Annotated in this window: 99 protein-coding genes, 1 other RNA gene and 1 pseudogene (1 of these 101 cut by a window edge); 60 read left to right on the forward strand and 41 right to left on the reverse strand. The window is 31.7% G+C overall.

Annotated elements, in window-relative coordinates; genetic code table 11:
• Positions 1 to 29 precede the first annotated feature (29 nt).
• The 5 genes from ASC44_RS04400 to ASC44_RS04420 all read left to right on the forward strand — a co-directional run bounded on the left by ASC44_RS04400 (position 30) and on the right by ASC44_RS04420 (position 9,384).
• The gene (locus ASC44_RS04400) at positions 30 to 623 is read left to right on the forward strand and encodes an acyl carrier protein phosphodiesterase (RefSeq protein ID WP_055446404.1); all 594 of its coding nucleotides are present in this window, start codon (positions 30 to 32) and stop codon (positions 621 to 623) included.
• Between the two features lie 67 nt (positions 624 to 690).
• The gene (gene ggt, locus ASC44_RS04405) at positions 691 to 2,382 is read left to right on the forward strand and encodes a gamma-glutamyltransferase (protein ID WP_055446405.1); all 1,692 of its coding nucleotides are present in this window, start codon (positions 691 to 693) and stop codon (positions 2,380 to 2,382) included.
• Between the two features lie 644 nt (positions 2,383 to 3,026).
• Entirely contained in the window at positions 3,027 to 8,135 is a 5,109-nt protein-coding gene (locus ASC44_RS04410) for a T9SS type B sorting domain-containing protein (RefSeq protein ID WP_055446406.1), read from the forward strand.
• A 117-nt stretch (positions 8,136 to 8,252) separates the two neighbouring features.
• Positions 8,253 to 8,990 carry a hypothetical protein gene (locus tag ASC44_RS04415; protein WP_055446407.1) on the forward strand — a complete coding sequence of 246 codons (738 nt, stop codon included), beginning with the start codon at positions 8,253 to 8,255 and terminating at the stop codon, positions 8,988 to 8,990.
• Between the two features lie 4 nt (positions 8,991 to 8,994).
• Positions 8,995 to 9,384, forward strand: coding sequence for a hypothetical protein (locus ASC44_RS04420; protein ID WP_055446408.1), 390 nt, complete (start codon positions 8,995 to 8,997; stop codon positions 9,382 to 9,384).
• 3 nt (positions 9,385 to 9,387) lie between these two features.
• Here ASC44_RS04420 and ASC44_RS04425 read toward each other — a convergent pair whose 3' ends face one another.
• Complete coding sequence (locus ASC44_RS04425) at positions 9,388 to 10,422, reverse strand: hypothetical protein (RefSeq protein ID WP_055446409.1); 1,035 nt, start codon at positions 10,420 to 10,422, stop codon at positions 9,388 to 9,390.
• Between the two features lie 69 nt (positions 10,423 to 10,491).
• On the reverse strand, positions 10,492 to 11,016 hold the full coding sequence (locus tag ASC44_RS04430; RefSeq protein WP_055446410.1) for a hypothetical protein: 525 nt from the start codon (positions 11,014 to 11,016) through the stop codon (positions 10,492 to 10,494).
• A 354-nt stretch (positions 11,017 to 11,370) separates the two neighbouring features.
• Between ASC44_RS04430 and uvrA the strand changes: the two genes are divergently transcribed.
• The 6 genes from uvrA (at position 11,371) to ASC44_RS04460 (ending at position 21,647) form a co-directional block, all read left to right on the forward strand.
• Positions 11,371 to 14,202, forward strand: coding sequence for an excinuclease ABC subunit UvrA (gene uvrA, locus ASC44_RS04435; RefSeq protein WP_055446411.1), 2,832 nt, complete (start codon positions 11,371 to 11,373; stop codon positions 14,200 to 14,202).
• Positions 14,203 to 14,305: 103 nt separating this feature from the next.
• Positions 14,306 to 14,473, forward strand: a complete 168-nt coding sequence (locus tag ASC44_RS17860) for a lmo0937 family membrane protein (protein ID WP_055446412.1) — start codon at positions 14,306 to 14,308, stop codon at positions 14,471 to 14,473.
• Between the two features lie 192 nt (positions 14,474 to 14,665).
• Positions 14,666 to 15,355: an LOG family protein gene (locus ASC44_RS04445; protein ID WP_055446413.1), complete on the forward strand. Its 690-nt coding sequence runs from the start codon at positions 14,666 to 14,668 to the stop codon at positions 15,353 to 15,355.
• Positions 15,356 to 15,912: 557 nt separating this feature from the next.
• Positions 15,913 to 16,239 (forward strand): hypothetical protein, encoded by a 327-nt coding sequence (locus ASC44_RS04450; RefSeq protein ID WP_152973267.1) that lies wholly within the window; start codon positions 15,913 to 15,915, stop codon positions 16,237 to 16,239.
• Positions 16,236 to 19,073, forward strand: coding sequence for a gluzincin family metallopeptidase (locus ASC44_RS04455; RefSeq protein ID WP_055446415.1), 2,838 nt, complete (start codon positions 16,236 to 16,238; stop codon positions 19,071 to 19,073). Before ASC44_RS04450 ends, ASC44_RS04455 begins: the two co-directional genes overlap by 4 nt.
• Before the next feature lie 162 nt (positions 19,074 to 19,235).
• Entirely contained in the window at positions 19,236 to 21,647 is a 2,412-nt protein-coding gene (locus tag ASC44_RS04460) for an alpha-ketoacid dehydrogenase subunit alpha/beta (protein WP_055446416.1), read from the forward strand.
• Positions 21,648 to 21,775: 128 nt separating this feature from the next.
• Here the strand turns inward: ASC44_RS04460 and ASC44_RS04465 are convergent, their stop codons facing one another.
• A complete protein-coding gene (locus tag ASC44_RS04465; RefSeq protein WP_055446417.1) occupies positions 21,776 to 22,390 on the reverse strand; it encodes an FMN-dependent NADH-azoreductase in 615 nt (204 codons plus the stop codon).
• A 121-nt stretch (positions 22,391 to 22,511) separates the two neighbouring features.
• Between ASC44_RS04465 and ASC44_RS04470 the strand changes: the two genes are divergently transcribed.
• The 4 genes from ASC44_RS04470 (at position 22,512) to ASC44_RS04485 (ending at position 25,504) form a co-directional block, all read left to right on the forward strand.
• The gene (locus ASC44_RS04470; protein WP_055446418.1) at positions 22,512 to 22,865 is read left to right on the forward strand and encodes a winged helix-turn-helix transcriptional regulator; all 354 of its coding nucleotides are present in this window, start codon (positions 22,512 to 22,514) and stop codon (positions 22,863 to 22,865) included.
• Positions 22,866 to 23,137: 272 nt separating this feature from the next.
• The gene (locus ASC44_RS04475; protein WP_055446419.1) at positions 23,138 to 24,736 is read left to right on the forward strand and encodes a class I SAM-dependent methyltransferase; all 1,599 of its coding nucleotides are present in this window, start codon (positions 23,138 to 23,140) and stop codon (positions 24,734 to 24,736) included.
• Between the two features lie 4 nt (positions 24,737 to 24,740).
• Complete coding sequence (locus ASC44_RS04480; RefSeq protein ID WP_055446420.1) at positions 24,741 to 25,004, forward strand: DUF202 domain-containing protein; 264 nt, start codon at positions 24,741 to 24,743, stop codon at positions 25,002 to 25,004.
• An 11-nt stretch (positions 25,005 to 25,015) separates the two neighbouring features.
• Positions 25,016 to 25,504, forward strand: coding sequence for a P-loop nucleotide/nucleoside kinase family protein (locus tag ASC44_RS04485; protein WP_055446421.1), 489 nt, complete (start codon positions 25,016 to 25,018; stop codon positions 25,502 to 25,504).
• Positions 25,505 to 25,557: 53 nt separating this feature from the next.
• On the opposite strand, the gene ASC44_RS04490 is transcribed toward ASC44_RS04485, so the two are convergent.
• Positions 25,558 to 26,394: an alpha/beta fold hydrolase gene (locus ASC44_RS04490; protein WP_055446422.1), complete on the reverse strand. Its 837-nt coding sequence runs from the start codon at positions 26,392 to 26,394 to the stop codon at positions 25,558 to 25,560.
• Between the two features lie 143 nt (positions 26,395 to 26,537).
• Between ASC44_RS04490 and ASC44_RS04495 the strand changes: the two genes are divergently transcribed.
• Both ASC44_RS04495 and ASC44_RS04500 read left to right on the forward strand, forming a co-directional pair.
• Positions 26,538 to 27,008, forward strand: a complete 471-nt coding sequence (locus ASC44_RS04495) for a hypothetical protein (protein WP_055446423.1) — start codon at positions 26,538 to 26,540, stop codon at positions 27,006 to 27,008.
• A gap of 106 nt (positions 27,009 to 27,114) precedes the next feature.
• Positions 27,115 to 28,158: a flavin-containing monooxygenase gene (locus ASC44_RS04500; protein ID WP_055446424.1), complete on the forward strand. Its 1,044-nt coding sequence runs from the start codon at positions 27,115 to 27,117 to the stop codon at positions 28,156 to 28,158.
• Positions 28,159 to 28,370: 212 nt separating this feature from the next.
• Here ASC44_RS04500 and ASC44_RS04505 read toward each other — a convergent pair whose 3' ends face one another.
• The 3 genes from ASC44_RS04505 to holA all read right to left on the reverse strand — a co-directional run bounded on the left by ASC44_RS04505 (position 28,371) and on the right by holA (position 30,390).
• Entirely contained in the window at positions 28,371 to 28,811 is a 441-nt protein-coding gene (locus ASC44_RS04505) for an META domain-containing protein (protein ID WP_055446425.1), read from the reverse strand.
• A 57-nt stretch (positions 28,812 to 28,868) separates the two neighbouring features.
• Complete coding sequence (locus ASC44_RS04510) at positions 28,869 to 29,231, reverse strand: cupin domain-containing protein (protein ID WP_055446426.1); 363 nt, start codon at positions 29,229 to 29,231, stop codon at positions 28,869 to 28,871.
• 154 nt (positions 29,232 to 29,385) lie between these two features.
• Complete coding sequence (gene holA, locus ASC44_RS04515; protein WP_055446427.1) at positions 29,386 to 30,390, reverse strand: DNA polymerase III subunit delta; 1,005 nt, start codon at positions 30,388 to 30,390, stop codon at positions 29,386 to 29,388.
• Between the two features lie 118 nt (positions 30,391 to 30,508).
• On the opposite strand from holA, the gene ASC44_RS04520 reads away from it, so the two are divergent.
• The 3 genes from ASC44_RS04520 (at position 30,509) to ASC44_RS04530 (ending at position 32,953) form a co-directional block, all read left to right on the forward strand.
• Complete coding sequence (locus ASC44_RS04520) at positions 30,509 to 30,952, forward strand: type I restriction enzyme HsdR N-terminal domain-containing protein (protein ID WP_055446428.1); 444 nt, start codon at positions 30,509 to 30,511, stop codon at positions 30,950 to 30,952.
• Between the two features lie 55 nt (positions 30,953 to 31,007).
• Positions 31,008 to 31,997, forward strand: a complete 990-nt coding sequence (locus tag ASC44_RS04525) for a glycosyltransferase family 2 protein (RefSeq protein WP_055446429.1) — start codon at positions 31,008 to 31,010, stop codon at positions 31,995 to 31,997.
• A 95-nt stretch (positions 31,998 to 32,092) separates the two neighbouring features.
• Entirely contained in the window at positions 32,093 to 32,953 is an 861-nt protein-coding gene (locus ASC44_RS04530; protein ID WP_055446430.1) for an OmpA/MotB family protein, read from the forward strand.
• A 67-nt stretch (positions 32,954 to 33,020) separates the two neighbouring features.
• Here ASC44_RS04530 and ASC44_RS18290 read toward each other — a convergent pair.
• From ASC44_RS18290 to ASC44_RS04540, 3 genes and pseudogenes are all read right to left on the reverse strand, one after another.
• Positions 33,021 to 33,233: pseudogene (locus tag ASC44_RS18290) on the reverse strand (VOC family protein); the annotation flags it as partial.
• Positions 33,224 to 33,376 carry a hypothetical protein gene (locus tag ASC44_RS18295; protein WP_241491403.1) on the reverse strand — a complete coding sequence of 51 codons (153 nt, stop codon included), beginning with the start codon at positions 33,374 to 33,376 and terminating at the stop codon, positions 33,224 to 33,226. The gene ASC44_RS18295 and the pseudogene ASC44_RS18290, both read right to left, overlap by 10 nt.
• A 1-nt stretch (position 33,377) precedes the next feature.
• Positions 33,378 to 33,998 (reverse strand): L-threonylcarbamoyladenylate synthase, encoded by a 621-nt coding sequence (locus ASC44_RS04540; RefSeq protein WP_055446431.1) that lies wholly within the window; start codon positions 33,996 to 33,998, stop codon positions 33,378 to 33,380.
• 48 nt (positions 33,999 to 34,046) lie between these two features.
• On the opposite strand from ASC44_RS04540, the gene ASC44_RS04545 reads away from it, so the two are divergent.
• Positions 34,047 to 34,916, forward strand: coding sequence for an alpha/beta hydrolase (locus ASC44_RS04545; RefSeq protein WP_055446432.1), 870 nt, complete (start codon positions 34,047 to 34,049; stop codon positions 34,914 to 34,916).
• A gap of 62 nt (positions 34,917 to 34,978) precedes the next feature.
• On the opposite strand, the gene ASC44_RS04550 is transcribed toward ASC44_RS04545, so the two are convergent.
• The gene (locus ASC44_RS04550; protein WP_055446433.1) at positions 34,979 to 37,360 is read right to left on the reverse strand and encodes an ATP-dependent helicase; all 2,382 of its coding nucleotides are present in this window, start codon (positions 37,358 to 37,360) and stop codon (positions 34,979 to 34,981) included.
• A gap of 79 nt (positions 37,361 to 37,439) precedes the next feature.
• Positions 37,440 to 39,008 carry a hypothetical protein gene (locus ASC44_RS04555; protein WP_055446434.1) on the reverse strand — a complete coding sequence of 523 codons (1,569 nt, stop codon included), beginning with the start codon at positions 39,006 to 39,008 and terminating at the stop codon, positions 37,440 to 37,442.
• A gap of 155 nt (positions 39,009 to 39,163) precedes the next feature.
• On the opposite strand from ASC44_RS04555, the gene ASC44_RS04560 reads away from it, so the two are divergent.
• Complete coding sequence (locus tag ASC44_RS04560; RefSeq protein ID WP_055446435.1) at positions 39,164 to 40,741, forward strand: FMN-binding glutamate synthase family protein; 1,578 nt, start codon at positions 39,164 to 39,166, stop codon at positions 40,739 to 40,741.
• Positions 40,742 to 40,812: 71 nt separating this feature from the next.
• Here ASC44_RS04560 and ASC44_RS04565 read toward each other — a convergent pair whose 3' ends face one another.
• The 10 genes from ASC44_RS04565 to ASC44_RS04610 all read right to left on the reverse strand — a co-directional run bounded on the left by ASC44_RS04565 (position 40,813) and on the right by ASC44_RS04610 (position 52,619).
• Entirely contained in the window at positions 40,813 to 42,573 is a 1,761-nt protein-coding gene (locus tag ASC44_RS04565) for a carboxypeptidase-like regulatory domain-containing protein (protein WP_055446436.1), read from the reverse strand.
• 86 nt (positions 42,574 to 42,659) lie between these two features.
• Positions 42,660 to 43,397 carry a LytR/AlgR family response regulator transcription factor gene (locus ASC44_RS04570; RefSeq protein WP_055446437.1) on the reverse strand — a complete coding sequence of 246 codons (738 nt, stop codon included), beginning with the start codon at positions 43,395 to 43,397 and terminating at the stop codon, positions 42,660 to 42,662.
• A gap of 3 nt (positions 43,398 to 43,400) precedes the next feature.
• The gene (locus tag ASC44_RS04575) at positions 43,401 to 46,250 is read right to left on the reverse strand and encodes a sensor histidine kinase (protein WP_152973268.1); all 2,850 of its coding nucleotides are present in this window, start codon (positions 46,248 to 46,250) and stop codon (positions 43,401 to 43,403) included.
• A gap of 43 nt (positions 46,251 to 46,293) precedes the next feature.
• Positions 46,294 to 46,851 carry a hypothetical protein gene (locus tag ASC44_RS04580; RefSeq protein ID WP_055446439.1) on the reverse strand — a complete coding sequence of 186 codons (558 nt, stop codon included), beginning with the start codon at positions 46,849 to 46,851 and terminating at the stop codon, positions 46,294 to 46,296.
• A gap of 4 nt (positions 46,852 to 46,855) precedes the next feature.
• Positions 46,856 to 47,167 carry a hypothetical protein gene (locus ASC44_RS04585; protein WP_152973269.1) on the reverse strand — a complete coding sequence of 104 codons (312 nt, stop codon included), beginning with the start codon at positions 47,165 to 47,167 and terminating at the stop codon, positions 46,856 to 46,858.
• A 25-nt stretch (positions 47,168 to 47,192) separates the two neighbouring features.
• Positions 47,193 to 48,617, reverse strand: a complete 1,425-nt coding sequence (locus ASC44_RS04590; RefSeq protein ID WP_055446441.1) for an LVIVD repeat-containing protein — start codon at positions 48,615 to 48,617, stop codon at positions 47,193 to 47,195.
• A 136-nt stretch (positions 48,618 to 48,753) separates the two neighbouring features.
• On the reverse strand, positions 48,754 to 49,443 hold the full coding sequence (locus ASC44_RS04595) for a hypothetical protein (protein WP_152973270.1): 690 nt from the start codon (positions 49,441 to 49,443) through the stop codon (positions 48,754 to 48,756).
• A 35-nt stretch (positions 49,444 to 49,478) separates the two neighbouring features.
• Complete coding sequence (locus tag ASC44_RS04600) at positions 49,479 to 50,159, reverse strand: hypothetical protein (RefSeq protein ID WP_055446443.1); 681 nt, start codon at positions 50,157 to 50,159, stop codon at positions 49,479 to 49,481.
• Between the two features lie 70 nt (positions 50,160 to 50,229).
• A complete protein-coding gene (locus ASC44_RS04605; RefSeq protein WP_055446444.1) occupies positions 50,230 to 51,987 on the reverse strand; it encodes a carboxypeptidase regulatory-like domain-containing protein in 1,758 nt (585 codons plus the stop codon).
• Positions 51,988 to 52,022: 35 nt separating this feature from the next.
• A complete protein-coding gene (locus ASC44_RS04610; RefSeq protein ID WP_055446445.1) occupies positions 52,023 to 52,619 on the reverse strand; it encodes a hypothetical protein in 597 nt (198 codons plus the stop codon).
• A gap of 283 nt (positions 52,620 to 52,902) precedes the next feature.
• On the opposite strand from ASC44_RS04610, the gene ASC44_RS04615 reads away from it, so the two are divergent.
• Positions 52,903 to 53,424, forward strand: coding sequence for a DUF7935 family protein (locus tag ASC44_RS04615; RefSeq protein WP_055446446.1), 522 nt, complete (start codon positions 52,903 to 52,905; stop codon positions 53,422 to 53,424).
• A 90-nt stretch (positions 53,425 to 53,514) separates the two neighbouring features.
• Here the strand turns inward: ASC44_RS04615 and ASC44_RS04620 are convergent, their stop codons facing one another.
• The gene (locus tag ASC44_RS04620; protein ID WP_055446447.1) at positions 53,515 to 54,441 is read right to left on the reverse strand and encodes a patatin-like phospholipase family protein; all 927 of its coding nucleotides are present in this window, start codon (positions 54,439 to 54,441) and stop codon (positions 53,515 to 53,517) included.
• A 55-nt stretch (positions 54,442 to 54,496) separates the two neighbouring features.
• Positions 54,497 to 56,557: a M1 family metallopeptidase gene (locus ASC44_RS04625; RefSeq protein ID WP_055446448.1), complete on the reverse strand. Its 2,061-nt coding sequence runs from the start codon at positions 56,555 to 56,557 to the stop codon at positions 54,497 to 54,499.
• 225 nt (positions 56,558 to 56,782) lie between these two features.
• Here ASC44_RS04625 and recG point away from each other — a divergent pair, with 225 nt between their 5' ends.
• The 8 genes from recG (at position 56,783) to ASC44_RS04665 (ending at position 66,243) form a co-directional block, all read left to right on the forward strand.
• Positions 56,783 to 58,885: an ATP-dependent DNA helicase RecG gene (gene recG / locus ASC44_RS04630; protein WP_055446449.1), complete on the forward strand. Its 2,103-nt coding sequence runs from the start codon at positions 56,783 to 56,785 to the stop codon at positions 58,883 to 58,885.
• A 785-nt stretch (positions 58,886 to 59,670) separates the two neighbouring features.
• The gene (locus ASC44_RS04635; protein ID WP_055446450.1) at positions 59,671 to 60,741 is read left to right on the forward strand and encodes a flavin monoamine oxidase family protein; all 1,071 of its coding nucleotides are present in this window, start codon (positions 59,671 to 59,673) and stop codon (positions 60,739 to 60,741) included.
• Between the two features lie 199 nt (positions 60,742 to 60,940).
• Positions 60,941 to 61,522: a MiaE family protein gene (locus ASC44_RS04640; RefSeq protein ID WP_055446451.1), complete on the forward strand. Its 582-nt coding sequence runs from the start codon at positions 60,941 to 60,943 to the stop codon at positions 61,520 to 61,522.
• A 687-nt stretch (positions 61,523 to 62,209) separates the two neighbouring features.
• Positions 62,210 to 63,517, forward strand: coding sequence for an SH3 domain-containing protein (locus tag ASC44_RS04645; RefSeq protein WP_055446452.1), 1,308 nt, complete (start codon positions 62,210 to 62,212; stop codon positions 63,515 to 63,517).
• A gap of 27 nt (positions 63,518 to 63,544) precedes the next feature.
• Positions 63,545 to 64,579, forward strand: a complete 1,035-nt coding sequence (locus ASC44_RS04650; RefSeq protein ID WP_055446453.1) for a hypothetical protein — start codon at positions 63,545 to 63,547, stop codon at positions 64,577 to 64,579.
• A gap of 100 nt (positions 64,580 to 64,679) precedes the next feature.
• Positions 64,680 to 65,213: a CIA30 family protein gene (locus ASC44_RS04655; protein ID WP_055446454.1), complete on the forward strand. Its 534-nt coding sequence runs from the start codon at positions 64,680 to 64,682 to the stop codon at positions 65,211 to 65,213.
• A gap of 206 nt (positions 65,214 to 65,419) precedes the next feature.
• Entirely contained in the window at positions 65,420 to 65,695 is a 276-nt protein-coding gene (locus ASC44_RS04660) for a peptidoglycan recognition protein family protein (protein WP_055446455.1), read from the forward strand.
• On the forward strand, positions 65,695 to 66,243 hold the full coding sequence (locus ASC44_RS04665; RefSeq protein ID WP_055446456.1) for a hypothetical protein: 549 nt from the start codon (positions 65,695 to 65,697) through the stop codon (positions 66,241 to 66,243). The genes ASC44_RS04660 and ASC44_RS04665 overlap by 1 nt, the downstream gene beginning before the upstream one ends.
• 497 nt (positions 66,244 to 66,740) lie before the next feature.
• Here the strand turns inward: ASC44_RS04665 and ASC44_RS04670 are convergent, their stop codons facing one another.
• Both ASC44_RS04670 and ASC44_RS04675 read right to left on the reverse strand, forming a co-directional pair.
• Positions 66,741 to 67,946: a MalY/PatB family protein gene (locus tag ASC44_RS04670; protein ID WP_055446457.1), complete on the reverse strand. Its 1,206-nt coding sequence runs from the start codon at positions 67,944 to 67,946 to the stop codon at positions 66,741 to 66,743.
• A 40-nt stretch (positions 67,947 to 67,986) separates the two neighbouring features.
• Complete coding sequence (locus ASC44_RS04675; RefSeq protein ID WP_055446458.1) at positions 67,987 to 68,352, reverse strand: RidA family protein; 366 nt, start codon at positions 68,350 to 68,352, stop codon at positions 67,987 to 67,989.
• 316 nt (positions 68,353 to 68,668) lie between these two features.
• On the opposite strand from ASC44_RS04675, the gene ASC44_RS04680 reads away from it, so the two are divergent.
• Complete coding sequence (locus tag ASC44_RS04680; protein WP_055446459.1) at positions 68,669 to 69,055, forward strand: hypothetical protein; 387 nt, start codon at positions 68,669 to 68,671, stop codon at positions 69,053 to 69,055.
• A gap of 10 nt (positions 69,056 to 69,065) precedes the next feature.
• Here the strand turns inward: ASC44_RS04680 and ASC44_RS04685 are convergent, their stop codons facing one another.
• From ASC44_RS04685 to ASC44_RS04695, 3 genes are all read right to left on the reverse strand, one after another.
• Positions 69,066 to 70,277, reverse strand: coding sequence for a TlpA disulfide reductase family protein (locus ASC44_RS04685; protein ID WP_055446460.1), 1,212 nt, complete (start codon positions 70,275 to 70,277; stop codon positions 69,066 to 69,068).
• A gap of 174 nt (positions 70,278 to 70,451) precedes the next feature.
• A complete protein-coding gene (locus ASC44_RS04690) occupies positions 70,452 to 70,745 on the reverse strand; it encodes a hypothetical protein (RefSeq protein WP_055446461.1) in 294 nt (97 codons plus the stop codon).
• Between the two features lie 145 nt (positions 70,746 to 70,890).
• On the reverse strand, positions 70,891 to 72,927 hold the full coding sequence (locus ASC44_RS04695) for an endonuclease (protein ID WP_055446462.1): 2,037 nt from the start codon (positions 72,925 to 72,927) through the stop codon (positions 70,891 to 70,893).
• 227 nt (positions 72,928 to 73,154) lie between these two features.
• Here ASC44_RS04695 and pheT point away from each other — a divergent pair, with 227 nt between their 5' ends.
• Positions 73,155 to 75,581 (forward strand): phenylalanine--tRNA ligase subunit beta, encoded by a 2,427-nt coding sequence (pheT, locus tag ASC44_RS04700; protein WP_055446463.1) that lies wholly within the window; start codon positions 73,155 to 73,157, stop codon positions 75,579 to 75,581.
• 396 nt (positions 75,582 to 75,977) lie between these two features.
• Here pheT and ASC44_RS04705 read toward each other — a convergent pair whose 3' ends face one another.
• Positions 75,978 to 76,550, reverse strand: coding sequence for a fasciclin domain-containing protein (locus ASC44_RS04705; protein WP_083476238.1), 573 nt, complete (start codon positions 76,548 to 76,550; stop codon positions 75,978 to 75,980).
• 148 nt (positions 76,551 to 76,698) lie between these two features.
• Here ASC44_RS04705 and ASC44_RS04710 point away from each other — a divergent pair, with 148 nt between their 5' ends.
• Positions 76,699 to 76,938 carry a putative signal transducing protein gene (locus tag ASC44_RS04710; protein ID WP_055446465.1) on the forward strand — a complete coding sequence of 80 codons (240 nt, stop codon included), beginning with the start codon at positions 76,699 to 76,701 and terminating at the stop codon, positions 76,936 to 76,938.
• A gap of 81 nt (positions 76,939 to 77,019) precedes the next feature.
• On the opposite strand, the gene ASC44_RS04715 is transcribed toward ASC44_RS04710, so the two are convergent.
• Positions 77,020 to 78,645, reverse strand: coding sequence for an ABC-F family ATP-binding cassette domain-containing protein (locus tag ASC44_RS04715; RefSeq protein ID WP_055446466.1), 1,626 nt, complete (start codon positions 78,643 to 78,645; stop codon positions 77,020 to 77,022).
• Positions 78,646 to 78,928: 283 nt separating this feature from the next.
• On the opposite strand from ASC44_RS04715, the gene ASC44_RS04720 reads away from it, so the two are divergent.
• The gene (locus ASC44_RS04720) at positions 78,929 to 80,356 is read left to right on the forward strand and encodes a TlpA family protein disulfide reductase (RefSeq protein ID WP_055446467.1); all 1,428 of its coding nucleotides are present in this window, start codon (positions 78,929 to 78,931) and stop codon (positions 80,354 to 80,356) included.
• A 115-nt stretch (positions 80,357 to 80,471) separates the two neighbouring features.
• Here ASC44_RS04720 and fsa read toward each other — a convergent pair whose 3' ends face one another.
• The 4 genes from fsa to ffs form a co-directional block, all read right to left on the reverse strand.
• Complete coding sequence (gene fsa / locus ASC44_RS04725) at positions 80,472 to 81,125, reverse strand: fructose-6-phosphate aldolase (protein WP_055446468.1); 654 nt, start codon at positions 81,123 to 81,125, stop codon at positions 80,472 to 80,474.
• Between the two features lie 184 nt (positions 81,126 to 81,309).
• Positions 81,310 to 81,726 (reverse strand): hypothetical protein, encoded by a 417-nt coding sequence (locus ASC44_RS04730; RefSeq protein WP_055446469.1) that lies wholly within the window; start codon positions 81,724 to 81,726, stop codon positions 81,310 to 81,312.
• Positions 81,727 to 81,772: 46 nt separating this feature from the next.
• Complete coding sequence (locus ASC44_RS04735) at positions 81,773 to 82,573, reverse strand: SDR family oxidoreductase (protein WP_055446470.1); 801 nt, start codon at positions 82,571 to 82,573, stop codon at positions 81,773 to 81,775.
• Positions 82,574 to 82,708: 135 nt separating this feature from the next.
• An RNA gene (gene ffs / locus ASC44_RS17700) (signal recognition particle sRNA small type) lies at positions 82,709 to 82,807 on the reverse strand.
• Between the two features lie 87 nt (positions 82,808 to 82,894).
• On the opposite strand from ffs, the gene ASC44_RS04740 reads away from it, so the two are divergent.
• The 5 genes from ASC44_RS04740 (at position 82,895) to ASC44_RS04760 (ending at position 87,668) form a co-directional block, all read left to right on the forward strand.
• Entirely contained in the window at positions 82,895 to 83,923 is a 1,029-nt protein-coding gene (locus tag ASC44_RS04740) for a glutaminyl-peptide cyclotransferase (RefSeq protein WP_055446471.1), read from the forward strand.
• 1 nt (position 83,924) lies between these two features.
• Complete coding sequence (locus tag ASC44_RS04745) at positions 83,925 to 84,314, forward strand: acyl-CoA thioesterase (RefSeq protein WP_055446472.1); 390 nt, start codon at positions 83,925 to 83,927, stop codon at positions 84,312 to 84,314.
• A gap of 92 nt (positions 84,315 to 84,406) precedes the next feature.
• Positions 84,407 to 85,135, forward strand: coding sequence for a hypothetical protein (locus ASC44_RS04750; RefSeq protein WP_055446473.1), 729 nt, complete (start codon positions 84,407 to 84,409; stop codon positions 85,133 to 85,135).
• Positions 85,136 to 85,232: 97 nt separating this feature from the next.
• Positions 85,233 to 86,783 carry a hypothetical protein gene (locus ASC44_RS04755; RefSeq protein ID WP_055446474.1) on the forward strand — a complete coding sequence of 517 codons (1,551 nt, stop codon included), beginning with the start codon at positions 85,233 to 85,235 and terminating at the stop codon, positions 86,781 to 86,783.
• A gap of 282 nt (positions 86,784 to 87,065) precedes the next feature.
• Positions 87,066 to 87,668, forward strand: a complete 603-nt coding sequence (locus tag ASC44_RS04760) for a hypothetical protein (protein WP_055446475.1) — start codon at positions 87,066 to 87,068, stop codon at positions 87,666 to 87,668.
• Positions 87,669 to 87,730: 62 nt separating this feature from the next.
• Here the strand turns inward: ASC44_RS04760 and glyA are convergent, their stop codons facing one another.
• Positions 87,731 to 89,005, reverse strand: coding sequence for a serine hydroxymethyltransferase (gene glyA, locus ASC44_RS04765; protein WP_055446476.1), 1,275 nt, complete (start codon positions 89,003 to 89,005; stop codon positions 87,731 to 87,733).
• A 143-nt stretch (positions 89,006 to 89,148) separates the two neighbouring features.
• On the opposite strand from glyA, the gene fahA reads away from it, so the two are divergent.
• Together fahA and ASC44_RS04775 are read left to right on the forward strand one after the other, a co-directional pair.
• Positions 89,149 to 90,459 (forward strand): fumarylacetoacetase, encoded by a 1,311-nt coding sequence (gene fahA / locus ASC44_RS04770; protein WP_055446477.1) that lies wholly within the window; start codon positions 89,149 to 89,151, stop codon positions 90,457 to 90,459.
• A 107-nt stretch (positions 90,460 to 90,566) separates the two neighbouring features.
• A complete protein-coding gene (locus ASC44_RS04775) occupies positions 90,567 to 91,748 on the forward strand; it encodes a hypothetical protein (protein WP_055446478.1) in 1,182 nt (393 codons plus the stop codon).
• Between the two features lie 48 nt (positions 91,749 to 91,796).
• Here the strand turns inward: ASC44_RS04775 and ASC44_RS04780 are convergent, their stop codons facing one another.
• Genes ASC44_RS04780 through ytxJ form a run of 3 tightly spaced genes read right to left on the reverse strand, consistent with a single transcriptional unit; the run spans position 91,797 to position 93,213 of the window.
• Positions 91,797 to 92,252, reverse strand: coding sequence for a hypothetical protein (locus ASC44_RS04780; RefSeq protein ID WP_152973271.1), 456 nt, complete (start codon positions 92,250 to 92,252; stop codon positions 91,797 to 91,799).
• Between the two features lie 52 nt (positions 92,253 to 92,304).
• The gene (locus ASC44_RS04785) at positions 92,305 to 92,817 is read right to left on the reverse strand and encodes a DUF3124 domain-containing protein (RefSeq protein ID WP_055446480.1); all 513 of its coding nucleotides are present in this window, start codon (positions 92,815 to 92,817) and stop codon (positions 92,305 to 92,307) included.
• Positions 92,818 to 92,829: 12 nt separating this feature from the next.
• Positions 92,830 to 93,213, reverse strand: coding sequence for a bacillithiol system redox-active protein YtxJ (ytxJ, locus tag ASC44_RS04790; RefSeq protein ID WP_055446481.1), 384 nt, complete (start codon positions 93,211 to 93,213; stop codon positions 92,830 to 92,832).
• Positions 93,214 to 93,488: 275 nt separating this feature from the next.
• On the opposite strand from ytxJ, the gene clpB reads away from it, so the two are divergent.
• Both clpB and ASC44_RS04800 read left to right on the forward strand, forming a co-directional pair.
• Positions 93,489 to 96,095, forward strand: coding sequence for an ATP-dependent chaperone ClpB (gene clpB, locus ASC44_RS04795; protein WP_055446482.1), 2,607 nt, complete (start codon positions 93,489 to 93,491; stop codon positions 96,093 to 96,095).
• A gap of 224 nt (positions 96,096 to 96,319) precedes the next feature.
• Positions 96,320 to 96,706, forward strand: a complete 387-nt coding sequence (locus ASC44_RS04800) for a hypothetical protein (RefSeq protein WP_055446483.1) — start codon at positions 96,320 to 96,322, stop codon at positions 96,704 to 96,706.
• Here ASC44_RS04800 and mqo read toward each other — a convergent pair.
• Positions 96,699 to 98,192: a malate dehydrogenase (quinone) gene (gene mqo, locus ASC44_RS04805; RefSeq protein WP_055446484.1), complete on the reverse strand. Its 1,494-nt coding sequence runs from the start codon at positions 98,190 to 98,192 to the stop codon at positions 96,699 to 96,701. The genes ASC44_RS04800 and mqo overlap by 8 nt on opposite strands.
• Before the next feature lie 82 nt (positions 98,193 to 98,274).
• Here mqo and deoC point away from each other — a divergent pair, with 82 nt between their 5' ends.
• The 9 genes from deoC to ASC44_RS04845 all read left to right on the forward strand — a co-directional run bounded on the left by deoC (position 98,275) and on the right by ASC44_RS04845 (position 107,967).
• Positions 98,275 to 98,943 carry a deoxyribose-phosphate aldolase gene (deoC, locus tag ASC44_RS04810; RefSeq protein ID WP_055446485.1) on the forward strand — a complete coding sequence of 223 codons (669 nt, stop codon included), beginning with the start codon at positions 98,275 to 98,277 and terminating at the stop codon, positions 98,941 to 98,943.
• 288 nt (positions 98,944 to 99,231) lie between these two features.
• Positions 99,232 to 99,360, forward strand: coding sequence for a hypothetical protein (locus ASC44_RS18435; protein WP_275044197.1), 129 nt, complete (start codon positions 99,232 to 99,234; stop codon positions 99,358 to 99,360).
• A gap of 46 nt (positions 99,361 to 99,406) precedes the next feature.
• Complete coding sequence (locus tag ASC44_RS04815) at positions 99,407 to 99,925, forward strand: SixA phosphatase family protein (RefSeq protein ID WP_055446486.1); 519 nt, start codon at positions 99,407 to 99,409, stop codon at positions 99,923 to 99,925.
• A complete protein-coding gene (locus ASC44_RS04820; RefSeq protein ID WP_055446487.1) occupies positions 99,918 to 100,451 on the forward strand; it encodes a GNAT family N-acetyltransferase in 534 nt (177 codons plus the stop codon). The genes ASC44_RS04815 and ASC44_RS04820 overlap by 8 nt, the downstream gene beginning before the upstream one ends.
• 34 nt (positions 100,452 to 100,485) lie before the next feature.
• The gene (gene smpB, locus ASC44_RS04825) at positions 100,486 to 100,947 is read left to right on the forward strand and encodes an SsrA-binding protein SmpB (RefSeq protein WP_055446488.1); all 462 of its coding nucleotides are present in this window, start codon (positions 100,486 to 100,488) and stop codon (positions 100,945 to 100,947) included.
• Positions 100,948 to 100,959: 12 nt separating this feature from the next.
• Positions 100,960 to 102,585, forward strand: a complete 1,626-nt coding sequence (locus ASC44_RS04830) for a S8/S53 family peptidase (RefSeq protein ID WP_083476240.1) — start codon at positions 100,960 to 100,962, stop codon at positions 102,583 to 102,585.
• A 110-nt stretch (positions 102,586 to 102,695) separates the two neighbouring features.
• Complete coding sequence (locus tag ASC44_RS04835) at positions 102,696 to 105,164, forward strand: DUF5686 and carboxypeptidase regulatory-like domain-containing protein (protein WP_055446490.1); 2,469 nt, start codon at positions 102,696 to 102,698, stop codon at positions 105,162 to 105,164.
• Between the two features lie 145 nt (positions 105,165 to 105,309).
• Entirely contained in the window at positions 105,310 to 105,765 is a 456-nt protein-coding gene (locus tag ASC44_RS04840) for a hypothetical protein (protein ID WP_055446491.1), read from the forward strand.
• Between the two features lie 450 nt (positions 105,766 to 106,215).
• Positions 106,216 to 107,967 (forward strand): DUF4209 domain-containing protein, encoded by a 1,752-nt coding sequence (locus ASC44_RS04845; RefSeq protein ID WP_055446492.1) that lies wholly within the window; start codon positions 106,216 to 106,218, stop codon positions 107,965 to 107,967.
• 219 nt (positions 107,968 to 108,186) lie between these two features.
• Here the strand turns inward: ASC44_RS04845 and ASC44_RS04850 are convergent, their stop codons facing one another.
• Entirely contained in the window at positions 108,187 to 108,828 is a 642-nt protein-coding gene (locus tag ASC44_RS04850) for a protein-L-isoaspartate(D-aspartate) O-methyltransferase (RefSeq protein WP_055446493.1), read from the reverse strand.
• A gap of 156 nt (positions 108,829 to 108,984) precedes the next feature.
• Between ASC44_RS04850 and ASC44_RS04855 the strand changes: the two genes are divergently transcribed.
• The 7 genes from ASC44_RS04855 to ASC44_RS04885 all read left to right on the forward strand — a co-directional run.
• On the forward strand, positions 108,985 to 109,944 hold the full coding sequence (locus ASC44_RS04855; protein WP_055446494.1) for a Gfo/Idh/MocA family protein: 960 nt from the start codon (positions 108,985 to 108,987) through the stop codon (positions 109,942 to 109,944).
• A 154-nt stretch (positions 109,945 to 110,098) separates the two neighbouring features.
• Complete coding sequence (locus ASC44_RS04860) at positions 110,099 to 110,989, forward strand: 3-hydroxybutyryl-CoA dehydrogenase (RefSeq protein ID WP_055446495.1); 891 nt, start codon at positions 110,099 to 110,101, stop codon at positions 110,987 to 110,989.
• A gap of 164 nt (positions 110,990 to 111,153) precedes the next feature.
• The gene (locus tag ASC44_RS04865; protein WP_055446496.1) at positions 111,154 to 111,783 is read left to right on the forward strand and encodes a peptidoglycan DD-metalloendopeptidase family protein; all 630 of its coding nucleotides are present in this window, start codon (positions 111,154 to 111,156) and stop codon (positions 111,781 to 111,783) included.
• Between the two features lie 34 nt (positions 111,784 to 111,817).
• Positions 111,818 to 113,056 (forward strand): DUF1015 domain-containing protein, encoded by a 1,239-nt coding sequence (locus tag ASC44_RS04870; protein WP_055446497.1) that lies wholly within the window; start codon positions 111,818 to 111,820, stop codon positions 113,054 to 113,056.
• A 3-nt stretch (positions 113,057 to 113,059) separates the two neighbouring features.
• Positions 113,060 to 113,647 (forward strand): hypothetical protein, encoded by a 588-nt coding sequence (locus ASC44_RS04875; RefSeq protein ID WP_055446498.1) that lies wholly within the window; start codon positions 113,060 to 113,062, stop codon positions 113,645 to 113,647.
• Entirely contained in the window at positions 113,644 to 114,312 is a 669-nt protein-coding gene (locus ASC44_RS04880) for a YggS family pyridoxal phosphate-dependent enzyme (protein WP_055446499.1), read from the forward strand. Before ASC44_RS04875 ends, ASC44_RS04880 begins: the two co-directional genes overlap by 4 nt.
• A 23-nt stretch (positions 114,313 to 114,335) precedes the next feature.
• Positions 114,336 to 115,343 carry the 5' portion of an exonuclease domain-containing protein gene (locus ASC44_RS04885; protein WP_055446500.1) on the forward strand. Its footprint extends 372 nt past the window's final position, so only the first 1,008 of its 1,380 coding nucleotides appear in the window; it begins with the start codon at positions 114,336 to 114,338; the stop codon falls past the right edge of the window.

Genomic DNA, 115,343 nt, shown 5'->3' on the forward strand with positions numbered 1-115,343 from the left:
AAAGATTCCCATTTTCATGGGAAAAAAATATGAATTTTCTCGCACACATATATCTATCAGGAAACAACGAAGACATCACCATTGGTAATTTTATTGCAGATGGTATTCGTGGAAAAAAATATGAAAAATACCCAAAAGACATCCAAACCGGTATTCTTTTGCATCGCCAAATCGATACGTTTACCGACGCTCATAAAACAGTAAGAGTAAGTACTAAAAGACTTCATAAAAACTACGGACATTATTCTGGCGTGATTGTCGATATTTTATACGATCATTTTTTAGCTAAAAATTGGAAGCATTATTCTGATGTGCCTTTAGCCGAATACATAGATAATTTCTACAATACTTTGCACGATAATTTTGAAGTCCTACCAGCTAGAATTCAGAAAATGATGCCTTATATGATTGCCGACAACTGGCTATTAAGCTATGCTACAATTGAAGGTATTGGTAAGGTTTTGGTGGGTATGAATAAAAGAACACAAAACCGATCTCAAATGAATTTAGCCGTAAACGAATTACAAGAATTCTATGACGAATTTGAAGATGAATTCACTCGCTTTTTTGATGAATTGATTCGTTTTTCAGCTAAAAAATTAGAAGACATTCAAAATAAATAAGTGAAACTGTCATTGCGAGAAGTGACGTAGGAACGACGTGGCAATCTCATAATTAATACTATTTAATATGAAATTAAAATACATACTTGTAGCTTTTACAGTGATTATCATTTGCTTCTCATGCAAAGAAAAAAAAGCACCTGTTCGTGGTTTAGTAACTACAAAAGCAATGGTTGTTTCAGCAAGAATTGAAGCGTCTAACATAGGAAAACAAATTCTAGAACAAGGCGGAAACGCTTTCGATGCCATGATGGCAACAGATTTGGCTTTAGCAGTTGCTTATCCTTATGCAGGAAATCTTGGTGGTGGTGGCTTTATGGTTTACAGACTAAATAATGGCGACATTGGCGCTTTAGATTATAGAGAAAAAGCGCCTTTAGCAGCAACCAAAGACATGTATTTAGATTCTATTGGAAATGTTATTCCAAATTTAAGTACACGCGGAGCAATGGCGGTTGGTGTTCCCGGAACTGTTGCAGGCGTTTTTGAAGCGCACAGAAAATTTGGAACTTTACCTATAGAAACCATAATAAAACCTGTAATTGCCTTAGCAAAAAGAGGCGTTTTTGTTACTAAAAAGCAAGAAATTAGATTAGCCGAAAAACAGCAGGATTTTAAGTTAGCTAATAAAGATTCTATCTTATTTACTAAGGCTTGGAAAGAAAACGACTCTATTAAATATGTAAATCTTGCAAAAACATTAACGCGTTTAATGAAAAATGGTCGAGATGAATTCTACAAAGGAGAATCTGCAAAAACACTAGCACAATTTGTTCAAAATAATGGAGGCATAATTACCGAAGAAGATTTAGCAAACTACGAAGCGAAATGGAGAACGCCTATTACCTTTAATTATGATAATTTACGCATTATTTCAATGTCTCCGCCTTCTAGCGGTGGTGTTGCCATGGCACAAGTACTAAAATCTGTTGAAGAGTATGATTTAGATAAATTTGGCCATAACGCTGTAAAAACAATTCAGGTTTTAGCTGAAGCCGAACGTCGTGCTTATGCCGATAGAAGTTATTATTTAGGTGATCCTGATTTTGTAAACGTACCTCAAGACAAGCTTATAAGTGATACCTATTTAGAAAATAGAATGGCTAGTTTTTCGTTTGAAAAAGCAACGCCTTCAACCGAAATTTCTCATGGCACTGTAGATATTGTAGAAAGCGATGAGACTACGCACTACTCTATTATCGATCAATTTGGAAATGCCATTGCAGTAACAACGACTCTAAACTCGGGTTTTGGTTCTAAACTGTATTGTCAAGAATTAGGGTTCTTTTTAAATAATGAAATGGACGATTTCTCTAGCAAACCTGGAGTCCCTAACGTTTACGGGTTAATTGGAGCTAAAGCAAATGCTATTTTACCCGAAAAACGCATGCTTAGTTCTATGACACCTACTATTGTTGAAAAAGATGGTAAGTTATTAATGAGTGTTGGAACGCCAGGTGGATCGACAATTATTACATCAGTATTACAAACTATTTTAAATGTGCATGAGTTTAAAATGGGCATGCAAGAAGCTGTTAATGCACCTCGTTTTCATCACCAATGGTTACCAGACGAAATTAGAATGGAACCTAATCGTTTTAAAACAGAAACTATAAATACTTTAGAGCAAAAAGGGTATACTATAAACGAAGAACGCTCACCTGTTATTGGTATAGTAGATGGTATTTTGGTACTACCAGATGGTAAACTTGAAGGTGGTGCAGATTCTCGTGGCGATGATGCTGCTGCTGGGTTTTAACAAATTCAATTATCATTCTTGGGAGAGTAATAATACAAAGTATAAAATACTAACAAAAAATCTATCTTGCTTTTTTTCTCAAGTAAAATCGTATCATATATTTCCATTTTAAATAAAAAAAAACATCATTTTACATTTAAGATATTAATGATAACATTACTCCTTACACAAACAATTTAATTATAATAAAAGCATTCCTAAAAAGTTTATTCCCATTTAACATGCAAATTTTCGTTTTTCACTATAAATTCTAAAAAACGACACAAATGGTATTAATTTCATATCTCATCTGTTTCAATATTTAGATAAACACATCATATTAAGACCATTAAATCATTAAAAAAAACAACACATGCAATTATAATTGTAGTCTTTTTACTTCATTTTTAAATTTTATCATTAAAAAAAATAAAAGAACATGTATATTTGTTGAAAATAACCAATATTTTTTAAACGATGTTTTTCTAAAAAAAAGCATCTAATTCCAACCAAAAAAAAAAAAAAGAATAACCAAAAATGATAAAAAAATACTCTACGATAGCATTTCTTTTTTTTATAATAGTAAGCACTAGTAGTGGTTTTAAGAAAATAGAATCATCTAACTTAAATAGTGTAATAAGTACCAAAAAAAATCTAATTACACCATGAATCTTAATGCCACTGGAGAAGAGTGCGCAGGAAATGGAAACATACAAATAGATATTAATAGTTCTGAAATTGGTGCTACATTTGAGTTTTTAGTGTTTGACACTTCAGATTTAAGCACACCAATAAATAGTGAAACTGTTTTAGAAGGACCAATTACGTCTCCTAATTTCACAACTAATATCACAACTTTAAATAGTGGCACATATATTATAAAAGCAACCGAAACTATTGGAACTATTGAGACTATTATAGAACAAGAAATTACAGTAGCTAATGATGTTATACCTATTACATTTGATGCCATCCAAGAAAGTGCTTGTTTAGGGACCATAAATGTCTTATTAAACTCTGGTACCGCTGTAGAATATAGAGTTAAACAAGCTGGTGTATTGATTCAAACGATTACTCAGACTCAAATAGATACTGGTGCTGATAGTATTTTTACAGATTTACCTTTTGGAAACTATACCATAGAAATTGAAGATAATTGTGGAGATATCGTAGTTCAAGGAATTAATTTAACAGACCTAGCTCCTGTTTACAGAGACCCTATTAATTACGGAAGTAATATTGATGACGATGATTGCTCACAAACAAGCCTATTAATTATAATTCAAGAAATAATAAGTACCGGAGGTTATACATCTGCTCTTAACGAAAACTTCTTTCCTTTTACCGTTACATTAACTTATGATGATGATGCTGACGGAAACGACACTGTTATGACTGACACATGGACTTCTACAGATCAAAATGGTTCAAACTATAATCTTCCAACTCAAGATACAGCATACGCAGTAACCACAGAAGTCACAGATATTTGTGGAAGTGTTGTTTATTTAAGCACCGTAGATTTTTCTGGACCACCAACAGTGTATTCTTATCGTATAACCACTCAAGATTGTGGAAAAGAAAAACTACTCTTTTCAAATTTTCAGAACATTGCTCTTCCTATAACAGTGGAAATTGTAACAGCACCACTAACGTTTGACATAAATAATGACCCTAACTTATACACCCCTATTTTCCCAGTTGGATCCAATGTTTCTGAGCCAGTCAACGGCTCTATAACTTTAGGAAATTACAACTTAGGCCTTCCCGAAGGCAATTACACTTTTTTGTTTACAGACAGTTGTGGACGGGAAATAAGCAAAAGTGTAAATATGATTATTGATAATTCATTCAGAGGATTGAACATTAAAACTAGAGAAGGTTGCAGCGCTACGGGAGATTTAGAAATAAATATAACAAAGCAAGGTTATAACAGTATTTATTCTGCTGCTGGCTTTAACAGCTTGACTATCACCTCTGCTCCAGCTAGTTATACTGGTCCAGTAATAATAGACTTAGCATCATCTATTGTCAATAGTTCTTCTAATGGAGATTATGTATTCCTTTATGATTTACCTGCTGGTGATTACTCCTTTTTTGTAGACACTACATGCGGTTATTCTTTAACAGGAACAAAAACTATAAATGGAGCCATCTTTCAAGATATAGATACCACCATTACATCATTCTGTGGTAGTTTCAACCTTAATTTAAACGTTACATTTAATGTAAATAATCCAATATTTGTACTTCAAAAATTTAACACTACAGATGGCGTGTGGGCAAATATTAATAGTGCCACTGCCGAATTAACAAACTACGTTGATAATACTGATCTTTACCAAAATGGAATACCTTCTTTAATATTGGCTAACTATCAAAATAATTACGGTCAATTTATTTCTGATAATGGATTTATTAATAACGTTACAGGATCTGGATTATTTCGAATTTATTGTTCTTATATAAAAAGTGGAATACAAGAACGTTGCTATAATACAATTAAAGAGTTTACAATAGGAGATAATAATATTACGCTTGTTGATTTTTCTGTAATAGATTGTGGAGATGGTACTAACGATTTATTAATTGATGCTTTAGGTGTTAATTTAAATTATGAATTAATAACCAGAGACGGTATTGCACTTAGCCCTACTATTAATAATGGTAACGACCCAGTCTTTTCGAACTTAACGCCTGGAATTTATAATGTACAAATAACTGATGACTGTGGTGCCTTAAGTAATTTTATTATTAATACCAATGAATCTCAATTATCTGTTATACAGCCCTACGACTTATGTGTTGGCGAAAATGGTTCACTAACGGTTAATACGCTATCATTTATTGATGTTACTTGGACTAAAGATGGTGATCCAAGTTTTTCTGCTACTGGAAACACCTTAAATTTTACACCATATGCCGCAACAGATACTGGTACATATAACGCGATTTTAAGTTATAGTGCTAATCCAAATTCTTGTGCTAATCAAACCTTAAGTTATACAGTTACTAGTGCACCTCCAATTGCTGGTAATGGCCAAACGATTGATATCGCTTTTATAAATACTACTCTAGAAAATTTATTTAACTACATTAATGGCCCTTATGATAATTTTGGAATCTGGTCTGAAACAACTACAACACCTTCAGGTACATTAAATTATAACTTGTGGGATGCTACTGGAATAGAAGCCGGAACCTACACTTTCGATTATATTGTGGATACGGGTTGCAACGGTATAGATAGTACTATAGTAACCTTAAACATATTGGAAAGTGATTTAACAGCAGTTAATAACTCTATTTTAGACATTTGTCCATTAACAATTTACGATGATATTGTAAACGTATTAGATAACGACACTTACGGTCAGCTGCCACTAGTGCAACCAGATTTTTTAGTAACTACAGAAACTGCAGATCCTGATAATGTAATTACCCTTGATACAATGGGAAACATTGATGTGAATAATACAGGTTTACCTGGACAAACTTACACATTAGAATATAAAATTACAGAAACATCAAATAGTGATAACTTTGATACAGCATTCTTTAGCGTAACTGTAAAATCTATTTCTGAATCGGTTGCACCAAATTTTTCTCCAAACCCAACACTAGTTCAATGTTATGATGACATACCATCGAGCACTATTTTAAGTCAAACAGAATTTGAAGCATTAGGAAATGCTGATGGCTTAATTATGAATAATAATTGTGGAATAATAGAAATTATAGCATCAAATAGTTTGGATACTGGTAATTGTAATCAAGCCGTAACACGAACATATACTGTAAGAGAATACTTAGACGATAATAATGATAGTATTTTTAATACTGGAGAAACTTTATTCTATGAAATAATTTCTGTAGAAAACTACTTAGTAAACGATACTATAGCTCCTAGTATAATTGGCACAATAGCAGAAACAACAATAGAAGAATGCTCTGTTAGTGATGCAAATGTGGCAGTAACTACAGTCTCAGAATTAGAACTCTTGGGATTAACTATTACAGATTCGTGTAGCAGTGATCTCGATTTAATTGTAACAAGTGAAGACACAATTACCGGTACCAACCCAATTGTAATAACAAGAACTTACACCGTTAAAGATCCTTGTGAAAACGCGACTAATACTATCCAAATTATAAACATAGAAGATAACGAAAGTCCAACAATTACTTGTTCAAATAACATAACAATAGATACAGACACTGGTTTATGTAGTGCTAGCAATGTAGATTTAGGAAACACAGTAGCTTTAGACAACTGTTTTGTTGCTAGTTTAACAAATAATGCTCCTGCTATTTTTCCTATAGGAAATACTACAGTAACTTGGACTGCTACAGATGGAGTTGGAAACACCAATACTTGCGAACAAATTGTTACAGTAGAAGACAACGAAAGCCCAACATTTACTGCTCCAGAAGATATTCAAGTTTTTTCAGACATCAATTCTAATTACAATATTGGTATTGGTATCACTGGAGATGTATTAGATGAACTGGATAATTGCTCAACAGGAATTGAAGCCACTTTTACAGAGAATATTATTGACGGCGAATGTCCTGGTTCTAAAATAATTACAAGAGTATGGAGCTTAGAAGACACTAACGGTAATTCGGCTACAGATCAAACACAAACAATAACAGTCTTAAATGATACTATTTTAGCGAATCAAAATTTAGAAACTTATAGTGTTTGCGACGATACTCCTGAAACAGATAACAATATAGCAAATAATACCACTATTTTCGATTTAAGCATTCAAGATAACAATGTGCTAAATGGCTTAGATAACTCTATCTATTCTGTTAGTTATTACACAACTTTAGAAGATGCAGAACAAAGTTTAAATGCTTTAGCTAACCTTTATGAAAATACAATTAATCCGCAAACCATATATGCACGAGTAGATAATAATTCTCCTGGGAGTACATGTTATGCCATTGCAGAACTTGGTTTAACGGTAGAAAGTTTACCTTATATTGAATTAGAGGAATCATACTTAATTTGTGTTGACGCTAACGGAATTGCTATTGATGATTCTACGGTAATAAATATACCATTAAACCAAGCAGAATATAGCTTTTCTTGGTCTTATAACGGTATAATTATACCAAATGAAATAGGAACATCACTTACACCTACTCAAAGTGGTGAATATAATCTTATGGTAACTGATATTGTTGGGCCTTTTATGTGCGCTAATAACTATACATTTATAGTTGAAGCAAGCGCTCCTCCTCAATTAAGCTACGAATTAACACCTGCTTTTGCAAACCAGCATGATGTAACAGTAACTGCAACTCCTTCTCAAATGAGTACAATAACAACAAATCACACGTTTAGTTTAAATGATGAATACCCACAATTAGGCACAATTAATAGTGATGGCACTTCTAGCTATACTTTTACAAATATTAAACCTGGTTATAATGTGGTAACAGTTAATAATATCGACGGATGTGGTACAAATAGCATCGAAATATTTGTTATGGATTATCCTTTATATTTCACTCCAAACGGAGATGGAACTCATGATACTTGGAATATTTATAGTGTAGATAGTCAACCCGATGCTATAATTTATATTTTCGATCGCTATGGGAAATTGTTAAAACAACTAAAACCTACAGATAGAGGATGGGATGGTACTTATAACGGCAATTTAATGCCAACTAATGATTATTGGTTTACATTAGAATACAGAGAACCAAAAACAAATGAAAGCAAAACGTTAAGAGCTCACTTTACACTTAAAAGATAATTAAAACAAGATATCCTATAGTTTAAAAAAACGCAAGAGCAAAATTCATGCGTTTTTTTAAGCTATTTTCTGAAATATAAATAACTTAAATTTGTGTAATCGTTTCAAATAAATCTAATGAGAAAAAAGAAAAAACTTACACCAAAAAGAATTCTAAAATTTGTAGCAGGAACGGTTACATTCATAACACTACCTACACTCCTACTCTTTGGTTTTCTTTATTTTAAATACAATGAAGACTTACCTGTTGGAGAACAAACTGCACAAGCAGATGTCTTAGCAAATAAAATGCTTAATGCACTAAACTACGATGCTTACAAGGCTACAGATTATATAGAGTTTACCTTTAAAAAGCGTCATCATTATAAATGGAATAAAACTGAAAACACCTGCGAAGTCTATTGGAAAAACTACAAAGTTAATTTAGATTTAAATGATAGTTCTAAAAGCGAAGCGTTTCAAAATAATATAAAAATTGAAACTCAAGAAAGTAACGCATTAATAGAAAAAGCGATAAGTTATTTTAATAATGACACCTTTTGGGTTGTTGCGCCTTATAAAGTTTTCGATGAAGGCACAACCAGAAGCATTGTAACTCTAGAAAACAAAGAACAAGCCCTATTAGTTACTTACAGTTCTGGTGGCTCTACTCCTGGAGATTCCTATTTATGGCATTTGGATGAAAATGGGAGACCTAAAAGCTTTCAAATGTGGGTAGATATTTTACCAATTAATGGACTAGAAGCTTCTTGGAGCGATTGGACAACGACCGAAACAGGAGCTATGTTACCATCGTTTCATAAAATGATGGTTTTAGGATTGGAGATTGATGGGATTAAGACAAACAGGGAGTGATTAAATGAAAAAACTCTTCGAAATAACTTATGAAATTTTAATGTTCCTTTCCCGAGTTACAAGTTTTAGTTATAAAGAGATTAATATTATCGTTTGGTTTCTTTTAATACCACTGTCTTGGGCGTTTTTAATTGATAAAATCTACAAATTCAATTACATTAAAATTATAAGTATTATTACTATAGCTATAACACTGCTTTTTATCAAAGACTTTACATTATTTTCAAATTGGCTATTCGATATCTCTGCTGATTTCTTGAGAAGTTTTGACTTTATTGGAAGTAATTATGTTATGTCTTCTGTAATAATTTGCGTTCTTATTCCTATAGTAATTTACTTTGTTTTAATAAAAAAAGCATTCTTTTTAAAGCATAACTCGAATAGAAAAACTTAGTATTTACCTACAATTCCAAAAACCTGAAAAAAGTATAAATCCGTGTTCCTCTTCGTATTCTTTCTTAATGACATCAGTTTCTAAGGATACGATATTAAACTTTTTTCTTAATGCGTTTGTACTTATTATGTTTGATTTAAATTCTTTAGGATAACCTAAAAACATATTTAACCTAAAATACCCTTTCTGTCTTACTGATTTACAATATTGAGGATATGAATTATCTTTATTAAATCGATAAGCATTATCATATAGCAATCCAACATCTCTTGGATGAATATTTCCTTTGTTAATTTCTTTAATAAATACTGATTCTAATTTTGCAAAACTACATCTATGATGTATAAACGGCAACAGTACTTTTGATGATGCCAAATTTCCATCATCTGTTTGGAGTTTATAATAAAGCTCCTTTTTATAGCTCCTTGCTTTTACTGATAAATCTTTCTCAGGAAAACCAATTTCTTTAAAAATTAAAGAATCATCAATACCTATAAGACGATCGCTTGGAAAACCTTTTTCTTTTATTCTAGATCTAAATTTAGACAATCGCTCTGCTAAAAACACATCATATTTTGGTTTTGATTTATTTATCTGATCCAAAATAACCACATCATATATCCATGATAAATACTCAAAATCTATAGTTGAAAGATATTTAACTCTTCCTTTTTTATAACTTTCTTTAAAATTTTTATCTAGTAGTAACGAATCTGAAACATCCTTAAATAGTGGATAGTTTTTTAACATTTCCGGTTTAAATCCAAATTGAAACCCTTTTTTCAGATAGCCTATATAGGGTTTATTACTAAATTTCGCAATTTGACTTGCATTTATCAAGTCTTTCAGAAAAATAAAATCGAAATCAGAAAACACTTTTTGATAACCCAACAAAGCTTTATCTACTTGTTTCTGATTAAAGAATAAAACTTCGGCTTTATTAATATTTTTGTGATACACACTATAATCCTCATTCTTTTCTTGAGAAAACCCAAAAGAGCTAACTATAATAGAAAAAACAAGTAACAAGTATTTCATATTAAATTATTATAAACTGAGAACACCAAAATAAGACCATTTAATGCCTACTACTAACTTAAACGCTGCTTATTTAGCCTTCTGCCCTACAAACTGCTGCTCCTTCACTTTAAACAACACATTAAAAGTCGTTAAACTTCCATAAATACGTGTAATATATTGTTGTAAATCTATTTTTTCTTGTTCTTCAAGATTACTAGAATTTACTTTTTGTTCCATAACACGTAGTCTATCGCGAACCATTGTAATTTTATGAAAGAAATCGTCAATCTTAATTTCCTTGCTTTTTAAATTGGTGTCGTTTGGCTCTAAAATAAGTTTCCCACCTTTCCATTTGTCGCCAATATGTATTACTTCCGAGACATCGCTATACTTTTTAAGAATACTAACTAGGCTACTTTCGATATCGAAAAGACTAACAGCATCAACTTCATTTTCGGCAGCTTCAATAACTTCAAACGCCTCGTCTAGTGGTATAGTTTCCAATCCGTTTTCTATAAACGTAACCCAATAGTGTTCACTATCAACGTTTGTTACTACTCCTTTTCCGTGTGTTTCGTGGCTAATTCTTGAGCCTATTCCTAATATTTGCATAATTATTTCCTGAGAAGGCAGGAATTTTATTAATGTTAAACTTAATTTTAAAACTGTTCTCGATACAATCCAGATAAAATATCTTAATCACTCGAACTGATAAAACAATGTCACTTCGAGTGATTTTGAAGTATGAAAAATTGTATCGAGAAGCTCATATTAACTGTTCTCGATACAATTCTGATAAAAAAATCAGAATCACTCGAACTGACAAAATTAAAATCGAAGTTAAAAATTAAATATCAAAATTAGTCTTCAATTTTAATAAAATCCTAACTTATTCCATTTCAAAAAGAAAGCGAAAAACCGTAACTTCGCCAATCTGCTTAAAAACAGCAGCGTTTTTTAATTACTATGACAAATTTTGAAGAAAACATTGTGGTACAAGGTGCCAGAGTACATAATTTAAAAAATATAGATGTTACTATTCCGCGAGAAAAACTAGTAGTTATTACTGGTTTATCTGGTAGTGGAAAATCGTCTCTTGCTTTCGATACTATTTATGCCGAAGGACAACGTCGTTATATAGAAACATTTTCGGCTTATGCCAGACAATTTTTAGGTGGTTTAGAACGACCAGATGTAGATAAAATTGATGGTTTATCTCCTGTAATCGCAATAGAACAAAAAACAACAAGTAAATCGCCACGTTCTACCGTTGGTACTATTACAGAAATCTACGATTTTTTACGTCTGTTTTACGCTCGTGCTAGTGATGCATACAGTTACAATACTGGCGAAAAAATGGTAAGTTATAGCGACGAGCAAATAAAGTCGCTAATTATTGAAAGCTATAAAGGCAAAAAAATAAATATTCTATCTCCTGTTGTACGTTCTAGAAAAGGACATTATCGCGAATTGTTTGAGCAAATTGGCAAACAAGGTTTTGTTAAAGTAAGAACCGATGGCGAAATAAAGGATATTGTAAAAGGTATGAAGCTGGATCGTTACAAAAATCATGATATTGAAATTGTAATCGATAGGCTAAAAATTGACGATACCATAGCAGACGATAAACGTCTTGACGAAAGCATAAACACTGCCATGTATCATGGTGAAGATGTTTTAATGGTAATCGATCATGACACGCAAGAAGCACGTTATTTTAGTAGAAATTTAATGTGCCCTAGCTCGGGAGTTTCATATCCAAATCCAGAACCAAATAATTTTTCGTTTAACTCACCAAAAGGTGCTTGCCAAAACTGTAATGGTATTGGTGATTTATACCAAGTTAACGAGAATAAAATAATACCAGACGATAGCTTATCTATTAAAAATGGCGCTTTAGCACCTCATGGTCCAGAAAAGAAAAGTTGGATTTTTAAGCAGTTAGAATTAATTGCTGAACGCTTCAATTTTAAAATGACTGATGCTTACAAGGACATCCCAAAGGAAGCAAAACAAATTATATTATACGGTGGAAACGAAAAATTCTCTGTCGATAGTAAAACATTAGGCGTAAAAAGAGATTATAAAATAGATTTTGAAGGCGTTGCTAATTTTATTGACAGTCAATACCAAAATGCAGAATCTACTTCATTAAAGCGCTGGGCAAAGGACTATATGGACAAAGTAAAGTGTCCTGTTTGTGAAGGTTCGCGCTTAAGAAAAGAATCGCTTTACTTTAAAGTCGCTGGAAAAAACATAGCCGAATTAGCCAATAAAGATATAGTTGATTTAGCCGAATGGTTTGATGGTTTAGAAAAAGACCTATCAGAAAAACAAATAAAAATTGCCGAAGAAATTATAAAAGAGATTAGAGCGAGACTTCAGTTTTTACTAGATGTTGGCTTAACGTATTTATCTTTAAACAGGAGCTCAAAATCTTTGTCCGGTGGTGAAGCACAGCGTATTCGTTTGGCAACACAAATAGGGTCTCAATTGGTTGGTGTTCTTTACATTTTAGACGAACCAAGTATTGGTTTACACCAACGTGATAACGAGAAACTAATTAATTCTTTGGTTGCACTTCGCGACATTGGAAATTCTGTTATTGTTGTCGAGCACGATAAAGACATGATAGAACGTGCAGACCATGTTATAGACATTGGACCAAGAGCAGGAAAACATGGTGGCGAAATTATTAGCCAAGGCACACCAAAACAATTATTAAAAGAAAAAACGTTAACTGCGGAATACCTTAACGGTAAAAAGAAAATAGAAATTCCAGAAAAACGTAGAGAAGGCAATGGCAAGTTTATAGAATTAAAAGGTTGTACAGGAAACAACCTTAAAAATGTTTCTGTAAAATTACCTTTAGGTAAAATGATCGGTGTAACAGGTGTTTCAGGAAGTGGAAAATCGACATTAATTAACGAAACCCTCTATCCTATTCTTAACGCCTACTATTTTAATGGTGTTAAAAAACCAATGCCTTACAAAAGCATAAAAGGCTTAGAGCATTGCGATAAAGTTATCGATATTAACCAATCACCAATTGGTAGAACACCAAGAAGTAATCCTGCAACATATACAGGAACTTTTGGTGAGATTAGAAGTCTTTTTGCTAAAATACCAGAAGCTATGATTCGTGGTTACAAACCAGGTCGTTTTAGTTTTAATGTTACTGGTGGACGTTGCGAAACCTGTAAAGGTGGAGGTTTACGTGTTATAGAAATGAACTTTCTGCCAGACGTTTATGTAGAATGTGAAACCTGCCAAGGCAAACGTTTTAATCGCGAAACTTTAGAGATTAGATATAAAGGAAAAAGCATTAGCGATGTGTTAAACATGACTATTAACGAAGCTGTTGATTTCTTTGAAAACATACCCAAAATTCATAAAAAACTAAAAACCATTAAAGATGTTGGTTTGGGCTATATTACGCTTGGACAACAGAGTACTACTTTATCTGGAGGAGAAGCACAACGTATAAAGTTAGCCACAGAATTAAGTAAACGTGATACTGGAAATACTTTTTACATACTAGATGAGCCAACAACAGGCTTGCATTTTGAAGACATTCGTGTGCTAATGATTGTATTAAACAAACTTGCAGACAAAGGCAATACTGTTTTAATTATTGAACATAATCTAGACGTTATTAAAACGGTAGATTATATTATAGATGTTGGTTACGAAGGTGGCCAAGGTGGTGGACAAATAATAGTTAAAGGTACACCAGAAGAGGTTGCAAAACACAAAAAGAGCCATACCGCAAGATTTTTAAAGAAAGAATTGAATTAATTTTTGCCGTAATCTATTTTAATAGTGCTTTATAAAATTGTTAACATAAATACTCAATAATATTTATTAACTTTATTTTATTAACCATAAAACTAAATTTATTATGAGAAGTATTCTTTGGCTTGTAGCCGTTGTATGTATTATTATTTGGCTCTTGGGATTTTTAGGAGTTATGCCAGGAATGGACGGAAATAGTTTAATACATATTCTATTAGTAATTGCTGTAATAGTAATTTTATACAATATTATTTCAGGTAGGAAACCTTTATAAACAAAAAATTAAATTAAATATCTCAAAGTGAGCCTTAAACGGTTCACTTTTTTTTTGTAATAATTTAACAGAATTAAATGCATTCAATACGGTGTAGTACTATAATTTCTCTTAAATTTGTTTGTTTGGTTTTTTTCAAAAATCAATTAACTTTTAAAATATCGCTAACGCGTAAACACATAATAAACTAATATGAGAGAAGAGAAACACCACAAAGGTTGGAACGAAAATAAAACAAATGATTCATGGGCAATCTTCAAAATTATGGGAGAATTTGTCAATGGATTTGAAAAAATGAGCCAGATAGGACCATGTGTTTCTATTTTTGGATCTGCAAGAACAAAACCAGATCACAAGTATTACAAATTAGCAGAAAGCGTTGCAAGAAAAATATGCGAAGCAGGTTATGGCGTAATTACTGGAGGTGGACCAGGTATTATGGAAGCAGGTAATAAAGGAGCACATTTAGCCGGAGGAACTTCGGTTGGATTAAATATAGAATTACCTTTCGAACAGCACGACAATCCTTATATCGATAGCGATAAAAGCTTAGATTTCGATTATTTTTTCGTTCGTAAAGTAATGTTTGTAAAATACTCTCAAGGTTTTGTAGTAATGCCTGGAGGTTTTGGAACTTTAGACGAGTTATTTGAAGCCATCACTTTAATCCAAACTAACAAAATTGAAAAATTCCCTATCATTTTAGTTGGTACAGATTTCTGGACTGGATTAATGGGTTGGATAAAAGAAACTATGTTAGGTAAGTTTTCGAATGTAAGTGCAGGTGATTTAGATTTAATTCATTTAGTCGATACAGAAGATGAGGTGGTAACTATTTTAGATGCATTTTATAAAGAATCAGGTTTAAGTCCTAATTTCTAAAAAAGATGTAGTCTTTTTTATATAAATTTAAAATACCTCTAATTCATTTTTTTCATTACTCTAAGTTGTAATAGCACTTATGCACAGGAAAACTTTAGAGCAATGTTATACAACTTGCTTAATTTTCCTTTGCCATAACGCAGCTTAAAGATTAAACGAATTAGAGGTTATTTTAATCAATTATAAACCAAACTTATTAATGTTTGGTAACTTAATAGTACAAGTGGAGCAAACACCGTACTGAATAGGATAAAACACTGACAGTAATCATGTTATAACTATTAAACATGAATAGCAATATCACTTTTATTGATCCAAAAACTGTATTGGTGGCTAACACACTAACATAAACAATGTAGGTGTCTTTTTGTAGAATTTACAACATCTTTAGGTGCTACTTCTAGGTCGTTTTACTGATAGGTTTTATTTCAACATCAGGAAATACCCAAAACAATTCTAAGATACAATTCCTAAGCAATCACTGTAATTTTTTTTTTAGAATAATGCTATAAATTCTGTAAATTACTAGCGAATAGAACATAATTTTATTTTTAGAAATGCTTTATACAATTTTAGCGACCATCTTCCCGTTACTTATAATGCTATCACAACAGAAACCATTGTGTAATGATGAGTTTGAAGAGCGTTTAGAAGTTTTAGCAACTAATATTACTAAAACACAACTTAAAATAATAGTAAATAGAAACCCTACTTTTACTAATTACGTAACTATCTATAATACTATAAGACAACTAATAGAATCCGTTTCTATTGTTAATAATGAAGAATTAAATGTAAATACAACTTCATATTCAAACGGAATGTATTATGTTGCATTAAATGAAATAAATGTGAAACCTTTAAAATTTATAAAAGTCAATTGAATCTAAATTCCGCTTCTGTCTTACTGTGTCTCCTCTTATGTTTTTCCGCTTTTAGCCAAAACAAAATAGATATTAATGCTACTTTCGATGTCGAGAATAAAAGTATCGGTATTGAACAAACTATAGAATATTTTAATGTTTCAAACGTAGCATTAGACACCATTTATTTAACAGATTGGAGTCATAGTTATTCAGCTAAAAACACACCTTTAGCAGAGCGCTTTGCGGAAGAATTTAAAAACACATTTCATTTTGCAAAAGAAGAAGATCGTGGTTTTACAATTCTTAATTCAATAAAAGAAGATAATATTGAAGTAAATTTCTCTCGCTTAGAAAAGCATCCAGACATTATTAAAGTAGCCTTAAACAAGTCATTATTACCTAACGAAAGCTACACCCTTAAACTTAATTATACAGTACAAATTCCTAATGATAAATTTACGCGTTACGGTATTACAGACGAAGGCGATTATAATTTGAGGTATTGGTATATTACTCCTGCAGTTTTTAATGGTGAATGGAAATATTTTAGTAACAAAAATTTAGATGATGCTTATGTACCAAAAGCAGATTTAATCTTAAAAATAAATTACCCAAACAACTATACTTTAATAAGTGAATTAGATGAAGATACCACTACAGACATTAATGGTAATTCTACAAAACTAACTATCCTTAAAGGAAATAATAGAATTAATTCTAAGTTGTTTCTAAACAAAAGAGACACTTATAAAACGGTTGAGACCGATTATTTTATAGTTGAATCTAATATAGATGAAGAAAATTTAAAACCTGAAGAAATTGCTATTGCCACAGATAAAATTGCAAGTTTCATCACTAAAAATCTAGGCGATTATCCGCATAAAAAAGTCCTATTAACAAAAATTGATTATAAGAAAAACCCGATTTATGGTTTAAACTTGTTACCCGATTTTGTACGTCCCTTTTCTGATGCTTTTCAATATGAATTAAAAATATTAAAATCTACTTTACATAATTATCTTGAAAACACATTATTACTAAACCCAAGGGAAGACCAATGGATAATAGATGGTTTACAAACGTATTATTTAATGAAATACGTTGAAGAAAACTATCCTGACATGAAAATTTTAGGAAAACTTGCCAATGTTTGGGGCGTTCGAGCATTTCATGCTGCAGACTTAAAATTTAACGATCAATATAATTTTTTATACATGCATATGGCACGTTCTAATATAGACCAACCATTAGACATGCCTAAAGATTCATTATTAAAATTTAATAAGAACATAGCAAATAAATATAAAGCAGGTGTTGGCTTAAAGTATCTTGATGAATACATGGATTTTAATTCCATGAATAAAATGCTTACTCAGTTTTTAAAAGAAAACAAATTAGAAACTACAACTTCTGAAGCATTTAAAGACTACCTAAAAGGACATACAGAGAAAGATATTAATTGGTTTTTCGATGATTATGTTGGTAGTAGTAAAAAAATAGATTTCAAAATCAAATCTGTAGAAAAAACGGAAGATTCTTTAACAATAACGATTAAGAACAAAAAGGATCATTTAATGCCTGTGTCATTATTCACTATTAAAAATGATAGTGTTATATCTAAACAATGGATAGAAGGTTTTAAAGGCTTTAAAACTATTACAATTGCAAATAATGATGCAGATAAACTAGCCTTAAATTATGACACTACTATTCCAGAGATAAATTTAAGAAACAACTGGAAATCTTTAGGAGGTTTTTTATCGAACAATAAACCGCTTCAATTTCGATTGTTTAAAGATATTGAAGACCCTAATTATAGCCAAGTATTCTTTATGCCTGAATTCGCTTATAATTTTTACGACGGTTTTTCTCCTGGATTAAAACTATATAACAAAACAATCTTATCTAAGAATTTTTTATATAAACTAAGCCCTAAATACGCAATAAAAAGCAAGCAGATTGTTGGTAGTGCATCTGTTAGTTATGCAGACAGAAAAGACAACTCCCGCAACTATTATACTAAATATGGAATTGGAGGAGAATATTACAACTACGCTCCTAACCTCTCTTACACATCTTACACACCTTACGTAGATTTTAGATTTAGAAATCCAGATAATTTAAGAGATAATAAAAGAAGTTCATTGAGCTTTAGGTATGTAAATATCGACAGACAAGTAGATCCTACCGGAGAGTTTGAAACCGATGGCGAACCCAAATACAGTATTTTCAATGCAAAATACGGACAAAGCGATCCTAACTTAAAAAACTACAGCTCTTGGAACACAGATTTACAATTAGCTAAAAACTTTGGAAAACTAGCCGCAACCGCAGAATTCAGAAAATTAACAGAAGGCAATAGACAGTACAACCTGCGCTTATATGCAGGAACCTTTTTGTATAACAAAACTTATGAATCTACAAACTTCTTTAGTTTCGCTTTAGACAGACCAACAGATTATTTGTTTGACTACGATTATATTGGTCGCTCTGAAGAAGCAGGATTGTTAAGCCAACAACTAATTGTTTCTGAAGGTGGATTTAAGTCTCAATTAGAACCGGCATTTGCAAACCAATGGATTACTACAGCCAACACGAGTACAACCATTTGGCGCTATATTATGGCCTATGGTGATTTGGGTCTGGTAAAAAACCATAACAGAAGCCCAAAATTTGTTTATGATTCTGGAATCCGTTTAAACTTAGTTGAAGACTATTTTGAACTCTATCTACCTGTCTATTCTAATTTAGGATGGGAAATTGGTCAACCAAATTACGACCAAAGTATTCGTTTTATTGTTACACTTTCTCCTAAAACACTGCTTAAACTATTTACTAGAAGATGGTATTAAATATTTAGGTAATTCTCAACCTATTTTTTTAAAATTGATTATATTTCAATAATTCGCAACAAAACATCTATAATATTAAATATTTATCATTTTTTTAAGATGTTTTGATATTGCAAAAATCAGAATAATTCGCTAAATTTGTGATTCAAAAAACCGACATCTATGAGCACAAATTCAGACTTAAAAAAAGAGCTATCATTCAATGATTTTAAAACACAAGTTTTAAAAGATTATAAGATTGCTGTAACAAGTCGAGAATGTAGCTTACTTGGTCGTCGTGAGGTTTTAACTGGAAAAGCCAAATTTGGAATTTTTGGAGACGGAAAAGAAGTACCACAATTGGCATGGGCAAAAGCTTTTGCTAATGGTGATTTTAGATCTGGCTACTACAGAGACCAAACTTTTATGATGGCTATTGGAGCTATGGATATCCAAACTTTTTTCTCTGGTTTATATGCCAATACCGATTTAGCTTTAGAGCCAATGTCTGGTGGTCGCCAAATGGGAGGCCATTTTTCTACTTTTAGTTTAGATGAAAACGGTAATTGGAACGATCTTACAAAACAAAAAAATTCAAGTGCAGATATTTCCCCTACAGCAGGACAAATGCCAAGACTTCTAGGTTTGGCACAAGCCTCTAAAATCTACAGAAATGTAGAAGGAATTAATACTGCCAAGTTTTCGGATAAAGGAAACGAAATTGCTTGGGGAACTATAGGTAATGCAAGCACAAGTGAAGGCTTGTTTTTCGAAACTATTAATGCAGCAGGTGTTTTACAAGTACCAATGGTTGTTAGTGTTTGGGACGACGAATATGGCATTTCTGTACATGCAAGACACCAAACTACAAAAGAAAACATTTCTGAAATCCTAAGTGGATTTCAACGCGATAACGAAGCTAAAGGCTACGAGATTCTACGTGTAAAAGGTTGGGATTATGTTGCGCTTATTGAAACGTATCAAGAAGCTGCAAAAATTGCAAGAACTGAACACGTACCTGTTTTAATACACGTAAACGAATTAACGCAACCTCAAGGTCACTCTACTTCTGGTTCTCATGAACGTTATAAAGATAAAGAACGTCTTGCTTGGGAAGCTAAAACTGATTGTAATGTACAATTGCGTAAGTGGATGATTGAAACTGGAATTTCTACAGACGAAGAATTAAATACCATAGAAAAAGGAATTAAAAAAGAAGTTCGAGAAGGCAAAAAAGCAGCTTGGAATGCTTATTTAAATCCAATTTTAAATGAACGTAATAAAATTTCTGAAATACTAACTCAAGTAGCTGTATCAAGCTCCAATAGAGTCTTTATTGAAAAAATTAATAACGAAATACTTGCTATTTCAGAACCTAATCGTAAAGATTTAGCTTCAGCAGCAAGACGTGTTTTAAGATATTTAGTTTCTGAAACTTCTGAAGCCAAAACACAACTAATACAATGGATAGACACTTATTTTAATACTGTTCAACCAAAATACAGTTCTCATTTACATAATGAAACTGCTTCGGCAGCCAAACATATAAAAGAGATTAAACCAATCTACGATGATAGTAATGAAGAAGTAGATGGTCGTGTGGTTTTAAGAGACAATTTCGATGCCATTTTTAACAAGTATCCGCAATCATTAATATTTGGTGAAGATGCTGGAAATATTGGAGACGTAAACCAAGGATTAGAAGGTTTACAAGAAAAGTATGGAGAGTTACGTGTTGCAGATGTTGGTATTCGTGAAGCAACAATTATTGGTCAAGGTATTGGTATGGCAATGCGTGGTTTAAAACCAATTGCAGAAATTCAATATTTAGATTATATTATGTACGCGCTTCAAATAATGAGCGACGATTTAGCTACTGTACACTATAGAACAAAAGGTCGCCAAAAAGCACCATTAATCGTACGTACTAGAGGACATAGACTAGAAGGTATTTGGCATTCTGGATCGCAAATGGGTGGCGTTTTAAACTTAATTCGTGGTATTCATGTTTTAGTTCCAAGAAACATGACTAAAGCTGCTGGTTTTTATAATACTTTATTAGAAAGTGATGAGCCTGCTTTAGTTGTAGAGTGTTTAAATGGTTACCGATTAAAAGAAAAAAAGCCTACCAATTTTGGAGATTTTAAAACACCAATAGGTGTAGTAGAAACTGTAAAAGAAGGAAACGACATTACAATACTCTCTTATGGTTCTACACTTAGAATTGTACAAGATGTTGCAAAGGAATTATTACAAGTTGGTATTGATGCAGAAATTCTTGATGCACAATCTTTATTACCTTTCGATATAAACCATGATGTTGTTAAGAGTTTAGCAAAAACAAATCGTTTAATGATTATAGATGAAGATGTTCCTGGAGGTGCTTCAGCTTATTTGTTAGATGAAATAATAAATAAACAAAATGGTTATAAGTATTTAGATAGTGCACCAAAAACATTGGCTGCAAAACAACATAGACCTGCTTATGGTACAGATGGAGATTATTTCTCTAAGCCTTCAGCTGAGGATATTTACGAAGCTATTTATGCTGTAATGCATGAAAACAATCCAAATGACTATCCTAAATTGAGATAGTACTTTAGCATAAAAATAATAAAAACAGAGCGTTTACTTTTAGTAAACGCTTTTTTTATTATTTAAATTATGATGTGTATTGAAGGCTTTATTTTAGTTGACTTTGTAAAGAAAATAAGTTAATTAGGTTAATACCATTTATTACTTACTTCCTTAATTTCTTCTTTCGCATCCTCTATCATTTGTTCAGATTTATCAGCATATTGTACCATACCAAACTTATTGATAACCTCTGTTGAAATACCAAGAAAATTGAAACTTGTTAATAAAAAGGGTGTTGCAAAATTAACACTTTTATAAGGTTCAATTCCAAAATCGCTTCCACTTGTCATTAATACTAGAGCTTTTGTGTTTTCACATAACCCTTTAATGCCTGTTTCAGTATATGTAAAGGTTTTTCCTGCTTGTATAACCGCATCAAACCAAGCTTTTACTGTTGCAGGAACTGAAAAATTATACATAGGACTTGCCAAAACAACAAAATCTGTATCCAGTAATTGTTGCATCATTTTATCATTTTTAGATAAAACTTTCTGCTGTTCATTTGTAAGTTCTACACCTCCAAAGTTTCTATTTACATAAAGGTTTAAATTCTCTTTTAATAATAAATCTGGAGCTTCTTCTGCTAAATCAACAAATGTTATTTCTGTTTTATCTTGATTATTTTCTATGAAGAAATCAAGCATTTTTTTTGTATTTGAGTTATCTCGTGGAGTATAGCTTAAAATTAATGTTTTTTTCATTTTTAATATTCTTTATATGAGTATGAACAAATTTATATTAAATTTACTATAATATATATACTACTATACTAAAGTATACCAGTATACTTTAGTATAGTAGTGTTATTAAAGCAAATCTTAAATGAATAAAACAGACACTTATACACCTACAGAATGTAAAAAATTTATTCTTCCTGTTCGTGATGTTATAGATCTAATTGGAGGAAAATGGAGATTACCTATTATCATAGCGCTTTCGTTTAAAATTCACAGATTTAAAGAATTAGAGCGCCAAATTGAAGGAATAACTCCAAGAATGTTATCTAAAGAATTAAAGGAGTTAGAAATAAATGGATTAGTCAATAGAGAAGTATTTAATACTATGCCTGTATCCGTTCAATACAGTCTTACCGAATATGGAAAATCATTAGATAAAGTAATTGAAACAATGAGAGATTGGGGCTTAACCCATAGAAACAAAATAATTAGTGAATAAAAAATATACATAACAAAGTATAAAAAACATAGGGCATTTGTATTAATTCCAAAGGTCTGTGTTTATTTACAAATTCCGTTAAATATAAAATTAGGTATTTAAATGAAAAATAAGAGCAAAATATTTATATTTAGCTAAGTAATAAACCGAAACGAAAGTACTTATTTATTGTGCCCTACGTTTCTTATATTAAACGTAAACGAACCTTCCCAAATCACTAAAAATCAAATCCTAAAACTAATATTTCATTTTAAGTTCTAAAACATCAAAAAATGCTAACAAAAAAAGATAAAGTTCAACTAAGAGGAAATATTTTTAGACATCTTGATGGCATTGCAACTGCAACCACAGTGTTTTCGTTACACAAAAAAGGTGTTTTAACTTTTCTGTTGAAAAACAAAACAGTAGAACTCTCTAAACTAGTATCACATTTTAAAGCCAATGAAGGTTATTTAAATGTTGCACTTCGAGTACTCTGTTCGCAAGGTTGGCTGGAACAAGAATTAGATAACAAAAACAATACAGTTACCTATTCTACTAATAAAAACAGCGGAACTGCATTTGCACTTGCACACCTTTACGAAGATGCTGTAACTATTTTAAACTATGCAGTACACTTTCCTGCCGAACATATAAGAAGTGATGCCTTTATTGTTTTAGAACGTGTTTTTAAAAAATACTGCGATAACTACGGGTTAAACACTCCGGAAGAAAACACAACAGAGCATCAAGTTTTAAAACATATTGAAGGTTGTATTGTTGCTCCAATTACCGTAATGTTAGGTGTTAATGGCCTGTTTCATAAATATTTTATGGAGGCTTCTTTTTCTGCCGAAGAATATCATAAAGATCCTGAAAGTTTTAAAAAAATATTAGATTTCTTAAGTTATTTAGGATGGTTTAAAAAGAAGAATGGAAATTACCAATTTACAGATCAAGGTTTGTTTTTTGCCAAACGCGCTTCTGCATACGGTGTAACTGTTTCTTATTTACCTACATTTTTACAGTTAGACGAATTACTTTTTGGTAATCCATTGGTTTTAAAATCTGCAGAAGGAGAAACTGAAAAACACGTTCACAGAGAAATGAATGTATGGGGATCTGGTGGAGCACATTCTACTTACTTTAAAGTAATAGACCAGGTTATTATTAAGCTTTTTAACAAGCCCATAGACGAACAACCAAAAGGTATTCTAGATATGGGTTGTGGTAATGGCGCTTTTATTCAGCATATATTCGAAGTTATCGAACACCAAACGCTACGTGGCAGACTACTTGAAGAGCATCCGTTGCTACTTGTTGGAGCCGATTTTAATAAAGCTGCACTAAAAGTAACCAGAGCCAATTTAATTAAAGCCGATATTTGGGCAAAAGTAATTTGGGGAGATATTGGTAGACCCGATTTATTAGCAAAAGATTTACGCGAAGATTATAATATTGAACTTAAAGATTTACTTAATGTTCGCACCTTTTTAGATCATAATCGTATTTGGGAAGCTCCAAAAAAACCTACAAATCGTGTAAGTAATTCTTCAGGTGCTTTTGCTTATAAAGGCAAACGCATCAGTAATAATTTAGTTGAAGATTCTTTATTAGAACATTTACAGAAATGGAAGCCTTATGTAGAGCAATTTGGATTACTAATTATAGAATTGCACACAATAAACCCAAGGTTAACAGCTAAAAATATAAGTAAAACTGCCGCAACTGCATACGATGCTACACATGGTTATAGCGATCAATATATTTTGGAGGTTGATGTCTTTAATAAAGTAGCAGAAGAAGCTGGATTAAAACCAGATGCAAACCATTTTTCTAAATTTCCAGATAGCGATTTAGCAACAGTAAGTGTAAATTTGCTAAAAGGATAAATTTATGATAAATGAAAACGACCTAACCACAAGAGATTGGCTTGCCATAGAACGTACTAAACTTGCCAACGAACGCACGTTTCTTGCTTATTTTAGAACGTTTGTAGTGTTCTTAGGTTCTGGAATAACAATACTTAAACTAGAATTCTTAACAGAGCTTAAAAGCCTCGGGATAGCCTTATTAATAATGGCGCCAATAATTTTGTTAATTGGATTAATACGCTTGTTCAAAGTAAAAAGTACAATTAAGAAACATTATAAAGTCTAATACAATATAGAATGATACACTTAATAGTTGGTAATACAGGTGCAGGAAAAACCACCTATGCCCATAAGTTACGTGAAGAAAACCAAGGCATTGTTTTTTCTATAGACAAATGGAATAACCGCTTATTTATGCTAGACAAGACTAAAGATAGTGGTCTAGAATGGATGCTGGAACGTATTGATAGAAGTGAGACTTTAATAGAACATTATATCCTTCAACTAGAGCATAATGGTATCGATTCTATTTTAGATTTAGGTTTTTCAAAATATACACACCGTGAAAAATTTAGACTATTCGCTTTAAAGAATACTATTGATTATAAGTTACATTATCTTGATATTTCAATAGACCTAAGAAAAGATCGTGTAATAAAACGCAACACGGAAAAAGGAATGACATACGAGTTTGAAGTAAAACTAGAAGACCTAGATTTTATGGAAACTTGGTTTGAAAAACCAAATCAAACCGAACTTAAAAAAGCGGTACATATTAAACTATAAAAACGTCTACATATGCAGACGTTTTATAATAAAACATGTGTAATACTAATGATTTAAGACTTTAAAAAATCTAATAAAATAGTATTCAACTCTTCTTTATGTGTCACATTTAATCCATGTGGAGCACCTTTTATAACTTTATAAGTAGCATTTTCAATGCCTTTAGCTGCTTGCTCTGCAGACGTCTCAATTGGCACTGTACCATCCGCATCACCATGCACTACTAGTGTTGGCACCTTTACATTTTTAAGCTCTGGTCTAAAATCAGTATGCATCCAAGCCAAAGCAGCTTCTATTGTTGCTCGCGGTGAAGCGTGTGAAGCGACACTAAAATCGTAATCTAAAACGGCTTGACTAATTCGCCCTGCTTTTTCATTCTCTTCAAAATTATAAAAGCCTTTATGGAATTCTTTTAAAAAACCAACTCTATCATTTTCTAATGCGTCTTGTATACCTTTTAAAGCAGACTCTGGTACGCCTTCCGGGTTGTCGCTTTTCTGTTTTACTAGTGGTATTATACTAGATATTAAGGCTGCTTTCTCAATTTTAGCATCTCCAAAATCGGTAAGGTAACGTACTACTTCTCCTCCGCCCATCGAGAATCCTACTAACACCGCTTTTTCTAACTTTAACGCTTCAATTATTGCGTTTAAATCACTTGCAAGGGAAGAATAATCGTAACCATCCCATGGAGAAGACGACGTACCAAAACCTCTTCTATCATAAGAAATACATCGGTAACCAGCTTCTACAATTTTCCAAACTTGGTGTTCCCAAGATTTACGGCTTAGTGGCCATCCATGGATTAATATTACTGGTTGTCCTTCTCCGTAGTCTTCATAAAATAAATCTACTGGTTCCTTACTTTTTGTATTTGTTATAAACGGCATTTTGATTGTTTTTAATTAATAATTCTTTTATTTCAAGGTTCTAGGCCTGATATTGAAAAGGTAATTAAATTCTAAATTAAAATCTGTTAAAGAATTTTTAATTGTGATAACTTTATACATTATATTAAAGCAAAATTTTTTAAATGAAAGCAGTTTCAGTAGTTACCATAAGAAAAGAGTTAAAACACAAGTCGAACGAAGAACTTGCAGAACTCTGCTTGCGTTTATCGCGTTTTAAAAAGGAGAATAAGGAACTACTCACCTATTTACTTTTTGAAGCAGATAGCGAAGCTGGTTATATTGAAACCGTAAAAGAAGAAATGGATGAGCAGTTTGAAACGATAAACACAGACAGCTATTTCTATATAAAAAAGAGTGTTCGTAAAATTCTAAGAAACACTAAAAAATACATTCGCTATTCACTTAACAAGGAAACCGAAGTAGAGCTTCTACTCTACTTTTGTAAAAAGTTAAAAGCTATGAAGCCTTCCATTTCTAGAAATACAACACTAACCAATATTTACGATCGCAATATAGAAGCGATTACCAAAAAAGTTTTAAATCTTCATGAAGATTTGCAGTACGACTTTAATATGGAATTGGAAGACCTATAAACACACTCAGGATCTAGCTTAAAAACTTTCATTTTATAATTCAGAATAAAGCCAGTCGTTCTTATTATTGTTTTTACTTTTGTAAGGAATTAAAACGAACTCAAAGATGTTGGATTATGTAGTAATTGGTGGAGCACAAGCAGGATTATCTATGGCTTATCATTTACAGAAGATGAATAAAAAGTTTGTAGTTATCGATGGCGAAAACGAAATTGGTGCTTCATGGCTAAATAGGTGGGATTCTCTAAAACTATTTACACCCACCGAATACAATCATTTACCAGGTTTAAAGTTCGACGCACCAAAAGGACACTACCCAACTAAAGTTGAAGTTGCCAACTATTTTAAATCTTATGTAAAGGAATTTAATATTCCTGTGCAATTAAACACATTAATTACATCTGTTCGTAAAACTGAAAAAGGATTTCATATTACACATAAGGATGGAGAAATTAAAGCTAAAAACGTTGTTATAGCCACTGGTCCATTTCATATTCCATATACACCACCTTGCCATACTAAAGTGTCGGAAAACACATTGCAAATGCATAGTAATTACTATAAAACTGCAGACCAATTACAAGAAGGAGATGCCTTAGTTGTTGGTGGAGGAGATTCTGGATATCAAATATTAAACGAGATTTCTAAAAACGAATCTAGAACGGTATATTTCTCTGGAGATACTACCGTAAGATCATTACCACAACATATTTTAGGTAAAACATTGTGGTGGTGGTTTACATTGGTTGGTTTTTTAAGTTATAGTAAATACAGCTGGATTGGTAAGAAAATTAACTCCTCTACACAGCCAGTAATTGGTACAGATGTAAAAGGGATTCTTGCCAGAAAAAATGTAATCGCCGTTGGAAGAACTAAAGATGCTTTAAATGATAAAGTTATTTTTGAAAACAAGAAAGTGTCTAGTATTAAAAATATTATTTGGGCTACAGGTTATCGTCCAAATTTTAAATGGATAGAAGGTTTAGAGTTAGATGCTAATAGCTACCCAAAAAACCATAGAGGAGTAAGTAATATAAAAGGTTTATACTTTATTGGCCTGCCTTGGATGTATACTCGTGGATCTGCCACTTTAGGAGGTGTTTCTAAAGATGCTAGTTATTTAGCTAAGGTTATGAGTGGTGGGGAGTAATTTTAAAAATAAGCCGTTTAAACATAAAATAACGCGCTTAAAACTACTTGATATTAATCTAAAAACGAATAATCAGTATAACCTCTTCCTTTTCATACACTAAATAAAATGTGTTTCTTGCCAATCTTATTCATTTTGACATGCAACACCATTTATCAAATAAAAGAAACCTAATAACTTGGTTCTAATATACTTATATGAAATAATTGGGTTTAGTCTACTTTTCTATATTTCAGCAATTCTAAACCATTTTTATTGTAAAGCGACAGTTTTAGATTTTCAATTTGATAAGAATGAATTAGTTTTAGATTTTCACCAATTTCTTTAGAAAAATTCATATTAGTACATACCACTTCTGTACTTATTAAAGATTTAAAAGATAACAATTTGGTATCTGCTTTTTCAATAACTCCTGAGAACGTATTGCAGCCATCATTTCCTATAATTTTATTGGTATTGAGGTTCAGTTCTAAATATGGATGCTCGTTGTAATTATTAAGTATTATGGTTTCCTTGCTAACCGTTTCAAGCGCCCAAATATCGTGTAATCCTAACGTCTCTTTATTGACTAAAACATCACTTTCATGCAGTTTACATGAGAATATCAACATTACTAATAGTAACATTTGGAGGTTTACAACTGATTTTATCATAGTATTAATTCAACTTATTTTTAAATTATAATAAAAAGAAAATTGATATTACAATAATTACTTTGGCTCTATAATCAAATATACCGATGTACTATCTCCCACATTAAGCACTTCATGTTCGCTAATTTCAGTCTTAGACCAATTAACACCTGCAGCTACGACCACATCACGCGTTCCTTTAGCATCCGTAATTCGAAAAGTACTTCCTGCGAGCGTATATCCAAAATGTGGTTTATGATAATGTTTCTGGTGCCCAACATTTGGAGGAAATGTACATTTTAGAATACGTTGTTTTTTTGTTTCATTTAGCACTTCGCAAACCTTCTCTCCTTTCCAACCTGCTTCTAAAGGATCTGGAAGGTTTTGAGTTGACTTACACGAAACCATGAGTATTATTAAAAGGAATATTATTTTTTTCATATTATAAAGTGCTATGTCAAGATCAATGCGATTTTAAGTTTTATTACTGTCTTAAAATTAGATTAGAACTCCAACTCTTAACTTTGAAATGGCAAAAAAATATTATCATCATTTTTATTTTACCTTGTCTAAGATTATTTTTTAAACTCGTATTTTAATTCAAAATCCTAACCAGTAATTCTTTCAACAAATCTTTCTGTGGTACAGCATTTGAATTAACACCTTTACTTCTTACGTCAAATTCTCTAAGAACAGCTATAATACCACTCACTTTTCGCATTGGGAAATTACGTGCGGCATCTAGGTATTCGTTAACAAAATACGGATTCACACGTAAAGCAGATGCTACACTTCTTGGTGACTTATCAGTCATACCATGCAGCTGTAATAGTTGTGAAAAGAAATTAAATAATAACGAAACTGTTACTACCATTGGATTATCTTTCGGGTTGTCTCCAAAATAATTTACAATCTTAAAAGCTTTTGCATCACTACGCGAACCAATAGCTTTTCGCAATTCGAAATTATTATAATCTTTACTAATACCTATATTCTCTTCAATATGAGATGGAGAAATCTCAGTGCCTTGAGGCAAAACAATCTGAAGCTTTTCTAATTCATTATTAATTTTACTTAAATCTGTACCTAAAAACTCCACTAGCATTTGAGATGCTTTTGGTGCAATTTTGTAACCTTTGGTAGATAATGTTCTACGAATCCAATCTGGCACTTGATTATCGTACAGTCTTTTACTCTCGAAAACAACACCAACTTTTTTTATTGTTTTATAAACAGCTTTACGCTTATCTACACTTTTATATTTATAACAAATAACCAAGACTGTAGAAGGCTGTGGGTTTTTAGCGTAATCTGACAATTTATCAATAGTACGCGATAAATCTTGAGCTTCTTTTACAATAACTACTTGCTTATCTGCCATCATTGGAAAACGCTTTGCATTACCAACAATGTCTTCTACAGTAACATCGCGACCATATAAAACCATCTGGTTAAAACCTTTCTCTTCTTCAGCGAGCACATTGTCTTGAATAAAATCTGATATTTTATCAATGTAATATGCCTCTTCTCCCATTAGTAAATAAATAGGTGCAAGATTCTTATTCCTTATGTCTGTTACAATTTTTTTGACTTCGTCCAAAGTAATGTGAATTCCAAATTAAATAATTTCAAATTCCAAAATTGAACGAATAAATTACGCTTGTTATTTGGTTTTTGATTGTTGAAGCTTAACTTTGAAAAAACTATAAATTGCTTTGATGCAAGTACTCAATTTTCCAAAGTTTACCTTTCGTTTCAAAAATAGCGAAAATAAAGTATCTATATTCGATGCTATTCGTAAAAAGTTTGTGATTTTACAACCCGAAGAATGGGTTCGCCAGCATTGTGTGCAGTATTTAATAGATGTTAAAGGCTACCCTATATCTCTTATAAACGTAGAAAAAGAACTTAAAGTCAACGATTTAAAGAAACGCTACGATATTGTCATTTTTAATCCAAATGGCAGTATTCATCTTATTGTAGAGTGTAAAGCACCTAAAATAAAAATCAAACAAGATACTTTCGATCAAGTTGCACGATATAATCTAGCACTAAACGCAACATATCTTATGGTGACTAATGGATTAAATCATTATTATTGTATTATGGATTTTGATGTTGAGAAGTATCATTTTCTAGAAGATATTCCAGATTATAATTAATAATTTCGATACTCACTCTTAGAATTAGAATAACAAAAAGTAAATAAATTATAAATTGAAAATAGCAGTAGTTATACTTAATTGGAACGGAAAAGCACTTTTACAAAAGTTCTTACCTTCTATTGTTGCACATTCTCAAGACGCGACTATTTATGTTGCAGATAATGCGTCTACAGATGATTCTATTCGTTTTATTGAAAATAATTATCCTCGAATAAAGATTATAAAAAACCAAGAAAACGGTGGTTATGCCAAAGGTTATAATGATGCTTTAAAACATTTAGAGGAAGATATTTTCTGTTTAGTTAATAGCGATATCGAAGTAACACAAAACTGGTTACCTCCTATTATAAATACTTTTAAATCCGAAGAAAATACAGCTATTATTCAACCTAAAATATTAGACTTCAAACTCAAAACTCATTTTGAATATGCTGGAGCGGCAGGTGGCTTTATAGATAAATTTGGATATCCTTTTTGTCGCGGTCGCATTTTCGATACTATAGAAAAAGACAATGGACAGTATAATAGTAACTCTGAAATATTTTGGGCTTCTGGTGCTTGCTTTTTTATTAGAAAAGACGTTTTTAATACTTTAAATGGTTTCGACGAATCGTTTTTTGCACACATGGAAGAAATAGATTTATGCTGGAGGGCTTTTAATTTAGGCTACACGTCTAAATATGTTTCACAGTCGACAGTGTATCATGTTGGAGGTGCAACTCTAAGCGCTACGAATCCTAAAAAAACATATCTCAATTTTAGAAATAGTCTTGCCACATTAACAAAAAATGGTTCAGGTAATATTTTTGTTCTACTCCTTACACGATTAACCTTAGATGGCATAGCAGCTTTAAAATTTTTAATCGCATTTAAATTCACTCACATTTTAGCTATTCTCAGAGCTCATTTAAGCTTTTATAATAGCTTGCCCAAGCTATTAAAACAACGAAAAGCTCTTGATAAAAAAACTGAATATTACAAAACAAAATCCGTTGTATGGTCTTATTTCGCTAGTCAAAAGAAACACTTCTCCGATTTATAGTTCATTTAGCAAAAGTTTTGTTAATACTTCTTTTAACATACTAAAATTAGCTACTTTTGAAGTGTTAAAATTTAATTTTATACTTAATAAGAATTATGAAAAAACTAATGATATTTAGTGCAGTAGCACTATTAACTTTAAGTTCTTGTGTCTCTAAAAAAGACTTTATGGCACTTGAAACAAAGCAAAAAGAAACTCAAGACCTTTTAAATACAGCAACTGTTAAACTAAATAGCTGTTTAGCAGACGAGGCAGCCTCAGCAGCACGTATTAAAGAACTTCGTGAGCGTTTATCAGACATGAAGTCTAACAACTTAGCATTGATTGAAAGTACTAAAGACATGACGGTTTTAACAACACAAGGTGCTAAAAACGTTGAAAAATCTTTAGAAAGCTTAAAAGAAAAAGATTTACGTATTACAAGATTACAAGATGCGTTAACTAAAAAGGATAGTGTAACGTTAGCTTTAGTAACTAGCTTAAAGAAAGAAGTTGGTTTAAATGACGAAGACATTGAAATTAATGTTGAAAAAAGCGTTGTTTTCATCTCTTTATCAGACAAATTATTATTTAAAACAGGAAGCTACAACATTAGCGACAGAGCAAATACTATTCTTGGAAAAGTAGCTACTGTAATTAATGGTAAGCCAAATTTTGAAGCAATGGTAGAAGGCCATACAGATAATGTACCTTATAACAGAGGTGGTGTTTTATTAGACAACTGGGATTTAAGTGTAAAACGTAGTACTTCTATTGTAAGAGCTTTACAAGAGTTAGGCGTTAAACCAGAACAATTGATTGCTGCAGGTCGTGGAGATCATTTACCTTTAGTAGCTAACGACTCTCCTACAAATAGAGCAATAAACAGAAGAACTAAAATATATATTCTTCCAAAAATCGATCAGTTCTATGAAATGATTGAAACGGAAATGAAAAGCTTATCTCAAGAGAACTAAATCTCTTTAGTAGTTATAAAACAAAAGCCCAATCGTAAGATTGGGCTTTTTCTTTTTTATAATATATTTAATTATATGTCCAAACGGCAAGTTCGTTACCTGATGGGTCTAAAAATTGAAATCGACTGCCTCCAGGAAACATAAAAATATCTACTTTAATTTTTCCTCCAGCATCAATAACATTTTGTTTTGCTTCTATTAAATTATCATGATAAAGCACAACTAATGCGCCATTAACAATAGCCTCTTCCGTTTTTTCGAAACCTCCTTCTATCCCTGATTCATTTTTTGAGAATGAAGTGTAGTGCTCTCCGTAATCTGTGAATTTCCATCCAAAAACTTAATATAAAATGCTTTAGTAGCTTTAATATTATTTGTTTTAAACTCTATGTAATTTACAGTATTATTTATGGGTTTCTTCATCTTATAAAATTTCCAAACTCCCTTTGCCTTCTCTTATAACTAAAGGTTCTCCATCTGATAAATCTATTATTGTAGAACCTTCATTCCCACCGTATCCTCCATCTATAACTAAGTCGACTAGCTTGTCCCATTTTTCCAGAATTAATTCTGGATCTGTAGTATATTCAAGAACTTCATCTTCATCACGAATAGATGTAGAAACTAATGGATTTCCAAGAGCTTTTACTATTTCAAGCGTAATATTGTTATTAGGAATACGAATACCTACTTCTTTTTTCTTTTTAAAAACAGAAGGCAAAGACTTAGAACCTGGTAATATAAAAGTATATGGACCAGGTAATGCGCGTTTCAAAATTTTAAATGTAGAAGTCTCTATTTGTTTTACATGGTCGCTTAAATTGCTTAAGTCATGGCAAATAAAAGACAGTTTAGCCTTTTCAAGTTTAACACCTTTAATTCTTGCAATACGCTCTAAAGCTTTATTATTGGTAATATCGCAGCCTAAAGCATATACAGTATCCGTAGGGAAAATTATTAATCCTCCACGCTTTAAAACATCTATAACCTTTCTAATCTCCTTAGGATTAGGGTTATCTTCGTAAATTCTAATAAAGTCAGCCATAATAAGTATCTTTAACTATCGTTTACTAAAGTAAATACTAATTTGTTTATGAAAAAAATATCTGTTCATTATTTATTTGCTTTATCACTATTAATTTTTACTTTTTCATGTTCTGAAGATTCTGAAACCTCTACAGAGCCTCAAAACACAGATACTACAATTGAAGCTACCCAAATATTAAATGTAGCTTATGGAAATGATAGCGAACAAGTTTACGATATCTATCTACCAGAAAACAGAGACGAGAACACTAAAATACTTATTCTTGTTCATGGTGGAGGTTGGACATCTGGTGATAAAACAGATATGAATCCTTACAAAATAATTGCTCAAGAGGACATACCAGAATACGCCATTGTTAATATTAATTATCGCTTAGCATCTCAAGGTGTTTCTCCTTTTCCAATGCAACTTAACGACATAACTTCGGTAATAAATCATTTAAAAACAAACCAAAGTGAGTATATTATTTCTCAAGATTATGGTTTTGTTGGCGTTAGTGCTGGTGCACATTTAGCCATGTTATGGAGTTATAGTTACGATACCGAACATGATGTAAATATGGTTGCAAGTATTGTTGGACCAACAAACTTAGCTGATGCTGCTTACAATGATAATCCTGCTTTTCAAATAGATTTGATTATGCAATACTTTGGAGAAACACCATCTCTAGCATTTTTAGAAACTTACAGTCCATTGCACCAAGTAATAACAACTTCTCCTCCAACCATTTTATTTTATGGCGGATTAGATCCATTAATTCCAAATTCTCAAGGTATCACTATGGATGCCAAGTTAACCGAATTAGATATAACACACGATTTCACTTTCTATCCAAATGAAGGACATGGTTGGGTTGGTGCTAATTTATTTGACACTTGGACAAAGCTTAAGTTGTTTATAATAACAAACCATTAGAAATAACAAAAGAGGCTTAAAAAGCCTCTTTTGTTATTAAAAACATATATTATAATAGTCTTTTAATACTCGCGTGTACGCGTACGTATAGGCTGTAACTTAGCAAAGCGTAGTAATAATTTCTTTTTTCCACCAAACTCAAAATCAATTTCGGCTTTAATATCAGCGCCTTTACCTTCAAGACTTAGCACTTCTCCTGTACCAAACTTTAAATGTTTTACTTTCAATCCAACAACGATATCTTCCGTTTTTATATTTCCACGTATCGTTGGAATTTCATCTACACTAGTTGGAGTTTCAATCTCTGACGCTTTTGTAAGTTTCTTCGGTACGCTTATTTCGAAGTTTATTGGTTCTTTCTTCTTTGCCACTTTCTTTTGAAATTTTGGTTGTACTGCTTTTTTAAATCTTATTTTATTTGGTGCAACATCTCCAAAGATATCTGCTGATAACATTGGATTGATGCGACGCTCTTCCATTGGTGTTGTAATATCTAAAAACTGGTCGTCTATCTCTTCAATAAAACGACTAGGCTCTGAATCTACTAATTTTCCCCAACGATAACGTGATAAAGCATAAGTTAAATATGCTTTCTTTTCTGCTCGCGTCAAAGCTACGTAAAATAATCGTCTTTCTTCTTCTAGTTCGCTACGAGTGTTCATACTCATGGCACTTGGAAACAAATCCTCTTCTAAACCAACCACAAATACATGATTGAATTCTAGTCCTTTGGACGAGTGAATAGTCATTAGTGCTACGTGATCCGGATCTCCTTTATCGCCATCTAAATCTGTTGCTAATGCAACATCTTCTAGAAATTCTGCTAAATTATCTTTAGAGTCAACAATTTCCATTTGTCCTTCAACAAAATCCTTTATACCATTTAATAATTCTTCTACATTTTCTAAACGCAAAACACCTTCTGGTGTTCCATCTTTATTAAATTCTCTTATTAAACCAGTGGTTTTTGTAACATATTCGGCTAAATCAAAAGCATTTGCTGTTTGATTCATAACTTGAAAACTTTTAATAAGCGTTACAAAATCTCTTAGCTTATTTTTAGTTCCTCCATTTATATTAACATCTGCTGTATCTATATTTTCTAATAAACCAAAAATAGTTTTACCAGATGCGTTAGCAGCAACCATTAACCTATCTATAGTTGTTTGACCAATACCACGCCCAGGAAAATTAATAACACGTTTTAAGGCTTCTTCGTCAGACGAATTTAAAATCAGTCGTAAATAAGCTATTACATCTTTTATCTCTTTTCTTTGGTAAAAAGACAATCCGCCATAAATACGGTAAGGAATACTTCGCTTTCGTAAAGCTTCCTCCATAGCACGTGACTGCGAATTGGTACGGTATAAAATGGCGAAATCACTATTTTTTAAATGATTCGTCATTTTTTCATCCCAAATAGTACTTGCTACAAAACGTCCTTCATCACCATCGGTTAAAGAACGGTTAACTTGTACTTTATCTCCATCATCATTTGCAGTCCAAACTATTTTATCTAACTTGGTTTGGTTATGCTCAATTACAGAGTTAGCTGCACCCACTATATTTTTTGTAGAACGGTAATTTTGTTCTAAACGATACATTTTAACGTCTTCGTAATCTTTCTGGAAGTTTAAAATGTTATTAATATTGGCACCACGAAAGGCGTAAATACTTTGCGCATCATCACCAACCACACAAATATTCTGGAATTTATCTGCTAATGCTCTAACAATTAAATATTGAGAATGGTTTGTATCTTGGTACTCATCGACTAGAATATAACGAAATTTATTTTGATATTGTGCTAAAACCTGAGGAAATCTTGTTAGCAACTCATTGGTTCTCAGCAGCAAGTCGTCAAAATCCATTGCTCCTGCTTTAAAACAGCGATCAACGTAATTTTTGTAAATCTCACCCATTCTTGGTCTGCGAGCCATAGCATCTGCCTCCATTAAGTCTGGATTTTTAAAATATGCTTTAACTGTAACTAGACTATTTTTGTAAGACGATATTCTACTGTAAACTTGTTTTGTTTTATAGATATCTTTTTCTAAGCCCATTTCTTTAATAATAGAGCCTAAAAGTTTTTGAGAATCTTGTGTATCGTAAATTGTAAAATTACTTGGGAATCCTAAATGGTGTCCTTCGAAACGTAGAATTTTAGCAAATACAGAGTGAAATGTTCCCATCCACAAGTTTTTTGCTTCACCATCACCAACAATTTCTGCAATTCTGCCTTTCATTTCTTTGGCAGCTTTGTTAGTAAATGTTAATGCAAGAATGTTAAAAGAGTCTATTCCTTTACTCATTAAGTAAGCAATACGATACGTTAATACACGAGTTTTTCCAGAACCTGCTCCTGCGATAATAATCATAGGGCCTTCTATTTGAACTGTAGGCTCGTATTGTGCTTCGTTTAACTGACTTAGATACTTTTCCAAATTGCTTGTTTTTTTGAGGTTACAAAAATAACCAATGTAACTGTTTTAATCCCTTGTATTTGTTAATAATTATAAACAATTAGTCATCTTTTTCACCATCTCCTGCCATTGCAGAAAGCAAACCTGCTTGTGTATTTTTCCAAACAAAATTAAAAACGGACTTTGTTTTATCTCTTATAACTTCTTTAGTATCGCTATTTCTAAAATTATCGCCTTTATCCTTACTACTCTCTGAAACAAACACATTTATAATACTTGAGAGTAGTTTATTTTTTTCTTGACCATTTTCTTTAAGTATTATAATATTGAATTTATCATACTTTGTTTTTAAATTAACATTAGACTTTTCGAGATTACCATCAATTGTAAAAAAGGTTTTGGATAATTCTCCTTCTAATTTTAAATTTAAGTTTGGCTTCATAAACTGGTTTAAACTATCAGCATTAAGATTTCCTAAATCGGCTTTAAAAACAAAATCATCATTAACATTGTTTACATTAAAAGACCACTCTACTTTTAGCGGAGTATTATTCATGAAATTACAATTAATATCAATTTTAGTTTTATCTGTATCAAGATAAGTATTGCTAATTTTAGTCAGTTTTGCATTAAAAGCGGTAAAGTCTAGCTTGCCAGCAATATGCTCTGCTTTTACTTTTTCCTCGTAGCTTATTGTTCCGTTTAAAATGTCTATTAAATTTATATTTAGTTTAAAATTTAAACCTCTTAGCATTTTACTATATAAATCTTTTTCAACTAAATCATCGGCAACAAGTTTATCTCTATAAATATTAAACTTTGGATTATTAATGACAATATTATCACAATCTACACCTATTAATTTAGTGTTATTAAAGTCTAATTTTTGATTATTAATTTCAATTTTAGGTATTTCTAAATCAAAATAATCGCGCTCTACGTCTATTACTTTAGAAAGTTCATTTTTTGAATACTTTGTTTTAAACTTTAAGTTTGACAAAGTTATTTGATTGTTATCAATCTTTAAATTATCTACAAATAAGTTCTCAAATTCACCTACTTGATGCTCTAAACCATTTATAATTATAGAGGACGTTTCAAAATTGAATAAAGAACCTAGCTTAGTAGATTGATCTTTACTGAAATTAGTCATTAAAAAATCGATCTTATTAATTTTACTAATTATAGAATCATTTTCAACATTATAAACTTCTAATGTTCCTTTATTAATAGCTATATTTTTAATGTTTAAAGTCTGTTTTAATTTAGATATTACAGATTGACTGCCTTTGTCTGTATCTGTTAATTTGTTGTAATAATACACAACATTGGGTGCGTTAAATTCTAGGTCACTAATACTCAAAGTAGTATTAAATAAATAATCCCAATAGCTAAAGCCTTTTATAGCTAAAGATTGCATATCTACCTGTGTGTTAATTTCTTTTGTTGTTTGTCCTTTTATAGTTATTAAAGGCTTTTGAAGCTTAACATCTCCACTTAAAAGGTTAATATCTACATTTTCATACATTAAAGAAACATGCTCTGGTAAGCTAGCTAAATTATTTTCAATTTTATTTTTAACTACAGATTTAGCTATAATTAAGCCTACTATTAGCAGACTTATAAAAAGCGTTAATGCTATAAATATTTTTCTGTTCTTATCTGACATCTTATAAAGATAAAGCTAAGTCCTTTAACTACAATAACATTTAAAAAACCTTTAACAATGGCAGTTGGCATTACCTATTCTTTTTTGTTTTATTCCATTATTTATTATGTAAACTAAAGTTTATCCTTATTTTTGATTTAAAATTTATATAACAAATGGATACTTTTTTAACTTTTATTTCTAGCATCTCTTGGTGGCTGTGGATTATCATAGTCATAGCTATTGTAGCGCTTCGAGACATTTTTCAGCGTAGTCACACTATTAGCCATAACTTCCCAATTGTTGGACATGTTAGGTATTGGTTTGAAAGTATTGGACCAGAAATTCGTCAATATTTTGTAGCCAATAATAGAGAAGAATTACCTTTTAACCGTATAGAACGTGGTTGGATTTATGCATCTGCAAAAGGCGAAAACAATTACGAAGGTTTTGGTACAGATCGCGATATTTATGCACATCAGCATATTTTTATTAATAATGCGATGATACCTTATAAGTTAGCAGAAGATCACGTTAACAATAAAGACAAGTACTTTTTACCTTGTGCTAAAGTTATAGGCGCACATAATAAACGAAGAAGACCTTTTCGTCCTGCCTCTATTATTAACGTCTCGGCAATGAGTTTTGGGTCGTTATCTGCTAGAGCAATAGACTCGCTTAATAAAGGTGCTAAAATGGCTGGAGCGTACCACAACACTGGAGAAGGTGGTTTATCTCCTTACCATAGTAATGGTGGAGATGTAGTGTTTCATTTTGGAACAGGTTACTTTGGTGTTCGTGCTGAAGATGGTGGTTTTTCTATGGAAAAGATGAAAAAACTTGTTGAGGATAATCCGTTTATTCGTGCTATAGAATTAAAACTCTCTCAAGGTGCTAAACCTGGAAAAGGTGGCGTTTTACCCGGAGCCAAAATAACACAACAAATAGCAGACATTCGTGGCGTTGAGATAGGTAAAGATGTTTTATCTCCACCAAATCACAAAGCATTTGATACTATTCCTGAAATGGTTGATTTTATTGAAGCTATAGCTGAAGAAACTGGTTTGCCAGTTGGTATTAAAGCAGCCATTGGGAAACTAGAACAATGGGAAGAACTTACAGATATTATGAAAAACACAGGAAAAGGTCCTGATTTTATTACTGTAGATGGTGGTGAAGGTGGAACTGGTGCTGCACCTCCAAGTTTTGCAGACCATGTTAGCTTACCTTGGGTTTACGGTTTTGGTGATTTATATAAATTATTTCAGAGAAAAGAACTAGAAAAACAAGTCGTTTTTATTGGTAGTGGTAAATTAGGATTCCCTGGTAAAGCTGCAATGGCTTTTTCTATGGGAGTAGATGTTATTAATGTTGCTCGTGAAGCTATGATGAGTATTGGTTGTATTCAAGCGCAAGTTTGCCATACTAACAAATGCCCTAGTGGAGTTGCAACGCAGAGCCAATGGTTACAACGTGGTATTGATGTGCCTTTAAAATCTGAACGTGCTGCTCAATACTTTAAATCTTTTAGAAAAGAATTTATAGAAATTACACATGCTGCAGGTTACGAGCATCCTTGTGAATTTAAAATGAGTGATATTGAAATAAATGTAGACGACCATAATTTGTCTTCTGAACTTAGTGTTACTTATCAATATCAAAAAACACCCGTACCTTTTAACGGTATGCAATCTTTAAAAGATTGCGAGCATTTAGGTGGGTATTATAAACAAAAAATAAAAATCTCAGATTAAATTAATCTGAGATTTTAAATCTAAAAAGCAACTAAATAAAAGCCATTTCATAAACTGAAATGGCTTTTATATTACATATCTCTTATTACATGAACTGTAACTGTTGCATTTCTTGTAACACCATCATTATCTGTGTATGTTCCAGAAATAGTTAAATCTACATAACCTCCAATCGAATCGAAGTTGGCTAGTGTATATTGTAATGTATCTGGTGCACTATGATCCATATTTAATACTGACGACTCAATACTAAAATCTGAAGTAGTATAAGTATTAAGTGCTGATGAATTTCCATCTATATAAACAATACCTCCATTAACTTGAGAGGAAATTTGAATGTATCCATTTCCAGGGTTTAAATTTGCGTTTAAATTTACTAAGTAAAACTCTACAGGTTCATTATCTTTTTGAATCGAAATGTATTCTGAAATTGTACTACAAGCTATTAAATTTCCTACGTTTGAATTACTAAAATTAAAAGGCAACACTGTAGTTGTTTCAAATGTATTATAATTGAAACCTTCTAAAGTAAACGCATTTAAAGAAGCACACTGTATAACACTCATGTTAAAAGCACCATTATTAATAGCTAAACCTGAAAACTGGCTTCCGTAATTTAAACTTACATAACCACTTGTTACGTTAACATTAGAACAATCTACTAAGTTTCCTGAAATTACTTTAGCTATAACACCTGGCATTACTAAGTTTCCATAATTAATATCTGTAGTTACCGTATTAACTGTTGTTGTATAGATTTGCACACCACATTGATCGAATGCATTTAAAGTAAACGTTTCGTTTGAAGGTATTTGTCCACAAATTTCTCCATTTCCATTAGAATAAGCTATGCGACCAGAAACTGATACACTTGACCATAATTCAATTTTTACATTAGATAAAGGTATGTTTGATCCATCCACTACTGTTAAACAAAATTGTACAGAAGGAAATGGCACGTCGTAATTCCACCATGAAAAATGAGAGACTTCACCAATATACTTACCTCCTACTAAATTTGCTTCACCATCTTCAATCCAATGTCCAGCAACCTCATCGAAATGCCATAATGGAATAGATGAAGGCGCATTATTTGTTTGTAAAGGATCTACAGAGATTTCTATTTCTGCAACATGACCGTCTGCAATATTTAATTTTTGACCAGAATCTCCTTTCAGCTCAACATTAAGCATGCCATAAGTTTCTAATATACGTTCCTCTCCATTTGTATTTTGCGCTTGCAAACTTCCAGGCATAATAGCGTCTATTGATGGATTAGAAGTTTCTAAATGATACATATAAACATCTACATTACCAGAATATGCATTTCCGTTTTCGTCTTTAAAAGCACCATCAAAACTTACTTTAGTTCCATTACTTAAAATCACTTCACTAGCAACTCCTGAAGCAACAGTGCCTGCTAAGTTTTCGTTAATTAACATTATACGAATTGCATTAGTACCTGTAGTAGGTACAACAGAACGCATACCCTTTAAATAACCAGGTTTTTCTGCAGTAATAAAAGCTTGCCTTTCTTTAACGGTAGCATCAGATATAATAAAAACACCATTAGCATCTGTAATTGCCGTTTTGTTACCGATAATAATATTCGCATTATCAATTGGTAAAGATGCTGCATCAACTATTCTACCGATAAAATCTCGTTGAATACTTGATCCTTGATCTAAAGTAGATTCAGCAGTTCCGGCATTAGTATCGTTATTTGCAAAAGCTTCATCTATTGCTTCATTTGGATTACAAGAATTAAATAGCGCAGCAAATAGTACCATTACTGCTAAAATAATTTTTGAAGTTGTTTTTTTAGTTTTCATATTAGTTAAATTTAAAATGTTATAATTTTATTATTCAACCTTATATAAAAATACCTTCTATTTTGTTACCCTTATTTTTAAAAAAATTAATTAAAAAGTTCTAAAAAGGTTTTTTTATTACTTCTTGATATTGGCACACGCTGACAATCTTCTAATACAAGATAACCTTCATTTTCAAAATGCCTCACCTTTTCTAGATTGATAATATGCGATTTATGACATTTAAAAAATGTGCTACTTAATAGTTTCTCAAACTTACCTAAGTTATAAGAACTCATTATTGTTTTACCATCGATTAAGTGAATTTTAGTATATCCTTCATAACCTTCTAAATGCAATACTTCTTCTTGAGGTATAAAAGACATCCCTTTTTGAGTAGGAACAATAATTTTATTACTTGAGATCGTGCTAGTTAAAAGGTTTACAAGTTTATGACTACTTTCTAACTCACTTTTTGTTTTTATAATGTGTAATGCTTTATTAACAGCTGTTACTAACTCTTCATCATCTATAGGTTTTAAAACATAATCTACTGCATTTTGTTTAAATGCTTCTATTGCATATTCGCTATAAGCAGTAACAAATATTACTTGAAAATCTACTATTTCTAATTGCGCTAATAAATCGAAACCATTAATTCTAGGCATTTCAATATCCAAAAACACTAAATCTGGTTGCTCCTTTTGTAATACTTTAATAGCTTCTTCAGGTTTTTGAAACGTATTCTTTATTGTAATACCCGGAAACAGCTTACCTAGTTTTTGTTCTAATCCTTTTAGGTTAGAGATTTCATCGTCTATTAATATTGCTGTTAGTGTGCTCATAAATTAAAGTTGCGTAATAATAAATATCGATATGTTTCCTTTATCATTTAAACTAGGATGTAATTCCTTTTCGGAATAAAATATTTCCCAATGTCCCGATTGATTTAAATACTTGAGTCTATCTGCCAAAACGTTAGAAGATTTCACTTTTCTTTTTCCTCTTTTCTTTGTATTAATAAAACCTACGCCATCATCTATGACCTCAACTTTAAATTGTTTTTCAGTTAAAGCAATAAAATTAATGGTAACATTACCATTTTCCATTTTATTAAAGATACCATGGTTGATTGCATTTTCTACAATTGGTTGTAAAAGCATGGTTGGCAGCTTAGTTGTTTTATTTTTTAGTTTTTCATCTAAATTAATAACATATTGAAACTTATCTTTAAAGCGTAATTTCTCGATATCAAGATAGTTAGTTAATAGTTCTACCTCCTTTTCTAAGCTAATCTCTTTTTCTTTAGACCACTCAAAAAACTGTCTAATTAGTTTCGAAAACTTAACCAAATAAGCTTCTGATGCTTCCATTTGATTATTGTTAATGTAATATTGAATAGCCGCTAAAGAGTTAAACACAAAATGCGGATTCATTTGCGAGCGCAACGCACTAAGTTGTAACTCACTGAAACGTTTCTCTTCAACTATTTTTTTATTCTTCTTAAATTGTAAACGCCTAATTAACTCCCAAGACATATAAACAATTATTACCACCACTAATAAAACAGATGCTATTTTAAACCAAAATGTTTGCCACCACAAGGGTTCTATAGTGAAGTTTAAGCTTTTGGTAATAGCATTAGACTGGATTTCTAATTCATATTCCCCTGGTTGAAGATCGTTAAAATTTATAGTTTTTACATTAGAATAAATCCATTCTTTTTGAATAGGCTCTAATCTGTAATTATACAAAAGATTAGTATTGTTTTCTGAAAAATCCAAACTTGAGATTGAAACATTCATACTATTATTTTTTACATAATCTAAAACTGCTCCACATGATGCTACTATTGGCTTATTATTATACCTAACATTTTCAAAATAGATATCCAATAATTGCGATTTGTTTTCTTGATTTTTAGGCAAAATAGCGATTCCGTTATTTGTACTTACTATAAGCTCTTCTCCTTTAACAATAATACCACTTACACTATTTGATGGTAAACCATCGTTTTTAGTGATTACTTGTTTTAAACTATAATTATTTTCTACCTTCTCGTATTTTAACACTCCCGATTCTGTAGCTAACCAAATAATTTCATTTTCTATAAATGCATTATTTACAATTAAAAACTCTGAATCTGGTAATTGTTTAATCGTTTTTAAGTCTGAAATAAATGCTCCAAATCCATCGGTATTTAATAAAACTTCTTTATTTGAAATTTTATTGATTTTTAAAATAGATTTATTAAATTCTTGATTAGTGAAATTAACAGATTCAAATTTACCATCCTTAAAAAACTTTAAACCATTAGATGTTGCTACTAATAGCATATTATTAAAAGTAAACAAATGGTTTATTCCACTTTGCGCGTAGCTTGCCTCAACATTAAAACTGTTTGGATTAATTTTATTTATACCTACGGAATAAACGCCGTATAAATAGTCATTATAGTATGCTAACTCCCTTGCTTTATCGTTAACGTTATATAATCCTGAATCTACTTTAACCTCTGTAACTATATTGTTTCTAACTGCTTTTAAATTTCTTTTAGAAATATAATATTCCGTATCTAACTCCTTAATAAAAGTTGCATTATAGATATAACTTTCTTCATTTATATATGGAACAAATTCATCTTTTAAAATATCGTATTCATAAAAGCCTTTACTAAAAACATTAGCAATAATCTTATTGTTCACGTTGTTTATATTAGTAACACTTTTATCTACTAAACAATAATTTACATTTTGCTTCTCTATTGGTAATTGGTAAATACCATTTGTAAAAGTAGAGATCCAAATAGATCCTGTTTTATCGATAAAACCAAAATGAGCTTTTAAATTACTAGGTATATAATATGTTTGCTTGATGTGTAGGTCTTTGTCTAAAATACCTACAAAACCTTCTCCTGAAACTTGTATTTGATTATTAATTAAATTTAATCTTACATGTTTAGATTTTTCAATTCCAATTTCATCTTTAAATGTTCTTTTATATAATTCTAAAGTATTTAAATTGATAATGTTATACTGCTTATCGTTTACCCAATAAAAAAGACTGTCTGTAATTTGACCTCTATAATTATTTTTTTTTAAGACAGTATTAAAATCATATTTTTTAATAGTTTTATTGTTCTTATCTTGAATTATAAGCGAATCTAATAATGTAGTTGTTTTAAAATACGATATAATAGGATGCTTTAAATACCTTACAGCATCTAAACTTCTAAGTCTACTTTGTTGTAACAATCTCCATTTTCCATCTTTTAAAACATGGGTTTTATTGGTACTTGTTAGAAAAATTTCATTTCCAATTTGGCTGGATAAAATAGGATTAAATATCTCTCCTTTTTCTTCACTTTCGAAAGCATGTACACTATCATTTTCAATATATCCAAGTTTAGATGTTTTAGAGAGGTACCACACTTTACCATCTGGTGTTGGATATATCTCCCAAACGTCGTTATTAGCTAAACCATCTTTTGTTGTAAACTTTTTAAAGTCGGTACCATTGTATTTTACCAAACCTTTGTCTGTCGCAATCCAAATAAAACCCTTAACGTCTTGCGTCATTTTGTATACGTGTTTACTTGGCAAACCTTCTTTTGTTGTATAGTTGGTAAACTGTTGCGCAAACGAAAAATGCCATATCAAGATGAAGAGTAAAGTGATATGGCGTTTTATAATATTCAATTGTAGTTGTTTAGTTTAAAACAAAAGTAATGGTTTTATTGGATTAATAATTTTGGGTGACTTCTCTTTGCACTCTGCATTCTCCTGAAATATTATGTACAACATTACTATTATCTAGAAATGTACCTGTAAATGTAAATTCTAAATAGTCGCCAACATTTGACGGGATTACAGATGTTACAGTAGCATCTATGGGATTTGAAGTATAATCTATTGAAAGTCCAAAAATATGACTTGGAGTAGTTTCACCAAAATAGAATTTTGCTGCAGGATTACTATCTAATGCAAGACCCCAATTATATATTGTATTTGGCATAAATGCTCCTGAACTATCGAAAGAAAAAACAGCTGCAATTCGTCTTAAATCTCCACTTGATTGTTGCCCAGAAGCATTAATTTCATATTTATCTATTATTGTGGTCCCATCTGTTTCAAGATGGGCTTCTATATCATAATCGAAAATACGCTCTACTCCATCTATAGTATATTTAAAATACTCATTTGTATTGCCAGTTGTGGTAGATCCATCATCGTCGTCACTGCAGCCAAAAGCTACTAAAACGATAGTTAATAACATTATTGATTTTAAAATTGTTTTCATATTTTCACTTCTTATTATCGTTATAAAATTTTAAAGCATCACGAAAAGGGAAACCAAAAAAGGCATCTCTACCTTCATAGTGAATAACCTTTACACCATCTGCTATATCATTAAGAAAAATGATTTTATAGAAATTTTTTTCGTCTAAATTTCTTCCGTTAATTAAATAATATTTTACAATTTCTGTTTTCTCAGCTTCGCTTAATTCAATTGCTTTTTCAGTTTGTGTTTTATTTTCTAAAACTGTAGTCTTACTTTCATTTTTACAATTAAAAACAAGCAAACCCAAAAGCAGAAAAATATATTTTATCTTCATATTTATTTAACTTACAATACTTTAATTAATTGTTAATAGATATATAATTACCAAATCCTGGTGAATACGTATTTATAAGATTTAAACTTCCTTGACTTACATCGTAAATGTGTAATCCATCTTCATCTGTTACATACGCTATATTAGACTTAACAGTAACACCACTTGCATTACTTAATGCTTGAGAATCTACCACCACCATATTACTTAAATCTACCATAGTAACACCATCAAAACTACTTTGTAAAGGCGCAGAACTACTTGGTTTTGTAGTTATAAAACCATAATTACTATCCACTTTAAAAGCGGTTGCATATCCTGAAATATCCACTTCAGATACCGTTGAATAACCCAAAGTACCTTCTTCTACTTTTTTAAGTTTTGCATCTTCAATGTTTGCTACAAAATGTTGAGTACCGTTATTTCTTATCCAACTATGAAAACTTGCGTTTGCGTTCGGGTATGATGCTATATCAATATCTGTAGGAAAATCTAACATAAGATAATTAGAATTAACTGGAAAACTTGGGTCTGTAACATCAAAACCGTATAATCCGGCCCAAATACCTAAAGCAGTTATTCTATTATTAATTAACGATAAGCTCATAACGTCATGATTCTCAAAAGAAGTTACTGCTTGAGTAGATAAATTTATATGGTGAATACCTCTATATTCATCTGAAACATATAAATAATCTCCAATTTTATCAATATCTGAAAGCCTTCCAAACTGTCCACTTTTTGCAATAGATTGATTTAGACTAACACTACCTGTATTTGTTACATCGTAACTGTTTAAAAATGGTTCAATGGCATCAAAATAGCCTAAATATGCAGTATTATCTATTACCTCAACAAAGTACGCTGTGTTTGCTGTTGCTGAATACTCAACATAAGGTAAGTAAGGATCAAATACATTAACAATTTTAAAATCTGAACCATCTGTAATGTAAACATAATCTGACGCTGTTATTACCTCGTCTATATCTACACAGTATTGTCCTTCTACAAGGCCTTCTCCTGTACCAGAAAACTCTAATAATATTCTATCACCTATTTGAGATCCTCCTTGCACAGTTGTTAAGTTCATTGGATATTGTGAAGTCCCATAAAAAGGATCATTATCTATTGACAAAAAGCTACCTCCTGTTGTGTTCCAATTTTGTTCTAAAGTAGAAGTGTCTCCACTATTTACTGCAAAAGTGTAAAAATTGGTAACAGTTGGACCATTATTATTAAAAATATGGAAATAATTACCTTGAGGGTGACCTGTTACATAATGCACTGTTAACGCTTGGTCATCTATTATATAATTATCATTATAAGTAGATATAGTATAGCCTTGAGCATTAGTATCGCATGGATTGTATTGCACCTCTTCTGCATCGTCCGAATTACAACCAACAAATATTAAACCTATTATTAGTAGTAGTGTTATTTTATTTTTCATTTTAAAAATTTTTAAGTCGTTTATTTAAATTTATTCATCTACTGTTTCATCACAATCTTTGTTACTATTATTACGAATTTCTGCTATTAAAACATTTATAAAAAACGTATAATTATGGAAACATTTATACTTGTTTTTAGTCTTCAAAAACACCTAATGTGCCTTCGTAATGTCCTGAAATTAATTCACCAGAAGTATTTACAAACGTATAGTCTACATCGATTGTACTGTTGGTTGGGTTTACATTATCTATGTTTATAGCATTAATTGTAACCGAATGTCCAAGTGATGCTGGACTATAAATAGTACTATTAGTTTCATTGCCTTCGCCAAATTCTACATTTGTACCATCTATATTTATAAACGTTTGCGGACTTGAAGAATCTACCTGTAAATCTGTAACAACATTAGAATCGTTACTTGAAGCGATATATGTATTACCAGCTGTTGGTGGAATACCTGTTTGTAAACTTGGGTTTACTGCAACATCTATGCTAAGTACAACAAATTGTGTTGTATTTACTGATAGTAACACCTCATCACTCGTTCCGTTTATATCTGTATCGTTATCTAATAATCTTCCGTTTAAAAAGAAGAACCCATAATAATCTGGAGCTAATGGATAAGCATCATCATTATCTTCATCAATTTCTATATAAGCATTAGATGTTGGATAAAAAACAGGAGTTGTATTGTTTTCATGGTGCGTAAAACCATCGAGAGTTGTAGATGGATCTACTGGATCTGGCGTTACTTCGTCATCATTACTATCGCAACTAAACATTGTTACTGCGAGTAGGATTAAAAGTGATTTTATAATTTTCATAATTAAATATTTTTAAGTTGAATAATGTTGTGATGTTAATCTAATATCAATCCTAAAGTCCCTTCATAGTGACCTGTAATCGTTGTACCGTTTGTATCTAAAAAAGTATAATCGATATCAATAGTACTGTTTGAAGGTGTCGAATAATCTATATTGATAGCATTAATATGTACAATTGGTCCAGATGTTCCAACGTAATACCAAGCACCATTAGCTTCTTGAATATGACAAAAATCTAGTCCGTTTTCTGTTCCAAAAGTAGGATCTGGTTGCACGTTATAACCCAATAATGAATCGGTTGAATAACCTGCATTAAATCCGTTTGTTAATACACTAGAAGCGATATAACTATTTCCAGAGCTAATTAGTCCTGCTGTTAAACTTGGATTAGAAGCACCTGCTATTACTTTTAACTTTACTAAATTGGTTGTATTGTCTGAGTAGCCATAAGCATACCCAATACCTACATCTCCAAAAGAATCAGTCATTCTACCATCTGTAAAGAAAAAATTATAATAATCTGGAAAACCTCCGCCATCAATATCTGCTTGATCAATGGTAATGTATGCGTTCTCTGTTCCTTTAAAACTATTGTTAATTGTAAAACCGTCTGTTGGTGTTACAGGAATTGTTTGTTGGTCGTCATTATTATCACAACCAACTAGCGTTATTGTTACTAAGATTAATAATACTTTAAGTGTTTTTAATGTTTTCATAATTAAATTATTTAAGTGTTCATCTTTATATCAATAAGACTCTAAAAATGTTACCCTAAGTTTATAGTTATTATGTATCTCTTCTTACATGAATTGTACCTGTAATAGATCTTGTTATTCCATTAACATCTGTAAAATCTCCAGAAAAGGTAACATCAATATATTCCGTTGGACCTCCAAAATTTGTAATTATAAATTCAAAATTCTGTGTGGTTGTAGTGTCTGTATTTAAATCAATTTCTGAGATAACTAATAAAGGTGCACTTGCATCTGTTAGACTATAAGAGCCAATTGCCGTGGTGTCTATTTCAAAATTAACTTCGTCAAATGATGTTTCACTATCAGCAAGCACCTGAAATCCGGTTGTACCACTATTATAAGCACTAATCATAATCTGTTGCGTTGTAACGGCTGGTCCATTATCTACTTGATAGGTAACATATTCGTCTATAGAATTACAAGAAATAATAGTACCTATATTAGATACTGGTTGAGAAAAGATAAAAGGAATCACTCCTGTAGATTGTGAATTATTATAATCTAAACCTTCTACAAAACCGCTTGTACTTCCATTACATATTAATGTACTTATCTCAAAAACACCATTTTCTATGTATTGAATAGTTTGATATCCACCATAACTTAACTCTACATAACCATCTATTACAGGACTACCATTACAGTCTAAAAAGTTTCCAGTAATAGTTTGTAATGCTGGACTATTGGGTATCGTAATCGTTTCGTTTATCCAAGTTGTAGCATTGGTAAAAGGACCAATAGTGTTTGTTGACAAGGTATTTCCACAATCGTCGTAAGCAGTATATGTTATCGTTTGATTAGTTGGTACTACACCACATATTCTTCCTAACGCATTAGATACACCTGTTCCAGGAAAAGGATTACCAGGAAAAGATAAGTCTACATTTACATTAGCTAATGGGTTTCCGTTAGCGTCCTCAACAGTTAAACATAATACTTCTGTTGGAAAATTTATATCGCAATTCCACCAAGAGAAATGAGATACAGTACCAACATATTCACTACCTGTTTTGGTAGCAAATCCATCTTCTACCCAATAACCAACAGCTTCATCAAAACTCCATAACGGAATAGTAACAGGTGCAGCGCCAGACAATACACTTGGAATTGGCATTCTAATTTCAGCAGTACTTCCAGCTGCTATTTGAAGAGGATTACCACTTGCATCTGTTAAACTAACATGCAACATACCATAGGTTTGTAACATTTCGAAATCATCTGCAGTTGTTTTACCTAAAAGCATTCCGGGCATTTCGTTAGCAATAGTTGGACTCGCAGGATCTATATGGTTCATCGAGTAATTAACAACTCCGTTATAAGCATTACCGGAAGCATCTTCAAAACCGCCATTAAAGGTTACTTTTGTTCCATTAATTAATTGTATTTGACTGTTTGATGGTAGTGGCTGTATGTTTTCTGTTAACAATACTAAATCTACCTGACTAACATCTTGTGTAGGCGCTACCGTTTTTAATCCTTTTAAATAGCCTATTTTACTTACTTCTATATATGCAAAGCGCTCTTGTACTGTAGCATTTTTTATAATAAAAATACCTTTTGCATCTGTTGTTGCCGTTTTTGTACCTATGCTTACTAAAGCGTTACTAATTGCAACGTTAGATTCGTCTTTTATAGAACCCATAAAATCACGTTGCACTTGACTTCCAAATTCAAATTCTTGATTTGTTCCTCCGGGAGTACCTTCGCCGTCTATCGATTCGTTTTTATTACAACTATAAATGGTAAGCGCTAATAAAAATAGCAATATTGGTTTTAAAAAATTTTTCATTATTTATAATTTTAGAAGATTATTGTTTTTTTTTATTAATTAGTTTCAAATCCTAAAGCGATATACGGAATAGCGGTATCATATTCTGCAGTTCCACCACCTTCAAAACTTGAGGCTTCAAATTTTACATTAACACCTGTTATTGGATATAAAAAAGAAGTGTTATCGGTTCTCTCTATAATTTTACCTTCTGCTTGATTTATATTAGTATAACCGGGAGCAATTGTTCTCCATACACTAATATAATCTCCTGCTTGTACACTTAATGTTTGAGAGATATTATGAAATTCTAACTGAGATTGCGAAAATGAAAAATCATCTTCGTAAATAAATCCGTTATTATTATTCGTCATTTTAATAGTATAATTACCCGAATAGCCTACAGGATTTTGATAACCTACACTGCATATATTACCATCGGCAAGTATTCTTATTGCATAATGGTGTACTTCTAATGGTTTTCCATCAATTATACCTGTGTAACCGTTTGCACTAGAAAAAGTATCTGCTACTTCTGTAATTACATAACCTTCGTTACAACTATTTACAGGTGTATTTAAATTATCGTCGCTACTGCAGCTAGATATTATAAAAACCAATAGTATTGAAAGTGTTTTAAGTGAAATTTTCATGATTTAAGTTTTAGTATTTATAAACTTATATAAAGACAGCAACCATTTTGTTACCCTTATTTTTAAAAAAAAGAATCGGTAATAGTCACTCACGTAAATAAAACCGATTCTGTATTCAGATTAATAGCATTTCAAAAATAACGATGAAACCGACAATAAAACATTGCTATTTTACAACACGTTGTTTTCATTCTATAAAAAAGAGCTTTCATTCCATGAACGGTTTTCTTGTACAATACTTAAAAACATATTAAGTTTGTTCAATATCTAAAACTGAATAAAAATGGGAGATCAATTATTGAATTTGTTAATGTATGCTGTACCGTCTTTAATTGTTGGAGCTATAGCTTTTTTGTTTTTTAGAGAGCATGTAGAGAACGAAGATAACAGACGAAAATTTTTAATAGTTAAGCAGCTTCAAAAGGAATCATTACCTCAACGTTTTCAGGCCTACGAGCGTTTCTCGTTGTTTTTAGAACGTATTTCTCCAAATAAATTATTAATTAGAATTTCTCCTGTATCCTCTAATAAAGACGACTACGAAATACTTTTAATAAATAGCATAGAACAAGAATTCGAACACAACTTATCGCAACAAATTTATGTTACAGACAGTTGTTGGAGTATTATTAATGCTTCTAAAAGTGCTACTATTCAATTAATAAGAAAAGCTGCACTAAGCGATAAAATAGATTCTGCAGATAAACTAAGAGAAACTATATTAACAGATATGATGGATAAAACACCTCCAAGTAGCGCAGGATTATCTTACATAAAACAAGAGGTTAGCGAACTTTGGCAGTAGCCAAAACAAAACATAATAAAAAAGCACATCAATGATTTACGCGTAGACTAAATTGATATGCTTTTTTTTATGTCCTCGATTTAATTAGGTTTATAAATTTGGTTTTATTGGCACTGTAGACCTTAACGGATTACTATCTCCATGCTTTTCTTGAGCATATAAAAAACCTTCCATCCACCATTTTTCCATTAATTTCTTATTAAAAATAAGAGAATTCTCAGTCAATTTTGTTGGTGTATAATATAAGTTTAAAGTTACGTTTTTATGCAAAGCCGCTAGCTTACCAATAGTAATGTCTCCGCGTTCTACTTGATCTAGTAAATGACCAAAAAGGTTAATCATTAAAGAAAACGGATTTTTACCTAATACCTTATTGTATTCTAAGTTTTCACTTTCTAGAATAATAGCGTCAATTTCTGTGGCTCCTCTATTAATAGCTTCTCTTATTGGCACAACACAGCCTAATCCACCATCTGCATACTCAAAACCATTACGTTTTACTAAAGACATAAACGGAATGTAATTACAAGAAATCCATATCCAATCGCAAAACTCTTCGTAACTATAATCGTTAATCGATTTATATTCTGTTCTGTTTTTAGAGAGATTGGCAACCGTTACTACAACATCTTCTTTCTCTTCTCGAATTCTGTTATACTCCTCTAAAGTAAATTTCTTTTTTATTAATCGTTTTAAAGATTTGCTCTCGCCAAATGTGCGTTTCTTTTTTATAAACTGAAGCATGGTATTAAAGTAGTTTATAGACACATACTCTCTACCATTCTTCTTTTTTATTACAAATGGATTGATACTAAAAATAGAATGCTGGTTTACGTGTGTAAACACATCGTATAACTTACCAATATCGTTAGAAGCCAAATGTGGCACCAATAAACTTCCTGTTGAGGTTCCTAGAAACATATCGTATTCTCGACCTTCTTGCTCTATAAGATACTGTGCAACACCTCCAGCGAATGCGCCTTTACTTCCTCCTCCTGAAATTACTAATGCTTTCAAAAATGCTTATTTGTTTCTTGGTTAGTTTTAATTGAGTTGGAAATATAAGCTAAAACTATTGCTTTTTAAGTTCCTCTTGCAAATTAGCGATTATCTCTTTATGTTTTTCGTCTTCAGATAAGGTTTTTAATAAATCTTTTGCAAAACTCTTAAATCTCCAATTGTGGTGATGTGTAGCATCAATTAAATTAATTAGGGTTTCAATATTAAAAATCTTTAGGTTATTAATGTAACTAAATGCGTTTTGTCGTGTTTGAAAACCATATTCCGAAGAAGTATAATTCCCCAACTCTTTCATGTAACGTTTACTTAATCCTGCATTATATTCTGGTGTTGCTAATGCTAAGGTTAACCACAAACATCTTACATTTTTATCGTTAAAACCAACAACACCTTCTGTAGCATTTAAATAATTAGCTCTATCGTTAGGAAACTTAGACCATAAATTCATCAAAGCAATTTCTATTGTAGTGTACGACGCGTCTTTTAACAACGATTCGTTTTCCGCTTTAAAACCATCTGGAATGTACCTTGCCAATAGTTGCCTCGTTTTTATTTCATTAGAATTAAAAGCTTCTTGTATTAAATCTTTATACGTTGGATACTCTGGTTTCTTTATCGCTTCTTTTAAAACCGCTAGTCTTTCAGTATAAAAACCTTTTGGTAACTCTGTAACCAAACTAGAAGCAATGTATCCATTCTCGTCTGTTCTATAGGTTAAATAATCGGCATCGTCTATAGTTTCTAAAAAAGCAATACTTTTATTTTGCTTTAAAGTAGCTCTCATTTTTGCAATTGGTAGTTTTTTAGACAATAACCATTCGTTTTCAAAACTACCTAAATTTTGTCCAGATACTTTTTCAACTTCAGAAATAAAATCTTGTGTCTCTACATTTTTAAAAGCATACTTGTTTAAATAACCCTTAACAGCCTCTTTAAACGCTTTCTCTCCTACTTTCTCCTTTAAAACATGTAAAGCCCAAGCTCCTTTTTTATAAAAGGTCGTGCTGCTTGCTTTCGGGTCCAGTAAAGCTGTTGCCTCTTCTGCAATTTCTTGGTTAATTAACTCCTTTGCATAGTCGTAAAGCGTATTGTAATAATAATCGTCGCCCAAAACAGCGCGCTCAGCCAATAAAGCATAATATGTTGCAAAACCTTCTTGCAACCAATGGTGCTTGCTTTCTGTTGCTGTTACAAAATCGCCAAACCATTGGTGCGCCAATTCATGTGCGTTTACGTTTACGTAGTTTTTATCTACAAACGAAGTTTCATCAATCATAAAATCGTCGCTAAAAATAGTAAGACTTGTATTCTCCATTCCAGAATACAAAAAATCTTTAACTGGTACTTGCTTATAGTTTTGCCATGGGTAAGCAACACCTATTTCTTCTTCTAAGAAATCGAACATTTGTTTTGTATAACGATACGTTGGCTCTACTCTTGCAGAATCTTCAGGGTAATAATATAACTCAATCGGTATTCCGCTTTTAGAAACAATTTCTTTTTTATTGTATTTACCAATGGCTAAAGCTACCAGATAACTCGGCATTGGTTTTTGCATGTTGTAATGCCAAATTTTAATAGGCCTACCAAACTCATCAGCATTAACCGATACTAATTTCCCATTTGCTATAACCTCATAATTTTTATCTGTTGCAATAATTAAATCAAACTCAAGTTTCTCATTCATGTCATCAAAACTTGGCAACCAATTACTAGTGTACTTACCTTGCCCTTGAGTCCAAACTTGATTATTATTTTCTTCCGCTATAAAATACATTGCTTTCTTAGGAAACGTGGTGTAACCAACAGATAACTTGTTCTCTAAAGAAGGTTTAAAACTGTTGTAAATCCAAAGTTTCTTACCTTTATTAGAATGCTTTACAGGTTTCCCGTTAAGTAAAACATACTCAAATTCCATACCTACTGCATCTATAAATATAGAATCTGTAGTTTTTAAAACATCAAATTGATAATCTACAGAACCTTTAATTTTCTCATCCTTTATCTCTATGCCAAGTAAAGCTTTTGCTTTTTTAAAATCAACATATTCAGTTTGTTGCGCTTTCGCGGAAAAACATAGCAGTGCAGTTAAAATGTAAAGGAAGTGTCTCATAAGTAGATTTAAACAAGTATGAAGCCAAAATACAATTTTTTAAGATTTCTATGAAAATAGCAAAACACAATAAAAACATAAAGTTTTAATAGATTACTTGTTTCGAAGTAATGTTAATAATTAAGGATCTTGATACCTTTTATCTATGCTTCAAAAAATACTAGAAGTAACAACAAAAGAAATATACTTTTACTTTAAAAAGAAATACCTTAATTTCGTTTTCTAATGGCAATAAATCTTCAAACTTCTATAGATTACCTAAAAGGTGTTGGACCAAATCGAGCCGATTTGCTTCGCAAGGAACTAGGCATACACACCTATCAAGATCTTATTAATTTGTTTCCAAATCGTTATTTAGATCGTACAAAATATTACACCATAAATACGCTTTATCAAAATACTGCCGAGGTTCAAGTTATTGGAAAAATTACAAATTTTAAGGAGGTTGGTCAAAAAAGAGGCAAGCGATTAGTCGCTACTTTTCAAGACGAAACTGGCACCATGGAATTGGTTTGGTTTCGTGGTCAAAAATGGATTCGAGAAGGTCTAAAATTAAATGTCCCTTATGTTATATTTGGGAAGGCAAATAGCTTTGGCGGAAAATATAATATGGCACATCCAGACATAGAATTATTGTCTGAACATGAGCAAAATTTACGCTCTGCTTTGCAACCTATTTATCCATCGACAGAGAAGTTATCGACCAGAGGAATCACGAACAGAATGATGACAAAAATCATGCAAAATCTGTTCATAGAAACTGGTGGAAAGTTCGTAGAAACGCTCTCTAAAAACCTGCTTGAAAATTTAAAATTAGTACCTAAATCTGAAGCGCTTTTAAACATTCATTTCCCTAAAGATTCTGAAGCACTTTTTAAGGCAGAATTCAGACTAAAATTTGAAGAATTATTTTACATACAATTACAATTAATTCTTAAAAATTTAATCCATAAATCGAAGATAAAAGGCTTTCCTTTTGAAACCGTTGGCGAACCATTTAACACCTTTTTTAAAAACCATTTGCCGTTCGAATTAACTGGTGCGCAAAAAAGAGTACTCAAAGAAATTAGAGCAGATATGGGTAGTAATGCCCAAATGAACCGCCTTTTACAAGGTGATGTGGGCTCCGGGAAGACTATTGTAGCACTTATGTCAATGTTAATAGCGGTTGGCAATGGTTTTCAAGCGTGTCTAATGGCGCCTACTGCTATTTTGTCAGTACAGCACTACAGCGGACTAGTTGACTTGTGTAAAAATCTGAAAATCAGTATTAGACTGCTTCAAGGTTCAAGTAAAACTTCAGAACGTCGAGAGATCCACGAAATGCTAGAAAGTGGAGAATTAGACATCCTAATTGGTACACATGCTGTACTCGAAGATAAAGTAAAATTTAAAAATTTAGGCTTAGCAGTTATAGACGAGCAACATCGATTTGGTGTAAAGCAACGTTCTAAATTATGGAAAAAAAACACCTTCCCTCCTCACGTTTTGGTAATGACTGCAACACCAATTCCAAGAACATTAGCCATGTCTGTTTATGGTGATTTAGACATCTCTGTAATTGACGAATTACCACCTGGTAGAAAGGCCATAAAAACAGTCCACAGATACGACTCAAATAGACTAAAAGTTTTTCAATTTATACGCTCTGAAATCAAGAAGAAAAGACAGGTTTATATTGTCTATCCTTTGATACAAGAAAGTGCACAAATGGACTACAAAGATTTAATGGATGGCTACGAAAGTATTGCTCGAGATTTTCCTGCTCCAGAGTTTCAAATTTCGATAGTTCATGGCAAAATGAAACCTGCAGATAAGGAGTTCGAAATGCAACGTTTTATAAAAGGACAAACACAAATTATGGTGGCAACAACTGTAATTGAAGTTGGCGTAAATGTGCCAAATGCATCGGTCATGATTATAGAAAGTGCAGAGCGTTTTGGGCTCTCTCAATTACACCAATTAAGAGGTCGAGTTGGTCGTGGAGCAGAACAAAGTTATTGCATTTTAATGACGAGTCACAAGCAGTCTGAAAACAGTAAAAAACGAATTGAAACCATGGTAAAAACCAACGACGGTTTTGAAATTGCAGAGGTAGATTTAAACCTTCGTGGACCTGGAGATATTATGGGAACACAACAAAGCGGAATACTAAATCTTAGGATTGCAGATATTATAAAAGACAGCGACATATTAAAACATGCAAGACACCATGCTAAAAAACTTTTAGAAATAGATCCTTCGCTTGGTCATGCAGAAAATGCTGTAATTTTAGAAACTTACAGACAAATGAGTAAGTATAAAAACATCTGGAATTATATTAGTTAATTTTTAGTCGCAGTCACAGTATTTAGTTGCCTACTCTTGTTCTTTACACAAGAATAACACTAATTCTCACTAATCTGTGTGGTCTTGCTCTTAACTAAAGTCTCACAAATTATTATCGTTTTGCTCAAATGCTAATCACACAGCGCTACTTCCTTCAGTTGAAGGAAGGTGGTTTTACATAGCAAAAGCGGATGGTTTGAAGAAAAATAGCGGAGCTTCTTTTAAACGCAACCTAACAACAACAGTACAAAAACTCCTCTTTCTTCAAATTCTCTATCGGAATTTAAATTCATTCTCCTCTTTTAAAATAAAGAGGAGAGCGACTACACAACAAACCTTATAGAAATACTTTAAAATCGAACATTAAAACCAAACACCAATAGCACACCGCTCCTTCCTTCAGTTGAAGGAAGGTGGTTTTACAAAGTAAAAGTGGATGGTTTGAAGAAAAAGAGCATAGCTTCTTTTAAAAATACAACTTTATAACAACAGTTAAAAAAACTCCTCTTTCTTCAAATTCTCTATCTGAATTTAAATTCATTCTCCTCTTTTAAAATAAAGAGGAGAGCGACTACATAACAAACCTTATAGAAATACTTTAAAATAGAACTTTAAACCCAAATACCAATCACAAAGCGCTCCTTCCTTCAGTTGAAGGAAGGTGGTTTTACAAAGTAAAAGCGGATGGTTTGAAGAAAAAGAGCGAAGCTTCTTTTTTATTAGTACTACTTTAGCAAACAACACGTAAGCTTCGACTAAAACTAAAGATTTACCTCTCATAATTTATGAAAACAATAAAAACAGATGTACTTATTATTGGTGGTGGTTTAACAGGCTTAACACTCGCTTACTACCTTAAAAAGGCTAACATAACCTTTAAAATCCTAGAAGCTAACAACATCGTTGGTGGCAGAATTAAAACACAATACAACACTAATCAAGCACCAATAGAATTAGGTGCTACGTGGCTAATAAACCAACAAGTTAATGCTTTAGCATTATTAAAAGAACTTAATATTACTATTTTCCAGCAGCATTATGGTAACACAGCCATTTACCATCCTAATCAAGATCAAGCAGCGCAATTAGTACAATTACCGCCAAACAATGCTGCTAGTTATCGTGTTGCAAATGGCACCTATTCTATTATTAAAGCTTTAGAGCAAAAACTAGATACCAATACCATTGCATGTAACCAAATCGTGCAATCTATTAAATTGCTTCCTAATGGTTTAGAGGCAAAAACAAACGATACAACATACCATTGTAAACATATTGTTTCTACACTTCCACCATTATTGTTTTCTAAAAACATAACCATAAAACCCGCATTACCAATAGCTATTCAAGACCTTTTAAAGAACACACACACTTGGATGCATAATTCTATAAGAATTGGCTTTACCTATAAAGCACCATTTTGGAAAGCCGAACGTACAAGCGGCACCATTTACAGCAGTGTTAGCATTATTCAAGAGTTTTACGACCACTCGAATACAGACAAAAACTTACACGCATTAAGCGGTTTCATAAATCCATCGTTTTCTAAACACACTAAAGAAGAACGAAAAATCCTAGCCTTAAAACAACTACAAAGCTACTATGGAGATCAAGCATTAGATTTTGAAAGCTACGAAGAATGCGATTGGTCAAACCAAAAACACACCACTATTGAAAGCGACAGCTTTTTAATGCCACAAGCTAATAATGGCCATCCATTGTTTAAGGACACCTATTTAGATAACAAGTTATTTATAGCTGGAGCAGAAACAAGTACTGTGTTTCCTGGAAAAATGGAAGGTGCTATTACTAGTTCTCAATTTGTTTTTAATCAACTTAAAGCTATTTACAAATAATAGCTTTAGCTAGCTGCGTCAGTTCGAGTGATACGACTTTAGGAGTATTGTATCGAGAACCTTTTTAAACGTAGCTAAACCTTGAAAAACTATAACGGCTTCCCGATACAAAATTCTAAAAAAAAGAATTTCACTCGAAGTGACACGTGTAAACTATTTCTATTATAATTATCTTTACAAAAAATAGTAAACTATGAGCATGCTTCACCTAAAATTAGAAACCGATCCACGTTGGGTAACCATTGTAGAGAGTAATATTGAAGAAATATTAACCGATCATGCTTGGTGTGAGCAAAAAGCAGCAACCAATGCTATTACTATTATTACTAACAATAGCGAGCACGAAGAATTAGTTACAGAACTAATTAAACTTGCTCAAGAAGAGTTAGAACATTTTCAGATGGTGCACGATATCATTAAAAAACGTGGCTATACTTTAGGCCGTGAACGTAAAGACCATTATGTAAACCAATTGTACAAGTTTATGAACAAAGGTGGCAGCAGACAACAAAGTTTTGTGGATCGTTTATTGTTTTCTGCTATGATAGAAGCACGAAGCTGCGAACGTTTTAAACTCTTATCTCAACGTATTAATGACGAAGAACTCTCTAAGTTCTACCACGATTTAATGATTAGCGAAGCTGGACATTACACTACTTTCATAACCTTTGCTAGACAATACGGAAAAGGTATCGATGTAGATAAACGCTGGCAAGAATTAGTGGAGTTTGAAGGTATATTAATAAAAAGCTATGGTAAGAGCGAAACCATACATGGTTAACATATGTCTCTAAAAATAGTAATGCCATAAATTTAAAAAATAAATAACAAATAAGTATTTGTCCTATCTGCTTTTGAGAAAACACGATTAAAAAATTCGCTTTTTTAACAGAAAACAGAAAACTGCTCACTATTCAATAATAGCGCTAAGTTAAAACATAGAATTTACACAAGTCGCACAGCCTCATTAATAGACTCCTTACCTCCCCAAATAACTAAATACGAGAACCGAGACAACCTCAATGTTTAAATAAGAAACTATTCTAAAACACAATTACTGATGTGGTAACGCAATAAAAAACACCTCATTTTAAATTTAAAATTTTTTATCTAAAATCGTTCGGTTTCAGTTTCTAAAAACCTAACTTAGCTACACCTTCGAAGCTATAAAAAGAGAATCAATAACGTTTAAAACTCGTTTTTATAATCGATTAATAAAGACTAAAAGTGAGTACGCGAAATGCCGTCCTGAATATATAAAACAAGCTCAAAACTTTCTTAAAACCGACAAAGAGAGCCTCAAAACCTTACAAGATTTAAATATCTATCCTTTTATTAATAATCGAATTAGAAACATCGACTATAAAGAAAAAGGAATAAAAAAGAAAGTTGTTATAAATTTCAATGGTGTCAATAATTAAGCTTTAATTAAAACAGGTTCAAATACTTAAAATCGTAATAAAAAATCATGAAGAACATTCTAATATTAGCCATTTTAAGTCTTTGCTTTCAAACAAGTTTAATTGGGCAGGACTTTAAAAAGTCTAAAACCTTATCAATATCAAAAATTAACACTTACACAAGCCTATCAAATGGAAATGATTCCTACAAACAAACAATTTATTTAGAAAGCGCTAATACTAAAAAACTTATAAGTTTTGAAGTTAATTTAGATACATATAACAATGAGTATTCTTCTGTTTCAGAAACAACAGAAACTCAATTAAAGAATATATCTAAAATTGTAAAAATCAATATCGATCATTGTGCTTGTTATTGTAATACAGATGTTTATTATTACTTGGTTACCAATAATAACGAGTGGATTGGGCTTCCTAAACTAGAACAAAACGATTACGATATTGGAAACACATATCTAGAATATGCTTTTAGAAAAGAAAGTAAAACAACTATTGAAGTAGTAGAGTATCGAGAAAAAATTAACAAAAACAAACCTAATAAAAACAGTCTTCTTGGTTTTGAGACAGAAAGAATTCACGAAAAAACAATAAAAACGATAACTTGGACAGGTAACGAACTAAAAGGCTTAGAAGAAAAATATATAGTAACTGCAGAAAATGGCTTGCTACTTAGAAACAAACCCGGTTTAAAAAGCAAAAAAATAGGAAAAATATATTCTGGAGCTCAAATAACTATTATAGAAAAAACAAGATTCACAGAAACCATAAGCGATAAAGGAAAAAAAATTAATGGAAATTGGGTGAAAGTAGAATTTAAAAATTACCCAATTCAAATTACAACATTAGCAGACTCTAATAAAGGTTATGGGTATGTATTTGATGGTTACACAGAGAAAATGTCCGATAATTTACACAATTTAAGTCATGAATTAATCCAATATAGTGAATATGAAAATCTAACCATTAATAAAAGTAAGTCACCATATTTTTTAAAAGGCGACTTTTTTGGAGACGGCATAAATGATATTGCTGTACTTTTAAAAGACAAAGAAGGCGCAACTAAAATTGGAATAATTAACTATAATAACTATCAAAACAGTCTTCTTATTTTAGGAAATGAAAATGATCCTTTTAAAATGACAGATTATGGTTGGGTTGGTGTATTTCAAAAAGTAAATAAAAATGAAGTTTTATGGTCAAACTACGAAGACGATTTTATAGACTATGAAGATGTACCAGAAAACAAAAAAATTAGAGTCGATTATAATGCCATATATATGCATGCCTCAGAAAGTTGTGGTGGCGGTTTTGTTTACTGGAAAAACGGAAAGTTTAATTGGTTACAACAAGAATAAAACACGTTCACTTATTACATAACAACCATGAAAAAAGTATTCTATATTTTACTTGCTACTCTACTTCTAAATTGTAAAACTAACACCAAAGAAAACACAACTTTTAATGAGGACGGAATTCAGGTAAATAAACAAGCAGAGGCTATTACTAAAGAAAAATTCGTGATTGCTAAATCCGGATTAAATTACAGAAAAGAACCCAAAGGAGAGGTTATTGGAAAATTTGAATACGCAACAAAAGTAAACATCGTTAAACACAGTCTTGTTTTTGAAACCATTAATGATAATAACAACATTAAAAAAGGCGAATGGCTAGGTGTATTAGTTAATAATGACACTGTTTACACCTTTGGCGCCTATTTATCGAACCAAAAACCCAATATTAGCAAAACAACCAAAGCGCAAGAAAAAAGTGTTTTAGACGATATCCTTTTACCTTTTACTTATCGCGATTGGGAAAACAAAAACCCAGTAAATGGTTTAAATAAAAATTGGTTAGAGCTTAACACAGAAGACGCTAACTTCTATTTAAACCATGCTAATTATACTATTAAAAGCGATGAAGATGCGTGTACAGGAGATTCTACAAAAACCATCATACCCAAAAACAAAACGCTTATTTATATTAATAACCCTAATTTAAAACTTGGAGCCGTTTACTCTAAAAAGAGTAGTAAAAATAAAATATGGCCTAACGAAAAAGTAACCTTTAATTACAAAGCCACCAAGTACACTATAAGAGCAGAAGGCGACATTATTTCTACAGAACAAGTACATGAAAACAACTCCTTAGAACGCTACTCGGTAGTAGAAAACTACAAACTTTACATTGCAACAGACCAAATTTCGGAAGTGCTATTTTTAGAAGAAGCGTCTTTTAACGATACTTTTGTTAAACTACTATTTATAGGCGATATCGATTCGGATAATAAATTAGATTTCATATTTGAAGCCAATAGACATTACGAAGAAAAAAGAATTATTTTATATCTTTCTACTATAGCAAAAGACAATGAAATTATAAAAAAAGCAGCAGAAATAGCTATTGGTTTTGACTGTTAACGCACAAAACAGACTAAAAAAGTAACATTACAAGCCGTTTTAACTTTTTATTGACATAAAAGCCACGTCTTAAATTCGTAAATTTGATAAAACCATCGCTATGAAATCTCTAGCCTTAATTTTACTAATCACTGCTGTTATGACGACCTCAACAACACTTTTTAATTTCACCAAAGATGCTAATATTTCTAATTGGCATATTGTAGACGATGTGGTTATGGGCGGACGCTCTAACGGAAACTTTGCCTTAAGCAAAGATGGACACGGTAAATTTAGTGGTGCAATTTCTTTAGAGAATAATGGTGGGTTTTCGTCTTTACGCTACAACATGGAAACGGTAGACGTCTCTAAACATACCAAAGTTTGCTTAAAACTAAAAGGCGATGGCAAAGCATACCAGTTTAGAGTAAAAGCAAACAAAAACGAACGGTTCTCTTATATAGCAACATTTACTACTTCTAGCGAATGGGAAACCATTACCATAGATTTAAAAAACATGTATCCTGCCTTTAGAGGTCGCACACTCGATATCCCAAACTTCGACAAAAATACGATAGAAGAATTGGCTTTTTTAATAGGGAATAAAAAGGCTGAAAAATTTGAGTTATTGATTGATGCTATTGAACTGAATTAAAAGTCATTAATCTTCTTTTTTAACAAGAAAAAACTTGTTGACGTTTAATTCTGTTTCGCATCGAAAATCATTCGGTTTTAATTTTTAAAAGTATAACTTTGATAGCGTCTGATACAAAATATTGATAAGATTTTGTATCAACGAAACGGTTGGCAACAAGACGCTCACTCAATCGGCATATTGAAACGGAAGAAACTGAATAAAAATTGTATCCAATTAATTCAGATTCTGTGGGAATTGAAGTAGCTGGTAAATTCACTAAAACATCAGGTAAAGAGACTTCTGGAAAATACAAAGGAGAAGATAAAGGAGTCTGGGATAAATTGACAGAGAAGCAGAAAAAAGCTGTAATATGTTTATGTAAAGTTTTAAAGAAGCAATACTCTTTAGATAATAAGGATATATTTTCGCACGACGAAATAAAACCCAAAACTAAAGGTGAAGGAAGTAGTTTTATTAACGACATATTAAAAGAATTATAATGAAAAAAGCAATACTATTTTTATTTATCTTATTATCAATTTCATGCAGAGTAAAACCTAAGCAAGTAAATGCTGATGAGAAATTGACAGCAACCATTTATGAAATACTAAAACTATCTAATAAAAAAGACATAAAAAAAATAAATGAAAAATATATTCATTCTGAATTTGGAATATATGAAGTGTCTAGAATCGGAATAACTGATGAGGTAAAACATTGGAATGATATAAAAATCGAAAAAAGTGCATTGGGAACTATATTTCAGATTATAACTAATGTAAATGTTGAAGATTATTCTAAAGAAATAATAAAATATAATGTGAATTATAACTGTGACGATTTTGAATGGAAAAAAAAAGGTTTATTCTTTTCTAATATAATTACCAATCATAGAATATCAGAAGTGTTTAAGAAAAATAAAGTAATAGAAGCTAATAATTATAGGATTGTATTAACGGAAAAAGATTTAATTTTTTATCTAACTAAAATAGACGATAATTTTTACATAACATTAATCGACAGAGTAACCACAGATTGTAGTGCTTAATCAAATTCCAGTTGCCAACAATGTATAAAAATAATAGCGGTTTAGTTGCTAAAACAAAAGTAAGTAAATTTCAAAAAACAACTCATAGCCGCCAGGAGTTAGCGAAACCATAAATTCACTCCCACGAATTTTAATATACAACAACCACCTCAACCAATAAACCAATCCCTAATTCAAAACATAAAGACTATATGTTTTGTAATAATTACAATACTCATCATCAGCTTCATAAGTGATTAGAAGTATAAAAACAAGAAAAAGGATACTAGTTTTTTACATACTTAAACAAACTTAATTCCATTAAATTCAAATGAATAGAAGCGTTTTACAATCAGAATTTAAGCTAAAGAAAGAGGCCTTTAAGAAACATTCTGTTTTCGTTTTTGCAATAAAATTAGCATCCGAATATTATACTTGGAACAGGTATTAAATATAAATAACACAACTGCTAATTGGGAACTAAAAAAATAACTAAATCCACCAACAAGTAAATACATCTACTTCTCTAAAACAGCTTTTATAACTCTACGCAAACCTTCTTCTAATATTACTCTAGGACAAGCAAGATTTAATCGAATATAGCCATCTGCATTAGCGACAAACATATTTCCGCCTTCTAATAAAACACCTGCATTTCGTGCGAAATACAAGGTTAGATTTTCAGTATTAGTAAAATAATAACTCACATCTACCCAAGCCAAGTAGGTTGAATCTGGAATTACGAACTTTGTATGAGGCAAATGTGTATCTAATTGTTCTTTTAAGTATTTAAAATTATCATCTAAATAATCTGTTAATTCAATAAGCCAATCATGGCCTTTGGAATAAGCAGACTGAGACGCTACAAAACTTAATGGGTTTTCTACAGGTAAATAAAATGCGTTGTATTTAAGTCTTAATTCAGCATTAGGAATAATAATATTAGCAAATAAATTACCTGCAAGGTTAAATGTTTTACTTGGTGCCATACACGTGATTATCTTATCCGAATTAGGAAAAAGACTCGCCAAAGGCGTAAAGGTTTTATCTTTACGGAGTAAGTCGCAATGAATTTCATCAGAAATTATAGTCACTCCGTTTTCTAAACAAACGTTTCCAAACTCTAATAATTCTTTTTTAGACCATAGTCTACCAGTTGGATTATGAGGGTTACAGAAAACTGCCAAAACACATTTCTCGTCGGAAGTTTTCTTTTTAATATCGTCCATATCCATGCTAAACCTACCTTTCTCTTCTACCAAATCTGAACAAACCAATTCTACCTCATTATAATTGGCTCCATGCTTAAAAAACGCATAAGACGGCGTAACAATTAATACTTTTTCATCTGGTTTACAGATTTGACCAATTAAATCGTACAAAGCAGGAATAACACCTTTAGCATGTACTAAATGCGCTGTGTTAAACGTCCATTGATAACGATCGATACACCATTGCTGAAAACTCAACGCATAAGAAGGATCTGCTACCATAGTATAGCCCAACAATGGGTGTTCTAAGCGTGCTTTCATAGCATTAATAATTTCTGGAGCGATAGCAAATTCCATATCTGCAACCCACATTTTAATAAAATCTGCTTCAGGATATTTACCACTAAGATCTTCTTCTGGATCAAAAAGATAACCTCTATAACCCTCAACAGACATAGCATTGGTTCCTTTTCGTTCTAATACTTGATTAAACTGGTATTTGTTAGATGGCATGATTTTAAAAATTTAGATTGACTAAAAGTACACGATTATATTATTTTTTTTCTGTTGTTATTTTTGCAGCAACTACAGACATTTCTACCAGCAATTCTGGTCGCGCCATACGGGCTTCGACACATGCACGTACTGGCTGATAGCCTTCTGCTACCCATGCATCCCAAACTTCATTCATTGCAGAGAAGTCTTTTATGTCTCTTACATAAATGGTTACCGAAAGGATGTGTTTTTTATCAGAACCTGCTTTGTTAAGCAATTCTTCAACCTTTTCTAGTGTTGTTTCCGTTTGCTCTTTAATGCCTTTAGTTGCATCTTTTGCCACTTGACCACAAAGATAAATGGTATTATTGTGTTCAACAATCCTACTCATACGTGGTGTTGTATCCGTTCTAGTTATCGACATTGGTTTATAGTATTGGTTAAAGTTTAAAACTAGTAAATTATTTTTATTTAAGATTTACTTTTATTTAAAAAAAGCAAATAGCAACCTAAATTATTTCAATCTAAATAGCATAAATACATTGCTTATTAGCACACATAATTAATTACTTAATTATTGTCTGCTTACTAAAATCTTAACGGATTTTCTATTACGTTTGTATTAGTTACTTAAACAACGAAACAAATTAGCCGATACGTTAGTGAAACCCAAATTATTACGGCTGGTTTAAGTCTAAAAAGACACGTTTAAACCAATAAATTAAGACCTAATTTAAAATATGAAGACTACATATATTGTTATTATTATAATTATAATCATCCTAATTAGCAGCTTAGTTGTATACAAGTATAAAAACAAGAAAAGAGACACTAGTGTTTTAAGAGTTGGAGGTCTTTATACTTCAAAAGGCAAAAATGGTACTTATGGCGTAACTAAAATATTAGCATTAGATGACATTATGGTTCATATAAGACAATATTCTACTACCTTCGAGACCAAACCTACTGCTATTAATACTTCAGAATTAAACTATTTTATTGGTCATATTCCTATGGCTAAATCAGGTTTTAGGCTAGACAAACAAGAACTTTTAAAAGTAGAAAAAGTACAAGAAAATGAGCTAGAAGGTTACAATTACTACTTAAAAGCTACTAGAATTCAATAAGTATATTAAATTACTCTGCTAACAACTCTCCAACAAACGCAGTAAACTCACTCTTAAACTCTGTAAATTTTTCACCAGTTGCAGGACCATTAAAGCCTGTATGTATTTTACGTACTTTGCCTTGCTTGTCTACAAACACTGTAGTTGGATAACTTAATACATGGTTAAGCATTGGTAATTTTTCTTGCGCTTTTTGTTTACTTGTAGTTCCTGTTTGCGCTAATACAATAGGATACGTAATATCTATTCTATCTTGCAAGCGTTTTATACTTGCAAAGGCTTTTTCGTTGGTTTTAGCATACTCAAACGCTAAGGCTACAACTTCTAAACCTTTGGCTTGATTTTCTTTGTAGAATTCTGCGTAGTATTTACTTTCGTCTAAACAATTAGGACACCAAGTTCCCATAATTTGTACTAAAACCACTTTGTTTTTAAAACGCTCGTCTGCAAGAGAGATCATGTTTCCGTTAGCATCTGGAAAGGTAAAAGTCAAACTATCGTAACCTTCTTTTAAATAGGTTAATGCGTTTGCACTTGGCAGTTTGTAATCAGCATTGCGCTTCGCTGTAAAAGGTTCTTTCCAGTGACTTCCAGAGTAGAAGGTTCCGTTAATAGTAGAATCGGTTACTTTGCCAGTAAACAAAAAGGCATGAGCACCATCGAAGGTAGAGAGTTTTAAATCTGTTCCATTTATAACGCCTTCCAGAAAACGATAATCTCCAGTTTCGGTTAAAAAGGTTCCTGTTACTTGATTTCCGTTTTGTTTAAAAACACCTTTTGCTATGTATTTGTCGGCTTCAGTTTCTGGACTAAATACCGTTTCCCAGTTTCCAGAAATATTTGCTTCGGCTTTAGCTGTAACATTAAAACGTGTATTGCTTTTTTCTGCTTTAAAAGGCACGACTCTATCTTTACCTTCTATTATAAAGTTACCTGTTAATGTTTGATCTTTAATTTTTGCTGCTAAAAGTGCTTCAAAAACTGGCATTTGTATAAATACAGAGTCGTTACTGTATTCTATTTCGTTTACTTCAATTTGTTCTTCAGCATTAAAAACAGTTAAGTTGTTTGCATCTTTTACTTTAAAAGTAAATGGTATAACTTCGGTATCGTTTATTTTTAATTCTGCCCTATAGTCACCAAAAGAAAGAAATTCTTGAGTCGATGTTTCTTGACAAGAAAAGAGTACCGCTAGAGTTAAAATTGCTAGTATTTTACGCATATTTATTCTGTTTTTAATATTATTCGAAATAACGACAAAAACCTAACAAATAAAAACAGTTTTTTAGTTAAACCTTACTACTGTGTTTTAGGTTTTGTCTAAACACAAAAAAAAGACACTGCTTTCGCAATGTCTCATTATTATTAAACTTGAGGGAAGCTTAATAGTATCGTTTTAGTTTCTGTTGTCGTCCTCATCTTCGTCTTCATCGTCCTTTTTAATATCAAGATCTTCTTCTTTAACACCTTCACCGTCTAAACTTTTTAGCTCCGTTTCCTCCTCTTCGGTCTTCGATAATTTAACAGATTCTTCGTCTCTTCTATTTATAGTTTTAACAGCTTCTTTTTCTTCTTTTACTTGTTCTTCTGTCTGTTCTTCAACTTCAACTTCTACTTGAGCAGTCGCTAATTGAGTACCTGCAAGACTAAATGTTACCGCTAAAAATAATGCAATTTTTAAATTTTTCATTTGTTGATAATTTTTAAATAGATTAATAATGTTTGTTTTGTTATAGTTACGCTAAGAAAATAAATTTAGATGTTTTGCATCTCATATTTAACATTTACAATCCAATCTTTCGACTGAATTTCTTACTATTTACAGCTATTAAAGTTTATTTATTAATAATCTTCTTTTTTATAACGCGTTGCCCATCGTTTATATGAATAATGTATGTTCCAGACTCCAAGTTTTTTAAGTTTATCTGTTCTGAAAAGCTTCCGTTTACTACCACACTCCCATTTAAACTATAAACACTGTAGTTTACCTTGCGTTGGTCTTTCATATTTAAAGTTAAGCCACTATAAGCATTATAAATGACTGAATTAAAAATGGGTTTTTCATCCTCTAACGATTCCCCTAACAACTTTTTAGTACGCGCTCCTAATTTTGCACTACTTCCTATATTTAAGGTATAATCCTCTACTTCTCCATAACTAAAGGTTTCGCATGGTGTTGGTGCTGCATTATATTTCATAGATACTCGCATTCTAGTTGCTCCAGCTAATGCAGAACTAGGAATAGTAAAGGTTCTTGATAAATTACCAGCACTTGATGATGAGCCGCTTGCTGCTTCCTCGTTAGCATCGAAAGTGCCATCTTGATTATAATCTATCCATACTTTCCAAAATTCGGTATACGCTTGTCCCGTAAAACCGGTACTAAATATAATCGTATTAGAACCATAACCAACATTACCAACCATATTAGTATTATCTATATAACCACCATTTGCTCCAGAACTGTTAGAAATACCTCCAATACTTACAAAATCTATAAACTCGTCTGCAACGCTATTTCCTTTTGTACTGCAATATGTTACAGTTGGATTTGGAGGGTTTGAGCCACCACCATCTACGGTATGTGTTCCTAAATTAGAAAACGAATCTTTAATAAAAGTATCCCATTCTGAAACTGTATATGTTGCATTTGGAGAATCTATAGCTGTTTTTCTTCGTAAAGTAACATCTTTAGCAAAGTTTGAACTCCCACCATTAAACGTACCTACAATATCTACCAATACTCCATTTTTAAAGAGACCAACAGGATCGTTTCCATTAAAAGACATGGCAGTATTTGTTGTTGTTACATCTGCATTTGCTTTGGCTAGAGTGCTAGCATTACTATTGGCTATTACAAAAACAGTTGCATTAGTAAGCGCACCACTTAGTGTGTAACCAGTATTCCAATTTCCAGAACCGTTAGTTTGCTTTTTAAGTGTGTAAGCAGAAAGGTTTACCGTGTTTCCTGTAAAGTTGGCTATCTCAATAACTTTGTTATTAGAAGAACCTTCTACGTATTCTGAAATAAACAACTCGTCTGCTGTTCCTGTATTATCTCCAGTTCCTGGATCTGTTCCGTTTCCGTTTCCAAAACGATCTTCGGCCTGTACACCTCCCCAAATTTGGGTTGCAAATGCAGGATTGTCTATAAACGGATTCCTGTTACCTTGAGCGCTTTCAATTGCCTGATTACGTTGGTCTTCGAATGCATTAACTGGGTCTTCGGCATTCCATTGTAAAAATAAATCTACCATATTACTATCTCCAGAAACAGTGTTTCCAATGCCTACATTTACAGGTAAGCATCTATTATTATAGCGTAAATACATATAAAGCATCATTCTTGCTACATCACCTTTCCATTCGTCTCCAGGATAAAAATAACCTTGAGATGTAACATCTGCATCACCAGAACCATCTGCAAATTTTCTATTATTTCTAGTAGAATTCATTTGTCCGTCGCTTGCTCTTAAATGGTGCGCATCACTGCCAGGTCCCGAGGTTCCTAAATTCGGTGTTCCTAAAGATTTTGGGTAACCATGTTCTCTATTCCATGTACCAACTCCTGTGCCATTAGCATCTTTATCTCTTGTTCTGTCTGTTTTTGCAACACCATCTGCATCATTATAACCATAGACAAGTAATACATTACTGCTATTGTTTGGATCTAAGTCTGCTTGTTTTAGTGCATTCCAAACGCCAGGAGTGTAGCTTAAAAAGTTACTATGTGTACTTATTATTTTTGTTGCTAAATCCTCTTTTAGAGCAGTACCACTTTGGGTTAAATCGACATCGTTATAATAAGACGGGACTTGCGAAAATGCTATTGTAGAACCTAATAGCAAGAGTAATAGTAGTTTGTTTTTCATTTTTATGGGTGGATTTGGTTTGTTTACTAAAGATATTCTATTAAATAACACCTTTTTAAGTCTTCGTCTTTTATGTTTTAAAATTAGTAACAATATTCCGCTTAAGCTATGCTAATAGGTTAATTCGGCTTAAAAAAACTGTTAACAACTATTTTTTAAACAAATCACTTTTTTCAATTTAAATAAGCCACAACAATTCTTATATTTGCGCTCTTAAAGCATACTACATGAAGATTTCTTATAACTGGATCAAACAATTTATAAAAACAGATTGGACACCAGAACAAACCAGCGAATTACTAACAGATTTAGGTCTTGAAGTTGAAGGGCTAGACACTTACCAAAGCGTAAAAGGCGGATTGGAAGGCGTTGTAGTTGGCGAGGTTTTAACTTGCGAACAACATAGTAATGCAGATAAACTTAAGGTTACTACTGTAAATATTGGCACAGAAACTCCTGTACAAATTGTTTGTGGAGCTCCAAATGTTGCCGCTGGACAAAAAGTGCCTGTTGCTACTATTGGTACCACTCTATATACTGATGAAGGTGAAGCTTGGACTATAAAAAAAGGGAAGATTCGTGGTGAGGAAAGTTTTGGGATGATTTGTGCCGAAGACGAACTTGGCTTAGGAAAATCTCACGACGGTATTATGGTTTTACCAGAAAATACTGTTGTTGGAACTGCTTGCGCAGATTTATTTAAAATTGAAAACGACCAGGTTTTCGAAATTGGTTTAACACCAAACCGCGCAGATGCCATGAGTCATTTTGGTACCGCACGCGATTTAAAAGCTGGTTTACAACATAAAGACATTAATTTAGAATTAATAACACCTTCTGTAAGTGCGTTTCATGTAGATAGCCGCTCTTTAAAGATAGATGTAAATGTTTTAAATAAAGACTTAGCACCACGTTATTGTGGTGTCACCATATCTGGTGTTAAAGTTGGAGACTCTCCATCTTGGATACAACACAGATTAAAAGCAATTGGTTTATCGCCAATAAATAATATTGTAGATGCTACTAATTATGTTTTACATGAATTAGGGCAACCACTTCATGCTTTTGATGCTGATAAAATTGCTGATAATAAAATTGAAGTAAAGACCGTTGCTAAAGGTACAAAGTTTACAACCTTAGATGGTGTTGAGCGCGAATTACACGAAGACGATTTAATGATTTGCGATACTAAAAAACCACTATGTATTGCCGGTGTTTTTGGTGGATTAGATTCTGGAGTGTCTGAGAACACAACAAAAATTTTCTTAGAAAGTGCTTTCTTCAATCCTGTAAGCGTTAGAAAAACAGCAAAGCGTCATGCTTTAAATACAGATGCTTCTTTTAGATTTGAACGTGGTATCGATCCAAACATTACAGAGTATGCTTTAAAACGTGCTGCACTATTAATTCAAGAAGTGGCAGGTGGTGAAATTACAAGTGATGTTTCAGACTCGTATTCTAATAAAATTGAAGACTTTCAGGTCCATATTACTTTCGATAAAGTAACAAAACTTATTGGTCAAGAAATTGATAAAGAAACGATAAAAAGCATTTTATCCTCTTTAGAAATTAAAGTAAATAATGTTACTGAGACTGGTTTAGGTTTAACCATTCCTGCCTATAGAAACGATGTACAACGCGAGGCTGATGTTATAGAAGAAATACTTCGTGTGTATGGTTACAACAACATTAAAACCACTACGAAGCTTAACGCATCGATTTCAAACTCTTCAAAATTTGAAGATCATAAACTACAAAACGTTATTGGTAATCAATTAGCATCTCAAGGTTTCTATGAAATCATGGCTAATTCTTTAACAACACCTAATTACATTGCACTTAGCGATCAGTTAAAAGAAGAGCATAATATTACAATGCTTAATCCATTAAGTAACGATTTATCTGTTATGAGACAGTCGTTATTGTTTTCTGGATTAGAGGCTGTGTCTTATAATATTAATAGAAGACGTAGTGATTTAAAGTTTTTTGAATTCGGAAAAACATATCACGATTACAATGGTTCTCGTGAAGAATACAAACACTTAACGCTTTTTGTTACAGGTAATAAATCTCCTGAAAGTTGGGCAACACCACAGCAAAAAGGTGACTTCTTTTATTTAAAAGGGAGTATTGAAGCTGCTTTAGAGCGTTTAGGAATATCTCGTTACAGAGCATTACCTTCAAAAAATGATGTTTTTACAGAAGGGATACAATACACTATTGGTAAAACTGTTTTAGTAGACTTTGGAATTGTAAAAAACAAAATCACTAAACATTTTGATATTAGTCAAGAGGTATTATTTGCCGATTTTAATTGGGATAATATCATTGAAGTTGCAAAACGCAATAAAATTAAGTTTACTGCAATACCTAAATACCCTGAAGTTAGACGTGATTTTGCGCTATTGTTAGATGATAAAGTTACATTTGAAGACATACACACTATTGCCAAGCAAACTGAAAAACAACTGCTTAAAAACGTAAACCTTTTTGATGTTTACCAAGGTAAAAACTTACCTAATGGAAAGAAGAGTTATGCTGTAAGTTTTATGTTTCAAGATGAACACAAAACGCTTACAGATAAAGTTGTAGATAAAATAATGAGCAAGCTTCAAAAAAACTTTGAAACTAAGCTAGGTGCAGAATTGAGATAATTATGGAAACGCAAAACGACAAGCCAAAGCAAAAAAAATAATAAGTTTAATTGCTGGAATTGCGTTTATTGGTGTTGGAGGTTACCGCATCTATAATCACTTATTTATTGATACTATTAATTATGGTAACTTTAGATTAATACTTGCTGCTGTGCTAATAGGTTATGGAGCGTATAGAATTTATAATTATTTAAAAGCTGAGTAAGGGAGATTTGCTTTTACTTCTAAAAAGCTGAGTTAAAATAAGCTAATACTTATCCTTTTAGTTCTTTATAATCTAGTCTCATGCCTTTTTTTGACAGTACTATAGCTTTGCCTTTTTTAATGCAGAAAATGTTCTGATGTAAAAAAGAAATCTCATTTAAGATTTCACTTATATCCATTGTAATATTTCGGCTATTGAGGTATCAATACAGAATCTACTACATGTACAATACCATTGCTTTGTAATTTATCCGGATTTTCTATTAATATACCCTTACCTCTATTACCTTCGATAGCAAAAATTCCTTGCTTCATAAAAACGGTAATTGCACCACCACTTTTAGCTTGAAACTTAGCTTTACCTCTATTTTTTGTAATTATTTTAGACATTGCAGTAGAACTTTCACTTCCCACTAGTATATGATAATTAAGAATATTAATAAGCTTGTATTTATTTTCTGGTAGCGTTAAATTTTCTAAAGTCCCTTTTGGCAACTTCTCGAAACCTGCATTTGTTGGCGCAAAGAGAGTAAGAATCGTTTCTGACGAAAAATCCTCGTCTACTCCTGATACCTTGAGTAAGTTTAAAAATATAGAATGTTCCTTTGATGCAGCTAAAAATGAAATAATATCTGTTTTAGAATGCACTACAGTATCCTGAAGTACTTCTACTCTATTTTCATCGGCTGTTTGAGCATCTACACCCATTGAAAAACCAAGAAGCAATAACCACACTGTAAATTTTAGTCTTACTACACTGTTCATCTCAATTTGTTTATAATACGCATGTACTTAAAGATACGAAATAAATGCGATTTTGGATCTCTTAAAATAAACTTAAACTATAATATCTATTGTAAGTTTATACTTATTATTTTGTATCTTTAAGTATAACCTTATTAACACAACAACTATGACAGATTCAGAATACATAAAAATTTACACAGGCGGAACTATAATTGTTCAATTAATTAAACAACGTTTAGAAGCCGAAGGTATAAACCCAGTAATTAAAGACGAAACTGAATCAGGTCGCTTGGCTGGATTTGGTGCTTCTCTAATTGGGCAACCAGAAGTTTACGTTCACGAAAGCGAAACAGATGTTGCTGTACGTATAGTAGAAGCAGTTCGTGGTGAAATGGAAAACCAGTAAACAGCAACTAAAAATAAAAAGCCTCAAAATCTAAGATTTTTGAGGCTTTTTATTTGACTTCAACTGTTGTTTACCTAATAATTAAGCTTTAACAGTATACATTTTCTCTCTAAGCTCTTTAATTTTAGAATCTTGCATGTACTCATCAAAAGTAGTATACTTATCTATAACACCATTTGGTGTTAATTCAACCACTCTATTACCCACTGTTTGTGCAAACTCATGATCATGAGTCGTAAACAGTATTGTACCTTTAAAATTCTTTAAAGAGTTATTAAAAGCAGTAATACTTTCTAAGTCTAAGTGATTTGTTGGTTCGTCTAATTGTAGAACGTTCGCTCTAGTCATCATCATACGAGATAACATACAACGCACTTTTTCTCCTCCAGATAGTACAGACGATTTTTTAAAAGCTTCTTCACCACTAAAAATCATTTTACCAAGAAATCCACGAATATTTACTTCTTCTCTTTCTTCTTCTGTTTGAGCCCATTGACGCAACCAATCGATTAAGTTTAAATTTTCTGTAAAGAAAGCATCATTTTCTAATGGCAAATAAGATTGTGTTGTCGTAACTCCCCAATTAAACTTACCTGAATCTGCTTTAAGATTATTATTTAAAATCTGATAAAAAGCAGTTGTTGCTCTAGAATCTCTAGAGAACAAAACAACCTTATCTCCTTTTTGAAGGTTTAAATCTACATCTTTAAATAAGGTCTCTCCATCCAAAGTAGCCGCTAAGCCTTCTACACCAAGTATCTGATCACCAGCTTCTCTATCACGCTCAAAAATAATTGCAGGATAACGACGACTTGTACGTCTAATATCTTCAATATTAAGCTTATCAATCATCTTTTTTCTACTAGTAGCCTGTTTACTTTTTGCTACATTGGCAGAGAAACGACGAATAAATTCTTCTAATTCTTTCTTTTTATCCTCAGCTTTCTTGTTCTGTTGTGCGTGCTGTCTTGCTGCTAATTGAGAAGACTCGTACCAGAAGGTATAATTACCAGAGAAGTGTGTAATTTTCCCAAAATCAATATCACTAATATGCGTACAAACAGCATCTAAAAAGTGTCTATCGTGAGAGACTACAATAACGCAATTATCGTAGTTTGCTAAGAAGTTTTCTAACCAAGAAATAGTTTCGTAATCCAAATCATTGGTAGGCTCATCCATAATAAGTACATCTGGATTTCCAAAAAGTGCCTGTGCTAATAAAACACGTATTTTTTGCTTACCATCAAGATCTCCCATTAAAGTGTAATGGTAATCTGCTTTAATACCTAAGTTAGATAACATTGCAGCAGCATCACTATCTGCATTCCAACCATTCATTTCTTCAAATTGTACTTGAAGTTCTCCTATTTTTTCCGCATTTGCATCTGTATAATCTGCGTATAATGCATCAATTTCAGACTTCAATTTATATAAAGGTTGATTCCCTTTTAAAATAGTCTCTAAAACAGTGTCTTCGTCATGCTTGTTGTGATCTTGTGTTAAGACAGACAAACGTTTACCTGACTCTAAATGTACACTTCCTGAATTCGCTTCTTGCTGACCAGAAATTATTTTTAAAAATGTTGATTTCCCTGCACCGTTGGCTCCTATAATCCCATAGCAATTACCGTTATTAAACGTGGTATTTACTTCGTCAAATAGTATTCTTTTACCAAATTGTACTGAAAGATTTGAAACTGATAACATCTATTCTATTTATTTTTAACTCAGAATTTTTTATTCTATTTTTTAATCGAAAAACCTATAAAATTTATGCTTTTTACTCCTTGACATAAAAGCCGATATAAGTTTTTTGCAAAAGTAAAAAATATCTTCGGTTTAAGAAAACAAATACACTGTTATATACATTAACCAACGCTTTAAAAACCAAACAATTAACTTATTTTATATTCAATTTAACAACGCATTAACACCACTACTCGATTTCAAAACATACATTTGTTTTACTAACTATTGCGCATGCTTATCTATGAAATCTAATTTTTTATTTGTTATTTTATTACTGGCAGTATCTCAATTTTCTTGCAAAAAGAAGAGTGATGATTCTACTATTAACAAAGCATACATTGGAGGAGAAATTATTAATCCCAATAAAAAATATATTACAATATTAAAATCTGGTCAAATATTAGATACTTTGATGCTCAATGAAAAAAACAGGTTTTCGTATAATTTTAAAGACTTCCAACCTGGTTTATATACCTTTTTTCATGGTAGAGAGTACCAAAACTTCTTAATTGAAGCTAACGATAGTATAATGTTACGCTTAAACACTTTCGATTTTGATGAATCCTTAGTCTATACAGGTAAAGGTGCTAAAGAAAACAATTTCTTAATGGACATTTATTTACTAAATGAAGAAGAAGATGAAAAAACACTTCGTTTAGGACAGAAAAATGTAACAGAATTCGACAGTATTTATAGAACTTCGAGAGACACAAAATTAAAGAAACTTGAAAAATTTGTTATAAAAAATGAAACTTCAAAGTTATTTAATGAAATAGCAGAAGCAAGCATAAACTATGAGTATTATGCACACAAAGAACTGTATCCTCTAGCTAATTATAAAATATCTGAGCTAGATGCTTTTAAAGGTCTTCCTGAAGGTTTCTATGATTATAGAGAAAAAATAGATTACAACAATACTGCATTAAAAGACAACAACCCATATTTATCTTTTTTAAGATTTCATTTCAATAATATTGCATTACAAGAACACTTCTCTCACTCTAAAGATAGTTTGTATAATAAGCTAGACCTACATTACAACCTCGATAAAATGGAGTTGATTAATACTAAAATAAGCAATGAGAGTATTAAAAACGATCTTTTAAAGAATGTGATTCATCAATTTATTAGTGTTTCTAAAAACACTGACGATTATGATGCAATGTTACAATCCTTTAAAGCAAAAAGTACGAACAAAGTAGACATAGAATTTGCCTCGCAGTTTGTTTGTTCTTACAAAAGATTAAAACTAGGAAACAAAATTCCTCCAGTAACATTATTGGATAAAAATGATGAAGAAATTAGCATTTACGATCTTATAAAAGAACCAACAATTGTATATTTCTGGTCTAAAAGGAATAAAAACCATCTAATATCATCTCATAATCGCGCAAAAGAATTAGGTGTAAAATATCCTGAATTTAATATTATCGCTATTAATATTGATGCGGCTTCTTATGACCAACAATTAAAAGTCTTAAACAATAATGGTGCTAGAGTGCATAACGAATATCGTTTTAAATCTCCGAGACAATCTAAAGAAACACTTTCTGTCGAACCAATATTAAAAGTCTTTATCCTTAATAAAAACGGCGAAATTATAAATGCAAAAGCCAATATGTTTGGCGTAGGTTTTGAGCAAGAGTTGCTTGGTTTACTAAACCAATAACCTGTAAGTATAAAACTGAATATGTAAATTTATTTGGTTTTATTTTACATAAAAAAAAAACTGATAAATTATGAATATAGTCTTTTTTTATACACTATATTTTAAACTATTTATCTTAGTTTCCTTTTTTATAATCTTCTAAGAATTTAGCTAAACCAATATCTGTAAGTGGATGCTTTAATAAACCTTCGATAGAACTTAAAGGCCCAGTCATTACATCTGCACCAAGCTTAGCGCAATCAATAACGTGCATTGTATGGCGAACAGAAGCTGCAAGAATTTGAGTTTCAAATGCATAATTATCATAAATTTGTCTAATCTCTGCAATAAGATTTAAACCATCTGTAGAGATATCATCTAAACGTCCAATAAAAGGAGAAACATATGTTGCACCAGCTTTTGCAGCTAATAATGCTTGACCAGCAGAAAAAACTAGTGTTACGTTTGTTTTAATACCTTTATCACTAAAGTATTTACAAGCTTTAATACCATCTTTAATCATTGGTAACTTTACAACAATCTGGTCGTGTAAATCGGCTAATGCTTCACCTTCTCTTACCATACCTTCAAAATCGGTAGCAATAACTTCTGCACTTACATCACCTTCAACAAGATTACAAATCTTTACGTAATGTTTTAAAATATTATCTGTACCTGTAATGCCTTCTTTAGCCATTAACGATGGGTTTGTAGTAACGCCATCTAAGATTCCCATATCTTCTGCTTCTTTAATTTGCTCAAGATTGGCTGTGTCAATAAAAAATTTCATATTAAATATTTAGTTGTGTTTATTATTTTGGGCGTTACCTAAAGGTCAGGCTATACGCTATATCTTTTTTGTTTTTAATGACAAAAAAGGATGCCGCTTCTATCCTTAACGCAAAGCAAAGTTACGCTTTAAGTTAAACTAGCAGAAAAAATGATGTTAAATGATATTAACAATATCTTATCTATTAATTAATAATAATCTCATAGTCCATAGAAGTAGATGTAGAACACATAGAATTTTCATAATCTTCAGTCTCCTCGTCATAGTATTCTGGTGGACCAACATTTAAGGCTATAGTAAACTCATATCTACCGCTATCATTAGGTGTTCCTTCAATAAAAAGTGTTCTAAAATCAATACTCACCTCTAAACCGTCTGGAATATCTCCGTAAATCTCAAAATTATAATCATAAATATCGTCGCGTGGTTCATTTTTTATACCTGCCGTTATCTCTTGGAAATATACGTAGCCAACTCTACCAGACTCTAAATATTTTTCTGGCAGTTCTGGACTTCGGTTAATAATACAATCTAAAAGATCTTCGCAACCTACAAGCGTAATAAGACTAATACAAAATAAAATAGAGTATCGTTTTTTCATTGGTTAGTTATTAGGCTTAAACTAACAGCAACAAACATACCAAGAATTATAGCTTATAATGCTTAATTAGCATCTTCTCATACATCTTATCGGGTAACAAAAAACGTAATACAATAGAGAATTTTTGCATAAAAGCACCTACTTTATAATGTGTTCGAGGTTTTTTAGTATTAATAACTTTTAAAACCATTTTTGCCACAACTATAGGGTCATCACTATTATCAACATGTTCGTCTATATCACTTAAAACACTGCCATACTTTTTATATGGAGACTCTGCTTTTAAAGGCGCATGATAACGTCCTGCAGCAATATTAGTAGCAAAATCTCCAGGTGCAATGTTCGACATGTTTACATTAAAATCTTTTAATTCTATTCTAAAAGCTTCAGTTAATAACTCTAATGCTCCTTTACTTGCGCTATAAATACCACGATATGGCAATCCCATAAAACCAGCAATAGAAGTAATGTTAATTATCAATCCACTATTCTGCTTTCGCATTTGTGGTAACACAGCTTTAATAACGTTTATTGGTCCAAAAAAGTTAGTATCGAAGTTGTTTTGTATTTCGGATGCAGGAATTTCTTCAATTGCACCCGTAATACCAACTCCTGCATTATTAATAAGGACATCTAATTTCCCTTCGGCAGCTATTACTTCCGCGACAGCGTTATTAATAGTAGCTACATTTTTAACATCTAAACCTACAATTTTAAAAGGATGATTGTGATATTTTTCTGGACTTCGGCTAGTACCATATACAATAAAGCCATGTTGCTTTAAATATTCGCCAATAGATTTTCCTATTCCAGAAGATCCTCCTGTAATTAATATAACTTTAGACATATCTTAATAAATTAGACTTTAAAATTTAAAATACAATATACTTAAATTATGATATTTATTATTTTTAACGAAAGTATATTAAACTAAAAAATCCTGACTAGCCAAGGCTTTCAAGATTTGAGTTTATTGCATAAAAAAAGGCAAGCTACCTACATCACACTGCTACGACCATTTACCTTTGCTTCGTTCCCGACCTGGAGGATTCAACAGGAGCTAGTTGTGTAGGACTTGCCGCTGCAAATATACAATCTTTTAATATTATCACAATCATTTTTTAAACTGAATTTTAATAAATATCTTGCTTAAAATTACAATAACAAAATGAACGTATTTAAACACCTTATTATCATATTATTAACTGCCACATTATTTAATTGTGGAAACGGTTCTGATAAAAAAAACTTTAGCATTTCTACAAATGCAACTAATAATACCATTGCATTAAACGAAAAACTACAATTAACCATTCAAAATCCTAAGAATCTTGAGATAGAATCGGTTAGTTATGCTTTGGATGGTAAAGAAATTACAGAAGCTACAACTCTTACCGGTTTTAAGCTTGGAAATCATGATGTTATCGCTACTATAGACTACGATGGAGAAATAGAAACTGCAATACAAAACATAGCTATTGTTAATAATGTTGCTCCTAAAGTATTTGGCTACGAAATTATTAACACCTATCCTCACGATATTACATCTTATACACAAGGTTTAGAGTTTTATAACGGAGAGTTATACGAAAGCACAGGACAAAAAGGAGAAAGTAAGCTGCGAAAAGTAAATTATAAAACAGGAGAAGTACTTAAAAATATAGACTTAGCCGATAATTATTTTGGTGAAGGTTTAACTGTTTTAAACAACAACATCTACCAATTAACATGGTTAAGCGGAAAAGGTTTTGTTTATAATGTAGATACTTTTGAGCGTACTAGTACTTTTAAATTTGGAAAAAGCCACGAAGGTTGGGGAATTTGTAACGATGGAAAAATGCTTTATAAAAGTGATGGTACAGAAAAAATATGGTATTTAAATCCTGAAACTTTAGTAGAAGACGGCAATATTCAAGTCTATACTAATAAAGGAAAAATAGGAAAGCTTAATGAGCTAGAATGGATTAACGGAAAAATTTACGCTAACATCTACCAAAAAAACGGAGTAGTAATTATTAATCCAGAAAATGGAGCAACCGAAGCTGTAATAGATTTCTCTCCTTTAAAAGAGCGCGTTACAAAACATAAAGGTTTAGATGTTTTAAACGGTATTGCTTACAATCCTGAAACAGAAACCATTTTTGTTACTGGAAAACGTTGGGACAAACTGTTTGAGGTTAAAATTATAAAAGAATAATTTGCAAGTATTTACACAAACCTTAACGGTTACAGAAAAGGATCTAGACGAGCTTAATCACGTTAATAACGTACGTTATATAGACTGGGTGAATAGTGTTGCTAAATCTCATTGGCTAAAAAACGGTCCGAAAAATATTACCGAAAACTTTTTTTGGATTTTATTATCACATACGATAGACTATAAAAAGCCTGCTTTTCTAAACGATGAAATACTTTTAAAAACCTACGTTATAAACGCAAAAGGTGTTACTTGTAATAGAATAGTAGAGATTTTTAATACAAAAACAAACACACTACTAGCCAAATCGGAAACAAAATGGTGCTTTATGTCTTCTAAAACTTTAAAACCTGCTCGTATTACTGAAGAAGTTTCTAAATTATTCTTTTAAACGCTACTATGGAAGCTGTTAAAAGTTTCATAAACAGCTCTATATACTTTATGATTATTCTATTTTTGAGACACTAACAATAGCCTAATCATTTGAAACAATTTTATCTCCTTTTCATTTTATTCAGTTCTATTTCATTAACGGCACAGACTATTAGTGGTGTTATTTATAACGCAACGTCCACTGTAGAAGACATTAAAATTGAGAACATTTCCAATAAAAATATAGCTTTTACAAACAAAAATGGCGAGTTCTCCATTATAGCAAAAGTAAGCGATACATTAAAAACAAGTTCTCTTTTTTACAAATCACAAAACATTATTGTTGAGCCTAGCTACCTAAAGGAACCTTTTGTAATTCAGCTTAAGGAAACAGAAAACACTCTGGAAGAGGTTAAGATTAATAGTACTGAGAAAGAAAAAATAGAGTCTAATTTAAAAAATGTTATTTTAGAGGATATAAAAAATAATCCGCATCTCTATGGAAGGATGCCAGCAGGCGGTTTGGATATTATTAAAATTATTGGCTTGGTTGCTAAGCTGTTTAAAAACAAAAACAAGGCAGAATCTTTCGTTCCAGTTTCTTATGAAAATCTCGATTCTTTATTTAACGGTAAACATCAACTTTTTAATGATACATTACTAACCGAAACCTTAGAAATAGAAAAAGATAAAAAGTTTTTATTCTTTGAATTTGTTGAAGCAAAAAGCATCGACAGCAAACTATTAACAGGCCATAAAGACCTTGAGTTTTTAGAAAATATTATTAAAGCCAGCGAAGAATTTAATACAATTGTTAAAAACTTTAAAAGAGGAGAATGAGACTGATCTTTTTATAATTAAACTTAATACATACTAAAACATCAATTCAAAAGTTATATTTTAGTCGCTTAAAGCCACTATATACAATTACTTTTCTATGAAACGCATATTTTACTTTATTGCCTGTTTTAGTTTTCTATTATTTTGGAGTTCATGCCGTCAAGATTTTGACTTCGCACCAAGTACAGGAAGCCTTGAATTCTCTAAAGATACGGTCTATTTAGATACCGTTTTTACAAATATTGGCTCAAGCACCTATAATTTAAAAGTTTACAATAGAAGTAATAATGACATCTCAATTCCAACCATTGGTTTAGAACGTGGATCAAGTTCAAATTACAGATTAAATGTGGATGGAAATGCAGGACAAACCTTTAACAACGTAGAAATACAAGCAAAAGACAGTCTGTTTATTTTTGTAGAAACTACCATCGATATTGAAGACCAAGGCACATTAAACAACGAATTTCTTTATACAGATAAAATTAATTTTGATGCAGGCAGTAATCTTCAATCCGTAGAATTAGTAACCTTAGTAAAAGATGCTGTATTTATTTACCCAGATCGTGATAATACAACTGGAATTATTGAAACACTTACTCTAACTGTAGATGGACAAGTAGTAGAAACTGAAATTCAAGGTCGAGAATTATTACCTTCAGAACTAACATTTACAAACCAAAGGCCTTATGTTATTTATGGTTATGCTGCTGTACCAAATGGAGAAACATTAACTATAGATGCTGGAGCAAGAGTACATTTTCATGCTAATTCTGGCTTATTAGTTTCTGAAAATGCTTCACTTCAAGTTAATGGTGATTTAAGCGCAGATCAAGATCTTATGGAAAATGAAGTTATTTTTGAAGGCGATAGATTAGAAACTGCTTTTGCAAATGTTCCAGGACAATGGGGAAGCATATGGCTTTTCGAAAATAGTGTTAATAATATAATTAACCACGCTACAATTAAAAATGGAACCGTTGGAATACTAATTGATGGTAACGCAGATGGCGCTCAGGATAAGTTAACAATCACCAATTCTCAACTATACAACTTTAGTAATTATGGTATTTTAGCTAGAAACACTTCTATTACAGCCGAAAACTTGGTTGTAAATAATGCGGGTCAATCTTCAGTTGCTTTAACACAAGGCGGTAAATACAACTTTACACATACAACTATAGCTAATTACTGGAATAACAGTTTTAGACAATTCCCTGCGCTTTTGGTAAATAACTTTTTTATAGATGCTAATAATATAACAAATGTTACTGTTTTTACGGAAGCTAACTTTAACAACTCTATAATATACGGTAATGATAATCCAGAATTTATTATTGACGAAGTAACAGATCCTGCTGTAACCTTTGATTTTAAATTCACAAATTGCTTAGTAAAATTTGAAGAGTCGTTTAATAATCCAAATGGTGATAATTACGATTTTAATGATACTACACATTACGATAACGTAATCCGTAATCAAGATCCAGAATTTAGAGCACCTTTTGATAATGATTTGCTAATAGGTAACGATTCTAATGCAAACGCAAAAGGAACAATATTAAGCACTATTGAAACAAGCGATATCTTAGGTGTTGAAAGAACAAATCCTTCAGATTTGGGTGCTTATCAGCATATTGATTTTTAATCTAAAAATGAAATATTTCTTTTTTTAATATTACTAAGTTCAAATTTATCAATATCTCAAGCGCACTTTAATATTAAAGACTATAATGGAATATGGATTGCTGAAGATTTTTATAATTCGTTTGAAAAAAGTAATAGCATTATTAAATCTAAAAAAGCATTTAGCCCAGATGCTCCAGTTGGAATAAGAGTTAATAATGATGAATTAAAAGGTAACATACTAAATATAGGATTTTCTTCTCTGCACGATCATTTACTAAGACCTGAAGTTTCTGAGTATTTAGTGAATAAAAAAGATACAATACTTGAACAGGGAAGCTTTAAAATTAATCTTTCTGAAAATAATGGTTATAATCAATTCAGAACTTCGGAAATTGAATTGTATAACGATTATAAATCCATAATTACTTTTATAGGCAACAGAATAACACTTTATACTCCTTCCAATAACGAATACAAATCTAAAACTATTAGATATATAAGAGTAAATAAAAGGTTTAAAGCCAATTACAAATATCCAAATCCCATTTATTACTACACTAGAAGCAAACTATTAACAGGAACCTATGTTTTAAAAGACAGCTCTGGAACTATAGTATCTAATAATTTACAGATTCAAAATAATGGACTAATGTCTGGTTTTCCTTTATTTAATAACAAATACATTTATTACTCAACTGATGTTTTTTGCGGCCCTCCAACTGTAGATAGTTATGTTATTATTTGTGACGAAATAAAAAGTCTTTTTCAAGACGATTCGTTTGGCTTCGTATTTAAGAAAAAAAATAAAAGCACAATATATCTATACGATACTTATCCCAGAGAAAAGTTGAAAAAACAAAAAGAAGCATTGGGTATTGAGACCTATAGATTAATTAAAAAATAAATACAAACAAAAAAAATCCTATTCTAACGAATAGGATTTTTTATATTTATTTACCAACATGTTTACATCTTGAATAATGGTAAGTCACTCATCATAGCATTTACTTTAACAGCTACTGCTTCAAGTACTTCTTCATTTTCGTGATTATTTATTACTTCGTCTATTAAATTAACAATAGCTTCCATTTCAGTTTCTTTTAAACCACGCGTTGTAATTGCGGCAGTACCAATTCTAATTCCTGATGTTACAAAAGGAGATTTATCATCAAAAGGTACCATATTTTTATTTACAGTAATATCCGCTTTTACTAGCGCTTGCTCTGCTTCCTTTCCCGTAATATTTTTATTTCTTAAGTCAATAAGCATCATATGATTATCTGTACCTCCAGAAATAATTTTGTAATCTCTTGCTACAAATGCTGCTGCCATAGTTGATGCATTCCTTTTAACTTGTAGCATGTAATGCATAAACTCTTCAGTTAAAGCTTCACCAAAAGCAATTGCTTTAGCAGCAATAACATGCTCTAATGGTCCGCCTTGATTTCCTGGAAATACTCCAGAATCTAATAAAGAAGACATCATTCTTAATTTTCCGTTCTTTAATTTTAAACCAAAAGGATTTTCAAAATCTTTTCCCATTAAAATCATTCCTCCTCTAGGACCACGTAATGTTTTATGCGTAGTAGTAGTTACTATATGACAATGCGGTATAGGATCGTTTAATATTCCTTTTGCAATTAAACCTGCAGGATGAGAAACATCTGCTAATAATATAGCATTTACACTATCTGCTATAACACGAAAACGTTTAAAATCGATATCTCTTGAATACGCTGAAGCTCCTGCGATAATTAATTTTGGTTGTTCGCGAGTTGCTATTTCCTGAATTTTATCATAATCTAAAACGCCTGTCTCCTCTTCTACTCCGTAAAATACAGGATTATATAATCTTCCCGAAAAATTTACTGGAGAACCATGAGTTAAATGTCCACCATGAGATAAATCGAATCCTAAAATTTTATCACCTGGTTTTATACATGCATGATAAACTGCTGTGTTTGCCTGACTTCCAGAATGCGGCTGAACATTAGCATAAGCAGCACCAAACAAGGCTTTAGCTCTATCAATAGCTATTTGCTCTACCTCATCAACTATTTCACAACCTCCATAATAACGCTTCCCAGGATAACCTTCGGCGTATTTGTTGGTTAAAACAGAACCTGTAGCCTCCATAACCTGTTCACTTACAAAGTTTTCTGATGCGATTAATTCTAAACCCTCTAATTGGCGATTTTTTTCGGCTTCAATTAATTCAAATATTTGTTCGTCGCGTTGCATATGCTTATCTTTTGGTAACTTTCGTAATTTCGAAAATTGATTAACGTTAAAAATTTATCAAAAATAAGAAATAACAACGGTAAATAATTCAAAAAACATATATTTACTTAGAATTTATAAACAACAAATCAACAACTATACATATGCCATTATCAGCCAATAATCCAGACAGAAAATCGTGGTTACACGTCGATAAAAATTCTGATTTCCCAATTCAAAATATACCTTTTGGAGTCTTTTTAACTAGAGATGACATTATTACCATAGGTACTAGAATTGGAGATACTGCTATAGACTTAGGTGCTTTGCACCAATTAGGATATTTTGAAAATATCCCGTTAACAGATGATATTTTTCTACAAGATACTTTAAACGACTTTATTGCAGATGGACGTAAAACTTGGCGTTTAGTGCGTAATAGAATTGCTGAAATATTTGATGATGAAAACGAAACCTTAAAAGGAAACCTTAAACATAAAGAAGCCGTATTATTTCGTTTAGATGAAATCGAGATGCAATTACCTGTACAAATTGGTGATTATACAGATTTCTACTCAAGTATAGAACACGCTACAAATGTGGGAACTATGTTTAGAGATCCAGACAATGCATTACTTCCAAATTGGTTACACATACCTGTTGGATATCACGGTAGAAGTAGTTCTGTTATTCCTTCTGGAATTCCAGTACACAGACCACAAGGCCAAACATTACCAGCAGGAGCAACAGAGCCTGTTTTTGGACCTAGTAAGTTAGTAGATTTCGAATTAGAAATGGCGTTTATTACTACAGATGCTAACGATTTAGGAGAACCAATTCCTATTGATGAAGCAGAAGAATATATTTTTGGATTAGTATTATTTAATGATTGGAGTGCTAGAGACATTCAGAAATGGGAATACGTACCATTAGGACCATTTTTAGCGAAAAGTTTTGCGTCTTCAATCTCTCCTTGGATTGTTACTTTAGATGCGTTAGAACCTTATCGTGTAACGAGTCCAAAACCTATAAAAAAGCAATTAGATTACCTTAAGCAAAAAGGAAAAAAGAGCTTCGATATTAACCTAGAAGTCTCTATACAGCCCGAAAAAGCTAAGGAAACAGTTGTGAGTCGTTCTAATTTTAAATACATGTATTGGTCGATGGCTCAGCAATTAACACATCATACTATTAATGGTTGCCCTATAAACTCCGGAGATATGATGGGTAGTGGTACAATTTCTGGACCAACACCAGATTCTTATGGCTCTATGCTAGAGCTATCTTGGAGAGGCGAGAAACCTGTGAAATTAAATAACGGTAGTGAACGCAAATTTATTAATGATAATGATACAGTTATTATGCGTGGTTATTGCGAAAAAGACGGAACACGTATAGGTTTTGGAGAAGTTTCAACTAAGCTTTTACCTGTTTATAACGCTAAAAAAATAAATAAACACAATAACATTATTTAAAAAAGCCTTTAAACTGACCTAATTCAAACACTAGTGATAGTAGCTTTTTTTAAGTTTGGCACGTTAATTGGATTTACAGTAGGTATAAACCAATAAAAACCAAACACATGAAAAATTTTACATTATTAGCAGCACTTCTTCTAATACTAACATCTTGTGTAGGAAGAAAACAAATTGAAAAGCAATTACATTCTGGAAATTACGATCTAGCTATTAGTAATGCTCTTAAAAAATTAGAAAACAACAAAGACAAAAAGCGTAAGCAAGATTACATTGTAATGCTTCAAGATGCATTTTACAAAGTTGTTGAAGAAAACCATAATGATATTAACCATTTAAAAAAGGATGGTAACCCAGAGCAGTATCAACATATATTCAATACTTATTTAGATTTAGAAGATAGACAACGTGCTATAAAAGCAGTGATGCCTCTACATATTGACGGAAAATTATTGACTTTAAATTTTAATGATTACACAAATTCTATAGTAGACTACAGAGCAAAATTATCTAACTATAAATATGATACAGCCGTTTCATTAATGCAAAAGGATAATAAAACCAATAATAGAATTGCTTTCGACACCTTAGAATATATTGAAAGTATAAATGCAAATTTTAAAGACGTAAGGCAACTAATGGAGATTGCACAACATCAAGGAACAAACTATGTTCTTGTAGTTATTGAAAATCAAACTAATCAAATAATACCAGCACGTTTGCAGGACGACTTACTAAATTTCGATACTTATGGCTTAAACGACTTCTGGACCGTATATCATGCAAAAACAAATCAAAGCATAGATTACGATTTTTCAATGGCGTTGCAATTAAAAAGAATAAACGTATCTCCTGAACGTATAACAGAAAAACAGTTACTAAGACAAAAGAATATTATTGATGGTTGGGAATATGTTTTAGATGCTAACGGTAATGTTGTAAAAGATAGTCTCGGTAATGATATCAAGCAAGACAAAATAATTACAGCAAAAGCTAGATTTAACGAATTTAATCAGTTTAAATCTACTCAAGTCAATGCAAATGTTGTCTATAGTGATTTAAAACAAAATCAAGTATTAGAAAGCTTTCCAATAGATAGTGAGTTTATATTCGATAATCTATATGCTACAGTAAAAGGAGATAAAAGAGCTTTAACAAATGAAGATGTTCAAATTCTTAAAAATAGAAGAATTCGTTTTCCTAGTAATGAACAAATGGTTTTCGATACCGGTGAAGACCTTAAGTTTAAACTAAAAAATATTATAACGCGTTATACTTTTAGAAGCTAAGATTAAAAAAAAACTCCAATTAAATTGTGAGTTTTTTTTGTTTGCTATTTATAAATCTAAAGTAACAACTAAAATAGTATTTGCATTGCAATCGCAAACTAAGTCTCCATTTAGCTTTTTTGCTTTGTAGCTTGAAACTTGAATAGTACAGTTTACTGTTTCCATTATAATGTCATGAAATCCGAAATAAAACTCATTTTCATCATCGTATACAAAACTTACGCTACTCATATTTAGAGCATCGAACTCAATTAACTCAACTCCATCTTCTATTGTTTGAACAAAGGCTCGACTAACTATAGCATTACTTATATCCGTCAATTTTAATAAAGAGACATCAAAATCATCGTCATTCAATAAGTTCTCTCCATCTTCTGAAACCAACTTAACTTTAACTTTGAAATTAACCGGAAGATCATCATCACTGCAAGCATCATCACTACTACATGAAAAATTTGTAGCGAACAATATTAGAAATACTATTCTTAAGACTTTTATTTTCATAAATTTAAAATATACCGTGAATTTATAAAAAATAAAACCTCTACAGAAGTTTCTACTCATTAATCGTTAAACCTTTGGTAGTAAAAGACAAACCTTGTTGCCCATAAGTAGTAATCATTACGCCTTCAAAATAAGGTGCTTTTTCTCTTTTAGGCGCTAACCAATCAAACACAAAGTTTGCTCCTGTTCCTCCTGTCTTATCTTTCTCGTCTATAACTATTTCAATAGTTTGCATAGGCTTTACAAAAATTGGAGTCTCAAAATAGGTCCTTAATAAATCGCCATTAGTATTATAATAATTAGCTTTTTTTATAAAAATTGTATCTTTCTTATTAACGTTTCTTATACTAACAGTTGCTGTTAGATCGTGTGTTTTATGCTCTGTAGTACTATATATTTGAGAATAAACAGATAAATAACTAGCTCCAGAAACCAAAGAGGAGTCTAGCTTATTATTCCACTGCATAGCTTTCCAGTTATTAGAAGGTACCACATCACTTTTAGCGCTTTTATCACATCCTAAAGCAAATAAGGTTACTAAAATTAATAACGATACATTTTTCATTTTTATAAATTATTAAACAAATTTAGCTAAATCAATCTCGTTAATAGCACCATGACTTGCATGAGACACCACTACTCCATTTTTAATAACTAAAAGTTGTGGCGATTGGTGCATAACCTGAAACTTAAATCCAGCTTCGCTAGATACATCTCTAAAACTTAATAAATCTAGATAATATAAATCTAAATTAGCATCTACATCAAATGCCGATACAAATTGATTCATTACCATTCTACTTATACCACAGCGTGTTGAGTGCTTAAATATAACTTGCGTTTTTCCTTTAGATAATTTCTCTATAACATTAAGTTGATCTACAGTTGTTAACTGCTTCCAAGGTAATATTTTCTCTTCTTTTGGTTCTTTTGAGCCGAATAATTTTTTAAACATAATAATTATTTTTTTTAATTAAATCTTTTGAAATAATTATTACAAAAATATTGATTTCATGACAATTATCATTGATTTTGTCGAAAGGTTATCACTAACTTACATCTGCAATAAAAAAAAGAAGTTACAGACACAAAGTCATGCTTATTTATTGAAAATCAGACTTTTTGTCACCACCTTGTATTTGGTAAGATAATTGAAATATAGCTAAAAGTAAAAAGAAAAACAATAAGGTTTCTATACTCAAAGTTTCGAGCTTAGAAATCGTAAAACATTATAATATGAATTTTAATAACTATACAACAAAATCGCAAGAAGCCATACAGCAGGCGCAACAGATTGCGCAAGGCTTAGGTAACGGTCAAATAGAAAATGAACATATTTTTAAAGCCATTTTTGAAGTTGATGAAAACGTGCTGCCATTCATTTTAAAAAAAATGAATGTAAATGTACCAATGTTAAAACAAATCTTAGATAAACAAATTGAAAGTTTCTCTAAAGTTTCGGGAGGTGAACTAGGTATCTCTCGCGACGCTTCTAAGGCATTAAACGAAGCATCAATTATTGCTAAAGACATGAACGATGAGTATGTTTCAATCGAACATTTAATTTTAGCTATTTTTAAATCTAAAAGTAAAATCGCACAGGTTTTAAAAGACCAAAGTGTAACAGAAAAAGCATTAAAAGCAACTATAGACGAGTTGAGACAAGGTGATCGTGTGACTTCACAAAGCCAAGAAGAAACATACAATGCATTAAACAAGTATGCAAAAAACTTAAATCAATTAGCAAAAGACGGAAAACTAGATCCTGTAATTGGTCGTGATGAGGAGATTAGAAGAATACTTCAAATTCTATCACGTAGAACCAAAAACAATCCAATATTAGTTGGAGAGCCAGGAACTGGAAAAACAGCAATTGCAGAAGGTTTAGCACACAGAATTGTAGATGGAGATATTCCAGAAAACCTTGTCGATAAGCAAATTTTCGCACTTGATATGGGATCACTTATTGCTGGTGCAAAATTTAAAGGTGAATTTGAAGAGCGTTTAAAAGCCGTTATAAAAGAAGTAACAAATAGCGATGGAGACATTGTACTATTTATTGACGAAATTCACACATTAGTTGGAGCTGGTGGCGGACAAGGCGCAATGGATGCAGCAAACATTTTAAAGCCAGCATTAGCTCGTGGAGAGCTACGTGCTATTGGAGCAACCACTTTAGACGAGTACCAAAAATACTTTGAAAAAGACAAAGCTTTAGAGCGTAGATTTCAGAAGGTAATGGTGAATGAGCCAGATACTGAAAGTGCTATTTCGATTTTGCGAGGTATTAAAGAAAAGTACGAAACACACCACAAGGTTCGTATTAAAGACGAAGCCATCATTGGTGCTGTAGAATTATCGACGCGCTATATTACCAATCGTTATTTACCAGACAAAGCCATTGATTTAATGGATGAAGCTGCTGCTAAATTACGTATGGAAATAAACTCTAAACCTGAAGAACTTGATGTTTTAGATAGAAAGGTTATGCAGTTAGAAATTGAAATTGAAGCTATTAAACGCGAGAAAGATGAAACAAAACTTAAATCTTTACGAAGCGATTTAGCAAATATAAAAGAAGAACGCAACGAGATTAATGCGAAATGGAAAAGTGAAAAAGCAGTAGTTGATAATATTCAAAATGCTAAGCAGGATATCGAAAACTTTAAAATTGAAGCTGAAAGAGCCGAACGTGATGGCGATTATGGTAAAGTAGCAGAGTTACGTTATGGAAAAATAAAAGAAGCTCAAGAAGCACTTGAGATAATGCAGACAGAATTTAATGCTAAATCTGAAACATCATTAATTAAAGAAGAAGTCACTTACGAAGACATTGCAGAAGTTGTTGCAAAATGGACAGGTATTCCTGTTACCAAAATGTTGCAAACTGATCGTGAAAAGCTTTTAAAATTAGAAGACGAGTTGCACAAACGAGTTGTTGGCCAAGAAGAAGCTATTATCGCTGTAAGTGATGCTGTAAGACGCTCAAGAGCTGGATTACAGAATCCGCAAAAGCCCATTGGAACCTTCTTATTTCTAGGAACAACCGGTGTTGGTAAAACAGAATTAGCTAAAGCTTTAGCAGAGTATTTATTTGATGATGAAAGCGCTTTAACACGTATAGACATGAGTGAATACCAAGAACGTCATGCAGTAAGTAGACTTGTTGGTGCACCTCCTGGATATGTAGGTTACGAAGAAGGTGGACAATTAACTGAGGCTGTGCGTAGAAAACCATATTCTGTTGTATTGTTAGATGAAATTGAAAAAGCCCATCCAGATACTTTTAATATTTTATTACAAGTACTAGACGAAGGCCATTTAACAGACAATAAAGGTAGAACTGCCGATTTTAAAAACACAATTATTATCATGACCTCTAATATGGGAAGTCAGTTAATACAAGATCGTTTTGCTGCAACAAAAGATATTGATACTGCCATGGAATTGGCTAAGGTTGATGTTTTAGGTTTATTAAAACAAACTGTAAGACCAGAGTTTTTAAATAGAATTGACGATACTATTTTATTTACACCTTTATCTAAAGAGAACATTACAGAAATAGTTGGTCTGCAGTTAAAAGGCATTACTAAAATGATTGCCAAACAAGGCATAATATTCGATGCAACACAAGAAGCAATCACCTACTTAGCAGAAAAAGGTTACGATCCAGAATTTGGAGCAAGACCGGTAAAAAGAGTAATACAGAAAGAAGTATTAAATGCCCTAAGTAAAGAGATTCTCTCTGGTAAAGTAACAACAGACAGTATTATATTACTTGATGCTTTCGATAAAGAATTGGTATTTAGAAATCAAGGCGATTTGGTTACTGAAGAAGCCTAATAAAGTGTAATAAGAATAGAGGCTTCGCTTCTCGCTTAGTGACAAGAAATCATAAAGTATTGTTAAATCAAAATAATACTAAAATAAACGAAGAACAAGTTCGTTTTTAAGATGATGGTTAGTTAGTTAGTTAGTTAGTTTGAAAAAGCGACATAAAACGTAAAGTTTAGTGTCGCTTTTTTAGTTTAAAAACATTAAATTAGTAAGACACTAATCAAACTACTATGGGACTATTTCACTATCACAATCTTGAGGATTCAGAAGTATTTATTTTCGACGACTTTTTAATCACTCAAATCAAAGAAGATGTTTTCGTTGAAGAAAGACATAACGAAAAATTAAACGAAATTATTCAAAAGTACTTTCTTGGCAAAAACATAGCCTATATTTCTAATCGTGCAAAATCATATTCAGTAAATCCATTGGTGTATCGTGAAACTGAAAAAATTCCAAATTTAGTAGCAGTTGCCATTATTCCTGAAACACTTAGCATGCGAAATAGCGCCGAATTTGAAAAAGAATTTTATGATAAGCCTTATGGTATTTTCGATAATTTATCTCATGCTGTCGAATGGGTACACGCTATCATTAAAGAACATAAAGTTAAATAGCATTTTTATTAACTTCTAGCTTTAAACTTTTCTCTGAATTTTCAATAGTTCTTCGGAAGCGCTTTTCATCCATTATAGTTTTCCACATGGGCACAATTTTTTTCAGCTTACGTTTTCCTTCTTCAGAATTAACAACCTCTGGAAACGCAATTTCAAAAACCTCCAACATAACATGTGTTGCAGTTGAAGCTCCTGGAGAAGCACCAAGCAAACAAGTAATACTTCCATCTTTACTCCTAACGACTTCTGTTCCAAACTGCAGTTTTCCGCCTTCATATTCGTCTTTTTTAATAATTTGAACACGTTGTCCAGCTATTAAAAGCTCCCAATCTTCGCTTTTAGCATCTTTTACAAATTTTCGTAAGTTATCCATCCTATCTTCATGAGATGCTGTTACTTGTTCAACTAGATATTTAGTAAGTGGCAAATTATCCCAAAACGCACTTAGCATTGGTTTTATATTATCGGCTTTTATAGATTTAAACAAATCTAAAGTCGATCCTTCTTTTAAAAACTTAGGACTAAATCCTGCAAATGGTCCAAACATTAATTGTCGTTTTCCATCTATAAATCGCGTATCTAAATGTGGAGTCGACATTGGAGGATCGTTTGGTCCTGCTTTACTATATACTTTTCCTAAATGTTGCTTTATTAAAGCCTCATTTTTACAAACCAACCATTCTCCACTTACCGGAAAACCGCCATAACCCTCTTTCTCTTCTATTTCAACTTTCTGCAACAACAATAAACTTCCACCTCCTGCTCCGATAAAAACATGTTTAGCATCAAATAGTTGCTTATCTCCTGTTATTGTGTTTTTCACCTTAACGGACCATTCAACATCATCGTCCGGATCAATATCTAAAACCTCTTCGTTACAATATACAGGCGTATTAAATTTAGTTTCTAGAATATGAAATAGTTTTTCGGTTAGCGATCCAAAATTCATTTCTGCACCACGTTCTATTCGCGTAGCAGCCATAACCTCATCGTCACTTCTATTCTCGGTTATTAACGGAAACCACTCTTTCATCTTATCTAAAGACTCAGTAAACTCCATGCCTTCAAACATAAAATGATCTTTTAAGGCTGCGAATCTTTTCTTTAGAAAATCGACATTATCTTTTCCCGTAACCCAACTATGGTGTGGCACTGGATTTATAAAATCCTCAGGATTTTCAATCAAATGCTCTTCAACTAAAAAACTCCAAAATTGTTTAGACAACTCAAACTGAGTACAAATTTTATAAGCTTTAGAGCAATCTACGGTGTCTCCTTTTTCTGGCGTATAGTTTAATTCGCATAAAGCAGAATGTCCTGTTCCTGCATTATTCCATGCAGCAGAACTTTCTTGAGCTGGTTTACTTAAACGCTCTAAAATTAAAATATTAATTTCTGGTTTAACCAATTTTACCATTAATGCCAATGTAGCACTCATGATACCTCCTCCCACACAAACTAAGTCGTAATCGTTATTAATAGTCATATAAAATAATTCTAAAGCCTAAAGATATACTTTTGTAATAAAAGTAATTATAATACTTTTATTAAAACTGTAAATTCGGATTATGAAGTTAAACAAATACATAGATCATACACTTTTAAAAGCTACAGCTACAAAAAACGATATTATAAAACTCTGTCAAGAAGCGAAGGCACATCAATTTTTTTCCGTTTGTGTAAATTCATGTTATGTTTCTTTAGCTAAAAAAGAATTATTAGACACAGATATTAAAATCTGTAGTGTTATAGGCTTCCCTTTAGGAGCAATGAGTACCAATACTAAAGTTCAAGAAACCAAACAAGCAGTATTGGATGGAGCAGATGAAATTGATATGGTTTTAAACATTGGTTTTCTAAAAAGCAAAGATTTTGATGCTGTTTCCGAAGATATTGAAGCCGTAAAAAAAGAAATGCCCAACAGAACACTTAAAGTAATTCTTGAAACCTGTTATTTAGAAGATTACGAAATAATTAAAGCTAGCGAACTTGCTATAAAATCTGGTGCAGACTTCATTAAAACATCTACTGGATTTGGAACAGGAGGCGCTACTATTAAAGATATAACACTCATGAAAGGTGTTATTAAAAATGGTACGACTAAAATAAAAGCTTCAGGCGGTATTAGAGACACTAAAACAGCTTTAGAATATATTAATATTGGTGTAGATAGAATAGGAACTTCTAATGGAATTGCTATTGTAACAGGAGGTGTTTCCGAAGAAAAAAATTATTAAACCTAGAACAACAAATCTCCTTTTAAGTACTTTCATCTTTTAAATCCAACAAAATATCCATACATATTGCAGTCTAAATAAGGCGATATTATTATATAGAAATCGATTAATAACAAAATAGATGGTAGTAACGTTTTTCGGGTTGCCAACAATGGCTCTTAACAAGAACACATAAAAATTAGAGACATTGTTATAAAAGCAGAAAATGTATGTATTAGTGACGCGTTTTATGCAAAGGATTTCGAATCTTATAAAAAATGGAGTAAATTTGCTGTGCTTGGCGCAGAAATGGAAACCGCCAGATTATACACCGATGTAGCAAAGCATAACGTTAATGCATTGACTTTATTAACTATTTTAGACTCTTTAATTGCAGAAAAATCTTCAACCAGTAAAGGACGAGAAAGTACTTTTTAAAACATGACCGAAACTGCATTATAACTTATTCAAATTTATTTTTTTTATGAAAAAACTACTCTTAATTTATCTTCTTATTATCACTTTCTCTTGCGCCAAAGCACAAAATGAAACAAAATTAAATGAAGAAACAACCACGTACTACCTTATTCGTCATGCTGAAAAAGACAAAAGCGACGCTACAAACAAAGACCCAAATTTGATAGAAAAAGGACTAGACAGAGCAGAAAAATGGTCTAATCATTTCAAAAACATTGATTTGGATGCTATTTATTCAACCAATTATAATCGTACCATGGCAACCGCTTCTCCTACAGCAACCAATCAAGAGTTAGAAATCACACCTTACAGCCCTAACACTTTAGATATTAAAACTTTTTTGGATGAAACTAAAAACCAGACCGTATTAATTGTTGGACATAGCAACACAACACCTGCTTTTGTAAATAAAATTTTAGGTGAAGAGAAATACGAATCCATAGACGAAGCTATAAATAGTAAACTTTTTATTGTTACAATTAATAGTGAAAACAAAATCAACTCTAAAGTAATTGAGGTTGACTAATCTTAATAAAAACCTTCAGCTCGAGACTATTACTATAGACTCCCACTCGAAATTAGTTAACCTAATACAACGTATTTATCCTCCTGCTTACAAGCATTTATGGAAAAATGAAGATTGTTCCTTTTACATTAACACCTTTTACAATCTCGAGCAATTACAAAAAGAGCTACTAGAAAAAGACGCTGAATATTATTTTGTTCTTTATAAAGATAAGCCTGTTGGTATATGCCGAATTCAGTTTCACGAGCCTTTAAACGCTAATAAAAAAGCAACTTACATTCATAGAATTTATTTAGGTATCGAAGCTCAAGGAAAAGGTGTCGCAAAAACTATTTTTAATTGGATTGAAACAAGAGCTAAAGCAAACAATACTAATTTATTGTGGCTAAAAGCAATGAATACTCAAGAACAAGCTATAAAATTCTATACAAAACAAGGTTTCCAAATAAGTGGTAAAACAAGTTTAAATTTCGATTTACTACACAAACCTCTAAGAGGAATGCTAATAATGACTAAGGAAATATAATAGTTCTTTTAAAAATGTTTAGTTTTGTAACACAATGCAGAAAACCGTAAATATACTTAATAAAAAAGCTAAATTTCAATACGAAATATTAGACAGATACTCAGCTGGAATCGTTTTATCAGGAACAGAGATTAAATCTATTCGTGATAGTAAAGCTTCTATTGCCGAAAGTTTTTGTGAATTTAACGAGAAAAATGAGCTATTCGTAATTAACATGACCATACAAGAATACGTTTATGGTAATTACTACAATCATGCACCCAAAGCAGAACGAAAGCTTCTATTAAATAAGAAAGAATTAAAAAAACTTGAAAAGGAAGTTACAAATTCTGGTTTAACTATTATTCCCTTACGTTTGTTTATAAACGATAAAGGGTATGCTAAGCTAGATATTGCTTTAGCAAAAGGTAAAAAGCTTTACGATAAGCGTGAAACTATTAAAGATCGTGATAGTAAGCGTGATTTGGCTCGAATAAAAAAAGATCATAATAACTAAAAAAAATAAAATATGATAAAGACTCTTAATAAAACACACGTGCTTTTGGGTCTTATAGTATTTTTTACAGCATTAAGCGTTTGCGCCCAAACCAATAAGGAATTTGCTCGTTTTTACTTTAAATTAGATGCTGAATTAGAATTCTCTTCACCAAAAGAAGTTTTAAATTATTCTGAATTAGTTAATTTAAACGCAAACTATACGTTTGAAATAAAAAAGGCATATGGGTTTACAAAGGCTCAGATTGAAAACCTTAGTCGGTTGTCTAAAACCAATTTTACTTTAAAAAACACCTTTAGAATAGAAGGTCTTTTTACAGAATCTGAAAGAGAATCTTTTCTTGAAACCTTAAAAAACACCGACCAATTACTTTACGCATATAGCGCAATCACAACGCCTATGCAACCTCCTCACGATATTGCTCCTACAACTAGTGATTTAGAAAGCAACCAAGGTTACATAGAATCTAATCCAGGTGTTAATGTAAGATATGCTTGGGATAACGGCATTAATGGAACAGGAATAAATATTAAAGCTGTAGAATACGGTATTAATACAAACCATGAAGATTTAGACCATACCAATGCTTCTTTAGCACCAAATACAACTATAAATACTAATGCATCAACTGCTTTTACAGAACATGGTACTGGTGTCGCAGGTATTGTTTTTGCAGATAAAGGTATTTATGGCGTAAGTGGCTTAGCACATGGTGCAAACGAATATGTACTCTATCCTGAATGGACAGAAGAGTATAATTACAATCGTGTTTTAGCGACTTCTAATGCCATTGCAGATTCTAGCGCTGGAGATATTATTATTTTCGAAATGCAAACCACTGGCTCTAATGATTTTGTTCTTGCCGAATATGAGCAAACTATCTGGGATCTTACAAAAGCAGCTACAGATGCAGGAATTGTAATTGTAGCCGCTGCAGGAAATGGAAACGAAGATTTAGACCATGCTTCTTACAGCAGCTATACTGCTCGAGGAGACAGTGGAGCTATTATAGTTGGCGCAGGAACTTCAGACTCGAACCATCACAAAATGAGCTTTTCTACCTATGGTTCTCGCGTAGATGTTCAAGCTTGGGGAGAAAATGTATACACTCTTGGTAACGCTTGTACATCTACAATAGTATTTGGTGGCGAGTTTAACCAAACATACAATTCTTGTTTTAGCGGAACCAGTTCTGCTACGGCAATAATAGGTGGTTTTACAGCTGTTTTGCAATCGCATGCTCTAACCCAGAACGGAAGCTATTTAACCTCTCAAGAATTAAGAACATTAATGATTAATACCGGAATACCTCAAGGTTCTGGAGGCCATATTGGTCCTTTACCAAATATGCAAGCCGCTATGTTAGCTTTAGACAACACCTTAAGCGTCGATTCTAAAAGTATTTCAAATTTTATAATGTATCCAAACCCTACTAACGGTGTTTTAAACATTAACTTAAATAGTTTTAATAACACGGCAAATTTAGAGATTCATAATTTATTAGGACAGCAAGTGTTTACTACTAATTTAACCAAAAGCAATAATAGTGTTTCTGTTAATAATCTATCTAAAGGATTATACTTAGTAACAGTAAAAACGAATAACACTACAGCTACAAAAAAATTAGTTATTAATTAAAATTGCGTTAAAACTAAAACCATAATTGTTTATTTTATTTAAGTTTGGTTAGTCTACAGGCAACCTTTTAAAAAAAAATTGCGTCTATAGTATAAAAACCAACCTTAAGCATGAATAAATACCAACTACTCTGCCTTTCTTTTATTATTGCAAATTTTTCTTTTGCCCAAGTTACTGGAATTGTATCCTCGAATACCGATGACACCTTGCCGTTTGTTAACGTTTACATAAACGATACCTACACAGGAACAACTACTAATGAAAATGGCAACTACACTTTAGACATTTCTAAAAAAGGAGATTACACCATTGTTTTTCAATATTTAGGCTTTAAAACACTTAAAAAGAGTATCTCCATAATGTCTTTTCCTTATGTTTTAGACGCTAAACTAGTTGAAGAAAATATATCTTTAAGTGAAGTGGTTATTAATTCCGAAGAAAATCCTGCAAACCAAATTATAAGAAACACTATTGCAAAACGTAAAGATGTTTTAGAAAAATTAAGCGAGTACAAAGCCAATTTCTATTCTCGCGGACTTATTAAAATTAAAGACGCACCTAAAAAAATATTTGGACAAGACGTTGACGAAATGCTAGATGTAGAATTAGACTCTACTAGAAGTGGTATTATTTATTTATCTGAAACCATTTCGGAAATTGAATATCAAAAACCAAAACGTTTAAAAGAGAAAATTTTAGCCTCTAAAGTCAGTGGAGATGCTAGTGGTTTTAGTTTTAATAACGCTACAGATGTTAACTATAACTTTTACCAAAACACATTCGATCTTGGTAACACTGTTATTTCTCCAATAGCAGATTATGCCTTTAATTACTACAATTACAAACTAGAAGGTGTTTTTTACGACGATAATAACAACCTCATCAATAAAATATTAATCTCACCAAAGCGCGATAATGACGCTGCTTTTTCTGGTTACATATACATTGTAGAAGACCAATGGTTACTTTATGCAACAGATGTTACTATTACAGGTAAACGCACTGGTATGGCACCTGTAGATTTATTAACCTTAAAACAAACATTCTCCTACTCTGAAACTGACAAAATTTGGGCATTAATTTCTCAAACTATAGATTTTAAATATGGGTTATTTGGTTTTAAAGGAGAAGGTAGATTTACAGCTATTTACAGCGATTACGATTTTACACCAGAATTTAACGCTAAAAATTTTACTAGAGAAATACTCTCCTTTGAAGAAAACTCTAACAAAAAAGACTCTCTTTTTTGGGATACAAAACGACCTGTACCTTTAACAGTCGAAGAATCTACAGATTATGTTAAAAAAGACAGCATACAACTTATAAAAGAATCTAAACCATACTTAGATTCTATCGATAAGGAGCATAACACATTTAAAATAGGAAATCTCTTAGGCGGTTACAGTTATCAAAACTCTCATAAAAACTATCGTTTTAGTATAGATTCGCCAATCGAAAAAATCACCTTTAACACTGTGCAAGGCTGGAACGCAAGTTTAGGCATGCGTTACACAAAAAATTACGATGAGTACAAGCGCTACTTTAGTATCGCTGGAGATGCAAACTTTGGAGAGGCAGACAATCGCTTACGCGGAACAGTTAATGCCCGCTATAAATTTAACTCAATTAACAATCGTATTATATCTCTTTCTGGAGGAGTTAAAACAGAACAGTTTAATAGTTCTAACCCAATTTCTAATACCGAAAACTTAGTGAGTACATTACTTTTTGAAGATAATTACATGAAACTTTATGATAGAACTTTTGCACAAGGACAATACTATCAAGAGATTATTAATGGTGTTAAATTAAATTCTTCATTAGGTTTCGAACGTAGAAAAGCATTATTTAATAATACAGACTATGTAATGGTTAACGAAGATCGTGATAATTACACAAGTAATAATCCGTTAAATGAAACAGATTTTACCTCTCGACCTTTTAACACTCATAATATTGCGAAGCTTAATGTGATTGCGACTATAAACTTTGCGCAAGATTATTTAAGCTATCCAGATGGCAAATACAATATGCCAAATAGTAAGTATCCAACACTGTCTTTTGGTTATGAAAAAGGCTTCGCAGCTACAGATTCTAATTATAACTTCGACCAGTTTAAAACAAGACTAAGACAACGCATACGCCTTGGCAATAAAGGTGAATTTGAATATAATACGCAAGCTGGTGTTTTTGCAAATGCAGACAACATTGCCTTCATGGATTACCATCACTTTAATGGCAACCAAACTAATGTAAAGTTAGATGGCTCTTATTTAAACTCCTTTAAAAACTTGCCTTATTATGCGTTAAGTACTAATGACAGTTATGCAGAAATACATACTGAATATCGATTTAATGGTTACATATTAAATAAAATTCCGTTAATAAATAAGCTTAACTTCAATCTTATTTTAGGTGCAAAAGCAGCCTTTACACAAGACAATAAACCGTATTCAGAATACTCAATTGGTGTAGATAATATTGGCTTTGGTAAGTTTAGATTCTTGAGAGTAGATTATGTACGCTCTTACCAAAGTGGCTTTGCGAATGACGCTGTAATGTTTGGGATAAGTTTTTAACAAATTCCTCCATAAGCAGGAATCTTCTGCTATAACATTCTACTTGACTTTGTCAAAAAAATAATCGAACTTCGTTTAACGTATAAAATAATAAAACGGTTTCATATCAATGACATTAGTCACAATATGAACACACACAAACTCAATGAAAAATAAAACTATCCGAATCGCATTGTCAAGTGTTTTAATATATCTGATTTTCAAAAAATCTTACAACATATTGATTGGATTACTTTTGTGGTTAAATGTGGAATTAAGAATCGAAAATGAATATGTTTTAATTTCGTTAAACATCATTATCGGAATTTTATCACTCTTGCTTTTGATTTTTTTATATAATCGATTTCTAAAAAAAGGAAAACTAAAAAATAAAGCAGTTTATACTTTAATTATAATTACAGTTTTTCTGACAATAGTTTTTGGCGGAATTAATAAACTATATTGGAGTTATTTAGCAAATATCGAAATGGATGAATCCCGACTCTCATATTTCGAATTTAGTTGGTCAAAAACTTTAGATATTGTTTTTCCCATTTTTGGTTTGATATATTTCTTATGGAAACTTAAAACGGATAAAAATACTGTGCCTAACATCGTATAAAAATAATTGCGGTTTAGTTGCTTAACCAAAGGTAGCTGCTTGCTTGTAACTACTCTTGCACGCAAACATTAAACAAACCGCTCAAAAAAAATTAATTCTTATCCTCTAAAAGCGGTACAAATCGAAACTCACCATACTCGATTTTATCAAACTCTTCCACTTCTTTTCTAACAAAAAGTACCGTAGTTTCTACGTAATCCCCTATAGAAACAACTGAACAACCATCAATTTACAATTACATCAATAATAATTTTGGTGAATTTAGTAAAACTTGTTCTTTTTTATAGCGAGATAAGAATTTCGTGCTATGCATTTCTAAGCTTGACTTTGTAAAAAAAATAGTCGAACTTCGTTTAACGTATGATATAAAACACTTGTGCTGAACTTGATTCAGTATTAAAACGGTTTCATATCAACGACATTGTGCCAATATCCAGAAACTTATATCCAATGTTTGAAAACTTAGAAAAATATTATGCCTTTTTAGAAAAGGACAACAGTCTGATTAGGAGTTATGGTATATCTAATAAGTTAAACTCTATTATAGAAAAAACTGAGGACGAGATTGAAAAAAAGATACTGTCATACGAGATGTTTTTCAATGATTTAAATTTTGAAAAAGGCAAATTAATTCCAAAACATTCAATAGGAGAAAAATCATATCCTGAATTGTCCTTATTTGACGACAACTTTGAGCACATAAAATCTAGAGCAACTTCGGAAGACATTTCAAATCCTCGAAACAAAGCTAAATACAATCACGTTATTTGGGTAAGCGCTGAGAAGCATATTGACTATGCAAAAAGAGCTATTGATAATTATTTTACATTTCTAAAAAATATAAGTTTACCCAAAGATGACAATTTAACTAATCGAGGTTTCGCTTTAAACTATGAAAACTTATTCATTTTAAGTGAAACTATAAACTACAAAAAGAAAGAGATAATTGAATTTCTTATAAGTCATTTGCATAAAGATGAACTAAACGGATATCAAAAATATTCTATTATGAACTTTATCCTTTCAGAAGGAAAAAAAGTGATTAACAAATATGTAGAAGATTTCTTTGACTATTCAAAATCCGTAATTGATAATACTTTGTATCCAGACTTTTCAAAAGAGTATTTAAACTTGTTAATTCGAATTTGCTCAAAACAAGGCGTTTCCGCTAAGGAATATCAGAATAAACTTGGTGACTTTCATATTATAGATTCTGAAAAACACAAAGAGAGTTTTGCTGTACATGATTACTATATTAGAGCATTAAAACAATATCAAAAGGCAGGTAATAAAGAAAAAGTAGAGGAAGTAACTTTATTAATTGAAAAAGCTAAGGACAACCTCAATTTTAAATCTATTGAGTCTGAACATTCAAGTCCTGAATTACAAAAATGGTGGGATAATCTAAAAGCGTATACAACAGAACTTACAGATAAGGGAGAAAGCAAAGAAATTTATGAATATCTAATATTAGCTAAAATATTCCCAAAAGCAGATGTGCTTGACAAAAAAGTGAAATCTGTTACGATGGATTTAGTTAGCACTATGAACTTTGATATTAATCGTAATGTTAGTAGTTCTGAAAATAATGGAATAAACGAATACAACATTCATATTCAAAATTTTTCCTTGCGTCACTTATGGTTAATATTCACTAAAGGTTTAAAAAATCAAAAGATTGGTTTTAAATCTTTGAAAGACTACTTTGAAAATCACACTTGGTATGGAGAAGATATTATCAGTACAAATGCTGATGGAGTAAAAGAAACATTCAATTGGCTTGACCTTTTAATGCCTTCATTTGCGAGTTATTTTTCGCAATCAGAAATTGATTTAAAAGAAAATAAAAATAGTGAAACTGGTTACATTTTATCAATTGACTCTTTAGTTTTAAAATTTGAAGGTGTTTTAAGGTCCTTTTCCAGAAATATTGGAGCGCAAACAATTGATATTAAAGAAAATGGTACTCAGGAAAGAATTTCATTTGATAAGCTTATTGAAAATGACAAAATTAAAGACATAATACCAGAAAATGATATTGCTTTTTTTAAATTTATATTCACATCAGAAGGTATGAATTTGAGAAATAATATTGCTCATTGTTTTTACAAACCTAAAAATTATTCAGCTGCTGTGATGTGGTTATTAACTTGTGCCTTTTTAAAACTTGGCAATTATAAATTTAATAAAATTGAGAAATAATACTAGGCACAACAATGTATTTAAAGCATAGCTAATATAGGTTTGCCGAAAGATTTGTGTGTGTTTTCGAAGACCACCAAATTTTTAAATTTGGCTTTTGAGAAAATTAAGTAAAAAGAAATATTTAAAAATTCGGCTCGTGTATAATCCAAAACGATAGTGTCTTTTTACACGCTATGTTTCATATACGTAACCATTAAACAAACCTCTCAAAAAAAATTAATTCTTATCCTCTAAAAGCGGTACAAATCGAAACTCACCATACTCGGTTTTATCAAACTCCTTCACTCCTTTTCTAACAAAAAGCGTCATAGTTTGCACGTTTTCTCCAACAGGTATAACCAAACGACCTCCAATTTCTAATTGCGCTAATAATGGTTTAGGCACAAAAGGAGCACCAGCAGTAACAATAATACTTTTAAAAGGCGCTTCTTCGACTAAACCTTTATAACCATCGCCAAAAATAAATTTCTTAGCCCTAAAACCAAGTTTTGGTAAAAACTTACTCGTTTTCTTAAACAGCTCTTGTTGTCTTTCTATACTATACACTTTGGCTCCTAAATCGCATAAAACTGCCGTTTGATAACCACTTCCAGTACCAATTTCTAAAACCTTGTCTCCTCTAGTAATTTGCATTAGCTCGGTTTGAAAAGCAACAGTATACGGTTGCGAAATAGTTTGATCTGCAGCAATAGGAAACGCTTTATCTTGATAAGCATGGTCTAAAAATCCAGAATCCATAAACAAATGACGTGGTATTTTACCAATAGCATTTAACACTGCCTTATCAGTAATGCCCTTGTTTATCAATATGCTAACGAGTTGTTGCCTTAAGCCTTTATGTTTAAAATTATCTTGCAAAATTATGGAGAGTTTAGAATGCTAAAATTAATAAAGATATTTCGTTTTAAAAGTAAATAGCCAATTTAAATTTTATTGTCAATCTCAATTAAAATTTTAATCAAATTTGCGAAATTCGTAGCTAAATATCTTATTTTTGAACAAAACGTAAATAGAATGATAAACGCTGGAGTTTTAGGTGCTGGACACCTAGGGAAAATTCATTTAAGACTACTTAAACAGTCTGAAAAATATAACCTTATTGGTTTTTACGATTCTAGTGAAGAAAACGGTAAAAAAGTAGAAGCAGAATTTGGTTACAAATACTTTAACTCTATAGAAGCTTTAATAGACGCTGTAGATATGGTAGATATTGTAACACCAACATTATCTCATTATGATTGTGCTAGACAAGCGATTGCTAAAGGCAAGCATATTTTTATAGAAAAGCCTATTACAAATACCGTTGAAGAAGCCGAAACGTTAAGAACTTTAGTTGCCGAACACGGTGTTAAAGGTCAAGTTGGGCATGTAGAGCGTTTTAATCCTGCATTTATAGCGATAAAACACCAATTGGATAGTCCAATGTTTATTGAAGCACACCGTTTGGCAGAATTTAATCCAAGAGGAACAGATGTTCCTGTGGTTTTAGATTTAATGATTCATGATATTGATGTTATTTTAAGTGTTGTGCAATCTAAAGTAAAAAGTGTCTCTGCAAGTGGCGTTTCAGTAATTAGTGATACTCCCGATATTGCAAATGCACGCATAGAATTCGTAAACGGTTGCGTTGCAAATTTAACAGCAAGTAGAATTTCTTTAAAGAATATGCGTAAAACGCGTTTCTTTCAAAAAGACGCTTACATTTCTGTAGACTTTTTAGAAAAGAAATGTGAAGTTGTAAAAATGAAAGATGCTCCAGAAACTCCAGGAGATTTTGATATGATTCTTCAAAATGCTGAAGGTATAAAGAAGCAAATTTATTTCGATAATCCAGACGTTTCTAGTAACAACGCTATTTTAGACGAGTTAGAAAGCTTTGCTGAAGCTATAAACACCAACACAAAACCAATAGTTACATTACATGATGGTACTGAGGCTTTGCGTGTTGCAACCATGATTATTGATCAGTTTTAATTCCCATGAAAATGGGAATCTTATAAAACAAATCGTTATTATTAAGAAACAAATACAGAAGTAATCTCTTCAAATTATAAAAAATCACATTTAGGTTATTAAACAAACAGATTGCCACGACTTAAAAAAGTCTAGCAATGACAAAAAATTATTTATGAAAAACGTAGCAGTAATTGGAGCAGGAACTATGGGAAATGGTATTGCTCATACCTTTGCACAATCAGGTTTTAAAGTACAATTAATAGATATAAGTGAAGATTCTCTAAAAAAAGGATTAGCAACTATTGCTAAAAATTTAGACAGAATGGTCGCTAAAGAAAGAATTACAGAAGCTAACAAAGCTGAAACTTTAGCCAACATTACTACCTATACTAGTGTTAACGAAGGTGTTAAAAACGCAAGTTTAGTTGTAGAAGCTGCAACAGAGAATTTAGATTTAAAATTAAAGATATTTAAGCAGTTAGACGAGGCTTGTGCTCAAGATACTATTCTAGCAACAAACACATCGTCTATCTCAATTACACAAATTGCGGCAGTAACTTCTCGCCCAGAAAAAGTAATTGGAATGCATTTTATGAATCCTGTACCAATTATGAAATTGGTAGAGATTATACGTGGTTATAATACAAGCGACGAAGTAACCAATACCATTATGGATTTATCTAAAACATTAGGTAAAACACCAACTGAGGTTAACGATTATCCAGGTTTTGTTGCCAACCGTATATTAATGCCAATGCTTAACGAATCTATAGAAACATTATATAATGGTGTTGCTGGAGTTGAGGAGATTGATACTGTTATGAAATTAGGAATGGCACACCCAATGGGTCCATTACAATTAGCAGATTTTATAGGTTTAGACGTTTGCTTATCTATATTAAACGTAATGCACGACGGCTTTAAAAACCCTAAATATGCACCTTGTCCTTTACTAGTAAATATGGTTCGTGCAGGAAAACTAGGTATTAAATCTGGTGAAGGTTTTTACGATTATTCTGAAAGCAGAAAGGCTGAAAAGGTTTCGAAGCAGTTTTTGAAATAAAAATTGTAGTCACAGTGTTCATTCAGAGCATCACTCGACAGTAATTGTCATTGCGAAAAGTGACGAAGGAACGACGTGGCAATCTCATAAAAAGAGTTACTTACATTAAGAGATTGCCACGTCCTTTGTTCTCGTAATGACAGTTATATTTTAAAAAAAAATTAATGATTAAGTTTATTACTCTTTGTTTTCTATGTATAACCATTATTTCTTGTAAAGAAGAAGTTAAAACGAAACAAGTTGTAAAAAACACAACTCAGGTAATAAGTATAGCAAAAGACACTATTAAAAAAACAGACTACAAAATTCTTTTTAAAAACAATCCCGAATACGTTTCGAACGGTTTCGATTTCCCTGTTGGAAAACCAGATGCTAAAAACTATTACAACGCTCAAAAGTTTCAAGAAAACAACCATTTAGGAGACGACTGGAATGGTGTTGGTGGTGGAAATTCAGATTTAGGAGATGCTATTTATGCTATTGGAAATGGTTATATAAGCGAAGTTAAAGATTATAGTGGTGGTTGGGGAAATGTACTTAGAATCGTTCATTTAAAAAACAATACACTTTACGAATCGCTTTACGCACATTGCGATACTATTTTAGTTTCAGAAAATCAGTTTGTAAAAAAAGGCGATAAAATTGCAACTATTGGTAATAATAGCGGTCAATATTGGGCACATCTTCATTTAGAAGTTAGAGATTCCGTAAATTTAGATATTGGTCCAGGTTACTCTAATGACATCTCTGGTTATTTAGATCCTACGCAATTTATAAAAAAGAATAGAAAATAATTAAAACAGATTCCGGCTTTCGCAGGACGTAAACATGGCAAAAATAATTCCGTTTCAAGCAGTAAAACCAACGCGAGATAAAGTGAGCCTTGTGGCCTCTCGCTCGTACCAAAGTTACACGCAAGAAGAACGCGAAGGACGCTTAAATTATAATCCGTTTTCTTTTTTACACATTGTAAATCCTGGTTATAAGTACGCTAAAGAAATTTCTGGTGAAGCCCGCTATCAACTAGTAAAGAACAGGTATTTAGAATTTAAAGAAGATGGTGTTTTTGTTAAAGATAAAAAGCCCTCTTTTTACATTTATAAAATTGTAGATCGCGACAAGCAAACCTTTAATGGTATTGTTGCCGCTGCAAGTGTAGCAGATTACCAAAATGATATTATAAAAAAACACGAAGACACTATTGCTAGTCGTGAAACCGTTTTTAAAGACTACCTAAAAACTGTTGGATTTAATGCAGAACCTGTACTCCTAACCTACTCAGATAATGATGCTATTTCAAATATTTTAAAAGAAATACAACAACAGCGCGCAGAATTTGAATTTACAACAACCTATCGCGACACACATTATTTATGGCAAATAGACAACGAAGCACATATTAAAATTATTACTGAAGCTTTTGCAAAAATGGAAACGCTTTATATTGCCGACGGCCACCATCGCTCGTCGTCGTCAAACTTACTGTGTAACGCCTTAAAAGCTGAAAACAAAAACCATAAAGGTGATGAAACTTATAATTACTTTATGAGTTTTTTAATTCCAGAATCTGAATTACAAATTCATGAGTTTAATAGACTTGTTAAAGATTTAAACGGATTAACTAAAGAAGAGTTTTTAATTGAATTGGACACCATTTATCGAATAGAAAACAGAGGTATTATGCCTTACAAACCATCGAAAGCGCATCATTTTAGTATGTATTTGGATGGCGAATTTTATTCTTTATATTTACGAAAAACCTACTATGAGTTTAAAACATCGTTAGACGAACTTGATGCTCAACTACTCTACCAAACTATTTTAAAACCGCTTTTAGGAATTAGTGATTTACGTAATGATAATCGAATAGATTACCTAAGCGGAAAAAAAGATATTATAAACCTTAAAAGCAAAATAGATAGCGGTGAATTTAAAGTTGGTTTTGGCATGGTTCCTGCCACAATAGAACAAATGAAACACATTGCAAACGATGGTCTTAAAATGCCACCAAAGAGTACTTATATTGAACCTAAACTGAGGAGTGGTGTAACTATTTATGAGTTTTAAATTATGAGAGTTTTATTAGTTATAATTTTATTTTATTCATTACTTAGTTGTAAAGAGAAGGCTGAAAAAAAATTAGAAACTAAAAAAATTGACACTCTGCTTTATTCATATAAACACCATCATGGATTTATGAAACTCATCCTGTTTAGTGACAAAAAATTCAAATTTATTAATCAAGTTCATCAAGAATTAGGGATTTCTGAGACTACAGGCACCTATATTCATGAAAATAACGTCCTAAATTTACAACCTCTTCTATGTAAAGAATGTGAATTTAATGAAGTAAACGAAATTTATAAATTAGTATGTGATACAATAGAATTTTCTTGCCTTAAATTACAAGTTAAAACTAATTATTTCACATTTAATTGGAAAAACAATGACTATCTTTTATCGGAAGAATCTGATCAGATTCAAGAAGTTGGTAAAAATCAAAATGATTTTAATCGATTTATTAATAATTATAATGAAGGATATGAACCAACAGATCATGGTCGCTATTTAATCTCTAAAACAAATAAAATAATAAATAAGGAATTACCAATTGATTCCTTTCCAGAAAAATACAGAAATTTATTTCTAACAAAATGACTATAAAACAAAACCTAAACGCAATAAAACAAACACTTCCAGAACACGTAACATTAGTTGCTGTTTCTAAAACGAAACCGGTTAGCGATTTAATGGAAGCCTACACTACTGGACAACGCATTTTTGGAGAAAATAAAATCCAAGAAATGGCAGACAAGTATGAAGAAATGCCTAAAGACATCACGTGGCACATGATTGGACATGTACAACGCAACAAGGTAAAATACATGGCTCCTTTTGTAAGTTTAATTCATGGAGTGGAGAGTTTTAAGCTCCTTAAAGAAATTAACAAACAAGCTTTAAAACATGACAGAGTTATTGACTGTTTGCTTCAAATTAAAATAGCAGATGAGGATTCTAAATTTGGAATGACACCAAAGGAAGCTTCAGATATATTACAATCGGAGGATTTTTCAGCATTAAAAAATATTAAAATTAATGGTGTTATGGGAATGGCCACTTTTACAGAAAACACCAATCAAATTGAAAAAGAATTCAAGTTTTTAAAATCTACTTTCGAGGATTTAAAAGGACTGAATACTCAAAACTGCCAATTGCATACTATATCGATGGGAATGAGTGGCGATTACAAACTAGCAATTGACTGTGGTAGTACAATGGTTCGCGTTGGAAGTAGTATCTTTGGTAGCAGAAATTATAACTAGTCGTTTAATAAAAAGAATACACTATTTACACAATAATAGACATAGAAACCACAGGTGGTAAGTATAACGAAGAAGGCATAACGGAGATTGCTATTTATAAATTTGATGGTCACGAGGTTGTAGACCAATTTATTAGTTTAGTAAACCCGGAAAGAGAGATCCAACCTTTTGTAGTTAACCTTACAGGCATTAACAGTAACATGCTAAAGAATGCACCTAAATTTTACGAAATAGCTAAACGCATTGTAGAAATTACAGAAGGTTGCGTTCTTGTTGCACATAATGCACAGTTTGATAATAGAATTCTAACTACAGAGTTTAAACGTTTAGGTTTCGATTTCGATCGCGAAACACTATGTACAGTAGAATTAGCAAAAACACTAATTCCAGATCTACCTTCTTACAGTTTAGGCAAATTAGTGCGTTCTTTAGGAATACCTGTTACAGATAGACATCGTGCTTCTGGAGATGCATTAGCAACAGTGAAACTATTTGAATTATTATTGAGTAAAGATGTTGAGAAAACCATTATACAAACCTTTCTAAAAAAGCATCCTAAACTACAATTAGAGCCAAAACTTACAGACATTATTGCCCAAATGCCTTCTGAAACTGGAGTGTATTACATTCATAATAAAGAGGGTAATATTATTTACATTGGAAAGAGTAAGAATATTAAAAAACGGATAAACCAACACTTTACAGGTAACGATAGGAAATCTAAAAAAATCCAGGTTCAAGTTGCAACAGTAACTTACGATGCGACTGGAAGTGAACTCATTGCTTTATTAAAAGAGAGTCACGAAATTAAACAGAACAAACCTATTTTTAATCGTGCCTTGCGAAAAACTAAATTTTCTCATGCATTATACAGTTCAATAGACAGTAATGGTTACATAAATTTAACTATTGATGTTTCCGATGGTCGTAAAAAATCGATCACAACTTTTAGTAATAGACAAAGTGCCAAAGACTTTATGCATCGTGCAGTAGAAACGTATTCTTTATGTTTAAAACTTACGGGTTTAGAA

This window comes from Lacinutrix mariniflava, from assembly GCF_001418015.1.
In the GTDB taxonomy this organism is placed as follows: Bacteria; Bacteroidota; Bacteroidia; order Flavobacteriales; family Flavobacteriaceae; genus Lacinutrix; species Lacinutrix mariniflava.

Coding starts and splice junctions, on each gene's coding strand:
- ASC44_RS04420 (WP_055446408.1), top strand. CDS start 8,995: ATGAAAAAACTCTTCGAAATAACTTATGAAATTTTAATGTTCCTTTCC.
- fsa (WP_055446468.1), bottom strand. CDS start 81,125: ATGAAATTTTTTATTGACACAGCCAATCTTGAGCAAATTAAAGAAGCA.
- fahA (WP_055446477.1), top strand. CDS start 89,149: ATGCCATTATCAGCCAATAATCCAGACAGAAAATCGTGGTTACACGTC.
- ASC44_RS04425 (WP_055446409.1), bottom strand. CDS start 10,422: ATGAAATACTTGTTACTTGTTTTTTCTATTATAGTTAGCTCTTTTGGG.
- ASC44_RS04555 (WP_055446434.1), bottom strand. CDS start 39,008: ATGTCAGATAAGAACAGAAAAATATTTATAGCATTAACGCTTTTTATA.
- ASC44_RS04735 (WP_055446470.1), bottom strand. CDS start 82,573: ATGTCTAAAGTTATATTAATTACAGGAGGATCTTCTGGAATAGGAAAA.
- ASC44_RS04475 (WP_055446419.1), top strand. CDS start 23,138: ATGCTAACAAAAAAAGATAAAGTTCAACTAAGAGGAAATATTTTTAGA.
- ASC44_RS18295 (WP_241491403.1), bottom strand. CDS start 33,376: ATGAAGAAACCCATAAATAATACTGTAAATTACATAGAGTTTAAAACA.
- ASC44_RS04675 (WP_055446458.1), bottom strand. CDS start 68,352: ATGTCGATAACTAGAACGGATACAACACCACGTATGAGTAGGATTGTT.
- ASC44_RS04640 (WP_055446451.1), top strand. CDS start 60,941: ATGCTTCACCTAAAATTAGAAACCGATCCACGTTGGGTAACCATTGTA.
- ASC44_RS04580 (WP_055446439.1), bottom strand. CDS start 46,851: ATGAAAACAATTTTAAAATCAATAATGTTATTAACTATCGTTTTAGTA.
- ASC44_RS04705 (WP_083476238.1), bottom strand. CDS start 76,550: ATGAACAGTGTAGTAAGACTAAAATTTACAGTGTGGTTATTGCTTCTT.
- ASC44_RS04730 (WP_055446469.1), bottom strand. CDS start 81,726: ATGAAAAAACGATACTCTATTTTATTTTGTATTAGTCTTATTACGCTT.
- ggt (WP_055446405.1), top strand. CDS start 691: ATGAAATTAAAATACATACTTGTAGCTTTTACAGTGATTATCATTTGC.
- ASC44_RS04835 (WP_055446490.1), top strand. CDS start 102,696: ATGAATAAATACCAACTACTCTGCCTTTCTTTTATTATTGCAAATTTT.
- ASC44_RS04695 (WP_055446462.1), bottom strand. CDS start 72,927: ATGAAAAACAAACTACTATTACTCTTGCTATTAGGTTCTACAATAGCA.
- ASC44_RS04780 (WP_152973271.1), bottom strand. CDS start 92,252: ATGAAAATAAAAGTCTTAAGAATAGTATTTCTAATATTGTTCGCTACA.
- ASC44_RS04655 (WP_055446454.1), top strand. CDS start 64,680: ATGAAATCTCTAGCCTTAATTTTACTAATCACTGCTGTTATGACGACC.
- ASC44_RS04400 (WP_055446404.1), top strand. CDS start 30: ATGAATTTTCTCGCACACATATATCTATCAGGAAACAACGAAGACATC.
- ASC44_RS04450 (WP_152973267.1), top strand. CDS start 15,913: ATGCTTTATACAATTTTAGCGACCATCTTCCCGTTACTTATAATGCTA.
- ASC44_RS04625 (WP_055446448.1), bottom strand. CDS start 56,557: ATGAGACACTTCCTTTACATTTTAACTGCACTGCTATGTTTTTCCGCG.
- ASC44_RS04665 (WP_055446456.1), top strand. CDS start 65,695: ATGAAAAAAGCAATACTATTTTTATTTATCTTATTATCAATTTCATGC.
- ASC44_RS04485 (WP_055446421.1), top strand. CDS start 25,016: ATGATACACTTAATAGTTGGTAATACAGGTGCAGGAAAAACCACCTAT.
- clpB (WP_055446482.1), top strand. CDS start 93,489: ATGAATTTTAATAACTATACAACAAAATCGCAAGAAGCCATACAGCAG.
- ASC44_RS04520 (WP_055446428.1), top strand. CDS start 30,509: ATGCAAGTACTCAATTTTCCAAAGTTTACCTTTCGTTTCAAAAATAGC.
- ASC44_RS04470 (WP_055446418.1), top strand. CDS start 22,512: ATGAATAAAACAGACACTTATACACCTACAGAATGTAAAAAATTTATT.
- ASC44_RS04855 (WP_055446494.1), top strand. CDS start 108,985: ATGATAAACGCTGGAGTTTTAGGTGCTGGACACCTAGGGAAAATTCAT.
- ASC44_RS04445 (WP_055446413.1), top strand. CDS start 14,666: ATGAGAGAAGAGAAACACCACAAAGGTTGGAACGAAAATAAAACAAAT.
- ASC44_RS04645 (WP_055446452.1), top strand. CDS start 62,210: ATGAAGAACATTCTAATATTAGCCATTTTAAGTCTTTGCTTTCAAACA.
- ASC44_RS04595 (WP_152973270.1), bottom strand. CDS start 49,443: ATGAAAATTATAAAATCACTTTTAATCCTACTCGCAGTAACAATGTTT.
- ASC44_RS18435 (WP_275044197.1), top strand. CDS start 99,232: ATGGAAACCGCCAGATTATACACCGATGTAGCAAAGCATAACGTTAAT.
- ASC44_RS04560 (WP_055446435.1), top strand. CDS start 39,164: ATGGATACTTTTTTAACTTTTATTTCTAGCATCTCTTGGTGGCTGTGG.
- ASC44_RS04430 (WP_055446410.1), bottom strand. CDS start 11,016: ATGCAAATATTAGGAATAGGCTCAAGAATTAGCCACGAAACACACGGA.
- ASC44_RS04410 (WP_055446406.1), top strand. CDS start 3,027: ATGAATCTTAATGCCACTGGAGAAGAGTGCGCAGGAAATGGAAACATA.
- glyA (WP_055446476.1), bottom strand. CDS start 89,005: ATGCAACGCGACGAACAAATATTTGAATTAATTGAAGCCGAAAAAAAT.
- ASC44_RS04615 (WP_055446446.1), top strand. CDS start 52,903: ATGGGAGATCAATTATTGAATTTGTTAATGTATGCTGTACCGTCTTTA.
- ASC44_RS04800 (WP_055446483.1), top strand. CDS start 96,320: ATGGGACTATTTCACTATCACAATCTTGAGGATTCAGAAGTATTTATT.
- ASC44_RS04600 (WP_055446443.1), bottom strand. CDS start 50,159: ATGAAAACATTAAAAACACTTAAAGTATTATTAATCTTAGTAACAATA.
- ASC44_RS04505 (WP_055446425.1), bottom strand. CDS start 28,811: ATGATAAAATCAGTTGTAAACCTCCAAATGTTACTATTAGTAATGTTG.
- ASC44_RS04500 (WP_055446424.1), top strand. CDS start 27,115: ATGTTGGATTATGTAGTAATTGGTGGAGCACAAGCAGGATTATCTATG.
- mqo (WP_055446484.1), bottom strand. CDS start 98,192: ATGACTATTAATAACGATTACGACTTAGTTTGTGTGGGAGGAGGTATC.
- ASC44_RS04565 (WP_055446436.1), bottom strand. CDS start 42,573: ATGAAAACTAAAAAAACAACTTCAAAAATTATTTTAGCAGTAATGGTA.
- ASC44_RS04670 (WP_055446457.1), bottom strand. CDS start 67,946: ATGCCATCTAACAAATACCAGTTTAATCAAGTATTAGAACGAAAAGGA.
- ASC44_RS04610 (WP_055446445.1), bottom strand. CDS start 52,619: ATGAAAATTTCACTTAAAACACTTTCAATACTATTGGTTTTTATAATA.
- ASC44_RS04415 (WP_055446407.1), top strand. CDS start 8,253: ATGAGAAAAAAGAAAAAACTTACACCAAAAAGAATTCTAAAATTTGTA.
- pheT (WP_055446463.1), top strand. CDS start 73,155: ATGAAGATTTCTTATAACTGGATCAAACAATTTATAAAAACAGATTGG.
- ASC44_RS04830 (WP_083476240.1), top strand. CDS start 100,960: ATGATAAAGACTCTTAATAAAACACACGTGCTTTTGGGTCTTATAGTA.
- ASC44_RS04510 (WP_055446426.1), bottom strand. CDS start 29,231: ATGAAAAAAATAATATTCCTTTTAATAATACTCATGGTTTCGTGTAAG.
- ASC44_RS04815 (WP_055446486.1), top strand. CDS start 99,407: ATGAAAAAACTACTCTTAATTTATCTTCTTATTATCACTTTCTCTTGC.
- ASC44_RS04545 (WP_055446432.1), top strand. CDS start 34,047: ATGAAAAAAATATCTGTTCATTATTTATTTGCTTTATCACTATTAATT.
- ASC44_RS04490 (WP_055446422.1), bottom strand. CDS start 26,394: ATGCCGTTTATAACAAATACAAAAAGTAAGGAACCAGTAGATTTATTT.
- ASC44_RS04685 (WP_055446460.1), bottom strand. CDS start 70,277: ATGCGTAAAATACTAGCAATTTTAACTCTAGCGGTACTCTTTTCTTGT.
- recG (WP_055446449.1), top strand. CDS start 56,783: ATGGCAATAAATCTTCAAACTTCTATAGATTACCTAAAAGGTGTTGGA.
- uvrA (WP_055446411.1), top strand. CDS start 11,371: ATGACAAATTTTGAAGAAAACATTGTGGTACAAGGTGCCAGAGTACAT.
- ASC44_RS04715 (WP_055446466.1), bottom strand. CDS start 78,645: ATGTTATCAGTTTCAAATCTTTCAGTACAATTTGGTAAAAGAATACTA.
- ASC44_RS04785 (WP_055446480.1), bottom strand. CDS start 92,817: ATGAAAAATGTATCGTTATTAATTTTAGTAACCTTATTTGCTTTAGGA.
- ASC44_RS17860 (WP_055446412.1), top strand. CDS start 14,306: ATGAGAAGTATTCTTTGGCTTGTAGCCGTTGTATGTATTATTATTTGG.
- ASC44_RS04870 (WP_055446497.1), top strand. CDS start 111,818: ATGGCAAAAATAATTCCGTTTCAAGCAGTAAAACCAACGCGAGATAAA.
- ASC44_RS04845 (WP_055446492.1), top strand. CDS start 106,216: ATGTTTGAAAACTTAGAAAAATATTATGCCTTTTTAGAAAAGGACAAC.
- ASC44_RS04740 (WP_055446471.1), top strand. CDS start 82,895: ATGAACGTATTTAAACACCTTATTATCATATTATTAACTGCCACATTA.
- ASC44_RS04840 (WP_055446491.1), top strand. CDS start 105,310: ATGAAAAATAAAACTATCCGAATCGCATTGTCAAGTGTTTTAATATAT.
- ASC44_RS04570 (WP_055446437.1), bottom strand. CDS start 43,397: ATGAGCACACTAACAGCAATATTAATAGACGATGAAATCTCTAACCTA.
- ASC44_RS04465 (WP_055446417.1), bottom strand. CDS start 22,390: ATGAAAAAAACATTAATTTTAAGCTATACTCCACGAGATAACTCAAAT.
- ASC44_RS04680 (WP_055446459.1), top strand. CDS start 68,669: ATGAAGACTACATATATTGTTATTATTATAATTATAATCATCCTAATT.
- deoC (WP_055446485.1), top strand. CDS start 98,275: ATGAAGTTAAACAAATACATAGATCATACACTTTTAAAAGCTACAGCT.
- ASC44_RS04635 (WP_055446450.1), top strand. CDS start 59,671: ATGAAAACAATAAAAACAGATGTACTTATTATTGGTGGTGGTTTAACA.
- smpB (WP_055446488.1), top strand. CDS start 100,486: ATGCAGAAAACCGTAAATATACTTAATAAAAAAGCTAAATTTCAATAC.
- ASC44_RS04875 (WP_055446498.1), top strand. CDS start 113,060: ATGAGAGTTTTATTAGTTATAATTTTATTTTATTCATTACTTAGTTGT.
- ASC44_RS04775 (WP_055446478.1), top strand. CDS start 90,567: ATGAAAAATTTTACATTATTAGCAGCACTTCTTCTAATACTAACATCT.
- ASC44_RS04585 (WP_152973269.1), bottom strand. CDS start 47,167: ATGAAGATAAAATATATTTTTCTGCTTTTGGGTTTGCTTGTTTTTAAT.
- ASC44_RS04710 (WP_055446465.1), top strand. CDS start 76,699: ATGACAGATTCAGAATACATAAAAATTTACACAGGCGGAACTATAATT.
- ASC44_RS04650 (WP_055446453.1), top strand. CDS start 63,545: ATGAAAAAAGTATTCTATATTTTACTTGCTACTCTACTTCTAAATTGT.
- ASC44_RS04720 (WP_055446467.1), top strand. CDS start 78,929: ATGAAATCTAATTTTTTATTTGTTATTTTATTACTGGCAGTATCTCAA.
- ASC44_RS04880 (WP_055446499.1), top strand. CDS start 113,644: ATGACTATAAAACAAAACCTAAACGCAATAAAACAAACACTTCCAGAA.
- ASC44_RS04495 (WP_055446423.1), top strand. CDS start 26,538: ATGAAAGCAGTTTCAGTAGTTACCATAAGAAAAGAGTTAAAACACAAG.
- ASC44_RS04460 (WP_055446416.1), top strand. CDS start 19,236: ATGAGCACAAATTCAGACTTAAAAAAAGAGCTATCATTCAATGATTTT.
- ASC44_RS04590 (WP_055446441.1), bottom strand. CDS start 48,617: ATGAAAAATAAAATAACACTACTACTAATAATAGGTTTAATATTTGTT.
- ASC44_RS04530 (WP_055446430.1), top strand. CDS start 32,093: ATGAAAAAACTAATGATATTTAGTGCAGTAGCACTATTAACTTTAAGT.
- ASC44_RS04865 (WP_055446496.1), top strand. CDS start 111,154: ATGATTAAGTTTATTACTCTTTGTTTTCTATGTATAACCATTATTTCT.
- ASC44_RS04690 (WP_055446461.1), bottom strand. CDS start 70,745: ATGAAAAATTTAAAAATTGCATTATTTTTAGCGGTAACATTTAGTCTT.
- ASC44_RS04605 (WP_055446444.1), bottom strand. CDS start 51,987: ATGAAAAATTTTTTAAAACCAATATTGCTATTTTTATTAGCGCTTACC.
- ASC44_RS04755 (WP_055446474.1), top strand. CDS start 85,233: ATGAAACGCATATTTTACTTTATTGCCTGTTTTAGTTTTCTATTATTT.
- ASC44_RS04480 (WP_055446420.1), top strand. CDS start 24,741: ATGATAAATGAAAACGACCTAACCACAAGAGATTGGCTTGCCATAGAA.
- ASC44_RS04540 (WP_055446431.1), bottom strand. CDS start 33,998: ATGGCTGACTTTATTAGAATTTACGAAGATAACCCTAATCCTAAGGAG.
- ASC44_RS04860 (WP_055446495.1), top strand. CDS start 110,099: ATGAAAAACGTAGCAGTAATTGGAGCAGGAACTATGGGAAATGGTATT.